We start from the raw sequence: 111,762 nt of genomic DNA, 5'->3' as shown, positions 1-111,762 counted from the left end.
CCAGGCGCTCCAGCCATTCGGCAGTGGTGTGCTGGCCGATATATTCCGCCATCTTGTTGATGCGCGCCGTGGCGTTGACCGAGCGCGCAGATGGGGTCGCAAACCGAGGATCCTTGGCAAGCTCGGGATCGCCCGAGGCCCGGCAAAACCCCTGCCATTCGGAATCCGAAATGGTACCAGCCGTGATGTAGCCGTCGCTGGTCTTGAACACGAGATCCGGTCGATCGTTAGGATCGGCGGCGGTGGTTTCCGCGCCCACCACCGTGTATTGCATCATGCCCTCGGGCCACAGATACGAGATCATCGCATCAAGCATGGCGACCTGAATGTGATCGCCCTGCCCTGTCTTCTCGCGGGCGTAGAGCGCCGCTGCAACCGCCTGCGCGGTGAACACGGCGGTAGTCTTGTCGCAGACGATGGTTCGGATCATCTGCGGACGGTTCGTTACCGGCTGCGACTGGATATCGGCAAAGCCCGACAGGCCCTGAATGATTGGATCATAGACGCGCTTCTTCACATACGGTCCGGTGTCGCCGACGCCGCTGATCGAAACATAGATCAAGCGCGGATGGCGTTGGCGCAACTCTTCGACACCGAGACCGAGGCGCTCCATGGTGCCGGGCCGGAAATTCTGCACCAGGACATCCGCCTGCGCGACCAGCTTGGCGAGCACCTCACGGCCGGCCGCGCTCTTGACGTCGATCGACAGTGAGCGCTTGCCGCGGTTTGAAGAGATAAAGAGCGCGGAGAACTCGCCATCCTTGTCGATCGTTGCACGGCTGCGCCGGGTGATATCGCCGCCGATCGGCTCGATCTTCAGAACGTCGGCACCCTGATCCGCCAGAAACATGGTCGCGAAAGGACCCGACACCACGCCTGTCAAATCGAGGACACGAACCCCGTTGAGCGGACCGGGCATGGCATTCTCCCTTATTATTACCCTTGCTACAGGGCGGACTGCGAATTTGGCTTTTGGTCGCGCAAGCCCTGGATACGACCCTGTCTTCCAGTGCTCACCCGACTTTTACGCCGTTTTGGGAACCGGCTGACTGGTCTGCTCGACAATCGACTCCTCGACGTCCCGAAGTTGGTCCTTGCCGAAAAACATTTCCTTTCCGACGAAGAAAGTCGGCGAGCCAAATGCTCCGCGGTTGACCGCGTCGGTGGTCCGATCGATCAGCCCCTTCTTGACGTCATCCTGCTGCGCACGCGCAATCAACCGGTCGATATCGATGCCCGAGGAGATGAACGCGCTCCGGAAGGTTTCGAGGTCATCCACCTTCTTCGGCTCTTCCCACATATGATGATACGCAGCGCGGAAATAGGGTTCAAACACGCCTTCGAACTGAGCCGCGACGGCGCCCCGCATCAACATCAGCGTATTGACCGGAAAGAAGGGGTTCTGCCGAAATTTCGTGATGTTATGGCGCCGAATGAAGCGCTGGGTTTCCAGCGCCTGGTATTCCGGCTTGTTCTTGATGCCGCGAAGCGAGTCGAACGGGGACATGTTGCCCGTCGCCTTGAAGATGCCGCCGAGCAGAACCGGGACATATTCGAATTTCACGCCGGTGCGCCGTTCGATTCCCGGAAGGACCAGTTCCGCCAGGTAAGCGTTCGGGCTGCCGAAATCGAACAGGAATTCAACTTTCAGGGGCATGTCAGCTCCTCCCGTAGAGCGAAGTGAATGGTCAGGTTTGGCGATCCTCTAGCCGATCCCTGACTACTTTTCGTTCATACAGTTCTAAAATTGAACTGTCAAATCTCTGCCGAATTCTGCTAATTTTAACCGATCGACGGGGTATTGTTTGGAATTGAGTACCTATCTAGAATGGTAGGGTAGCTGAGGTTCCCTGGGCGATTCGAGCGGAGCAGGCGCCAGGATGACTGGAGAGCAGGAATGAAATGGGATCAGCTCGAGGAAGAGCCATGTTCGATGGCCCGGACCATTGGTGTGATCGGCGACCGTTGGACGCTTCTGATCCTGCGCGAATGCTTTCTGCGCACGCGCCGCTTCGAGGGTTTTCAGTCAGCGCTTGGGATTACGCGTCACTTGCTCGCAGAACGGCTGAAAAAGCTGGTTCGGCAGGGCGTGCTGCGCCGCATTCCATATCAGGAGTCACCCAAACGCCACGAGTACATCTTGACGCAGAAGGGACTTGATCTCTATCCGATCATGATGGCGCTCGTGCACTGGGGTGACACCCACATGGTCGACGAACGCGGACGCCCCCTGCTGCATGAGCACCGCAAGTGCGGCAAGATGTTCGATCCCGTGATGGTGTGCTCGGAATGCGGCGAGCCGCTTTCGGCCAAGGAAGTTCATGTCCATCCTGGACCGGGCGCGCGGCCGGCCTCAGAGAAAGTTTCTCTCGACAAGAAGGCGAAGCCGAAGAGCCGCAGGCAAGCGGCGTAACGGCGATCATCAAGCCGTGTTTCACAGCCTGACAGACCGCAGCGTGTGATTGCCGTCACGCCATGAGAATTATGCCCTATGCTGCGCTGAAACGTCTTCCGGTAGCGGCCTGCTGGAGACGAATGGTGCGAGGCGGTGACGCCGCTCCATTTTCTGGATTTTGGGTCCGGCCGGGCACCGGCGGCGGTGCAAAATCAACCCTGATGGAGCGGCGTCGTGTCGTCGCCCCGCTCGCTGATCGCATCGGCCGACGGGAAGATGCTGTCGTATATCGCACGCGCTTCTCGAACTAAGCGGGCCCGCTCGAGCTCGGACTTTGGAACAAATCGAATGACTTCACCCATGTGCAGCTCCAAATTTCGGGTACTCGGTCGTTTGGATGACGAGTATCATTTCAATTAGATAGGGAGACCACCGCGGATTTGCCTCTCATCGGTGACAATAAAAGGATAAAAAACTCGTGAACACGGAACGGCGACCGGCGCCAATTCATCTGGCGTCACTTGCGAAAGGTCGAGCAAAGACCTCACCTGCCCGGTACGGCTTTGGGCCGAAAGCCAGCTCAGCGCCGGTATGGCTCACCCAAAGCGCGGGCGCCATCTGACCAGGCCTCGCCGATGCGCAACGGCATCGAAGGCGCGGCGTTTTCCCACTATGGAGCGCTGCGGAAGGCAGCGGCCCGGGAACGTGCAAGGTGAGAGGCAGGACGTTCATGGCGCCGTGCCTTCCGTTTTGATCGGCGATCGTCCGACGACCTCGACCGAACGGAGCGCGGGATGTCGTGCGAAGCGGGAGCAGAGAATCGCTGGATCGTGGTCCGGCCTTGCGTCGATGCCGAAGTCGATGGCCGCCCCTCCCTCGACATCGACCATCATCCGGAATTCGACCATCTGCAGCCCGAAGCGCTGCACATCGGCCAGAAGCTGGGACGCCGCGGCAAGCGAATCGGTGGCAACGGCCCTGAAGACGACAGACGAAGCGCGGCATGCGGCAGACGGCATTTTCTGATCTCCTCGGGCAGGACTGTATCGCCGAGTCAGCAGGTGATTTTCCCATTATTTTATGTGATATTCGTCTTTTGCAGAAGAATCGTCTGAATCTGTGGAGATCTACGATGAAATCATCTTCCCTCGCCAAGCCGCGAACCAAGGCGGACCTCGACCTGATCGATCGAAAGATTCTTTCGATCCTCCGCGACGAAGGACGACTGACCGTCAACGAACTGGCCAATCGCGTCGGACTGTCGTCTTCGCCATGCTGGTCGCGGGTCAGATACCTTGAGGAGATCGGCGTGATCAAGCACTACTCGGCGGTCATCGATCACGTCGCCATCGGCCTGAAGGATATCGTCTTCATCGAAGTCACGCTGGACAAGCACGACGACAAGGTGCTCTCCCGGTTCGGCGACGCCCTCGCAAAGATCCCGGAGGTTATCGAGGCCAATCTCGTCACCGGCGAATACGACTACCTGGTCAAGGTAGCGGTCGCCGACACCACTCACTACGAGCGCTTTCTTCGGGAGAAGCTCTACCGGATTCAAGGCATCCGGCACACGCGCTCGACCTTTTCGCTGCGGACCCTGAAGCTCGTAACTTCCGCCGATCCGCTGCTCGTCAATGCGGGGGTTTAGCCCGCAGGGGCGACAGGCCGGCGTGCAAAATCGTAGGATTGTCGGCGAGGAAAGCGCTACTGACCCACGCCGGCCGAGGCTGCGCGCGCGTTGCCTGGATCGCAGCGGTGCCTGGCCACTGCGTAGCAGCCAGGCGCCGGATCCTGCCTTTCGCCGTCACTTCTTGACGGCGAACACCCACACGACGCCGCCCTGCGGCACGTTATTCTCAAGGCCGGGGACCTTGCCCACCAGAGCGTCCTGGATGCGCTGCGCGTCGACGCCCCAGCCCGACTGGACAGCAATATACTGCGTGCCGTCCACCTCATAGGCGATCGGCATGCCCACGATCCCGGAGTTGGTCTTTTGCTCCCAAAGCAGTTCACCGGTCTTGGCATGGAAGGCGCGGAACATCCGGTCGTTGGTGCCACCGACAAAGATGAGGTCGCCAGCGGTGGCGGTCACCGAACCGAACAGTTGTGACTTCGGGAAATTATGCGACCAGACCTTCTTGCCCGTGGCCGGATCCCACGCCTGCAGTTCGCCAAAGTGGGTAGCGCCGGGACGGGGTGTCAAGCCGATATCCTCGGGCTTGGTCCCGAGCCAAAGCTTGCCGGGAACCAACGGTAGTTTTTCGCCGGTAAAACCGCCGCAGAAATTCTCGTTGGCGGGAACGTAGACCAATTTGGTATTCTGACTATACGCCGCCGACGGCCAATCCTTGCCGCCCCACAGGGACGGACAGAATTCGACGCGCTTGCCGATGCCCGGCTTGTGGGCGGGATCGGCAATCGGCCTGCCGTTCGGATCGATGCTCTTCCAGACATCGGTGTAAACGTAAGGCCAGCCGGCTACATATTTGATGCCCTCCGGCTTGCGCTCGAGCACCCAGAAGATCGCGTTGCGGCCGGGATGAACCAGGCTCTTGATGGTGCGGCCGTCCCTTTGCAGGTCGATCAGCATGGGGGCGTCCACCTCGTCCCAGTCCCAGGAATCGTTTTGATGGTACTGGAAGTACGATTTGATCTTGCCGCTCTCGGGATCAAGCGCGAGCACCGACGTCGAGTAGAGATTGTCGCCGGGATGAGTTTCACCCGGCCAGGGTGCGGCGTTGCCTGTGCCCCAATAGATCGTCCTGGTATCCATATCGTACGTGCCTGTCATCCAGGCAGGCGCGCCCCCCGTTTTCCAGTCGTCGCCACTCCACGTGTCATGGCCGAACTCGCCCGGGCCGGGAATGGTGAAGGTTCGCCACAGTTCCTTGCCGGTGTTGGCGTCGTAGGCAACGATATAACCGCGGATGCCGAATTCCCCGCCGGAACCGCCGACGATCACCTTGCCGTCGACGACCAGCGGCATCAGGGTCAAATATTGCCCCTTCTTGTAGTCCTCGACCTTGGTATCCCAGACCACTTTGCCGGTCTTGGCATCGAGCGCGACCAGATGATCGTCTGTCGTGGCGAGGTATAGCTTGTCCTGCCACAGTCCTACGCCGCGGTTGGTCGGGTGCAATTGAAAGAGGTCTTCGGGAAGCTGGCGTTTGTATCGCCAGTACTCGTCGCCGGTTTTGGCGTTGAGTGCGATCACCTGCCCTTCCGGCGTTGAGACGAACATCACGCCATTGTTGATGATCGGCGGGGCCTGGTGTCCTTCGACCACACCGGTCGAGAACGTCCACACCGGCACCAGGTTTTTCACGTTCGAGGTGTTGATCTGGTCGAGCGTGCTGTATCCTTGGCCGTCATAGGTCCGCCGATAATGCATCCAGTTGCCAGGCTCAGGATTCTTGAGTCGCTCGGGCGTCACCGGGCTGTAGTTCTCGATCGGGCCGGCGGCAGCGATCGGAACGAGGAATGTGGACGCGAGCAAACCCGACAACAGCCATTGCTTCAAGGTCATAACGCAACCTCCCCTTTGTTTTCATCTCACGAACTCTGTTTTTGTCTTGTCGTGGATCGATGGCGGTCCGCCCTCACCTGGATTGCGTTGCACCTACCTTTCCAACAAATGCTGCGGCCACGGTCAGTGGGCCGTCGTCCGCCACCAACGGAAGCGCCGGCAGACGCCGGGGCGCCGGTCCGAACACAACTTGCGCGCTTTGCCTGGGGTCAAATTCCGAATTGTGGCAGACGCATTTGAACACATCCTTGTCGCTGGATGCAGCTTTCACCCATGCGGTGATCGGACAGCCAGTGTGGACGCAGATTGCCGAATAGGCCACGACGCCGCCGGCCGCACGCGAGCGCGTATCTTCATCCAGTTCGGCCGGATCCAGTTTGACGACAAGCACCTCGTTCAGACGCGAGCCCTTGCGGATAACGGATGTATTGGGATCCTTTGGCCAGGCCCGCACCGGCGGTCCACCGGCTTTCAGATCCTGCGGCTTGATCACCTCGCCGGCACGGTCCCCTTCGGCGAAAACCAGCACGTCGGCTTTCTGAGGCCGCTCGTTGCTGCCCGGTGCATCTTCCTCGGCAATGGAGGACCTGGACGAGGCCAGGCAGGCCCCGGTGGCAAGAGCCGTCAGGATGAGTGCGCGCCGCGTCGGATCCTGACACATCGCTGTCGCGAGTTCCGCGTCTGTGCTTGTGATCGACGTTGTGGGCTGATCGGATTTGCACATGACACAAACTGAAGCAGGGAGTCGGTCAAAAAGAAGGCGACGGACAACTTTGTCTTTTGAGTAATGTTCCTTCCAGTTGCGTCAGCGAGTCCAGGAAAAGTCAGCAATAGTGGGAGTCCATTGCATTTCACGCGATCGCAACTGCCGACTAGCGCATCATGCATATTTCGCAGAACAGCTCAGCCTTCTGCGATGTGCGGTGCGTCATCGCGCGTGCGGCCAAGATCGAGAATTGCAGGAGTCGTCCCGAAGCGCACGCCGGCGTCCGTTGAGCGCAAATGGCAAAAGTCCGTACTGCGACGGGCCACGCGGAGAGGCGATCCCCGCGTCTTGTCGTCATGACGACGACGTGCAAGTTTGGCGACAGTTGCTCTTGCTTGTAGCCACTGCGTCAGAGTTGCTGACCAAATGCAAATTTTTGCCGATGCCCCGCTTTCGCCAAACATGCGGACGCAAATGTAGAACGCCTTGTGGCGACCGATCTGCCAAGCGCGGCCTACTGAACAACAGCCAATAATAATGATCAGGAGGATGGCTCAAAGAAATCCCAGCCAGATAGCAAGGAATTTCGAAGCGCCGGCGTTGAGCGGTCAACCGTAACGTTTTTCGCTCACGTCGAAGCTACCATCAGCAGCTTACGAAGAGCGAGGATCGATCATGATTACTTTGAAGATTAACGGTGCGCAAAAGAACTGGGATGGCGATCCCGATCTCCCGCTACTCTGGTTCCTACGCGACGAAATCGGACTGACGGGTACGAAATACGGCTGCGGCCAGGCGCTTTGCGGCGCCTGCACCGTGATCGTCGACAAGCAGGCGGTACGCGCCTGCATTACGTCGGTTTCCGACGTGGTCAATCGGGACGTTACGACGATCGAAGGTCTTCATCCGACCGGCGATCACGCGGTTCAGAAGGCCTGGCGCCAGCTCAATGTCCCGCAATGCGGCTTTTGCCAGGTCGGCCAGATCATGCAGGCGGCCGCGCTGCTGCTGGAAAATCCAAAACCCAACCACGATCAGATACGCGAAGCGATGGCGGGCAATATCTGCCGCTGTGGCTGCTATCAGCGCATCGAAAACGCGGTTCACCTCGCTTCGACGGGGGTCTGACCATGAACATCATCACCAATCCCAAAAAGCTCCGTGGCTTTGAGCGATACGTCAAAGTCGACAACGTTTCACGCCGCAGCATCCTGAAGGGCCTCGGGCTGGCCGGCGGCTTTGTTTTGGCCGCCCCTGTGATGTCACGCCCCGGCTTTGCCGCGTACAAGACCGGTGCGGGCGAGATGCCGCACGGTACCGTGGTGGACCCGCGCGTGTTCGTCGCGATCGCACCGGACGGCATTGTCACGATCGTCGCGCACCGCGCCGAGATGGGAACCGGCGTCCGCACCAGCCTACCGATGATCGTTGCCGAAGAGCTGGAAGCCGACTGGACGCGCGTTCGCATCCAGCAGGCGCATGGCGACGAGGTCAAATTCGGCAACCAGGATACCGACGGATCGCGCAGCACGCGTCACTACCTGATACCGATGCGCCAGATCGGCGCTTCGGCCCGCACGATGCTCGAAGGCGCAGCCGCGAAACGCTGGGGTGTGCCGGCGACCGAAGTGAAGGCGGTCAATCACGAGGTCGTCCACAGTGCGAGCGGACGGCGCATTGGCTTTGGCGATCTGGCAGCCGATGCCGCCAAGCAGTCGGTACCGAGTGTCGAAGGCTTGCGGCTGAAAGACCCAAAGGATTTCCGCTATCTGGGCAAAGGCCAGATCAGCATGGTCGATCTCCGCGACATCACGGTGGGCACCGCGCGTTACGGCGCCGACGTCCGGCTAGCAGGCATGAAATACGCCGTCATTGCCCGGCCGCCAGTGACCGGGGGCAAGGTCGCGTCGTTTGACGGGGCGGCGGCGATGAAGGTTTCCGGCGTCGAGAAGGTTTTGGAAGTCAAGGGCTGGCCTTGGCCTTCAAAATTCCAGCCGCTAGGCGGCGTCGCAGTGATCGCGCGCAACACCGGCGCGGCGATCAAGGGCCGCGACGCCCTGAAGATCGTCTGGGACGATGGCGCCAACGGCAAATACGAGTCGGTTGCCTACCGCGCCGAACTGGAGGAAGCCGCACGGAAGCCCGGCTTGGTGGTACGCAAGGAGGGTGACGTGGAAGCCGCCCTGAAGGGCGCCGACAAGGTGATCGTGGCTGAATACTATCTGCCGCATATCGCCCATGTCGCCATGGAGCCGCCGGTTGCAGTCGCGGACGTCAAAGGCGACAAGGCCGAGATCTGGGGACCGGTGCAAAGCGCAGGCGGAACGCGCGAGGACGTCGCCAAGACGCTTGGCATTCCCCAGGAGAATGTCACCGTCAACGTCACCCTGCTCGGCGGCGGCTTCGGTCGCAAGTCGAAGTGCGATTTCGCCCTCGAAGCCGCCCTGCTTTCAAAGGAACTCGGCGCCCCCGTAAAGGTGCAATGGACGCGGGAAGACGACATTCGCAACGGCTTCCTGCACACCGTCTCGGTGGAACGGATCGAGGCCGGCCTCGACAAGGGCGGCAAGGTCACGGCCTGGCGGCATCGCAGCGTCGCGCCGAGCATCGCCTCGACGTTTGCCGCCGGTGCGCTGCATCAGGCGCCGTTCGAACTCGGCATGGGGCTGGTCGACATGCCCTTCGAGATCGCCAACGTCCAGTGCGAGAATCCGGAAGCGGCCGCGCGTACCCGCATCGGCTGGTTCCGCTCGGTGTCGAATATCCCGCGTGCCTTTGCGGTGCAGTCGATGGTGGCTGAAATCGCCCATGCCACCAAACGCGATCAAAAGGATATGCTGCTGGAGCTGATCGGCTCGCCCCGGATCGTCAAGCTCGATTCGGTGAAAGACCTCTGGAACTACGGCGAGCCCTATGACAGCTATCCGATCGATACCGCGCGCCTTCGCAAGGTCGTCGAACTGGTCGCAGACAAGGGCGGCTGGGGACGGTCCGTTCCCAAGGGACACGGGCTCGGCATTGCCGCGCATCGCAGCTTCGTCAGCTATATCGCGACGATCGTCGAGGTGGCCGTTGACGACAAGGGCAAGCTCACCGTGCCGCGGGTCGATACCGCCATTGATTGCGGAACCTACGTCAATCCGGAGCGGATCCAGTCGCAGATCGAGGGCGCCGCGATCATGGGCCTGAGCCTCGCCAAACATGGCGCAGTTACCTTCAAGGATGGCAAGGTGCAACAGGGCAATTTTGACGATTGCCCATTGCTCCGGATCGACGAGTCCCCGGCCGTAACCAACGTCTACATCGCGCCTGCCGGCCCCGACACGCCGCCCAGCGGCGTCGGCGAGCCGGGTGTGCCGCCCTTTGCGCCGGCGCTGATCAACGCGATCTTCGCCGCGACCGGCAAGCGCATCCGCGCACTGCCGATCGGCAAGCAATTGGAGGCGTAAGGGGAACGTTAGGCCGACCGGGCCGTTTTCCTTGATCTGACAGGAGTTCAGATCAATGAAACCCAACTTAACGGCGCTCGCGGTGTCGCTACTGTCGAGCGTGCTTCTGTTGAATGCACAGGCGGCGACCGCTCAAACGACGTCGCCGCCGAGCGCAACCGCGACGCGGCCGGCGACGACACCGCCTGGGCAAACCTCCATGCCAAACGAAAGCCCGCCGGCCACGACAACTCAGACCACCGGCGAAGCCAGTCGCGATCCCGTCGTGAAGAAAATGAACGAGGACGAAAAGCAGAAGGTCGATACCAAGGGCAAATAGCTCCAGCACTGGTAGCCAGAAGCAACAAAAGGGCGGCGGCGAACGTTCGTTGGTCGCCCCTTTCTGATCTCTGGTCAATAACGAGCTGGCGTGGTGCCTACCGATCGCTTCTTGACAGCGAACACCCAGACGGCGACGCCCTGCGGCACGTTGTTCTCGACATCTGCATTATTGTGGGTCGCCAACGCATCGTGGATGCGTTGCCCGTTAACGCCTACGCTAAATCCGGTCGCCCTGACTCCGTCGGCAATACAACTTTGATATAGCCGGTTTTCACAGTCACTAATTCAGCAATGACGGCTGATCGACTACGGTCGCCCGCTATTGATTGGCGCGACGGCCATCAGTTCGGTCGCTGCAAACCCGTTCACTATCCGATGAGGTCCACCGTGATGCGCCTGCCATTGACGATGCTTGCCGTTGCCCTGATCGCCGTCCCCGCGCATGCAAGCGAGCTGACCGGGACCCTCCAGAAAGTCAAGGAAACCAACAAGATCATCCTCGGCATCCAGGAAGCTTCGGTGCCCTTCAGCTATCTGGACGGCAACCAGAAGGCGATCGGGTACGCCGTCGACATCTGCATGAAAATCGTGGACGCGGTTAAGCAAGAACTCAAGGTCTCCAACGTGACCGTTGAGACGCTCGCGGTGACGTCGTCCAACCGCATTCCGCTGATGATGAATGGCACCGTCGATCTCGTCTGCTCCTCCACCACCAACAATGCGGAGCGGCAGCGCCAAGTGGCGTTCACGAACTCACATTTTCTGTCGGCGACGCGGTTTGCCGCACGGAAGGCCGACAACATCAGCACGATCGACCAGTTGAAAGGCAAGCCGGTTGTTGCGATATCGGGCTCGACCAACATGGTGCAGCTCAACCAGGTCAATGCCGCCCGCAATCTCGGCGTCACGCCGCTGGCGGCAAAGGATCAGGCCGAAGCCTTTCTCATGCTGGAGACCGGCCGCGCCGCCGCCTACGTCCTTGATGACGTGCAGCTCGCCGTTGCGATCGCAAGGTCGAAAGACCCGTCTGCCTACATCATCAGCGACGAGGCCTTATCCAAGGCCGAACCCTACGGGATCATGCTGCGCAAGGACGATGCACCATTCAAGGCGGTGGCAGACCGTGTGACTGCCAACCTTTACCGAAGCCCAGAGATCGAGACGATTTACAAAAAGTGGTTCGAATCGCCGGTCCCGCCCAACGGGCTCAATTTCAAGACTCCGATGACGGCAGTGCTGCGCAACGCATATGCGCAGCCGTCGGATAGTCCAGACCCCGCAAACTACGACCGCTGACGATACGCTGCTGCAGAAGCCGCTGCCTCCATCGGCTCTGCCCGAGGCCTCACACGCCCTGCTCTCGCCTGTCAGCCGGCGGGCTTCATGCCGCCAGAATTTTCTCGGGCGCCGCCGCGGACAAATTCTGGCTGTCGGCAACCGCACGGTTGGTGAGTTGCCCGCGATGCACGTTGAGCCCGGCGCGCAGATGCGGATCCTCGATCAGCGCGCGGATGCCCTTCCCGGCCAGCGCAAGGCCGAACGGCAGCGTGGCATTGTTGAGCGCGTGGCTCGACGTCACCGGCACTGCGCCGGGCATGTTGGCCACGCAATAATGCACGATCTCGTCGACGAGATAGGTCGGCGCCTGATGGGTCGTCGGCCGCGACGTCTCGAAGCAGCCCCCTTGGTCGATCGCGACATCGACCAGCACGGCGCGGCGCTTCATGCGGGCGAGATGCGCGCGGGAGACGAGTTTCGGCGCACTGGCGCCCGGCACCAGCACCGCGCCGATGACGACGTCAGCGCCGACGATCTCCTCCTCGATCGCTTCCAGCGTCGCGTAGCGCGTGCGAACGCGACCGAGGAACATTTCATCAAGGACACGAAGGCGCGGCAGCGAGCGGTCAAGGATGACGATATCAGCGCCGAGACCTGCGGCCATCCGCGCGGCATGCGTGCCGACCACGCCGCCGCCGATCACGGCGATCCTGCTCGGAGCGACGCCGGGCACGCCGCCGATCAGCTTGCCCATGCCATCAGCCGATTTTCGCAAGGCGGCGCCCGCCGCCTCGATCGCCAGCCGTCCCGCCACCTCGCTCATCGGCGCCAGCAGCGGGAGCCCGCCATGGGCATCCGTCACCGTCTCGTAGGCGATCGCGGTGCAGCCGGATGCGAGAAGCCCCTTGGTCTGCGCGGTGTCCGGCGCCAGGTGCAGATAGGTGAATAGAATCTGGTTCTCGCGAAGCTGGCGCCATTCCGTCGGCTGCGGTTCCTTGACCTTGACCACCATGTCGGCGGTCGCGAAGATTTCCGCTGCCGTGTCCACGATCGCTGCGCCGGCCGAACGGTAGATATCATCGCTGGCGCCAATGCCAAGCCCGGCGCCTTGCTCGACGATCACATCGTGGCCATGCGCCACATATTCCCGCACCGACGCCGGCGTCAGACCTACGCGATATTCCTCGACCTTGATTTCCCTGGGCACGCCGACTCGCATGGTCTTGCTCCTGCATTGGAGGCTGCTGTCCGATGCCAGGAAACTACTCCTGAACGAGCAGCGCTTCTCTGCGAATTGCAGCTTGCCGGGAGCCGTTTGCGCAGATATTCTGCGCTCAGATCCTAAATGTTAGAGAATAGCGGCGTGATCGAGCTGGATCGTATTGATGTTCGGATCCTGGCTGAGTTGCTCTCCGATGCGAGGGCGAGCCAGATCGAACTCGCCGAAAAGGTCGGGCTGTCGCCGACCGCCTGCGCACGTCGCATTCGCCAGCTCGAGGAAACCGGCATCATTCGCGGCTATCGGGCCGATCTCGAACCGACCGCACTCGGGCTCGTCACGACGGTTGTCGTCACCATCACGCTGGAAAAACAGAGCGAGGAATATCTCGCCGCGTTCGAAGCGGCGATCGCCCGTTGCCCCGACGTGGTGTCCTGCCACCTGATGTCGGGCAGCGATGACTATCATCTGCAGGTGATAGCACGCGACATCGCGGACTTCGAGCGGATCCACAAGCAGCATCTTTCGCGGATGCCCGGCGTCGCGCGGATCCATTCGAGCTTTGCGATGCGCGAAGTGGTTCGCAGGGCGATCCCTGAAACGGCATTGCAGCGTTAGCCCCGCCAATCGTCGTCTATCCCCCAGAGAAGGTGGGCTCTAACCCGCTTCGGCGGATTTTCCACCCTTCCCGAACACGCGGCTCGCAAGCACGTCCGACGCCTCAATTGACCTGATATCGTCCGCTGTCAGGATATGATCGAGATCGGCGACGAGGCGGTTGGCCTGGCGTAGCCGCAGACGATCCAATGCATTGCGGATCGAGCGTGCGTTGGAGAACAGCGGCTGGTTCCTGCGCAATGCGATGTAGCGAACAAATTCTGCACGCGCATCCGGAGTGAATCCGTAGTTCATGTCTCGCAGCATCAGCTCTGCGATGGCGAGCAACTCATCGTCGGCATAATCCGGAAAGTCGATGTGGTGTGCGATCCGCGAACGGAAGCCGGGATTGCTGGCGAAAAATTTGTCCATGCGGTCGCCGTAGCCGGCGAGGATCACCACCAGATCCTCGCGCTGCGTTTCCATCACCTGCAGCAGGATCTCTATAGCCTCCTGGCCATAGTCGCGCTCGTTGTCGGGCCGGTGCAGATAATAAGCCTCGTCGATGAACAGCACGCCGCCCATCGCCTTCTTCAGGATCTCCTTGGTCTTCGGCGCGGTGTGGCCGATATATTGCCCGACCAATTCGTCGCGCGTGACCGACACCACTTGGCCGCGGCGCACGAAGCCGAGCCTGTGCAGGATGCTGGCGATCCGCAGCGCCACCGTCGTCTTTCCGGTGCCGGGATTTCCCGTAAACGACATGTGCAGCGTCGGCGCGCCCGACGCCAGTCCCATGCGCTTGCGGATACGTTCAATCAGAAGCAGCGACGCAATCTCGCGGATACGCGTCTTTACGGGTTTCAAACCGATCAGTTCGCGGTCGAGCTGCGAGAGGATTTCCTCGATGCCGACGGCTTCGAGTTCATCGCGCAGGTTGACCGCATCAGTCATTGGGGTGGTATCCACGTCCATCTGCTAACCTCAATGCGCTGCACGCTTCGTTTCGGAAAAGACTCCGTCGCCGCTTCCGCAGCGACGGAGCAGTGCATCCGGCAGACGCAGGCACGTTCAGGGAGAACTCGTCTGCCGGACCGAACGCCTGCCTAATCGTAGCGCCGGCCCTCCGGACGATCGGCGGCATATGATCTGGTCGTGTAGCGAATATTGCGCCCGGCCATTTCATGCCGCTCGAGGCGGAAGCCAGGCTCCTCCTTCGGCCGGTTGACGATGAAGGACAGCCGCACCGATTCCCAGCCATGGCTGGAGTCGAACGCCGACAGGCGGATGTAGCTGTTACCATATACCTTGCGGCATTCATTCAGTTCCATCATCACGCCGGCGGCGTCGCGGAGATCGAACATCGGCAAGCCCCACATCTCCCAGAAATGGTTGCGGGGATGCGGATCGTCGGTGAATTCGATGTTCACCGCCCAGCCCTGCTCCAGGCAATACTGGACCTGGCGGGAAATCTGCTCGTCGGTGAGATCGGGCAGGAACGAGAAGCAGCCTTGGGTAATGCGCATGGTTTCCACTCCTTACATCGCGACAGACGGGGTGGGGACGTAGTCCGGCATATCCGTCGATTCATAGTTGAAGGTGACGTCCTTCCAGACCTCGAGCGCCGACTTCAACGGCGTGCAGGTCTCCGCCGCCTTGGCCAGAATCTCGGGGCCCTCGTGCAGGTAGTCGCGGCCTTCATTGCGGGCGAGGATCATCGCTTCCAGCGCGACGCGGTTGGCGGTCGCGCCGGCCTGAATGCCCATGGGGTGGCCGATAGTGCCGCCGCCGAACTGCAGGATGACGTCTTCGCCGAGATGATCGAGCAGCTGATGCATCTGGCCGGCATGGATGCCGCCCGATGCCACCGGCATCAGCTTGTTGAGGCTGGCCCAGTGCTGGTCGAAGAACACCCCGTGCTCCAGCCGCGCCGGATTGTAGTCCTCGCGGCAGATGTCGTAATAGCCGCGCGTGGTTGCCGGATCGCCCTCCAGCTTGCCGACCACCGTGCCGGCATGGATGTGATCCACACCGGCAAGCCGCATCCATTTCGCGATGACGCGGAACGAGACACCGTGGCTGCGCTGTCTTGTGTAGGTCGAGTGCCCTGCCCTGTGCAGATGCAGGATCATGTCGTTGCGCCGCGCCCATTTCGCCATCGACTGGATCGCGGTGTAGCCGATCACGAGATCGATCATGATGATGACCGAGCCGAGCTCCTTGGCGAATTCGGCACGCTCGTACATGTCTTCCATGGTACCCGCGGTGACGTTGAGATATGTGCCCTTGATCTCGCCCGACGCCGCCTGCGCCTTGTTGACGGCCTCCATGCAGTACAGAAAACGCTCCCGCCAGTGCATGAAGGGCTGAGAGTTGATGTTCTCGTCATCCTTGGTGAAGTCGAGCCCGCCCTTCAGCGCCTCATAGACCACACGTCCATAATTGCGGCCGGATAGGCCGAGCTTCGGCTTCACGGTGGCGCCGAGCAACGGCCGGCCGAACTTGTCCATCCGCTCGCGTTCGACCACGATTCCGGTCGCCGGTCCCTGGAAGGTCTTCACATAGGCCACCGGCAACCGCATGTCCTCGAGCCGCAAGGCCTTCAGCGGCTTGAAGCCGAACACGTTGCCGATGATCGAGGCCGACAAATTGGCGATCGAACCGGGCTCGAACAGATCGATGTCGTAGGCGATGTAGGCGAAATATTGCCCCGGTGAATTCGGCACGGGATCAACGCGGTAGCACTTCGCGCGATATTTTTCGGCCGCCGTCAGCCGGTCGGTCCACACCACGGTCCAGGTCGCGGTGGAGGATTCGCCCGCCACTGCCGCCGAAGCTTCGATCGGATCGACACCGTCCTGCGGCGTAACCCTGAACAGCGCGATGACGTCCGTGTCCTTCGGAACGTAATCGGGCTCCCAATAGCCCATCTTCTTGTATTCCATGACGCCGGACTTGTAGCGATCCTTGCCGCGAACGGTCATCGAATGCATGTTCATGTTGTTCTCCTCAGGTGGTGAGCGGCGATTGGTTGGGATCGAGGCGGTCATCAGCTCATTCGGCGGCATCGGCCATTCCTCCCATGCGTGGATCGAGCGCGCCCGAGCGGTAGCGCTTTGCCATCTCGGCCAACGGAATGACCTTGATCGCTGAGGCGTGGCCTGCGGTGCCGAACTGCTCGAAGCGTTCCCGGCAGAGATCGCGCAAGCTATCCATTGCCGGCTTCAGGAATTTGCGCGGATCGAATTCGTTTCTGCTTTGCGTCGCCACCTTGCGGAACGCCGCGGTCATCGCCAACCGGCAGTCGGTGTCGATATTGACCTTGCGGACGCCGTGCTTGATGCCACGGACGATTTCCTCGACCGGCACCCCCCATGTCTGCGGCATCTCGCCGCCGAACTGGTTGAACGCATCCTGCAGCGGCTGCGGCACCGACGATGAGCCGTGCATCACCAGATGCGTATTGGGGAGCCGGCGATGGATTTCCTCCACCACCCGCATCGCCAGAATATCGCCGTCCGGCTTGCGCGAGAATTTATACGCGCCGTGCGAGGTGCCCATCGCAATCGCCAGCGCATCGACCCTGGTGGCGCGAACGAAGTCAACGGCCTGATCCGGATCGGTCAGTAGCTGATCGTGGCTGACCTCACCTTCGACGCCGTGGCCGTCCTCCTGCTCGCCGCCGCCGTGCTCAAGCGAGCCGAGCACGCCGAGCTCACCTTCCACCGAGGCGCCGATCCAGTGCGCCATGTCGACCACGCGGCGGGTGATGTCGACGTTGTATTCGTAGCTCGCCGCGGTCTTGGCGTCGGCCTTCAACGAGCCGTCCATCATCACGGAGGTAAAGCCGTGCTGAAGCGCGGTGGCGCAAGTCGACTCCTCGTTACCGTGGTCCTGATGTAGGCAGAGCGGGATCTGCGGGTACATCTCTTCCAGCGCGTCGATCATCTTCGCCAGCATGATATCGTTGGCATAGGAGCGCGCGCCCCGCGAGGCCTGGATGATGACGGGCGCATCGACGGCCGCCGCCGCATCCATGATCGCGAGCCCCTGCTCCATGTTGTTGATGTTGAATGCCGGCACGCCGTAGGCGTGCTCGGCGGCATGATCCAGCAATTGCCTCAGGGTAATTCGCGCCATTCGAGCCTCCGTGTCATTGATCGGCGTATGGGTGTCATGCGTAGGTCACCGCCATCCGCGAGCGCGCGATGCAGCGCAGCGCGGCCTTCGCGACCTCATCGGCGGTGATGCCGAATTCGCGGTAAAGCGTTTCCGCCGGCGCCGAGGCGCCGAAGCCGGTCATGCCGACGAATTCGCCGCCATCGCCAAGCCAGCGTGCCCAGTCGCCCTCGATTGCAGCTTCGACGCCGACCCTCGGCACGCGTCCCAGAACGGCGGTGCGGTATTCGCGGGATTGCCGGCGAAACAGCTCGAAGCACGGCGCCGAGACGACCGCGGCGCGGACGTTGTCTTTCTCCAGCAGCTTGGCCGCTTCCAGCGCAATCGACACTTCGGAGCCGGTTGCGATCAAGGTGACGTCGCGGCCCTCCTCCGGTTCGACGGCGACATAGGCGCCGAACGCGACCAGATTGGTTTCGCCAACAACGTCACGGAACGTCGGGAGCGCCTGTCGCGACAGGCACAGCAACGAAGGGCTTGTATCTGCCCGCAACGCGCAGTCCCACGCCTCCGCCGTCTCGACCGCGTCGCCCGGACGGAATACCAGCAGGTTCGGTATCGCCCGCAGCGATGCCAGATGCTCGACCGGCTGATGCGTCGGGCCGTCTTCACCCAACCCGATCGAGTCATGCGTCATCACATGGATGACGCGGATCCCCATCAACGCGGCCAACCTGATCGCAGGGCGGCTGTAATCGGCAAAGCTGAGAAACGTGCCGCCATAGGGGATGAAGCCGCCATGCAGCGCGATGCCGTTCATCGCCGCCGCCATGGCATGTTCGCGGACGCCGTAATGGATATAACTGCCATCGAGCGTATCCGGCCGTACCGGTTTCTGCGTCTTCGCGCGCGTCAGGTTCGAATGGGTAAGATCGGCCGAACCGCCAAGCAGATTGGGCAACGCTTCCGCGATCGCGTCGATCACCAATTGCGACGCTTGCCGGGTCGCGATCTTCGGCCGCTCCGTACCGAACCGGATCCGGATCTGCGTCATCACGTCCGCATATCCACAGGGCAGCTTTCGATTCAGCGCGTCGTGGAACGGCGACCGTCCTATCGAACTGTGGCGTCTGCTGCGCTCGATCCATTCCCGCCGTGCCGCATGTCCTTGTGCACCAATTTCGCGCCAGGCATCGGCCACAGTTCCTGGAACCTGAAATGGTGCGTGCGGCCAGTCCAACGCGCTGCGCGTCTTCTCGACTTCCTCCGCACCAAGCGGCGCGCCATGCGCCTTTTCCGTCCCCTGACGGTTAGGTGCGCCGAAACCGATCACCGTGCGACAGGCAATCAGGGAAGGCCGGCTGTCGTGCCGGGCCTGCCGGATCGCCGCGGCAATCGCCTCGGGGTCATGGCCATCGATCCGGCTCGCCGACCAGCCCGACGCCTTGAAGCGCGCGATCGGGTCATCCGAGCATGACAGCGATATCGATCCGTCGATCGAGATTTCGTTGTCGTCATACAGCACGATCAACCGGCCGAGCTTGAGATGTCCCGCCAGCGAAATCGCTTCCTGGCTGATGCCCTCCATCAGACAGCCGTCGCCGGCGATCACATAGGTGTAGTGATCGACAAGATCGTCGCCGAAGCGCGCATTCATCAGGCGCTCCGCCAGCGCCATCCCGACCGCGGTTGCGATCCCCTGCCCCAGCGGCCCCGTCGTCGTCTCCACGCCGGGTGTATGCCCGTACTCCGGATGGCCAGGGGTTTTCGATCCCCACTGCCTGAACGCCTTCAGCTCGTCCGTCGTCACACCCTGGTAGCCGGTCAAATGCAGCAGCGCATACAGCAGCATCGAGCCGTGACCGGCCGACAATACGAATCGGTCGCGATCCGGCCATGTCGGATCGGAGGCGTCGAATTTGAGGAAGCGCGAAAACAGTACCGTCGCGACATCGGCCATACCCATCGGCATGCCGGGATGACCCGACTTCGCCTTTTCGACGGCGTCGATGGCCAGAAAGCGGATCGCATTCGCCATTTCAGCATGCGAGACGACCGGCTGGGTGGCGATACGGGACAGAGCTGAATCGTTCATAGCATGCGCCTCTTGCGTTCCATCAGTTGCAGGATCAGCGGGGTGAGGATGAGCTGCATCGCGAGATCGAGCTTCGATCCGTGGATCACGATCGAATTGGCCCGCGACATGAAACTGTTCGGAATCATCGACAGCAGGTAGGGAAAGTCGATGCCGCGCGGATTCTTGAGCCGGATCACCACCATCGATTCGTCGGGCGTCGGTATCCAGCGCGCAATGAACGGGTTCGACGTGTCGACGGTTGGCACGCGCTGGAAGTTGATGTCGGTCTCGGTGAATTGCGGGCAGATGTAATTTATGTAGTCCGGCATCCGTCGCAGGATGGTATCGGTCACCGCCTCGGCGGTGTAGCCGCGGTCGCTGCGGTCGCGATGCAGCTTCTGGATCCACTCCAGATTGATGACGGGAACGACGCCGATCTTGAGGTCAGCATGCTGCGCGATATTGACCTTGTCGGTCACGACAGCGCCATGCAGACCTTCATAGAACAACAGATCCGATTTTTCCGGCAACGGCGTCCATTCGGTGAATGTGCCCGGATCCGCGCCATAGAGCCTGGCTTCTTCATGATCGTGGACATAGTGCCTGACGGTTCCGGTCCCGGACTCGCCGTAGTCCCGGAACAATTTCTCCAGCTCCTCGAACAGATTTGTTTCCGGACTGAAATGGCTGAAATGCTTGTTGCCGCGCTCCGCCTCTTCAGCCATTTTTGTACGCATCTCAAAGCGGTTGTAGCGGTGGAAGGCGTCGCCCTCGACATAGGCAGCTTCGACCTTCTCGCGGCGGAAGATGTTTTCAAACGTCTTCTTCACCGAGGTCGTGCCGGCACCGGACGATCCGGTAATCGATATGATGGGATAGCTGCGTGACATCTGCTCTTTCCGATCAGCGAAACAGGCCGCGCCGCGCAAACAATGGCGCATCGCTATTGTCGAACATCGGCTCGATCGCTTCGTGAATGGCGGCAACGTCGCGAACGCCGCGCATCGAGCCCATGATCAACGGCACCCGCTGGTGTGGTGTTTTTGCCGAAAGTTCGAGAATGCGCCGGCGGCCGGTGGTCGCGGCGCCGCCCGCCCACTCCATCACGAGGGCCATCGGATGCGCTTCGTAAAGCAGGCGGAGACGTCCGTCGCGATATCCCGGCCGCGCGTCCGCCGGGTACAGGAACACGCCGCCGCGGACGAGAATACGAAGCGACTCTGCGACCAGGGAGCCGATCCAGCGCATATTGAAGTCGACCGAACCGTTGCCGCTCGTGCCCGCCAGGCATTCGTCGATATAGGCCCGCACCGGTCCATGCCAGTGCCGCCGGTTCGACGCGTTGATGGCGAATTCGGGCGCGTTGGGCGCAATTTTCACGCGACGCGCGATCAGCAGGAATTCCCGGGCACGCCTGTCCAGAATGAAGATGTCGACCCGCTCGTCGAACGCCAGAACCAGCGTGGTCTGAGGGCCGTAGACCACGAAACCCGCCGCACACTGCGCCGTACCAGGTTCGAAGAAGGTGGAGATGATATCGTTGCCGCGCGAACGGATCGAAAAGATGGTTCCGACCGAGATGTTGTTCTCGAGGTTGGCCGACCCATCGAGCGGATCGATCGCGACACAGAGCGACGCCTCGGCATTGAGCACCTCAGGCAGATCCAATTCTTCGGACAGGACGGCAGCGACCGGGGTGGCACGTAACGCCGCGCGCATCATCGCGTCGGCGGCGAGGTCGATATCCTTCTGATGATCGCCATCGGAATTGACGCCACGGGTTCGTCCGGTAATGCCCGCCAACGGTCCGTCGGCGATGATATCGGATAGGCCGATCGCAGCAGCGGCAATCGCCTCGATCACAGCGGCCACGGCCGGGCCGGTCGGCGTCTCCGACCCTGCATGATCGAGATGCGAGCATAAGCTTATGCGTGCGTCCATGGCCGTTCCCCGATTGGCGCCCTCTTCGGGGCCACTCCAACGCGTCATGCCATCAGGCACTCCGCGTTCCAAGAACAACTCAGTTTGCAAAATTAGTGAAATTTTCTTATCTTTGGCTTTGGCAAAGTTTTTCTTATATTGGATGAGCCCATGGCAAGCAGGTTTCCGCGGGAATTGACCATTCGCCAATTGCGCGCGCTCGCAGCCGTTCACCGGGATCGGTCGGTTACCGCCGCCGCCAAACACCTGCATCTCACGCAGCCGGCCGTCACGCTGCAGATCCGCAATCTGCAGGAGCTTGCAGGTCTGCCGCTGATTCAGCGCACCAGTGACGGGATGCTGTTGACCGACGCCGGGCGGGAGGTCCTCTCGCTATCCGAGCGTATCGAAGCGGCGATTGCGGACTGCGAGACCTCGCTCGAGATGATGGCGGGAAAGACCGCCGGCCGCATCTCGATCGGCGCCGTCAGCACGGCGAAATATTTCGTGCCGTTCATGATCTCCGGATTTTCGAAACGCTATCCGAACATCGATGTCACGCTCTCGATCGGAAACCGGCAGGAGATCGGCGAGGCGCTACGCGGCTATGATCTCGATTTCGCGATCATGGGTCGCCCACCGGCTGATATCGACATGGACGTTCACCCGATCGGCGATCACCCCCATGTCATTATCGCGCCGACGAGCCATCGCCTGGTGCGAAAATCCCGTATCCCGCCGAGCGACCTGGCCGACGAAACATTTCTGACCCGCGAACCCGGTTCGGGCACGCGCGGCCTGATGGAGCAACTGTTCGAAACGGCGCGAATTCGCCCTAAGATCGGCATGGCGATGAGCAGCAACGAGACGATCAAGCAGGCTGTGATCGCGGGCCTCGGAATTGCGTTCATTTCGGCGCACACGGTCGCTACCGAACTCGACGAGCGGCGGCTGGTCACGCTCGACGTGGTTGGCCTTCCTGTCATCAGGCAATGGTTCGCCCTTTCCCGAAAAGACAAGATCCTGCTGCCGCCGGCACGCGCCATGCTGGAGTTCCTCAGCGCCCGCGGCGCGCAATTCCTGCCGCGAACCCAAGGCAGGATAAGGATCACCCGCACGTCGGCACGCGGCAAGCGCCGATAGCGCGATATGCGAATACCGACGGACTGGCGGGATCAAATTGCCGACAACCCCACCTGCAAGGTGAGCTTCAGTCCGCGAGATGCGCCTGCTTCTGTGGCCCTGTGGTCGTTTGTTCGAACCGGTGCGGCTTCGAAACCCGCGCTCACAAGCATTCCCGCGAGTTGCTTGCGCGCGTAGAATATCCGGCTCTTCACGGTGGCATGCGGAATGCCGAAAATCTCGCTCATTTCAGCGACCGACTTTTCGCGATAATAGAACAGATCGATGACGTCGCGATGAGCTGGCGACAGCTTGCCTATACACGCCCGCAAGACTCCATTGGTTTCCTTGCGATCGAGCGCGGCTTCCGGTGTGTCGGCGACGTCGACGATTCCAAGCACATCGTCTCGATCAATATTCTCGTGCCTTCGCTCACGGAAGGAGCTCAATGCCTTGAGACGGGCAATCGAAAGCAGCCAGGTGGAAACCCGCGAGCGGCTTTCGAAGGCGTTTGCGGAACGCCAAACATCAAGGAACACCTGGCTGACGAGATCTTCTGCAATTGCCGTGTTGCGGACTATCCTTTGGATGAAACGAAACACTCTTGCACGGTGACGCGCGAACATGATGTGCATTGCGGCCTTATCGCCCTCTGCAATGCTTTTTAGAAGCATCTCGTCGGAAGCACATTCTTCCGATTCCTTCGCCTTGCGGACAGCATAAGCCAGTTTGTCATGGCTCATCCCGTGGGAACGCTCGAACAAAGGCCTCCGAATTTCGCCGGCACAGTCGGGCGAGAACGCCGTTGCGAGAATCTGCCGGAGGCCAGACGAAGGGGTTTCCTGCCGACACTGATCCGGCACTCGAATGGGCCGCGCGCCTCCTTGTCGCCGCTCGCCTTTGGGCATTGTTCTCTCCACTTTGTTATGACGATATTTCGCAAGGATGCGTTGCGTGGAGCTGTTCGCGCTACTCTACGACGGGCTCGTATTTCTAATCTTCTGGTCTAGGTGAATTAGCCGGCAGGATGGAGCGCGTGGTGCGACGCGGCGGTGTGCCGAGGCCGCACCTGTCGAATTTTGGATGCGCCCGCCGCGCTTGTTCATGATTTTGATGCGACGCGCTTACCGCACTTCCCAGTCCTCCTGCTCACAAAGTCGGAGCAGCCGGGTGGCATGGTACCTCGCGATGGCGCGCCTGGAGCAGGATCAGACAAGGCATGGCCGCTTTAGGAAAGACGCCGGACCTGTGCAGCGCCTAGAACGGGTACCCAAGTTCGAACCCATGACCCCTTTATGTCCCGGTTTCCAACCGGCGCCGCCACGCCCACGTCCATCGTCGACGCCCTGAAAGCGGCAGCTGGTGATCCGCCGAAGTTGCGCGCGACCTTCGCCAAGGGCCGATGCGTTCGCGGCACCTATGCCGCGTCGGATCGGGCGGCGGAGATTACGAAATCCCGCAGCTTCACCAAGCCATCACGCGTACTGGCGCGCTTCTCGGCGGGCGGCGGCGATCCCGAAGTGGCCGATACCGACAAATTGGTGCTGCGCGGCTTCAGCTTCAGGCTCGGCGGCGACGGCTATCGCTCGGATATTCTCGTGCAGAGCGCTCCGGTGCACTTTGCAAGGACGCTCGACCAGATGCTGGCTTTCCTCAAGGCACGCATTCCCCGACGGGGTGGCAAGCCGGATTTGAGGAAGGTCAGGGCATTCTCTGCCGCCAATCCCGAGACGCTGCATCAGGCAAACTACATCGCCGCACATCCACCGCCCGAAAGTTTTGCGGGTACGACCTATTGGGGAGTGCACGCCTTTCCCGCTACGAATGCAAAAGGCGAGACACGGTTTATCAAATTCCAGATCGTTCCGGCTGGTGGAGAAGTCACGCTGACCGAGGACGCGGTCAAGGCGATGCCTGCCGACTTCTTGTATGACGACCTCGAAAGCCGGATCACCTCAGGCGATGTCCGGTTCAACGTGATGGCGCTGCTCGACCGTCCCGGCGACCCCATCATGGACGTGACCATCCGATGGCCGGATGAGGACAGTCGCGAAGCGGTGCGGTTGGGAACGATCGTCATCACCGGTATCGAAGCGAACGATGCGTGCGACGCGTCCATCTTCAACCCGGCAAATCTCGCCGAAGGCATCGCTCATCCGCCGGACGAGATCTTCGCGGCGCGGCGCGATGCCTATGCCATTTCAGCGGCGAAGCGTCGCTGATCATCCGGCTCGCTCCGAATCAATTCTCGCCTTCGCGGACGCCCTGCGCTTCGCGGCGCCACACGCCCGGGCTGACACCGACCACGGCCGAAAACACCCGCGTAAAGTGGCTTTGATTGGCAAACCCGGCCGACATCGCAATCTCCGACAGCGGCAGGTCGCGGACGGTCATCAATTGCTGGGCCGTTTTCACGCGCTGGCGCAGAAGCCATTGGTGCGGCGGCAGGCCGGTCGAGACGCGGAATGCGCGGGAGAAATGGCTAACCGAGAGGTCAAACTCAGCGGCGATTTGTTGCAAGGAAACCTTTCCGCCGAGATCGGCGTCGAGCCGTTCGCAGGCCTGCCTCACCTGCCACGGCGCAAGACCGCCACGGGTCGATCCGGCGGTGGGCCGAAGCCCGCCATAGGTCTGAGCGACATGTGCGGTGAGCGCGAGCATCATGTGATCGATGAAAAGCTGGTTGGTCTCGTCCGGCCGACGCAGCCCTTCTTGCAGCGACGCGCCGATATGGCGGATGACCGCGTCGTCATGGCCCACGCCGAGTTCACAGGCGAGTTCACCGACGCGCGGCGTGCGGGACTGCTCGGTGAGACCATCGAGCGCCGAGCGCGGCAAATAGAAAAAGAGAGAGTGGAATGGCTTGTCGATCACGTAGCGCGGATCGCGCTTGAGGTCGTACAGATATGTTGCGCCTGCCGGGACATCCGCCTTCATCACGCACTTGCCGTCTTCCCAGAGTTCGCAGTCGGGGTAATCGTGAAGTTTCAGGCTGACGAGAAAGGCATCCTCGGCGGTGAACGAGCCGGATAGGCCCGGCACGGGGTTATCATCGCGCGTTTCGGTAACCGCGAGTTCAGTGCTGCGCAGTGAACGCGTGATCAATGAGGGCGGCGCATCCTTCAGATGCAAGAATCGTCCTAGCCGTTGTCCAAAGCCGGCCGCCTGTGTCATTGGGTCGCTCTCACGAGTCGAATTGGACCGGGGAGATCATCGCGCTCACGAGGTCCGCCGCATTATCGGGGATCCGCGAGCGAGCGTCTAGGCTTGCTCGTAAAACGCAAAGCTAATGTGACAGCAATCGGCGCGATGCGTCAAAAGCGATTTTCAGAGTGATTTCAACGTGATCTGGCCGGCTTGATCGACCGGTCACGGTTTTATGCGGCTAGATAGTTCGTCTCACGATTGCGCGCTTGGAGCAGGTTCCGGCAAAGCACAGCGGCTTTGGGAAAGACGCCGTACTTGCACGGAGTTTAGAACACGCCACGAACGATCGACCCAGATGAACGACCGGGGCAGATAACAGAGCAGAAGCGATCAGAAGGAGACTACGCAATGCTTGGTACCACTGCACTCGCCGGCTCATCTGCCCTACCGCCCTTACCCCGCCTTCCCATGAGCAAAGTTGCCGACAATATGGAGCGACCTCTCGTCCTCATCGTGGACGATGACGAGGACGTCCGCTCCGCACTTGAAGAACTCCTTCTGTCGGTGGGAATCGACGCGCGCTGCTTTGGATCGACGCAGGAATTGCTGCACGCCGATCTTCCGGAGCGCCCGGGTTGCCTTATCCTCGATGTTCGCATGCCCGGAGCAAGCGGCCTGGATCTTCAGCAGCATCTCGCCTCCAACGGCAACACGCGGCCGATCATCTTCCTCACCGGACATGGCGACATCGCTATGACCGTTCAGGCGATGAAGGCGGGAGCTGTCGACTTCCTGACAAAACCGGTAAGAGACCAGACGCTGCTTGATGTGGTCACAACCGGGATCGAAAAGGATATCGCGCAAAGAACCGCCGCCCGGCTCGTCAAACAACATGTCGACCGCTACTCAAAGTTGACGCCGCGCGAACGCGAGGTCCTGCGCGAAGTGGCAAAGGGGCGCCTCAACAAGCAGATCGCGTTCGATCTCGGCATCAGCGAGATCACTGTCAAGCTGCACCGCGGCAACGTGACCAAGAAAATGCAGGCGACGTCGATTGGTCAGCTCATTCGCATCTGGGAACTTTTGCCTGCGGAGATTCGAGGGGAGAGATCACCCTAGACCAAAGAATAGATACAAGCCGGCCAGCAATGGGCAGATGGTCGCGAGGCCATGCCAGCGAAAACCAACCGCTTATCCAAAGCGCCCCTGATCGCGATCATAGATGACGACGAAGCTGTGCGAGAGGCCCTCTCTGACCTCCTTCTGGTGCTGGATCTATCGTGTCGCACTTTCGATCGAGCGGAGGCCTTCATGGCGGAATACACCCCGGGCAGCTTCGATTGCCTGATTACCGATGTGAGCATGCCGGGCCAGAGCGGCCTCGACCTGCTGCAGCACCTGCGGCGCATCGGTTCCTCGATGCCAGTGATCATCGTCACGGCCGATACCAATCCGACGACCCGATCTCGCGCCATGAGAGATGGGGCCTATGCATACCTGACCAAGCCGATAAGCAGTGACGCCCTCTTTCGTCATCTGCAGTCCGCCCTGAGGCACGTGGGCTCTAGCCCTGACGGTGATGAACAGGGGAAACCTTCTGATGACTAGTTCCGTCCACAAAGCCGTGGCGGGCGGCCGCGAACAATCCTTCACATCCCCGCCCGGGATGGAGTTGTCCGATTTCGCATCCGAAAGCGTGGGATCACGTTTGGATAGCTTGCGCGCAACGGACATCAGTGTCGAGGCTGACATGCTCCCTAGTATGCAAGTCCCCCCGGAAATCATGCGAAAATGGCAGGAGATCGTAGATCTTCTGGCAGACATTCTAAATGTTCCCTCCGCCTTGATCATGAGGGTAGAGCCGCCAAATATCAAAGTTTTCGTTTCCAGCGAGTCCAAAGGAAATCCTTACGAACCGGACGAGGTCGCGTGTCTCAATACAGGACTCTATTGTGAGACTGTAATGAACACCCGTCGACCATTGATTGTCCCAGACGCTCTGCAAGACGAGGCGTGGAAATCAAACCCTGACATCAAACTAGGCATGATCTCTTACCTCGGCGTGCCGGTCAGTTGGCCCGATGGTGAGATATTTGGAACGATTTGTGTTCTCGATAAGAAAAGCAACGGATACAGCGAGCTCTACCTCAGACTGCTGTTGCAGTGGCGTGACGTGTTGCAGGCGGACTTGAGATCCATTGCAGCCGCACAGCGAGAGATTGAACAACGTGAAGCGAAAATTCGCCGCCTCGTCGATGCCAACATCATCGGCATCATCATCTGGAATGTGGACGGTCAGATTCTTGATGCCAATAGTGAGTTTCTCCGCATAGTTGGATATGACCAGCACGACCTCCTGTCCGGTCGAGTGAGCTGGGCGGACATGACGCCCCCTGAATGGCGTGATCGCAATGCGCTGGCGATCTCCGAGCTAAAGAACAAGGGAGCCGTGCAACCCTTTGAAAAGGAGTATATCCGGAAGGATGGCAGCCGTATTCCAGTGTTGATCGGCGTCGCGAGCCTTGAAGAGACAGAGGGCCAGGGTGTCGCATTTGTGCTCGATCTGACCGAGCGTAGGCGGGCAGAAGCAGAAGCGCGCGAGAGCGAGCGGCGATTCCGCAACATGCAGATGGAATTGGCCCACGCTAATCGACTGGCAACTTTGGGCCAGCTTACGGCGTCTATTACGCATGAGGTCAAGCAGCCGATCACGGCCGTGCTCCTGAATATCCAAACCGCTCAGCGCTTCCTCACTCGCCAGCAGCCAGATATTGAGCGGGCGAAAAAGGCAATAGACCGAGCTGTGCTGAACGGGATGCGCATCACTGAAGTTGTCGACCGGACGCACGCGTTGGTTAGGAAGGAGCCCACGCGAAAGGACAGCTTGGAGATTAATGAAGCCATTTCGGAAGTTATCGGACTGACGCGCGGTGAAGTGCTGAAAAACGGCGTTCAAGTGCGGACACAACTGGCGGAGGGTTTACCTGTCATTCAAGGCAGTCGGGTCCAGATTCAACAGGTGATGCTGAACTTGATCGTAAATGCAGTCGAGGCGATGAGCCAAATGAGCGACGACCGTCGGGAATTGCTGATCAGCACCCAGGCTGAAGCTGACTGTGTTCTCGTTGCGGTGCGAGACTCTGGCCCGGGCCTGTCAGAAGGCGATATCGAGCGAGCCTTCGAGGCCTTTTATACGACGAAGTCGAGCGGCCTGGGGATGGGACTATCCATCTGCCGTTCGATCGTCGAGGATCACGGAGGACGATTGTGGGCGGCCGCAAACGTACCAAAAGGTGCGGCGTTTCAATTCACAATTCCTATCAATTCGGACTGCCAGGACTGACCACGTATTGCGCCTCCAAACCTCATGCAATCTTCTCTCGACCAGTTTTTGCAGAAGTCTTTGATAACGGGCCCGGCGCGGCGAATTTGTTCGCCAGAAGCATCAGTAAGCCTCGGCTTCGTTGCGCGACGGTCTACACGATAATGCCCATACCGTCGGTACTATCCCAAGGTACAGGTCGATCTATTCGCCGAACCAGCGCCACTAGACTCGCTGCACGATACCGTCCCCCGGCATTTGCCATCATCATTGTGAACATACAGGAAGCAACGGGCCCCGCGCCTCTTTGGTCCAGCGCACACTGCGGAGCGAGCGCATGACGTCCCCAATGCGAGCACAGTCCATGAGCAAGCCGATCTTGCACGATCCCCTGAAGCATCTGCTGGTCGCATCCGAGGCGCGCCCGAGCGATCAGGCAAATGCCGAACGGCGTGCTGCCGATGTGGAGATGGCGCGCGTGCTCAAGACCGCACCGGTGCGCATGGCTTCCGATCCGTCCAGTGGCGCGATCGCCCACTGGAAGCATGGCGCCTTGCATGACGTGGTCGAGCCCATGACGGATCACGTCATCATGACCTACCCGACCGGCTTGCAGCGGCTGGAGCGACGCACCGGGAAATCAGTTGCGATCGGAACAGCGCGCTCCGGGGTCGTGACGATCATTCCGGCCGGCTCAAGCGCGCGTTGGGATATTCCCGGGCCCGTCAACGTCGTTCAGCTCTACCTCCCGCCCGGGACGCTCCAGCGTGTCGCCATTGAAGCCGACGCGTCGACTTCTGGCGATCTGCTGGAGCGAACGGGGCATCCCGACCCCGTGACATCCCGATTGCTCCTGAGTGCTGCGGACGTACTTGAGGGCAGCGCGGCGCTGGATGCCCTGTTCAGGCATCAGCTGACAGACCTCCTGGCCACGCGCCTCCTGGCTGCGCACACCGGCTCGCCAACCACGCTCCAGCCGACCATGGGCGGCCTCTCGCCGAAGGTCCTGCACCGCGCTATCGAACGCCTGAGCTCTGACAGCGATGCGGACGTCTCTCTCACAGCGCTTGCTTCGGAAGCCGGTCTCTCGCGCTTTCACTTCTGCCGTGCCTTCAAGGAAAGCACCGGGCTTTCGCCGCATGCCTGGCTGCGTCAGCACCGGCTTGAGCAGGCCATGAACATGCTGCGCGACACTGAGGTATCAGTCGTGTCGGTCGCAGCCGCGCTTGGCTACTCCTCCCAAACCGCCTTCGCCGCGGCTTTCAGGAAGCTGACTGGCGAAACCCCGACCGATTGGCGGAGGCGCGTGCGTTAGCAGCAATCTCTCTACAAGTACGTCAATCGCTCTGGGGCAGTCACAAGTCTGGTTCGGTAGAACATCACGGTGCCCACGTCACCAACGGAGGAGACCAACGATGACCTGGAAGAATTTTGCAATCGCACGGCGACGACGAACCGTTGCGACCGCACTCGTGTACGGACTTTCGTTGACCGTTCGCTTCACATCAACCACGGGCGAAGAAGCGCCGGCACTAGCCACTCAAAGCGCCAATCCCATGCGTTCCATCATGCTTAACGATAGCTTCCACAACAGTTTGCCCGCGAAGCCCACTCTGCCGATTGGCTTTCAGCGTGGCTGGCCATTGGGACCCAGAGTCTGCCGCGCGGCATGTGAAGGGTCCGTGCCGACGTCCTTAATGCTCACCTGCCCCGCTCCATAGGAGCCCGGCGCACCTCTTTTCACATCTTCGCGTCGTCGTCGATCGCAACAGGCTTGGCCGCAGGAGAGCGGCGGCGGTGACGCGCGTGTCCGTGCAACCAACCACAGGAGTAAATCACATGCGACTGATCATCATTGGCGCCGGCTTCGCCGGCATGTACGCCGCACTTTCTGCCGCCCGCCTGCGCGATATCCAAGGCGTTTCGCCCGAGGAGCTCGAGATCGCGCTGGTAGCTCCCGAGCCGACGCTGGTGATCCGGCCGCGGCTCTATGAACAGAAGCCCGAGACCCTGTCGGCGCCGCTGCTGGATGTCCTCAAGGCCGTCGATGTCGACTACGTGCAAGGCAGCGCCGAGACAATCGACGCCAAGGCCCGTGTGGTGCAGATCGCGACCGCCAAGGGCACGCGGAAGACGCTGTCCTACGACCGGCTGGTCGTCGCCACCGGCAGCCGGCTGTTCCGTCCGAATATTCCGGGCCTCGCCGAACACGGCTTCAGTGTCGACTCGCTCGATGATGCGGTTGCCCTCGACAAGCATCTGCACAGCCTCCCCGACCGGCCGGCCGTGAACGGACGCGACACGGTCGTCGTCGCCGGCGGCGGTTTCACCGGCATCGAGGCAGCGACGGAGATACCTGCGCGACTCCGCAAAATCTTCGGCAAGGACGCCAAGCCGCGCGTCATCATCGTCGACCGAAACAGTGCGATCGCGCCTGATATGGGCGAAGGCCCCCGCCCCGTCATCGAGGAAGCCCTGCGCCAGGTCGGTGTAGAGACCCGGCTCGGTGCCGGCGTCGCCTCGCTGGATAAATCCGGCGTGACGCTTTCCAACGGCGAACACATCGAAACCGAGACCGTGATCTGGGCGGCGGGTATTCGCGCCGCGCCATTGACCCAGCAGATCCCCGCCGAGCGCGACAATTTCGGCCGCCTGCTCGTCGACCGCGACCTGCGCGTGCCGGGGGTCGCCGGCGTCTTCGCCACCGGCGATGCCGCGCGCGCCGCTTGCGACGATGTCGGCAATTACGCGCTGATGTCGTGCCAGCACGCGACGCGCATGGGCGCCTTTGCCGGCAACAACGCCGCGGCGGAGCTGCTCGGCGTTCCGACCAAGCCGTATCACCAGAAGGGATACGTCACCTGTCTCGATCTCGGCGAAGCCGGCGCGCTGTTCACGCGCGGCTGGGACCGCAAGGTGGAGATGGTCGGCGACATCGCCAAGAAGACCAAGCAGGAGATCAACACCGTGTGGATCTATCCGCCGAAGGCTGAGCGTGCTGCTGCGCTGGCGTCGGCCGATCCGGAAAATGTGACCAAGGTGTAGACGCCTCACGCGATACGGGCCGCGCTCGCCGCTGGCTGCGCGGCCTGCTCAACGAGACCAGCCAGCAGCCTTAACCATGAAGCAGGAGACAAACATGAGCCTAACAAACACGAGCCTAGACAACACCTCACACCCCGGTGCACCGGGGCCCAACGAGTTGGTTCCGTCGCGCTACGCGGTGCGGGTCGGCGACATTGACGTGCTGGTGGTCAGCGATGGCGTGCTACCGCTCCCAACGGCCATGTTGGCACACAACATCGACCCGTCCGTCCGGGCGACCTGGCTGAAAGACATGTTCCTGCCGCCGGACGCTTACGATTGGGCGCTGAACGTGGTCGTGGTGCGTAGCGGCAGCCAGACCATACTCGTCGATGCTGGGCTTGGGCTCGACCCGGACTTGCACTTGCCGCGGGCCGGGCAATTGATCAAGCGACTGGAGGCCGCCGGCATCGATCTTGCGTCCGTGACCGACGTGGTGCTGACCCACATGCACATGGACCACATTGGCGGGCTGCTCGTCGACGGGGTGAAGGACCAACTGCGTCCGGACCTGCGGATCCACGTGGCGGCCGCCGAGGTCAAGTTCTGGGAGGCACCCGATTTCTCCCACGTCTCCATGCCACCCGGATTCCCGGACGCGCTTCGAGCGACAGCCAAGCGGTTCGTGAAAGAGTACCGCAGCCAGCTGCGGCCGTTCGAGGACGAGTACGAGGTGGCGCCGGGGGTGGTCGTTACTCGCACCGGCGGCCACACCCCCGGGCACAGCGTGGTCCGCGTGGCGTCCGGCGGCGACCGGCTGACGTTCGCCGGAGACCTCGTGTTCGCGGTCGGGTTCGAACACCCCGAATGGTACAACGGCTTCGAACACGACCCCGAGGAGTCGGCCCGCGTTCGTATCAGTCTTTTGCGGGAACTGGCTGAGACCGGTGGGCTGCTGGTGGCCACTCACCTGCCGTTCCCGTCCGTCGGACATGTGGCAGTCGACGGCGACGTCTTTCGGTGGGTACCGGTCTTCTGGGACTACTGACCGCTTGTTGGCTTAGGGCCGAACCAGGGCGCGTAGTAAGCGCTTCATCCGATACGGGCCGCGTTTCCAGCGCCGGAGCGCGGCCCGCTCACCCAAATCCCTTTTGGAGCTCGACCTCGATGAAACACGAGACCGTGCGCGCCACGCTGCTCAACGGCTGGGCCTTCTGCGTGGCCATGCATGTCAAGGAAGCCCCCCTCAACGGCGAGCGCGCTTCGAAGCCACGCGACGGGAGGATGTGATGAAAGTCGTTGTCTTTGGTGCAACGGGGTCGACAGGACGGCTCGTCGTTGAGTTCGCCTTGTCCGCGGGTCACGTCGTCACTGCCTTTGTCCGTGACCCAAAGCGGATGCCCTTGACACATCCGAATCTGAAAATCGTCAAGGGCGATGCAATGGATCCAGCCTCGGTGGCATCTGCGGTCCAAGCGGCGGATGCGGTCATCTGCACGTTGGGGGCGATACCTCAGGCGAAACAGGATCTGGGTCGACGCCAGCGCGGCGTCCCGGTTTGCTCGGTGGGAACCAAGAACATTCTGGCCGCCATGCCTCCAGGCCGGGGCCGACTCATCGTTGAGAGTTCGGTGAGTGTCGGTGAGAGCTACCACACCGGGAGTTTCGGCGCAGGCTTCATGGTCAAGCTCGCACTCAAGGAGGTGATGGCAGACAAAGAGAAGCAGGAGGCAGCCGTTCGGGAGAGTGACTGCGATTGGACGATCGTTCGACCGGCAACGCTGACATTCAAGCGCGCTCGCGGAAACCTGAAGGCCGGGACCGATCTGCGATGGAACATCACCTCAACAGCCACCCGCGCTGATGTGGCCGAGTATCTGGTCAAGATCCTCGATGACCCCGCGACGTACAAGAAGGCCATAACGGTGCGCAACTAGGTTTGCGCTCACCCAAAACCCATTTGGAGCTCGACCTCGATGAAACACGAGACTGTGCGCGCGAGCGCGTTCGCCATGCCGCTGACGAACCCGGCCTTTCCCGCCGGCCCCTATCGCTTCGTCAACCGCGAATACTTCATCATCCAGTACCGGACCGACCTCGAAGCGTTGCGCCGCATCGTGCCGGAGCCGCTGGCGATCACCGAGCCGGTGGTGAACTACGAATTCATCCGCATGCCCGACTCCACCGGTTTCGGCGACTACACCGAAAGCGGCCAGGTCATTCCGGTGTCCTATCAGGGCCAGGCCGGCAGCTTCGTCCACCAGATGTTCCTCAACGATCATCCTCCTATCGCGGGCGGCCGCGAACTGTGGGGCTTTCCCAAGAAGCTCGCTGAGCCAAAGCTGGCGGTCGAGACCGATACGCTGGTCGGCACCCTGAACTACGGTTCGGTCCGCATCGCCACCGGCACCATGGGCTACAAGCACCGTGCCCTCGACACCTCAGTCGAAGCGAAAAAGCTCGCTGCCCCCAATTTCCTGCTCAAGATCATCCCGCATGTCGACGGCACGCCGCGCATCTGCGAGCTGGTGCGCTTCCACCTCGAAGACATAACCGTGAAGGGCGCGTGGACCGGGCCGGCCGCGCTCGACCTTTATTCGCATGCCCTCGCCCCCGTCGCCGAACTGCCGGTGCTGCAGGTGCTGTCGGCCAAGCATCTCGTTGCTGACCTCACTCTCGGGCTCGGCACCGTGGTTCACGACTATCTGTCACCGGGCGCGCCCGCACGACGTCGCGCGTGGTCCGACATCCTGATTGAAGCGAATGCCGGCTGACCGGATCAGTGGCAATGCAAGGAGTATTGGCAATGTTGAACGTGATACGAGAGCAAAATAATCCGGCGCCGCAGCAGCACAACAAGCCGCTGCCCTACGATGTCGTTGCCCTGGTGCTGCAAGGCGGTGGCGCGCTTGGAGCCTATCAGGCCGGCGTCTATGAAGGCCTGCACGAGGCCGGAATCCGGCCGAACTGGCTGGCGGGCATCTCGATCGGCGCGCTCAACGCCGCCATCATCGCGGGCTCTCCTGAAGACGAGCGCGTCGAGCGCCTGCGCGAGTTCTGGGAAACCATCTGTGCCTTCTCGATAGAGTGGCCCGCCGGCGAAGGGCTGGCCAATGCCTTGCCCTTTGCGTTCGACATCAGCTCGGTTCGCAACTCGCTGGCGGCGACGCGGGCGTTGGTCCAGGGCCAGCCCGGCTTCTTCAAGCCGCGCTTCCCGTCGCCGCTCTGGTCGCCGTTCTCGGGCGACTCCGCAACCAGCTTCTACGACACGGCACCGTTGCACCAGACGCTGGAGCGGCTCGTCGACTTCGACCGGTTGAACTCGGGCGAAGTGCGCGTCAGCATCGGCGCGGTCAATGTCCGCACCGGCAACCTGACCTATTTCGACACCGCCGAGCGTCGGCTGGGACCGAAGCATTTTATGGCTTCCGGCGCGCTGCCACCGGGGTTCCCCGCCGTCGAAATTGAAGGCGAACACTATTGGGACGGCGGTGTGGTTTCGAATACACCTCTCTCCCGCGTGCTGTCCGGCGAGCCATGTGACACGCTGACGTTCCAGATCGATCTCTGGTCGGCCAGGGGCCGCGTCCCCTACGACATGATGGAGGTGTCGAGCCGGCAGAAGGACATCCAGTATTCGAGCCGCACACGCGCCGTCACCGACCAGGTGCTGCGGATGCAGAAGATGCGTCAGGCGTTGCAGCGGACAATGGAGGAGCTGCCGGAAAGCGCAAAGGCGAAGCCGGAAATCCGCGCCATCGCCGATATGGCCCGCCATCGCTCCTACAACATCGTTCACCTGATCTATCAGACCAAGATGCACGAGGGCCATTCGAGGGATTACGAGTTCGGGCTGAGCGCGATGCGTGCACATTGGCAGAGCGGGCTCGAGGATATCCGCCGCACGCTGGCCGATCCGCGGCGCCTGGACCCGCCGTCACCGGACCTCGGAATCGTCACCCACGACGTCCATCGCCGCGATTGAGCGCGCGACGGATTCACCTCTGAACGCATCGAAGGGAATTCCCATGTTGAAGGGCAAGGTAGCCATCGTGACCGGATCGACCAGCGGCATCGGACTCGGGATCGCGAGAGAGCTGGCGAAGGCCGGCGCCGATCTGGTGTTGAACGGTTTTGGCGACGCAAGCGAGATCGAAGCGATCCGCAGCGGCATCGAGCGCGACCACGACGTGCGCGTCGTCTATGACGACGCCGACATGTCAAAGGGCGACGCCGTACGCGAGCTGATTGCCAGGACAATCGAGAAATTCGGACGCCTCGATATCCTCGTCAACAATGCCGGAATCCAGTTCACCGCGCCGGTGGATGAGTTCCCGGCTGCCAAGTGGGATGCAATTCTCGGCATCAACCTGTCGGCGGCGTTCCACGGCATCGCAGCGGCGGTGCCGCAGATGAAAAAACAGCATTGGGGGCGGATCGTCAACATCGCCTCCACGCACGGCCTCGTCGCTTCGACGCACAAGGCGGCTTACGTCGCGGCCAAGCACGGGCTGGTCGGCCTGACCAAGGTGGTCGGTCTCGAGACGGCAGGAAGCGGCGTGACCTGCAACGCGGTCTGTCCGGGTTGGGTACGAACGCCGCTGGTCGAAAAGCAGATCAGCGACATCGCTGCACAACGCGGCATCAGCCAGAAGGAAGCATCCGAGGAGCTGTTGTCCGAGAAACAACCGTCTCTGGATTTTGCCTCGCCGGAGCAGCTTGGCGGCACGGTCGCTTTTCTGTGCTCCGCTGCGGCAGACCAGATCACTGGCACCGCAATCTCCGTCGATGGCGGCTGGACCGCGCGGTAACCAAGGGCGAATGGGCATCAGTGTCAGCGAACCGTTGCAGGAGGGCGTCGTGGCGCATCTCAACAAGAAAAAGATGATCGGCTTGTTGCTTTGCCTCGGCGCAGTCGTCGTCGTGGCTGGCGGCTGGGCCTATGCCCGTTCAAACGAGACGTTCACCGACAACGCCTACATTCGCGGTGACATGACGTCGCTCGCACCGAAGGTTGCGGGCTACGTCACGGCCGTGGAGGTTCAGGACAACCAGACCGTTCGCGCAGGTGACGTTCTGTTCCGGATCGACGACCGGGACTACCGCGCACGGCTTGCGCAAGCAGACGCTAATGTCGAAGCCGCCCAAGCCCGCCTCACTAATGTCGATGCGGAGACCCAGCTCCAACACGCCCTGATACGGCAGGCCGAAGCTCAAAGACTTGCGAGCGTGGCCGAGATGAATCTGGCGCGCAAGGCCTCCGATCGCCGCCGCGAGCTGATCCGTACCAACGCCGTCAGCCAGGCCCAGGTCGATGAAAGCGATGCAGCGCTATCGAGAACCGAGGCGGGCGTGTCGGCGGCGTCGGCAACCGTAGAGGCCCAGCGGCAACGCATCACCGTTCTTGCCAGTCAGCGCGAAGCTGCTGTTGCTGCCGTGGCGCAGGCACAGGCCGCACGCGATCTCGCCCAAATCGATCTCGACAACACCGTGGTGCATGCACCGATCGACGGCGTCGTCGGCAATCGCCAGGTCCGCGTCGGCCGGCTTGTTGCGCCAGGTGCCTCCTTGCTCGACATCGTTCCGATCAAGGATGTGTGGGTTGTCGCGAACTTCAAGGAAACCCAGATCGAACATATCCGAACCGGCCAGCGCGCCCGCATCACAGTAGACGGCTACCCCAACCAACCGATTGAAGGCGTGGTGGACAGCTTTGCGCCCGGCAGCGGGTCGGCGTTCACCCTGCTCCCCACCGACAATGCGACCGGGAACTTCATTCGTGTCGTCCAACGCGTGCCAGTGAAAATACGCTTCGCCAGGAATCCATTGCCCGGCCGCGTCGTGCCCGGCCTGTCCGCGCGTGTCGAGATCGATCGAGGAAGCGGCACATGACCGCGATCGTTGACGCCACGTCACGCCGCGACCGGCGTGCGACCGGAACCATTCTTGTCGCGGGCATTGTGCTTGCGACTCTGACCGAGGCGATCGCAAGTACCGTCCTGTCGCTCGGGCGCAACGATATCATTGGCGACACCCATGCAACTCCCGACGAGTTCGCCTGGCTGGACATCGGATACACCGCTACGAAGCTTATTGGGTTCATGACCGCTTCCTGGCTCATGACGCGCATCAATCCGCGCAGCCTGATCATCGGCTCGACGCTGGTCATGGGCACGGCCTGCGGCATCGCCGCCATCACATATCGGCTGGACTTGCTGGTCGCACTCCGCATGATACAGGGCTTCTCCGGCGGCACTTTGCTTGTCGCGGGGCAATCGATCATTTTTCTCGCCTATCCGCGATCCTGTCAGCCAATCCTGCAAGCCCTGTTTGCGATGGGATCTGTCGTCGCCCCTGCGACCATCGCCCCGGCGCTCCAGGGATGGTTGATCGACAGCCAGTCGTGGGCATGGATTTTCTTCGGCGTCGTTCCGGTAGCCCTCGCTGCTATCGGATTTCTGTTGATCGCGGACGGCCCGAGACCCGTTACGACCGCGCGCCCTCCGTTCGACCGGGCCGGCTTCTTGCTGATATCAGTCGCATTTTTCTGCCTCACCTATGTTTTGAATCAGGGTAGCCGATGGCGCTGGTTCGAGGAGCCTCGCATCGTGTGGCTGACCGTGATCGGCGCAGCCGCTTTGCTGGCGTTTCTCGGCCAACAGGTAATGGCCAAAAGCCAGGGCCTGCTCGATTTCACCCTGTTCCGGTCGAGCGATTTTTCCTTCGCCTTTATCGTCAGTTTCGTCGCCGGTGCTGCATTGTTCGGGAGCGCGTTCCTGATCCCGTCGTTTGCCGTGTCCGTTCTCGCGTTCACGCCTACCGACGCTGGCCAGCTCTTATTGCCGAGCGGCGCGCTTTTCGTCGGCGCGCTCCTCGTGGCCGCCTTCCTCATGCAGGTCCGCGGCGCCCCGCCTATTGTCACAGTGCCATTTGGCATCCTGATGATCATGGCAGCGATGTGGATGCTGTCCGGCTCGACCAGCGAGAGCGGTGCCGACGACATGATGGCAGCCATCCTGTTGCGCGGCTTTGGACTTGGCTTCCTCTTCCTGTCGATCACACTGATCGCTTTCAGCGATCTCAACAACCGCAACCGCGCCGCCGGTATCGGTCTCTTCAATGCGGGCCGTCAGCTCGGCGGCCTCATGGGGGTAGCTGGCCTCCAGACAATGATCGACCACAACGTCACCGCCAATGCTGCGGTGCTTGGCGCCAGCGTCACCGCAGGCGTCCCTGCGGTCAGCGAGCGGCTGGCGACGGTAAGCGCCATGCTCGCCGCACGAGGGATGGACGGCGTGGCGGCCAGCCGGGCTGCGATGGGCCTGTTGGGCCGAACCGTTACCAGTCAGTCCACCGTGATCGCCTTCGACACGGCGTTCGCTGCAGTCGCTCTCCTTTTCGTCATCGCTGCGCCCGTGCTGGTCACCATCAAGGTTGCGTTCGCCCTGCACGCGAAGATGCGCGTGGCGCAGTTACGCCGGACCGAGGAGCCGTACATGAGACATCCCGCACCGAAGCCCACTCGACAAGTCAATGCTGCAGCGAAGCCAGACGCCCGCGCCGACATCGTGCTGGCTATCAGCGAGGCTCTCGCTCATCCGAGCGGCGCGCCCGCTGGCCTCAATGGTATCTTGGATCGAAGCGGATACTCGAAAGAAGATATTCTATCGGCGTTCGAGAGCGTCGACGATCTCATCGTCGCGATCGCCGAACACAAAGCCTCCCTCATATCGCAGCCATTGCTGAGGAGAGCGCGCCCTGGCAGCGTAGACGATGCACGCGAAACCCTCATCGCGTTCGGACGCGTTGCTTGGAAGGAATATTCGACCACTCTGGTCGGGTTCATTCGGATGGTGATGACCGAAGGCGCACGCAACCCTGCACTCAAGAAGCGAGTGTACGAGGCGGGGCAGGCGATTGTCACGCTCAGGCTGCGGGAATTTCTGGCGGCAGCAAATGAAAGGGGGATCCTGTCGATATCGGACGCTCAGCTATACGCCGAGCAATTGATGGGACTGCTAAGGGAACCGCTCTACCAGGCACTCGTGCTGAGTCCTGCGACGAGACAGGAGGGAGCAGCCGCCGACCGCGTCAGAGCTAGCATCGAACGGTTCATTCATGGATGCACCAACGCAAGGAGCTTTACCCGATGAGCGCAGCTAACGATATTGCTCAACCGAGACGCTCCTGGCCGAAGCAAAATAGAGAGAGCCCTTCAAGCCTGAAGGTCGTCGGCAATGTCCCGCCAGACCTGGCGAACAGCGTCGACAACCATGGATCCCTGGTGACCGTCGATCCCGCCGACTGGATCGTCTGCTTCGTACCCGGCCTTCAACGGCAATGGTGGCATCGGTTTGTCCACCATAGGCATAAACACGTCTTTGCCATGCGACCTACGAGCACGGGGAGTTGGCTACTCGTGGAGCCGTGGTGGACGCGTATGATGGTGACGATCTTGCCGCCGGCCGATGCCGTCAGATTTCTCCGGTGGGGTGCGACGGGCGATATCCTTCGCGTCCGCGAAGCGGTCCCGGGTAAAGCCAGTCAGCTTCGCGGCTGGTCCAATTGCGCGGTTCTCTCGGCGTTCTTGCTGGGGCGATCGAGTTGGGCATGGACGCCGCACGGTCTTTTCCGGCAATTACTCCGCGAAAAGTCGACCCGGCGCGAGAATGTTCAGCAACTTCTCGTCGACCAATTTACCAAAGTCGTGAGCCATTACTCGTCCAACGCACTCAGTGTCAGTGCCGACCAGCTCTCCTTGCCACTAAGGGAGTTGCTCATCATCATTGGACGCAACCTTCTCGAGACGATGATGACACCGTCGTTGCTGGAGGTTTGTTACACAGCCATCCTCGAAGCAGACCGCTACCCCGATGCGACACAGGCCTACGCGCAACACGGCCCTAAGCCGGCCATCGCGGTTCTTACGAAAATTCTCGCGAAGGCGAGGCAGGCTGGCGAAGTCGATCTCACAGATTGCGAGGCCGGCGCCCGCCAGTTTCTCGGAATGCTCCACGGAAACATTCATCTGGAAGCTGTGCTTCAGCTCGGCGAGGTACCAACGCTTTCCGAGATAGATTTGCGCGCGCGCACCGCGGTGAAGGTCTTTCTCGACGGTGCCGGGCCTGACGAGACGCCAATTCTCGCAAGAGACGCCTTAACGGCGTGAGGACCATCCCGCGACCGGCTGCCTCCACCCTTCCCTATCAGACTTTAGTCGGTGAGCGCTGCCGCCCCCGCCTGCGTGACCACACGTTTCCGCGGCCATGAGTGCCCCTTGAGCGCGCCCGCAGGTTGACTTCTTTCCGCATTCTCCAAATACTTGATGGAAAGCCGGAAGAACCGGTCCCGGCGATAATGATAAATATTCAATGGGAGGACACGATGCCGACTTCGCGCAGAACGCTGTTGAAGAACACTGCCGCTGCCGCCGCCGCATTCAGCCTCGATTGGACACGCGCGCAGGCACAAGCCGAGACGGTGCGCATCGGCCTGATCTACGACTTGACCGGGCCCTTTGCTGCGGGCGGGTCGGTCGCCTCCTCGATCGGCGCGCAGATTGCCATCGACCTCGTCAACGAGAAGGGCGGCATCGGCGGCAAGTACAAGGTTTCCCCTATCGCGGCCGATTCCCAGAGCAAGCCCGACGTTGCGATCAATGAGGCCAATCGCCTGATCGACCAGGAGAAGATCGACATCATCAACGGCGTGTATGCGAGCTCGCACGCGGTCCCGCTCGCGGCCAAGGTCGAGCAGCAGAAAAAGATCCTCTGGATCACGACCGCGGTTTCGACCGCCGTGTTCAAGGACAAGAACCTGCAATACGTCTTCCGTGCGCAGATTCACTCCGACCAGTATGGCCAGGCGTTTGCGAGCTTCATCAGCGAGCACGCCAAGACCAAGCTCGGCATGGAGCCCAAGGACGTCAAGGTCGCGCTGATCCACGAGGACGGCCCCTATGGAGTCGGCGTTGCCGCCGCTGACGAGGCATATTCCAAGGAGGCCGGCCTTCAGGTCGTGCTCAGGGAAGGTTATTCAGCGTCCGCGCCTGACCTCTCGGTGCTTGTGACAAAGCTCAAGCGTGCCCGCCCAGACGTCATCTCGCACGCGGGATACAACCCAGATATCACCCTGTTCCTGCGCCAGGCGCGCGAGAACGGCCTCAAGTTCAAGATGCTGTTCGGCGCCGGCGCGGGCTATAGCCAGCTCGACAAGCTGCGGGCGACGTTCGCCGCTGATATCGACAATTTCTGCAATATCGATCCGGTGCCCGCGCAATTGCTCGATGCTTCAAAACTCGCGCCCGGGATCGGCGACCTGACCAAAATCATGGTCGCCCGCTACAAGGAGAAAACCGGCGCGACTGACGTGCCGCCGCACTGCTCGATGGGATTCAACCAGACCTGGGTCCTGCTCAACAACGTGCTGCCCGTGGCAAAAGAGAAACACGGTGGTTTCGATCCCGAAGCCATTCGCAAGGCGGCGCTCGACGTCGATATCCCGGCGGGCGGCACTATCCAGGGCTATGGCGTCAAATTCTATCGGCCCGGCACACCACTTTCAGGCCAGAACGAGCGCTCGACCCCGGTCGTGATGCAAAATGCAGGCGAACATATCTCCGTGGTCTGGCCGACCAACATAAGGACCCAGGACCCGGTATTCCCGCTGCCGAAATCCTCGGTGTATGCGGCGTAGGACGCGCTGCGCCTGGCTGGAGCTAGGACGGCGCTTTCTGTGGCCTCGTGGTTCTCCCAGCGAGCAGGCCTCGTCGGAGGCATGCAACTTTTCCGCCCTCCCTGCCAGGAGGAGCTGCGGCGTGAACCCATAGCTTCAGTGTGGTTGGCGGACGCCCGCTTTGGTGCGCGTTCCGGACTCAAGTCGGACATCACATGAAGCCCGAACGTGCCAGAGGCGGACAAAGGCCGCGAACAGCAACCGCGCCGAGGGCTTGGACACATTGCGCAAACAGCAAATAGTTTGTCAAAGCCGCCACGCTTGACACGGCGCCGCGTCCGAACATTCGATCTTATCGCAATTGTGAAGTGGGCCACACTGGTCGGCCTTTGACGCCTTATAATATCGCAGGTGGAGGCAGTTCAGGATTCAACGAGGGAGCGCGCTATGTCCAATGACCTCGATCCTAGATCACCGTTGTGCAAAGGAACCGTCGTTGCCTCTTTAGTCGCGGCGGTCACTTGCGCGTTGGCAAGCGATGCACTTGCAAGCCGATTACCGGCTGATCGATGTACTGGCGAGCAAGAATTATCGGCACGTGTTGCTGCGATCGTCGAGCATGTCCGTCTCGTCAATCCGGCGCTCGTGCGCGACCTGCCGCCGGAAAAGAAGATCGCACAATGGCGTAATTAGGGGTGCTGGAGGGCAACCCGCCATGGCCGCAGTCACGAGCGTAAGTGTTGACATCGCGACGCCGCGCCTGAGACTTCTTGTTCTTCAGCCGACGCCATTCTGCAACATCGATTGCTCGTACTGCTACCTCTCCAGCCGAACGTCGGCGGCGAGGATGAGCCTTGAGACGCTGGACTCCGCTTGCCGGCGGGTGTTCGAAAGCCCGCTGCTGGATCGGCAGTTGGAGGTGGCGTGGCATGGCGGTGAACCTCTTACCGTTCCACTTGCTTGGTACGAAAAAGCAATTGCGCTCTTAGCGGAGCGGTGCCCAGACGCTCTGAAACTGAAGCACCGTTTCCAGAGCAATGGAGTGCTCCTGAACGATGGTTGGGCGCGGTTCTTTGCCCGAACGGGAGCGACGATCGGGCTCAGTATCGACGGTCCGGCACACCTCCACGACGCCAGCCGGCGCACGCGCAGCGGGCATGGAACACATAAGGAGGTGATGCGTGCGGTGCGTCTGCTGCAGGATAACGGTCTCGCATTTCACGTGATCACGGTACTGACGGAGCGTGCGCTTGATGATCCCGACGGTCTCTTCGACTTCTATGTCCAGAACGGGATCAAGGAAGTTGGGTTCAACATAGAGGAGATCGAGGGGGTCCATTCGCAATCGTCGCTTGCGAGCGCCGATGTCGAGACGCGGTTCAGACGATTCATCAAACGCCTATTCGAACTCGTTTGCAACACGCCTGGGCTTCTTGCAGTGCGCGAGTTCGAAAGCACGATCGGGTTGCTGCTGTCGAGCGAGCCCGCGAAGGATGAGCAGAACCTCGCTTTTGCCATCGTCAGTGTGAGTCACGATGGCACGCTTTCGACGTTCTCACCGGAGCTCTTGGGGGCACATCATCGACGATTCGGAACGTTTGCATTGGGTCACGTCAAGGAGCACAGGCTCTCCGACCTTGAGCGCGCACCTCTGTTCCGGGTCATCAACAACGAAATTCGCCGAGGCGTGGAGGCATGCGAACGTAGCTGCCGCTACTTCCGCTGGTGCGGTGGTGGGGCGCCTGCGAACAAGCTGTTCGAGACCGGACGATTCGACGCCACCGAGACAATGCATTGTAGGCTAACGCGTCAAGTAGTGCTCGACGAAGTGATAGAGGGTATCCAAGCCCGTATGGGACGGCGGGAGCTACCACACGACCTCTGCATTACCGAAGCCCCTTGAACCGAGGTGAGTGCCATGACAAACCTCCCCGAAGTATCCAACATCATCGGCCAATACTGGAGCGCCTTGGTCGGATTCCTGATCGTGGCGGCTTATGCTCGGCAACGGTTTAACGAGCCTACTTTTCCAAACCGGGAGACGTTGCCGCAGACGGTCGCACCGCTTCGCTATCTCTTCCTACCGTCGGCCTATGAAAGGGCCCGTCGGATTTACATTATCGCGTCTCTGCTGCTGTACGGCCTGCTGCTGTTGCCGGGGCGGCAAGTCATCGAGATTTTCGGTATTGGTGCCCACCTTCCGCTTCAGGCGTGGCCATTGCTCGTTGCACTACTTCTCGTAGGTTTGCTTCCCGCGACGAGCGTCAAGTGGATTACCATGATCGAGGAACAGCTTCGGCGCTACGTCCACGAATGGTTTCTTGTTCCGGACGGCGTCAAGAAGACGATCGCAGTTCTCGAGGATGCGCCATACGAGCCTCCCGCAAATCAGTTGGAGGCCGTTCCGGATGCGCAACGAGAATGGCTCCAAGCTGATCTGAAGCTCGGAAGGGGCTCGCTACGCTATCGCTGGGCACGCGCCACGATGTTGATGGCTTCCTTGAATCAGATGGGCGCCGACACCGTGCACCCGCTTCGGAAAGCGGCCTTCCAGCCGTTCGAGGAGGATTTTGACGCGATCCAAGCTCGTCACAAGGCTTTAGCGCAAGATATCGCGAACCTCACCAAACCGGTCACCCCGGAAAAAGAGGAAGCCCTCAAACGATCGGTCAACATTCTGCTCCAACGAATTTACGCGTATATTGGCTGGGGAGTCCGACAACAGGCCAACAGTGAGCGCGCGATCGTCCACACTCTGGAAGCGCTTGGCTTCTCAATTTCGGTCGTCGAAGGCCGCCGGTTGCCTGACATTGTGGCTCCAGCGGCCCTTGCCGTCGCGGGGATAGTCATGGCTTTCTGGCTTGCCCACGATGCCATTCTCGATAGTCGATGCGATTCCCGCAGCATTCTTAGCGCATGGAGCTCCGCAACGGCTGCTGGCGCCATGTATGGGCTGGCCGCCTTTATCGCGCTTAAGCAGCGTGGGGCTCAGATCGAGGAGAGGGTTTGGCGGGAAGCGTCGCCAAAATGTCTTTTTAGGATCGCCATCAGGGCTGGTCTTGTTACATGGCTTGCAATCGTTATCTCGACACTGATTTGGCAATTCGGCGATGCCTTAAGATCACTCGCTGCAATTGTTCAGATGGACTGGACGGCTGCCCTTCCCCAAAAGGCGAACCAAACAGACACAAACATTAACGTTGCGGCATGGAGCTTTTTACCGGTCAAGATCTTGACCGCTTCGTTCTGGTTCTTTGCCGGCGCGGCGGCAAGCGCCATCCTGGCCAGCCGTATGACCGGCGACGTGCGCCGAACTCACAGGTCCGACCGGATGCGCGATGCCGTCTGGTTGGGAATCGGCTTGGGTCTAGCGGTGGCGTTGGCTCAGCTAATGCAGAGCGCACTTGCCGAACAACTGGGCGAATCACCTCTTAAGTTCGCCCCAATCGTCACCATCGCCTTAGTCGGGCTTGTGTGCGGGGCCGTCATCGGGATCATGGTGCCGTACGCGTGCAAAGGAAGCCTGGTGACACCTCCCGACCCGATTATGGCTCGGGAGCTTCGGAATTTGCTGCGCGAGGCGGAGACCACTCTTGGCACCAAGGCCGTTGCCGAGAGTTGGGTGTTCAGCCCACACAGCGGATTACCCGGGATCACCCCGGCCGAGGCGATCCAATACGAAGGATACGCGAATTTGGTGCGGACGCTTCTAAACAGCGACGCCTCGCGTGAGCGCGAAGGGAGTTGGTCCGACCGGAATGATAAGCCGACGCCCATCGCGATTGTGAAGAGTTAGCGCCGTCGCCGACATCCCCTGCGGCTAATCAATCGTTGAGCGCGCCGGATCTGACATCATTCCGATCCGGAGCCTCACAGCCTCACAGCATGACGCGACGGCCTTCTTCGGCGGCCCAATAGCCGGCATAGTTGACCTTGATGGTCTCAAAGGCGAGCGCGAGATCCGAGAGCGGCTGCCTTCCGGTCGCAACGCACTCCATGAAGTCCTGGATTTCCTGCGTATAGCCGCGCGTCCATTCCTCCTCGATACAGACATATTGCCAGCCGGTCTTCCGATCGACCTTCTCGGTGATGTAGACGCTTGCGAGCTTCTCCTCGCTGGTCTGATAGCTCATCATGTGCGTATTCGGCGTGATATTGGCGAACAGCGAGCCGCTACTGGTATAGGTTTCGATCAGGTTGCGCACGCCGCCGAGGATCATGTCGCCCGAAAAAACCGTGGCCTTGGTGCCATCGGAAAAGGTGGCCGTGAGCAAGCCCCAATCCTCGACATCGACGGGATTGGCCTTGAGCACGGCCCGTTCATCCGGACGCAGGCACGCCGTGACATTGCCGACGTCACACGTCACGCTCGCGACGCTGATCGCCTCGCCGCGCGCCTTCGCCTCGACCTGCTTGAGGTAGAGTACTGCTGAAAGCGGATGGCATCCCATCCGGATCAGCGAGCCGCCGCCGGTCATCGCCCATTGCGCGGCGTGCGCGGCATGCGAGCCAGAGTGACTCTCCTCCCCCTTCATGAACAGGATCTTGTCCTTCGTGGCCTTGAGAATCTCCACGGTTTTGGTCACCGCCGGCGCGTAGATCCAGTCCTCCGCATACATGAAGAGCCGGCCGGTCTTGTCGATCGCAGCACGGGTAGCTGCCATTTCTTCCAGCACCCGCTCGTACATCAATGCTTTGGGTACGTGTTTGCCGATCGGCAGCTCGTCGCCTTCGCGCCCGAAATAGCCCCCGAACGGCTTTTCGCAGATCACGTGCTTACCGGACTGCATCGCATCGACGATCATCGAGGCGTGCAAATTGGGCGGCGTGCAGATGTCGATGACATCGATATCTGCGTCGGCGATCAGGTCGCCGAAGCTGCGATACGCCGTCGCGATCTGGTGACGGCGGGCAAACTCGACGACATGATCGCCCCTGGCCGCAACGGCCCTGACTTCGACATCGACGCCGTAAACACGCTTGTAGGCATGCATGTGCAACTCGGACACGAAGCCGCAGCCAGCCAGACCGATCCTGATTTTCCCCATTGCGCAAGTGCCTTCCGGTTGTCGTGGCTCGAGGCTAAGGGCTGCTTCGGCCGACGCCCTTGCGGCGCATCAACGCGGCGAATAGCTCGGTCAGGCCGAATTTCCAGGGTTCGCAATCGCCGCTGTGGCGCATGCGATTGGTCAACCGGCCGAGCTTCGGCGTGGCGACCGTCACGAGATCGCCTTCCATATGGGTGAACCCCTGCCCCTTCGCGGCACGGTCCTGGACCGGGGCGAACATGGTCCCCAGGAACAACACGAAACCATCGGGGTATTGATGATTCTCGTTGATCGTCTGCCCGACAATATCGGCCGGATCCCGGCTGATCTGGGTCAGCGAGGATGCGCCGTGCAGCACGAAGCCTTCCGGCCCCTTCACTTCCAGCGAGATCTCCATCTTCCTGACGTCGTCGAGCGAGAAGCCCGCGTCGAAGAACCGCACGAACGGCCCGATGGCGCAGGACGCATTGTTGTCCTTGGCCTTGGACAAAAGCAGCGCCGATCGCCCCTCGAAGTCGCGCAAATTGACATCGTTGCCAAGCGTCGCGCCGACGATGCGGCCGTCGCTTGCCACCACCAGCACCACCTCGGGCTCCGGATTGTTCCAGGTCGATTTCGGATGCAGGCCCGCATCTACGCATGTGCCCACCGCCGACAGGACGGGAGCCTTGGTAAACACCTCGGCGTCCGGTCCGATGCCGACTTCGAGATACTGGCTCCAGGCATTCTGGGAAACCAGCACGTCCTTCACATGCTGCGCCTCCGCCGAGCCCGGCTTCAGCCGCGACAGGTCGGTGCCGACGATCCGCGTCACCTCGGCCCGGATGGCTTCCGCCGAATCCGGATTGCCGCGCGCCCGCTCCTCGATCACCCGCTCCAGCATCGACACGGCGAAGGTGACACCGGCGGCCTTGATCACCTGCAGATCGATCGGGGCGAGCAGCCATGGCCTGGTCGGATCGCGGGTGTCGGGCGGCGTGTTGTTCAATAGATCCTGCAGCGTCCCTACCCGTTCGCCATGCGCGGCGCGCAGCGACCGCGCCGGATCAGCGGCGGCGGCAAGCTGGCTGGCGGTGGGGAAATCCTCGGTGACGTCGAACACGCCGTCCTGTCGGATCGCGACTACCGACGGGCCGGCAAGATCGGGACGCCAGATCCGCCCCATCAGCGCGGCGCCGGCGAAATCGTCGGGTAGAATGAATGCGGCGTCTGTGGCGATCGGCATCGTTGGGAATCCTTGCGAGGTCACGTCTGTGCGGTCGGGGTAGCATCGTCCTTAGAAGGGAACCGCTCAATGGGTCAACACCTTCGGAAGACGCCCGCCTTCAGGATTGTGGCTACCACGACAAAAGCTCATCGCGCCGCAGCATGCAAAATCAGACAATCGGTCAAGTGCAGCCGATTTTGCACGCGCTGCAACCGGCCGTGTATGGCATGGCGATTGAGCAAGGAACTCAGAGGGCGGTCTGAGAATTGTGCGCGGGACGATCGCGCCAGAGAGCCGCCCGGACGGATGGCTGCACGAACTTGTTGGCCGGGCAGGCTTTCGCCCGCCGGCGGCATCAACGAAGGAGTTGCACGACCCCATGGTCGGGTGCCGGGCTCCGCTGATGGCTACGGGCCATCAGCGCGAGTTCGGAATCACGAGGATCAGCCTGGCGCCTGCTTCAAGTTGTCTTCAAGCCGCCTTGGCCTTGGCCACGTGGCTCGAGATTGCATCCATCAAGGGCGGTGACAGGCAATCATAGGGCTCGAGCCCAAGTTCCTTCAGCCGTCCCCTGATTCCATCCATCTCGTTTGGTTGAACGCCGGACTCCAGGACGGACGACACGAATGCGGCAAACCCCGGGGCTGCCGATCCACCTTCCTGGAACAGTTCGGGATGGATGAAGTCGAGGCCATAGAATGGATGCCCCGTGTTCTCGATCCGGCCGTACATGTGCGTACCGCAGGCCTTGCAGGCATACCGCTGGATCGTCGCCGACGCGTCGACAATCTGCAGCTTGTCGCCGTTCTCAGTCACCTTCACATTGTCGCGCGGAACGACGGCGACGACGGAGAAGGTCGCCCCTTCGGGCTTCCAGCATTTGGTGCAGCCGCAGGCGTGGTTGTGGGCCACATCGCCCTTGATGGCGACCTTGACCGGCGCATCCGTGCATTTGCAGACAAGGGTGCCGCCGGCGAAGCTGCCCGACCCTTTCTTTACGCCGCTATCGACCGATGGGTGGATATGAACAGTCATGGCCTATCCTCCTTGTGTTTGAAGTTCTGCAATTCAAAATACGACAACCGAGCGGATCGATTTTCCTTGGTGCATGAGATCGAATCCCTGGTTGATCTCCTCCAGCTTGAGGACGTGGGTGATCATCGGATCGATCTCAATCTTTCCGTTCATGTACCAGTCGACGATTTTCGGCACATCAGTGCGGCCACGCGCGCCGCCAAAGGCTGTTCCCTTCCAGACGCGACCGGTCACGAGCTGGAACGGTCGGGTAGCGATTTCCTTGCCCGACTCCGCGACCCCGATAACGACCGAGACGCCCCAGCCGCGATGGCACGCCTCGAGCGCCTGCCGCATCACGGTGGTGTTGCCGGTGCAGTCGAAGGTGTAGTCGGCACCGCCGTCGGTAAGCCCGACGAGATGCTGGACGATGTCGCTGACCTTGGTCGGATTGACGAAATGGGTCATGCCGAAACGGCGGCCCCAATCCTCCTTGGAATCGTTGATGTCAACGCCGACGATCTTGTCGGCGCCCACCATCTTCGCGCCCTGGATGACGTTGAGCCCGATGCCGCCGAGACCGAACACGACGACGTTGGCGCCCGGTGTCACCTTGGCGGTATTAACCACGGCGCCAACACCCGTCGTCACCCCGCAACCGATGTAACAACTCTTGTCGAAGGGCGCATCCTCGCGAATCTTTGCCACCGCGATTTCCGGCAGCACGGTAAAGTTCGAGAAGGTCGAGCAGCCCATGTAGTGGTAGATCGGCTTGCCCTGATAGCTGAAGCGCGAGGTACCGTCCGGCATCAGCCCCTTGCCCTGGGTCGCGCGGATGGCCGTACAAAGATTGGTCTTGCCGCTCAGGCAGCTCTTGCACTGGCGGCATTCCGGCGTGTAGAGCGGAATCACGTGATCGCCGGCCTTGACTGACGTCACGCCCGGCCCAACCTCGCGGACGATGCCTGCGCCCTCATGACCGAGGATCGACGGAAAGATGCCTTCGCTGTCAAAGCCATCGAGCGTGTAAGCGTCGGTGTGGCAGATACCAGTCGCCTTTATCTCGACGAGAACCTCACCGGCTTTTGGGCCGTCGAGATCAACCTCAACGATTTCAAGAGGCTTCTTGGCCTCGAACGCGACAGCAGCGCGGGTCTTCATTGTAGGCTCCACATTTTCTTTTCAAGCCGCTGCATCAGGATATCGAAACGCACACCGCGGATGTTCGGCATGTTCATTTGGTCCCCATGCAGGCTGCTTCCGCCTGAGTGTAGGCGTCGGGTTTATCTTCACGCTTGGGAGGTCGCACGCGGCCGACCGCGTCATGCGCGCGAGCGCGCAGATAGACGTAGAGGTCGTCCATGTAGCAAGCGACGTTCGGATTGTCGCCGAACGCCGGCATGACGCTCTCTTGCGCGGTATTGACGTTCTTGCGACCGCTGGCGACCACGCCGAGGAAATCGCCGTAGCTCATCGTTTTCAGCGAATCCTTCAATGCCGGCGCGTAGGTCGACCCCATCCCATCAGGGCCATGACAGACGTGGCATTCCGAGTGATAGCGACGGAAGCCGGAATAAGTGTACCAATCGACTGTCCCGTCGGCCGCGACGTTGAAGGTCGGGTTTCCTTCCTTGTCGAGATACTTGCCATCCTCCGACTTGACAGCCTTGGGATCGTCAGCAGCGTGGGCAACCAATCCCGGCGCCACAAGCACGAGAGTGGCGGTAATCAACCAGATAATACGCAAGAGCTCATCCTCGAGTTCGGTCTAGATCAACCGGCGCGTGGAACGAGCCACGCGCCGGACGAGGTGGTCCTGCTTTACTGCGGCAGCGCGAACACCGTGAGCGTGCCGCCGAGTGCGGTATAATTGCTCAGCGCGGCGTAGCCGCCGACTGCGCCGAGGCCTTCAGTTGGCTCGGTCAGGCCGGCTGCAAGGCCGATACCCGCCCAGCCGCCAACACCGGACAGCACGGCCACATACTGCCTGCCGCCCTGCTCATAGGTGTTGACGTTACCGATGATACCGGACGGAGTCTTGAACTTGTAGAGCTCCTTGCCCGTCTTGGCATCGACCGCCTTGAGGTAACCTTCGAGCGTTCCGTAGAACACCACGCCGCCGGCGGTAGCGAGCGCACCTGACCACACCGAGAACGGCTCCTTGTTCGACCACACGATCTTGCCGGTCTTGTTGTCCCAGGCGATGAAGTTGCCCATATGGCTTTCGCCTTGAGGCGGATACATCGAAAGCGTCGCCCCGACATAGGGCTGGCCTGCGGTGTAGCTCACCTTGAACGGCTCATAGTCCATGCAGACGTGGTTGGTCGGCACGTAGAACAGTTGCGTATCCGGCGAGTAGGCTGCCGGCTGCTGGTCCTTGGTGCCGAGCGCGGCCGGGCAGATACCCTTGGTGTTCTTGTCCTCACCGCCCTTTTCGGTTGAATACTGATCGACCACCTTCGGACGCCCGTAGGTCGGCGAACTCTTGTTCATGTCGACGCCGGTGGTCCAGTTGACCTTCGGGTCATACTTCTCGGCCACCAGCAATTCACCGGTGTCGCGGTCCATCGTATAGGCGAGCCCATTGCGGTCGAAATGGGTCAGAAGCTTGCGTTCCGTGCCGCCGATCTGCTGATCGCTGAGGATCATTTCGTTGACGCCGTCATAGTCCCATTCGTCGTGGGGCGTCATCTGGTAGACCCACTTGGCCATCCCGGTGTCGGCATTGCGCGCGAAGATCGTCATCGACCACTTGTTGTCGCCCGGACGCTGCTTTGGATTCCAGGTCGAGGGATTTCCCGAGCCGTAGTAAACGAGGTTCAGGCCGGGGTCATAGGACAGCCAGCCCCATGTGCAGCCGCCACCGATCTTCCATTGGTCGCCTTGCCAGGTCTTGATGCTCGAATCCTTGCCGATCGGCTTGCCGAGATCGGTGGTCTTCACGGGATCGACCAGGAGCTGTTCGTCCGGCCCTTCGGAAAAGGCTCGCCACACCTGCTTACCTGACTTGAGGTCGTAGGCGGTGACGTGACACTGAACGCCGAACTCGCCGCCGGAAATTCCAATCAGAACCTTGTCCTTGACGACCAGTGGCGAGGAGGTGCCCGTGGCGCCCTTGCCGGGATCGCCGTTCTTGACGCTCCACTCGACCTTGCCGGTCTTGGCATCGAGGGCAACCAGCGTGGTGTCGGCCTGATGCAGGAAGATTTTGCCATCGCCATAGGCCACGCCGCGGTTGACCGTGTCGCAGCACATTACCGGAATGACGTTCGGATCCTGCTTCGGCTCGTACTTCCAGACGATCTTGTTCTCCTGAGAAAGGTCAAGAGCGTAGACCTTGTTCGGGAACGGGGTATGGACGTACATCATGTTGCCGATGATGAGCGGCCCGCCTTCATGGCCGCGGAGCACGCCGGTCGAGAAGGTCCAGGCGACCTGGAGCTTGCCGACATTGGCTGCGGTGATCTGGTTAAGCTTCGAATAGCGTGTGTTGGCGTAGTCGCCGGCCGGCTGCACCCAGTCCTTTGGGTTCTGCGACATCTTGATCAGTTCGTCGTTGGCGTACGCAACGCCGGCGGCGAATGCCGCCACGGCGCCGAGACAGGCAGCGGATAGCACCTTGCGCATAATGGTTTCCTCCCAGATTTAAGAGTTTTGGGTTTCCGCCGAGACGGCCCATTTTCCATTCTTGGTCCCTATTCCTATCCCGTTCGGGAATAGGAAACTTGCCCAAGAGCGAACCGCGTTTGCTCAAAAGCGAAACACAACGAACTTTTTAATTTTGGGCGCCGGGAGCCGTCTTCTCATGCTGCGAAGCATCAATCGTGGCCTTGTTCCCTCAGCGCCCGCGCGTCCCGAGGCTGAGGTTCCCCTTGACGCAGCCGAAACTAAGTTGGAGGATTGTCAAAGGGATATTGGGAAGAATCTGCGCGATTTCCCTGCGACTGCCTTAAGTTGAGTCAAATGTAGCGTCCTGTGACCGAAGCTTTTGCCGAGGTCGCGGCCTGTTCTCGAATCGGTGTTTCGACCATGTCCGATACAGTCCGCTCACTCAGCACTTCCGGATTAACGCCGAAGAGGCAGCTCCAAACTTGGTCAGATGCGCTGACCGATCTCTGCGGCCAGTTTGATGTCGATCCGCTGGAAGGTTCTTCGCTCGAGGCGCGAATCAACTACACTACCGTCTCGCAGCTCAAACTGTGTCAGATCGAGGCAAGTCAGCATCGCATCGCGCACACGGTCTCAGGCACGAAACTGAGCGAACATCCCTACGTCAAGATACTGTTCCAGACCTACGGCATCTCGCATTTCGAACAGGGCGGCCGTCGCATCGACATCATGCCCGGCGATTGCCTCGCCTATGACGTCTCCTGCCCGCACACGATCGTCAGCCCCTCGCTGACCCGGCACGAGGTCGTGATCGTCCCAAAGGCACTGCTTCACGAACGCGGCTTCCGCACGGCAAAGATGTTGCCGTGCAAGCTCTCCGCGCGTAACGGCACCGGCCGCATCGCCTACGACTTCGTGCACACCGCGTTTGACGAAGCGAACAGGCTGTCGCCCTACAACGCCATCGGCGTCGCTGATTCGCTGATCGATCTGCTGCTGTTGCCGCTGCGCGAGGCCGACACGATGTTCGATCGCGTCGGTCCCGAGGCGATGTACATCCGGGCTCAAGCCTTCATCCGCGAACATTTGCGCGACCCGGAGCTTTGCATCGACCAGATCTCGGCGGCATTGGGCTGCACCAAGCGCTATCTGCACATGCTGTTCAGCGACAAGGGCATGACCGTCAGCGATTACATATGGCGGGCGAGGCTGCTGCACTGCCGGCAGGAGCTGGAGACCCAGCACGGAAAGACGATCACGGACGTCGCATTTTCGTGGGGCTTTTCCAGCTCGTCGCACTTCAGCCGCGTGTTCCGGAAGCATTTCGGGTTCGTTCCCTCCGCCATCCACAAGGCGCATTGCGCCGATCCGGCGCGGGACGCTTCCTGACGCGAGCATCCGGCAAGCTGATGTTCTGCTGCGCATTGCCGCCGACTCTCCTGCGTTATATCCGAGCCTAGAAGGTCGCCTTCAGGCCCGCGTAAAAGGCGCGCGGCCGCGCCGGGAGGACCGAACGCGGGTCGGTGAAGGCCGCGCCGCCATTGGTGAAATTGGGAATATCATCCATCTCGAAGAACGTCCCGTAAGTCGCATAGCGATTATCCAGGATATTGTCGACGCGGCCGTAGATCTGAAACGTCTTGTTGATCTGATACGAAGCGTGCAGGTTGAAAACCGAATAGCCGGGGAGCCTCGCCGCCTGATTGGATTCATCGCCGGCAAAATACTGGCTCGCGACGAACAACGCATCGCCGCCGACCTTGAAGGCGTCGGTGACAGAATAATCGATGCCAACCTTGACCCGGTTGCGTGGGATCGCGGGGATTCGGTTGCCCGGTACGATCTGGACATTGCCGTCGGCATCGGCAAACGGGCTGTTGGAGCCGACCTGCAGGGCATCGAGGAAGCGCGCATCCACGAGAGCATAGCTGGCATAGAGTTGCAGCGTCTTCGACGTCAGATTGACCTGGGCCTCGATGCCCTGGCGCCGTGTCCTGCCCACGTTCTGGAAATAGCCAAATCCCTGCAACTCAGGGCTGGGAATCGCCAGGATGTCATCGGCATTCGTCGCGCGGAACGCGCCGACCTTCCACCCGAGCGTTCCGATATTCAGCTCCTTGGTGCCGCGCAGGCCGGCCTCAACGGTACGGGACACGACTTGTTTCAGCGGCGGATCCGCGATCAGGAATGCTGCGATGAGACAGGGGCGCGCCGGGTCCGCACACGCGAGCTCCAGCGGGGTCGGGGCGCGGTTGGCTTCGGAATACCCTGCATAGGCCGTCAAGCCCGGCGTGATCTTGTATGTGCCGCCGATCATTGGATTGAAGCGGCTGAACGTATGATTACCATTGAGCGCGGTGCCGATTTGATCCTCAAGCACGATACGCGCATGGTTGAACCGGCCGCCGCCCGAGATTAAGAACGCGTCCGTCACGTCGAACGTGTCGAGCGCATAGACTCCGGTGTATTTGTTGGTGGCTCGAAGCGAGACCGGACCGATGGATATGGGCTCACCGGACGGCCCGAGAAATATGCCGCTGCCGTTGACGACATAATTTGAGCCGATCGTGCCCAGTTCCGCGCTGGCCCCGAAGCGGGTGACGCCGGAGTCGAAACTGGTGCCGATCATGAACTGGTTGTTGTGTCCGAATAACTGGTCGGTGTTGGTTGCCTGCAGGGTCGCCCCTGTCGTCGTCGAACGGGTTGTTGTCCGATCGATCTGTCCCAGCACCGCGTCCGCGGGGAAGGGATTTGCAAGCTGGACCCCGTTAAGGCCGTTTGCCGGCACGTCATCATCGTTGAAGCAAAGCAGCCCCGGATCGGCGGCACATGGCTCCGTCTCAGTCGGGTTTCCGTCCACAGTCTTCTGCCGGAACGTGCGGACGCGCACCGAGCCGTCGATCGTCCAGGTCGGTGTGACCTCGACCTTTCCGGTCAGGTTCGCGTAGGCAACGCGGTTGTCCGTGGTCTGCGGTGTTGTATAGGTCGCGCCCCAATACTTCTGCAGAAGTTCGACCGGCACCGCCGCCGCTGCGCCGAAATTGTTTTTGGCAACGCCTACGTTGAGGTGAAATTCGCTGCTGTCGGTCCGGTAGCCGACATCGCCATAGAAGCGCCGAATGGCTGATTCTGAAAAATTGCGGTAGCCGTTGTCGCGCACACCTTCCAGCGCACCATAGACGGAGAAATTGTCGATCTGCTTGCCATACTGCGCCGAACTCTGGATACGTCCGAACGAGCCGCCCATCGTGTTGATTTCGGCACCTTTATAGTTGAATCCGTCCTTCATCTGCACGTTGACGGCTCCGCCCAGCGCATTGAGACCGAACGCGGGATTGTTGGTTACGACGGTGGCCGACCTGATCGCAGCGGTCGGGATCAGGTCCCAATTAACGGTGTCGCCGAACGCTTCGTTGATGCGCATCCCGTTCTGGTAAACCGCCAGTCCCTGAGGAGTTCCGGCGACCGGAGATGCGACGAAACCTCGAAACTGTACGTCAGGCATAAATGGATTTCCGGTAGTATCACTGATGATGATACCCGGCACCTGTTGCTGCAGTGCATCCGCGATGTTCAGCGAGCCCGTGCGCGCGATCTGCCCAGCACCAAAGGCATTGATTGCTGCCGGCACCTTGTCGACGTCCATTCCCAAGCCGACCGTCGGCGTAGGTGCGGTCGGATAGACATAGACCCTGCGCACATTTCGGGTGGCTCGAAGTGCAGTACTGCCGCGGGCTGGTCGGGCCGCTGGTCGGGCTGATGTCGTTGGGGCGATCACCTCGATGGCCGGCAGGACCTCGCTATCGCTTGACGCAGTTTGGGCCTGCGCACTGTTACCCCCGGGAACGAAGCATAGCGATAGTGTCCCAATAAACAGGAATCGAGCGCCCATTCTATTTCATCCCCATTCCATACCGGCCGCATTGGTCCCCGCCGGTTGGTTGCGGACGATCTTAGAACGTCAATCAGGTCGCGCACCATTCAAAACGTCCCGACCAAAAAGGGAAAAATTCCCGAGTCAGTAACGCGCGTCCCTCGGAATCACGGCCTCCACGGTTACGCCGCTGTCTCCGGAAGCAATCGTGAGCGAGCCACCCAGCGCCAGAATGCGCTCGCGCATTCCCGTGAGCCCAAGACCAAGCTTGTGATCCGGCCTCAATCCGCCGCCATTGTCGCGGACCAGCACCAAGACGCCGCCTCGTCCGGTCAATCCCGAGGACAGCTCAATAGGTTCAACGGTTACGTTGACGCAGGTGGCACCCGCGTGGCGAAAGACATTGGTCAGTGCTTCCTGAATGGTGCGGTAGATCGTCAAGTCGGCCGTCTCGCCTGTGTCGCCGAGCGACTGCGAGATTGCCGTTTCGATAACGACGTCGGGATGCGACTCCCCCCACAGACGCAGGAGCGCACCGAGCGCTTCGCGAAGACCGAGCTCCGTCAGTCCCGCAGGGCGCAGCTTTTCAAGCACCCGCCGATTGGACTGCTGCAAGGCGTTTACCTGTTCCAATATCGCGCTGCCGTGCTTTCGCGTCGCCTCTACGTTTGGATCCTTTGCGTCTGCGATCCGGGTCAGCGCACCGGCATGGGCTCGCAAGGCAAAGAGATACGGCCCGAATTCATCATGAAGCTCGCGCGCGATTTCCTTACGTTCGACATCCTGCAGCGAGACGACGCGCTCGGCCAGGCGCCTCTTGTCGTCAACCGCATTACCCAAAGTGGCGGCGAGGTGATTCAACTTGTCGCAGATGGCCACCAGTTCCGGCGGGCCATCCGGCTTCACGCGCGTGTCGTAGCCGCCGGCTTCGATTTTCGTCATTGCTTCCGAAAGCGTCTGGATTGGCGCAAGCGCCCGGCTGACGACCCTGATCGTAATGAGGAAGAGAATGATCGCAATCACCGTGCCGATCAGGAGCTGAGTGATAATTCCATCCCAGATCTCGGCCACCTCGTCGTTCGGATGCGATGTGATGAGCAGCGAACCCGGTTTTCCCTTGATTGAGATCGGCACGTTCACCGTGGTCTTTTCGGGGTGAACAAGCGTGACAAACCATGCCGGCGGTGAGCGTGCATCGGCATTGTCGTCCGGGTTGGCCGCTGCCCCGGCTCGCTCGGCCGCTTCACCCTGCCGCGTGATACTGACGTGGCGAAGCCGGTTGAGGTCGTGAACAATCTGGTTCAGCCGCACTTCTGCGTCTGGCGCCTCATTCAGTCCCGCAACGATCGTATCGATGAATTCACGCGCCAGCCGAATGACGCTTTGATCTTCGGCCCGGACGCGAGGTCCAGCCTCAAGCACAAGTCGCGCAATATTGGCGGCTAAACCGAGCGTGAGGACGAGCGCGAGCAGCAAGTTTATCCGGGCGCGTAAGGAAAGTTTTTGCCACATAGCCTTTGTCCAGGAGAGAACTCGCGTTTGTCTGGGAGCGAAACCGTCTTCGGTTCCTCGTTGAGGGGAGCGTTGACAGATAAAACTGGCGCCTATCTAATCGAACCGTATAGCAACATCGCCCGGGTTGCATGACCATCGACGGCAAGTATCGCCCCGAAGTCTGTGCGGTGTTTCGCCTGATGCGGTGCGGCAACGGGAGTGACGCGGGTATTCGGGACCAATGCCAATGCGCATTCTGATCGTTGATGACCATCGCATCGTTGCTTCGGGGTGCCGTGCCCTGTTCGCGGACGACCCCGAGATCGACATATTGGAAGCCTCCGACGCGGAGAGTGGCGAGCGCGTGTTCGGCGAACGTCATCCGGATATCTGCGTGCTCGATATCAACCTGCCGACGGTTTCCGGGTTTGAACTGGCCCGACGCCTCCTAGGGCGCGATGCCTCGGTACGTATCATCATGTTCAGCATGAACGATGATCCGGTATTCGCCGCGCGCGCCATCCAAGTCGGCGCCAAGGGTTATGTTTCCAAAACCGGGGATCCTCAGGAGCTGGTTGAGGCCATCCGTGAAGTTGCAAAGGGGGGAGTTTATCTGCCGCCGGCGATGGCTCGAAGTATTGCATTCGCGAGACCCTCGTTCGCCCAGAGCCCTCTTTCGAAATTGACTTCACGCGAGATGGAGATATTGCGCCTGCTCAGTGCCGGCAAAAGCCTGTCCGAAATTGCGTGGTTGGTCCATTCCTCCTACAAGACGGTCGCCAATACCTCCTCGATTATGCGCCAAAAGCTCGGTGTGCGTACATCTGCCGAACTGGTGCGGTTAGCAATCGAGAACCGCGTGGCTTGAGATGACGCGAAGCGGCGCTGGAGTGGCCAATTCATGACGATGCAAACCGTTTCGCTCAACAAATCGCACAGCGGTGTGCAGGGCGTTTACAAGCACCCCAGCCGCGAGACCCGCACCGACATGACCTTCTCGGTCTATGTCCCTCCGCACGCCGGCGGCGCCAGGCTGCCGGTGGTCTGGTATCTCTCCGGCCTGACCTGCACCCACGCCAACGTGACGGAAAAGGGCGAATTCCGCAGCGCCTGCGCCGCACTTGGATTGATCTTCGTTGCGCCCGACACCAGCCCGCGCGGTGAAGGCGTGCCCGGCGATCCCGCCAATGCCTACGATTTTGGGCTTGGTGCCGGCTTCTATGTCGATGCGACGCAGGAGCCGTTCGCCCGCAATTACCGCATGTGGAGCTACGTCACGGAAGAGCTGCCGAAACTGGTCGCCGAAAACTTTCCCGTGGACCCGAATCGGCAATCCATTCTTGGCCACTCCATGGGCGGTCACGGCGCGCTGACGGTCGCGCTGCGCCATCCCGACCGCTATCGCGCGGCAAGCGCGTTTTCGCCGATCGTCGCGCCCTCGCAGGTGCCGTGGGGTATCAAGGCCCTCGGTGGTTATCTTGGCGACGTCAGGCAAGCATGGCGCAAGCACGATGCGGTGGCGTTGATCGAGGACGGCGCCAGAGTGTCCGATCTCCTGGTCGACTACGGTGACGCCGATCAGTTTCTGACCCAACAGCTCCGCCCGGAGCTGCTGCAGGGCGCATGCGAGAAAGCCAAAATCCCCCTCACCTTGCGCCGGCAGCCCGGCTATGACCACAGCTACTACTTCATCTCCACGTTCATGTCCGATCATCTGCGCTGGCACGCCGAGCGCCTGAAGGGCTGAAACGGCGTAGAGCCGTCCCACAGAGAATTGGGTTGCAAGCCAAAACAATTCGGTCATGGTTCAGGTCAAACGGTCCGCCATACGGCGAAGAGAAAGACCTGTCAGGGAGAAGCCATGTTCCGATGGTTGGTCGTTGCGATCGGTTTCTGCATCGCGGCCACCCCCGTGCTCGCGGCCGACCCGATCGAGATCGGCATCGGCTATCTCGGCCGCGCCGGCGTCAAGGCGAAATTGTCGCTCGTCGAACTGCCAGCCGAGAACGACGGCCTTGCCGGCGCACGCCTTGCCATCGAGGACAACAACACCACGGGTAAGTTCCTCAATCAGCATTTCACGCTGGAGGAAGTCCGGCTCAAGGACAATGAGGATGTCGCAAAGGCCGCGGCGGCGCTTGCCGCGCGCACCGGCTTCATCATTGCCGACCTTCCTGCGGACGATTTATTGAAGGCAGCCGACACGCTTCGCGAACGCGGCACGTTGCTATTGAATGCCGGCGCGATCGACGACCGGTTGCGCGAACAGGACTGTCGCGCCAACGTGATCCATGTCGCGCCGACGCGCTCGATGCTGGCGGATGCGCTCGCCCAGTATCTGGTGTGGAAGCAATGGAAGCGCTGGCTGTTTGTCGTCGGCTCGCATCAGCAGGACAAACTGTATGCCGACGCATTGCGCCGCGCAGCGACGCGCTTCGGCGCCAAGATCGTTCAGGAGCGAATCTTCGAAGACACCGGTGGCGCCCGCCGTACCGACAGCGGCGTCACTTTGATCCAGCGGCAAATGCCGGTGTTCACCCAGCAAGCGCCGGCCTATGACGTCCTCGTCGCTGCTGACGAAAGCGAGGTATTTGCGTCCTACCTGCCCTACCGCACTTGGGACCCACGTCCGGTTGCCGGCTCGGCCGGGCTGGTTCCGACCAGTTGGCACGCCGCGCAGGACCAGTGGGGCGCGATCCAGATCCAGAACCGGTTTGCAAAATTGAATTTGCGACACATGACCGCACTGGACATGCAAGCATGGACGGCAGCGCGCATGATCGGTGAAGCGACATCGCGCACGAAGTCCGGTGACCCAAAGCCGGTATCGGAGTTTCTTAAAGGACCCGACTTTTCCATTGCGGCGTTCAAGGGCCGGCGGCTGACGCTGCGGGACTGGAACCTGCAGCTTCGTCAGCCAATCCTGCTGGTCGATGGGCGCATGGTGGTCTCGGTTTCGCCGCAGGAAGGATTTTTGCACCAGGTGTCGGAGCTCGATACACTTGGCGCCGATCGGCCGGAAACCAAGTGCAAGCTACAATGAGGGAGGATGGATTGCGTATGTACCGTCATTGCCTGCTTTCCGGAATGGCTTTCCTGCTCGCGACGGCGGGCCCCGCCTCGGCCTTCATCGCCTATGTATCCAACGAGAAGAGTAATACTGTATCCGTGATCGATACGAACAGTTGGACCGTCACCAAGACGATCAAGGTCGGCCAGCGGCCGCGCGGCATCGAGTTCACGAGGGACGGCAAGTTTGTTTTCGTGGCGGTCGGCGATGACGACAGCATTCAGGTCATCGACGTCGCCAAGCAGGAGGTGGTCGATACCCTGCCCTCCGGCCCGGACCCCGAACTGTTCGCCCTCGATTCTGAGGGCAAGCTCCTCTACGTCGCCAACGAGAACGACAACACGGTGACCATCATCGACGTCGAAAAGCGCGCCCGTCTGGGCGAAATCCAGGTCGGCGTCGAGCCGGAGGGCATGGCGATCAGCCCGGACGGCAAAATCCTGATCAATACTTCCGAGACTACCAACATGGCGCATTTCATCGACACCGCGACGCGCCAGATCGTCGCCAATGTTTTGGTCGATGCGCGCCCGCGCTTCGCCGAGTTCAAGCGTGACAATTCCGAAGTGTGGGTATCGTCGGAGATCGGCGGCACCATTTCGGTGATCGATCCGGTCAAGCGGGAGGTCACGAAGAAGATTACATTCGAGATTCCCGGCTTACGGAGCGAAGCCATCCAGCCGGTCGGCATCGGCATGACCAAGGACGGCAAGACCGCTTTCGTCGCGCTCGGCCCTGCCAATCGCGTCGCGGTCGTTGATGCCGCCAGCCACAAGGTCACCAAGTATCTGCTGGTGGGACAGCGGGTGTGGCACATGGCATTCACCCCGGACGAGAAATATCTGATGGTTACCAATGGCGTTTCGAACGACGTCTCGATCATCGACGTCGCCGCGCAGAAGGTCATCAAGACGATCCAGGTCGGCGAGCTGCCCTGGGGTATCACGATTGCAGAGCCATGAAGGCCACTGACAAACTTTCCGCTGGTCAGAACACGCAGGACATTCCTTCCCGGCTTGACGCCGCGGAGATACCAGCGTTGTCGATCGACGGCGTCAGCCATTCCTATGGCGCCCGACATGCACTGATCGACATCGGCTTCACCGTCGCACCAGCAAGTTTCACGGCGCTGCTTGGCCTGAACGGCGCCGGCAAGAGCACGCTGTTCTCGCTGATCACGCGGCTGTTCGGAATCCAGCGCGGACATATCGGGATTTTCGGCCATGACGTCGCGCGAGCGCCCGGCGAAGCATTGCGCCTGCTCGGCGTGGTGTTTCAGCCCCGCACGCTCGATCTCGACCTCTCGGTGACGCAGAACCTGCTTTATCACGCAGCCCTGCACGGCATCGCCAGACGCGATGCCCGCGAACGTAGCCGCGAGGTGCTGGCTCGCATCGGCCTTGCCGACCGCGCCGGCAGCAAGGTGCGCGATCTCTCCGGCGGCCAGATGCGACGGTTGGAAATCGCACGGGCGCTTCTGCACCGCCCGCGGCTGCTCCTGCTCGACGAGGCAACCGTCGGCCTCGACGTCAAGGCACGCGCCGACATCCTCAACCACGTCCGCCAGCTCGTCACCGAACAGGGAATAAGCGTGTTGTGGGCGACACATCTGTTCGACGAGATCGGTTCAAACGACGATCTGATAGTGCTGCATCAGGGCCGCGTACTGGCCCAGGGCAAGGTGGCGCGGGTTATCGCCGATACCGGCGGCAGCGATATCAACACGGCGTTCATGCGGCTGACCGGCTCCACCGCGCAGAGCGGGAGTCCAGCATCATGACATCAGCCACCATAAGGCCGATCCGGAGCGGCTTCTCGCTCGCCGAATATTTCACCTGCCTGAGCGGTATCGTGTGGCGCGAGGCGCTTCGTTTCCTGCATCAGCGCGAACGCTTCATCTCGGCGCTGGTGCGGCCTTTGGTGTGGCTGTTCATCTTCGCCGCCGGCTTCCGCCAGGTGCTCGGCCTCTCCATCATCCCACCCTACGAAACCTACATCCTGTATGAGGTCTATATCGCGCCCGGCCTGATGGCGATGATCCAGCTCTTCAACGGCATGCAGTCCTCGCTCTCCATGGTCTACGACCGCGAGATGGGCAATATGCGGACGTTGCTGGTGAGCCCGCTGCCGCGATGGTTTCTCTTGTCCTGCAAGCTTCTGGCGGGAACCGCGGTCTCGCTGCTCCAGGTGTATGCCTTCCTGCTGATCGCCTGGTTCTGGGATATCGCGCCTCCGCCGGCCGGCTATCTGACGGTGCTGCCCGCGCTGATCTTGTCGGGCCTAATGCTCGGCGCCTTGGGGATGCTGATCTCTTCCGGCATCAAGCAGCTTGAGAATTTTGCGGGCGTGATGAACTTTGTCATCTTCCCGATGTTCTTCGCTTCCTCGGCGCTCTATCCGCTGTGGCGCATCCTGGAGAGCAGCCCGATGCTCTACTATGTCTGTCAGTTCAATCCGTTCACGCATGCCGTGGAGCTGATACGTTTTGCGCTGTATGGGCAAGTGAACTGGATCGCGCTCGCGGTCGTCGGCGGCTGCACGATCGTCTTCATGGTCGGCGCAATTTACGCCTACGATCCATCGCGTGGCCTGATCCGCCGCGGACCGGCCGGAGGCGAGACATGAAATATCGGACCGCAATCGTAGCTTGTCTTGCCGTTATGGCGACGATCAGGTTCTGCCATGCCGCCGATCCCCGCTATCCGGATTGGCCGTGCACCCAGGCCAAGGTGCCCGAGATATCCCTCGCCGCGGTGTGGGCAGGCCCACCGCTCGACGACATCTCCGGCAAGTGGAAGGACGATGCCAAGGTCAGCGCGCTGGTAGCAAAGCTCGCGGCGCGGCGCACCCCGCTTGAGGAAGCGCAGAAGGCAATCACAGAATATCTGAACGGTGCAGCCGACAAGACCGGAAGCGGAAAATTGCTGTTTTCCGGCCTGTTCGATTCCCTCAATGCCCAACGCTCCCAGGTCCTGAATGGGCTGGAGCGCGTGACCCGCAAGCAACGCGCGGCCGCCGAAAAAATCCGTGACGATACGCTCGCCCTGCAGGCGCTGCACGGCGCGTCCCCGCCCGATCAGGCCAAGATCGACGAGCTCGGCAATCAGCTGGTGTGGCAGACGCGGATCTTCGAGGATCGGAGGAATGTCATTAAATTCGTCTGCGAGGTGCCAACGGCGATCGACCAGCGTCTGTTCGCGCTCGGACGAACGATTCAGCAGGAGATAGAATAGTCCCTAGCGCCGCGACGAAGTCTCCTCACCTGTCCGCGGCTCCGGTTGCGACTCAGTGAGGTCCAGGCCGGCCCGTTCCCAGCCGTCGGTTCCATCGGGGTACCACGCTACATTGGAATAGCCGTATGCCAGGATTCGCTTTGCCGCGTTCCAGGACATCCAGCAATCGGCCTGACAGTAAACCACGACCAGCGCGATAGTGTTGCCCGCCGTCGCGCGGACGAGGCCGCGCCGCAGATAATCTTCCGTCGCCGCCGCGAGCTTTCCGTAGCCGGTGTCCGGCAGCCACATGCTGCCGGGAATGTTGAGCCGCGGCTGATCGCGCCAGACCGTGCCTTCGGGAAGATTGTGCGGCTTCGGCGCGCGGGGCATTACGTCGATGAACACGGCCGCTTTTGCTCGCCAGATCGCGCCGGCTTCCGCGGTCGTCAGAACGCGCGCATCGGCAAGGGTCGCGGGGACCGGCGCACGGTAGTCTTCCATGCGGTACCCGTCGGGCTCAGGAGGCCTGTCCTGCGCTGATGTCGAGACAATGAATGTGAACGCCGCAAGGATCAGGCCTGCGAGCGCTTCCTTCATGGCGTTTTCGTTGCCGTCTCCGCGCCGATCGGCCGATCGTTTTCGTCGAGCAAGGGAACGCCGTAATCCAGCAATATCTTGTTGATGGCCGGTTGGTTCTCTTGGATCAGGCGGTTAAGCAGCCGTTTCCAGTTCTGATCGGCCGCCCGCACTCCCATGCCGATGCGATAGGCCAGTCGCGGGCCCGTCTTTTCCTTCACGAGAGGCGTGACATGGAGCGGCGGGTTCGCCTTCTTCGCATAGAAGCCCGCCATCGGTCCCCAGAGAATGCCGGCGTCAATCTTACCCGACATCAGGTCGGCGATCATGGCTTCCGCTGACGAGTCGATGCGCGTATCGACCATCAACTGATATGGCTTGGCATTCGCCATCAGGCCGTTGATCGCCATGTTCGTGGCCGGCGGCGTGCCTGCCACGATGCCGATATGTTTGCCTTTCAGGCGCTCGTCTTCCAGCGTCGCAACGTCTTCGAGGCCGCTGCCCCGCTTGGCAACCAGCGCATAGGCGGTACGGTAATAGGGATTGGTACCCTGGACCAGGTCGTCGCCTTGCGGGAAGCCCATGATGACGTCGCAACGATGGGCCCCAAGCGTCATCCGGACGAAGCCGGTCGCCTGCGGGAAATACATGTAGTCCAGCTTCTTCTGCAGTTTCTCCGCGAACAGCTCGGCAAGCTTGTTCTCGAAACCCTCGCCCTTGTCGTTGGAAAACGGCAGATTGTGCGGATCGGCGCAGACGCGCAGCACCTTGGGATCGACGAGTTCGATCGACAAATCGCCCGTTTCGTTGATCTGCGCGCGCGCGACATCACGCCCGATGAGCACGGCGAGGATCGTCAGTATCGAAATCGTCAGCCAGCGCTTCTGCCCGGCATATGTCATCAAAAGCTGCTGCACTTCCGGCCCACCATGGTTGCAAACTTCGGAAAAATATCGGCAACCCCGACGAACGAAGTTCCGTTGAAGCCGCAGACGAGCAAAATGCTAAGCTTGTCAATTGGACCCTGCAACAGGAATAATCCCGATAGCGGCCTCGTTGCCTGTGCTGCGACGCAAACCAGGTTACGATGAAGCATGGAATTGTCGACAGCGCTTCGTGGTGAGACGGAGGCCGAAATATGGCTCATGCCGCAGTGATCCTGGCCGCGTTCGCGATGCTCGCTACGGCAACAGCCTCGCGCGCGCAGCAAATTGAGTTGCCCGTGAACTCCGTTGCGGATGGCGTGTTCGTGCACAACGGCCAAACCGCGCAGATGACGCGCGAGAACGACGGCGCGATCGCCAATGTCGGTTTCATCGTTGGCGAAGATGCGGTCGCGGTAATCGATACCGGTGGCAGCGTCCGCGAGGGACGACAATTGATGGCAGCCATTCGCGCCCGCACGGACAAGCCGATCCGCTACGTCATCAATACGCACGGCCATCCCGATCACGTTTTCGGCAACGCCGCCTTCGTGCAGGACGGAACGACGTTCGTCGGCCACGCGAACCTGCCACGCACGCTGGCCGCGCGCGGACAATTCTATCTCGATGCGTTTCGCCGGACCATGGGCGATGAGCTGATCGACGAGATCCGCATCGTGCCACCAACGCTGCTCGTCAGCGGCACGCTCAACCTGGATCTCGGCGCGCGAACCCTCGTCTTGCGGGCGTGGCCTGCCGCGCATAGCGATTGCGATCTCACGGTGCTCGATGAAAAATCCGGAACCTTGTTTGCGGGCGATCTGGTGTTTCTGGCCCACACGCCCGTGCTGGACGGCAGCATCCGCGGCTGGCTGGGCGCGCTCGGCGAGCTCGGCGCCCTATCAGCGCAACGCGTGGTTCCCGGTCACGGTCCTGTGAGTGCATGGCCGGCCGCCCTAGCCGACGAGCGCCGCTATCTCGAAACGCTGGCCTCGGACGTCCGCGGGCTCGTCGCAAGCGGCAAGCCGATTGCGGCAGCGAGCTCGGCAGCGAGCTCCGAGCGATCCCGATGGGAATTGTTCGACGACTTCAACAGCCGCAACGCAACCGCAGCATTTTCGGAAATTGAATGGGAATAGTGCGCGCATTGCCCTATATTGCGTGCGTTGCTTCCAAATTCACGAAGGTGGCGCATGCCCGGATCTTTTTTCCGCCTGTTCGCCGTCGCTGGCTTGCTGCTGCTCGGCGCTCCGCTGGCGCTTGCGGCAACGCCAAATGACGCCTGGCCGGGCCTGGTCCAGGACATCTTCAACAATCGTCCGATGAGCGATGGCAGCGACGTGATCGCCATCGAAATGCCGTCGCGTGCCGAGGATGCCGCCATCGTGCCGGTGACCTTGCGAACGAAGCTATCGCCCGGTGACGTCAGGCAGGTGCTGAGCATTACGCTGGTCATCGACCGGAACCCCGCGCCGATGGCGGCGAAATTCCAGCTCGGGCCGGACGCCAAAGTGTCGGAGATATCCACCCGCGTCCGCGTCAACAATTACACCGATGTTCATGCGGTGGCCGAACTCAGCGACGGCAAACTTTACATGGTCAAGACTTATGTGAAGGCGTCCGGCGGCTGTTCGGCACCTGCCGCCAAGAACGCCGACGAGGCCAAGGGCCGGCTCGGCCAGATGCGCTACCGGCAATTCGGAAAAGCCGATGAAGGCCCCGTCAGCGGCGCGCGCGAAGCCCAAATCATGATCGGGCATCCCAACAATTCCGGTTTGCAGATGGACCAGGTCACGCACCTCTATGTCCCGGCCTTCTTCGTCAATGAACTGCGGCTTTGGCAGGACGACAGCCTGGTGTTGACGATGGAAGGCGGCATTTCAATTTCGGAAGATCCCAATATCAGGTTCACCTACGTATCGAATGGCGCGAAACGTTTCCGCGCCGAGGCAAAGGATACCGAGGGACACATCTTCCAGCGCGAATGGAAGATCGATGATTCCGGGATCTAATCCGAGCCGCGTTCAGCGCTTCAGAAACAGCGCACTTCCGCTTCGGCCTGGGCCCGTCTGAGCTCGTTGAGCGCGTTTGCCGCCTGCGCGGATGTGCGGAATGGCCCGCCTAGATCTCCCCGGACCTGCGACATGCTGAGCACGGTTTCGGCTGTGATATAGCGTTGATAAGGCAGGAGCGAAGCGACAACGTCGATCGAACAGGAGCATTGCGCGATCGCCTGCCGCGTCTCGCCATTTGCCTTCAGGCAGCCAAAAACGTACTCAACGCGCGCCGATGTCGGATAGTCGTTGATGTCCTGGGCGCGCGTGGTCACGACCATCGTCAACAGCGCCATCAACGCGGCGACAATACGTCGTACCGATCCGACAAGCATCATCGTCTTCCTCCCACTGCTAACCGTGGAAGCTATGCTATGACTGCCCCGCTGAAAAGCAGACGTTCGAGGAAACGGCTCAACGGATCATGAAACTTTTTGTTCGCATGCTGCTTGCCACGATTGTTTCAGTCTCGTTCGGCACGTGCTGCAGCGCCGAGGCTTTACGCGTTGCGGTGCAGAAGACCGGAACATTCGCCTGGGAACTCGCCGTGATCCGTGCGCACGGCCTCGACAAGCGGGCCGGCCTCTCGGTCCAGGTTCTCGAATTGGCGAGCCCCGAGGCGGGCAAGATAGCGCTTCGTGCCGGAAACGCCGACATTGTGGTCACCGACTGGCTTTGGGTGTCGCGCGAACGGGGACTTGGCGCCAAACTGACATTCTATCCTTATTCGAGCGCGCTCGGCGCCGTGATGGTACCTGCCTCATCGCCGATCCAGAGCTTGGCCGATCTCAAGGGCCGCAAGCTCGCCGTCGCGGGTGGCCCGATCGACAAGAGCTGGCTGCTGCTGCTGGCGTGGTTGAAGCAGGGCGGCATCGACCTGAAGTCGGACGCGACCATCGCTTACGGCGCACCACCGCTGCTGGCAGCGAAGACGCTGAGCGGGGAAATGGATGCGACGTTGAACTACTGGAATTTCTGCGCCGGACTGGAAGCGAAGGGCTTCCGCCGTGTCGCCGGCATTGAGGATCTGCTGCCGAAACTCGGCGCTAAAGGCCGCACCGCGATGATCGGCTACGTCTTCGACGAAAAGTGGGCGAACGCAAACCGGGACAAAATTGCCCGCTTCATTGCCATGACCCGCGCGGCGAAAGAGATCCTGTCGACCTCGGATGCGGAGTGGGAGAAAATTGCGCCACTGACCGGCGCTCCCGATGCCGCAACGTTGCACGCCTATCGCGATCGCTATCGGGAAGGAATTCCGCGTCGCCCGGTCGCGGACGAAGAAGCCGACGCACGCATTCTCTACCGCGTGCTGGCTGACATCGGCGGCCGCGAACTTGTCGGGCCGGCGCGTGAACTCGATTCCGGAACATTCTATCACGCGATCCCGGGAGGCTGAGGTGCCGCGCCTGCTGTCATTCGCTGTGCTGCTCGCAACCTGGTGGATCGGCTCGCTGTTTGTCGGTGACGCGAAGCTGCCACCTCCCCCCACCGTGCTTGCGGTCATGATTGAGGAAGCGAGGTCAGGTGACCTGTTCTTCCATCTCGGCGCGACATTGGCGCGCGTTACGCTCGCCTTCACGCTGGCGATGACGCTGGGCGCCGCCATCGGATACCTGATGGGACGGGTACGGCTTGCGGATCGGCTGGGCGACCCCTGGCTGATCCTGCTGCTCAATCTGCCGGCGCTCGTGGTCATCGTGCTCGCCTACATCTGGGCTGGATTGACTGAAGTCGCCGCTATTGCGGCAATCGCCATCAACAAGCTCCCGACCGCTGTCGTTACGCTGCGCGAGGGCGCGCGTGCCCTCGATGCGGCGCTCGACGAAATGGCGACAGTATTTGCGTTGCCGCGCTGGAAGAAGTTCCGGCACGTCATTTTGCCGCAACTGTCGCCCTATATCGCAGCCGCCGCGCGATCAGGGCTTTCCCTGGTCTGGAAGATCGTCCTTGTTGCGGAATTACTCGGACGTCCGAACGGTGTTGGTTTCGAGATCGGCGTAGCGTTCCAGCTGTTCGACATTCCGCTATTGCTGGCCTATTCACTGAGCTTCGCGGTGGTCGTGCTCCTCATTGAAACCTTGCTGGTGCAGCCATTCGAGGCCCGGCTATCCCGGTGGCGTCCCCGTGCGGCTTGAGGTCGATATCGCCAGCAAGACGTTCAAGAACGCGGCGGGCGAACAGCACGACGTGATCGCCGGCGTCGCCTTTGCGCTTGATGCCGGAGAGGTAGGCGTCTTCGTCGGTCCATCCGGCTGCGGCAAGAGTACGATGCTCAGGATTCTCACCGGCCTCGACCCCGACTTTCAAGGGCGCGTTTCGCGTCCCGCCGGCGCGCGAATCGGTTTCGTGTTTCAGGAGCCGCGGCTGTTGCCCTGGCGGTCGGTCGAAGAAAATGTACGACTTGCCGCGCCCCTGGCCGATGAGGCGAAGCTTTCAGCGCTGTTCGAAATTCTGGAATTGAACGCGCATCGCAACCACTTTCCCGGCGAACTATCGCTAGGTCTGGCACGACGCGTTGCGCTCGCCCGTGCGTTCGCCGTCGAGCCGGCGTTCCTCATTCTCGACGAACCGCTGGCCTCGCTCGATGTCGCCCTCGCCGCCCGCATGCGCGATCAGATTGCCATGTTGATGGACAACCGTTCCATGATTACGCTGCTGGTTACCCACGACGTGGACGACGCGGTTCGCCTTGGCGACCGCCTGTTCCTGTTGTCGCCGCGTCCGGCTCGGGTTCTCGCCGAGCTGCCTATCTGCACACCGCGCGGCGAGCGCGGAGACGCCGAGATTGCCGCAATCAAGTCGGACGTCATGCGGCGAATCAATGGCGATCTCCCCGAGCGGGAAAGTTCATAGGCAGTGCTTGAGGCGCGTGCTACGTTACGTCATCCGCGAGGTTGACGATGAAACGCTCGATCGGAACCGCAGCGCTCGGTCTCGCGCTTGTCACCATGACGGCAACGGCGCAGGACATGATGCGTCACGTGGACCTGTCGTCGCCCGATATGGTCTCGGCCGAAATGACCCGCGGAGAGGTCGAGGCCGCGCTCGCTGCGGCGACCAGCGCCGCGCCAGCCGACTTCACAGGAAAGAGATTATCCGGCCTCGACCTCTCCGGGCTCAACCTGTCCGGCGCAATTTTCCGCGCGGCACGACTCAACAAGACAAAGCTCGCCGGCGCAAAACTCGACCGTGCAATCCTCGACCAGGCATGGCTGCTCGAGGCGGACCTGACCGGAGCAAGCCTGAAGGGCGCAAACCTGTTCGCCTCGCAGATGGTTCGCGCCCGCCTCGACGGCGCCGATCTCTCCGGAGCACGCATCGCTGCCGATCTCACCGGCGCCAGTCTTGTCGGAGCTTCGATCGCAGGAGCAAATCTGGGCGCAGACATGCGCAACCAGTCGATGGGCCTGATGCGCGGGATTCTCAAATCCGCCAATCTGGAACGGCTGAACGCACGCGGCGCCGACCTGTCGCGTGTCGATCTTGAGTTTGCGGCGTTGAAGGGCGGTGACCTCACGGGTGCTTCGCTCAAGGGGGCCCAGCTCGGAGGAGCCGACTTGACCGATATCACCGTCATCGATACCGATTTCGATGGTGCCGATCTCGATTCAGCCAGGTTGATCGCCCCAATCGGCCTCGACCGGGCGAGAAATTTCGATAAGGCCAAAAATCGAGACCGCCTGATAAAGCAATGATGGCTCTAAACGCTCCGTGATGAAAGGATTGCCCGATGCGATGGACCTTGGCTTTGGTGGCTCTGCTGTCAGCGAGCGCCAATGAAGTGGCCGCGCAGGGAAAAGGCATCCGATTGTGGAATCTGACCACCGCGACCATTTCGGAGTTTCAGCTTTCCCCGGTCGGGAAGAACGACTGGGGTCCCAATCTCACCCTGAACGACAAGGACAAGGAAGTCGACCACGACGAGCGCCTGCGTATCACGGGGGTGCAGCCGGGACGCTATGACGCCAAGGTCGGCTATCGCGACGCAAAGCACTGCTTCGTTCGCGACGTCGAGATCAAAGCTGACGCCGTGTTTTCGATCGCGGACAAGGATTTGAAGGACTGCAACAAGTAGCCGCTACAGCCTTCTTGTCGAGGATAGTTCAGCCTGCAGACCACACGGCATCCTTGAATGCCTTTTGGTTGTTACGTGGATATTCGCAACGCCATTTCACCGCGGTCCATTTCGGATGCTCGCCAACCCACTTTGCGATATAGGGCTGCGCGGCCATGGTGCACTGCCGTAAAGAAACATCTGAAGAAAAGACCAGATGGGTTTCCTCGCAGGTGGTCGGCGAGAGCACCGCACAGACGGTCACGACCAAATCTATCGGAGTCATGGCTGATATCCCTTGAATTGCTCCGGAATTAATAACGCCAAAAGCTACGGTAACGGGTGGCGTAAAGTTTCACTACCCCGTGAAAAGCCGGAACCGGACCACGCGGGCGCCGCCAACTCTAAAAGTTAACGCCAAAAACCAGCCTTGCCTGGTGGCGCTCGAAATTGACCAGATCAAGGCCGGCAGTTGACCCCGTCGGACGCCCCCATGCCTGAACGCTCCAGCTTGCGGTCAGCCGCGAGCGTTTCGACAATTGGAAATAAGCGGTTGGACCGACATACAACGCCTGTCCTGCAAGTTCCTCCAAACCGATCCCTCCGTACTTCCGCAAGTACCGCGCTTCACCGCCTAACAGGAAACCGGGACGCAACTGCGCCATTAGCCCAAGCGCCGCCCCTGCGGTGGATTCCCTTTCCATCACACCGCTGCCGACAAGACGCGTCCACTCCGGTTCGTAGATCAGGTTGAACGCCGCGACGACGCGGTTCGGCACGAGCTCCCGGTCCAGCGCCAGCCTGAATTCCGTCCCGAAACTCCGGACCCGTTCAGCCGACGTCTCATCGACCCGATGCGCGTGAGCTTCGACCGCGAAAGTCAGCCCGAATGGCGCCATTTCCCGATCGAGAAACCGGTAGCGCAGATCGAGCGATCCGCCCTGCCACGATAGCCGGCGTTGGTCGTCAAGACCTGGCACGCCACTGATCAGATGCGACGCAAACGTGCTTCCGATCTCGACTCGAAAATTCCGGACAGGCACAAACTCAAGCTCGAACTCCTGGCCGACGGCTCGATAACGGCCGCCGTTCTTGCCGAAGCGCCCGGTCGTCTCGCTTTGAAACTCCCGTTCGCCGACATTGCCGACATCGGTGCCGATCATGAAGCCGAACAGATGCTCGGTATCGATGCCCTCGGCACGGACGCAGGCCGGCAGCAGCGCAGCAAGAGACACCACCGCCGCCTGGAGGGTCTTTGCACGCATCGATATTCGCATTCAGCGGGTCATGGGGTTTGGCCGGCAAGTCCGGCGGAGTCGGCCGAGAACATACCCTAGCATGATGCTGGGACCAGCGGCGAGCCACGGGAACATGTGGAAGAGAGGAATCAGAACGGGATTGCCATCCGGGCGGCCGTCTACAGGGATTCCCGCCCACTTTGGCAGGATCCGCGCCCTGCTCTTGATGCAGGTGGTGGAGAACTTCCAAGGATCATACAGCTTGGGATCGTACAGCTTGCCCGACCCGCAGCAACAGACTGTTGCCGGAGCCGGGCAGACCGTTTCGACGCGTCTATTGACGCGCCGCGCAGGCGTACATGTTGATTTCCATGCCCACCGGCACTTCCACAATCTTCGGAGTTTTCCAACTCATCAGGGTTTCTCCCAAGCAGTGCTGGCACGACGTTCGTGCCGGCATCGAAACTAGGTTGACCTCGAACGTAGCGCAAGCACGGAAGATCCGATGTTGACGCCATACCGAGCATCTGGCACCGGAAACTTCCCTCTCGGGCAAAGCCACTTCGCTCTTGGACAAGGCGAACGAACCAAAGCGACGGATCGACGCACGCGTCGCTTCAGTCACGGTTCGCGAATTCGCCGAAGCCATCTGTCGAAGACGGAGACCTTCGGTCGGCATGCCGACAGACCGGGCCGAGGCGGCGACGCTTCGTCACCGCCTCAGTTTCACGCCTCAGCAATCCTTGTCTGCGGTCTTGCTGTCGGCCTTGGCGCCTTCGGACTGCTGTGCTGCCGTCGGCTCGCCTTGCATCTGCCGCTGCGTATCCTGCGAAGACGCTGCAACGTCTCCCGTCGTTCGATTCATCGTGCCGGTCGGCGGATGTTGACCGGTGTTGCCGGCCATACCCGTTGTCTGGCTGTCGCCCATCTTGGCCGGCCCGGAGCCTGCGTCCTTCAGGCTGGCGGAGCGGCCTGTGTCACAGGGATCAGCCAATGCTGCGCCGGTGCTCAAAACCAGGATGGAGCAACCAGCAATCATGAACTGTTTCATTTTCATCTGTCTCTCCCGTTCTCGTGAAGCACGCACGACCTGAGAGGCAACCGGCCTGTCGTCTGCAGGTTCCGGGTGGCTAGGTAAATCCCGACATGTTTAATCTGACGCCCGGGTTTTTTGACGAGGACAGCCTATGGAACCGATTCACCGAAGGTTGGTCAGTTTTCTTTTCGCGTTGTGCCTTGCGCCGGGTGCATTTGCGCAGGACAGGCAGCCTGACCAAACCGCGCCAAATGCCGAGACCGCCGTGCCCGCCAACGGGACGCCACTGACCGGAAAAGAACGCATGGGTAGGAAGTGGATGGACGAGCAACGGCTCGACAATTGCAACGTGCCGATCGACAAGCGCGGGAGCCGGCCACGATCCAACACCTGCCCGCATGTTCCGTCGGGATGATCGGCGACAACGGCGCAACGACACGGCTGCGAAATTATTTTCGCTTATCCAGCCAGGCTCGGCCACCGGCCGAGAAGATCTTGCGAGGCCTCAAACAGCGCGCTGACGCGCAGCAACTCGATGTCTCCGCGGAATTGCCCGACCAACTGGATGCCGATCGGCAGGCCGTCCGTATCAAAGCCGCAGGGCAGGCTGACGGCGGGATGACCGGTCATGTTGAACGGCATCGTCCAGGGAAACCAACTCGGACGCACGTCGCTGAATACCCGCCCGTCGATTTCTATCGTGCCGAACAGGTCCTGGTCGATCGGAAGCGCGGTTCGGGTAATGGTTGGCATCGCGAGAATGTCGACCCTCTGCAGCAATGTCTGAACCCGCCGGAACAGAACAGTACGGTCAAACATCGCCCGCTGATAGTCAACGCCGCTGACCTTCGTGGCCAGCGCCAGTTGTTTCATGAAAGTCTCGCTCAGCACGTCGCCATGATCGGCCGCAAGCTTCTCGAACCGCGCGCGCCAGGCGGTGTGATTGATGGCGCGCCAGATCGGCTCCACCTCAAATCCGTCGCCGGACATTTCCTCGACCTCGGCCCCAAGGGATTCCAGCCTGGCAAGCGCGACCTTGAATGCAGCAACGACATCGGCCGCAACCGGCCGGCCGAGCGGCGCGAGGCAGAATGCAATCCTGCGCCCGTGCAGATCGCCGTTTGGAGCCGATCCCTCGACAAAATTCCACTGCGGGAATCCGATCGACCATGGATCGGAAGCGTCTTCTCCTGACATCGCCTGCATCATCAGGGCGGTGTCTGCGACGGTGCGCGTCGTGGGCGTCACATAGGTCTGGTTGCCGAACGCGTCCTGCACCTGACTGTGGGGAATAACGCCGTTGCTTTGCTTCAGGCCGACAACGCCGTTGCAGGCTGCCGGAATCCGCGTCGAGCCGCCGCCATCCGTCGCGATGGCAAGAGGCGCGATGCCGCTGGCAACCGCAACCGCCGCTCCTCCGCTTGAACCACCGCTCGAGCGCGCGCCGCTCCAGGCATTGCGCGTGCGGCCGAACAACGGCGAATCTGTCAGGCACTTGGTGCCGAATTCCGGCGTCGTGGTCTTGCCCACCAGAATGGCACCCTCTGCCCGCATTCGCGCCACGGCGACCGCGTCATGATCAGGAACGTTGTCCTTGTAGGGGATCGCGCCGAAGGTGGTTCGCACCCCCTTGGTGTTGACGATATCCTTCACGGTGAACGGAATGCCGTGAAGAAGGCCGAGCTGCCCCCCGGCCATGACCTCACGCTCCGCATTCCTCGCCTCGGCCATGGCCTCATCGCCGCACAGCGTAATGAAGCAGTTCAACTGGGGCTGCAATCGCTCAGCACGCGCAAGAACGGCACGCGTAATTTCGACCGGTGAAACATCCTTGCGGACGATCCGTGCGCGGAGTTCGGTAGCAGGCAAAAGGCACAGTTCATCGCTCATCGCGCTAAAGTCCCCTGGGTCGAATGACGCAAAGATGACATCCACATTGACTTCAGGTCCAATACCATCGCACAACTGACCCATACGATTTTGGTATGGCAAAAATGGATCTCCGGCGTCTCCGGTATTTCGTTGCCGTCGCAGAAGAACGCAGCGTTGGCCAAGCGGCCGTACGGCTGCGCATGGCGCAGCCGCCATTGTCGGTCCAGATCCGCAAGCTGGAATCGGAAGTAGGAACCCCGCTGTTTCGCCGCGGCGCGCGGGGAATGGAGCTGACGGCGGCCGGCCGCGCCTTGCTGTCGCGCGCGCGTGAAGCGCTGGCCCTGACGGCTGAAGGTTTTGAGGCCGCCCGCGCGGTGGCGGCGGGGCGCCGGGGAAGACTGTCGGTCGGTTACATGTTCGCGCTTGCCCATGCCGTGTTGCCGAGGCTCGTTCCGGAACTTCGAAGGGCCTTTCCCAAGGTCGATCTGGAGTTCATCGAACTGAGCGCATCGACGCGTGAGGCACGGCTGCTGGATCACAGCGTGACTGTCGCGCTGTGCATGCCCGCAATTCGCCACAGCGAGATTGAGATCTCCACGATCGGAAAGCAGCGATTGATGCTGGCCATGCCGGCCGGTTCGCAGCTGGCGCGCGCGGCGGCCGTGCCGGTGAGAAAGCTGCAGGGCCGCCCGCTGATAAGTTTACCCGGACCTGCCGAGGATCCAGCGACCTCCGTTGTGACGTCGCTGCTCCGGCGGCATCAGGTCAGCATGCCGGTCGCGAACCGGGTCGAGACGGTGCACTCGGCGCTCAGCCTCGTCCTTGCCGGCGAGGGCATGGCGATCCTTCCCGCCTGTGCCCAGCTCGGATGCCCGACCGGCGTCGTGTTCAGGCCTTTCCTCGACGCCGACGATGCCATCGACGTCGCGGTTTGCTGGCGGAGGGATTCTCTCAATCCGCTGGTCCGGAATTTTCTCAAATGCGCGGAAAAGGTGATCCGCCAGGCCTGATACCCGTCGGCTGCCAGATAGCGATGCGATATCAGCATCACCACATCGTCTGCCGCGCGCGCTCCGGCCATTCCCGATCGTATTTCTCGCCGCCGACGGTGTTGTCGCTCATCTCGGCAAGGATCTGGCCGGGTGTCGGCAAGCTCCTGGGGTCGACGCGCTTGTCGGGATTCCAGAGATCGGAGCGCACGATGGCGCGCGCGCACTGGAAGTAGATCTCCTCCACCGTCATGACGATGACGGTGCGCGGCGCCTTACCCTCCATCTTGAACGACGCGAGCAGCTCCGGATCGGCCGAGACATGCGCGCGGCCGTTGATGCGCAGCGTGCTGCCGGAACCCGGGATGAGAAACAATAGCGCCACCCGGGGGTCACGCACGATGTTGCGCAGCGAATCGCAGCGGTTGTTGCCGCGGCGATCCGGCATCATCAGCGTCTTCTCATCGTGGATGCGAACGAAGCCCGGCAGGTCGCCGCGCGGCGAGCAGTCCAGCCCCTCCGACCCGCAGGTCGCCAGCGCCACGAACGGCGACTTGTCCATCAACGCCCGATAGGCCGGCGTCACCCTGTCCGCCACCTTCACCGTAGAGGCATCGTTGGGAAAGCCGTAGATGGCCTCGAGCTGCTCGATGGACGCGACAACGGTCATTTCTGGTCTCCGGTCAATCGTCCCACTTCTCGCCCTTGATGACGCGGACGAGTTGGCGGGCATGGTATTCAGCGCTGCTGACGTTGACGATGGTAACGTCGGGGGCGGCCGAGGCGTCCTCCACCGTGCGGCGCAGGCGGTTTTCGACCGTGCCGTCGCTGCTTCGCGCACGCAGTGCAATCCGTTCAGCCAGAACGTTTGGCGGCGCCGTGATTGAAACCACCACCACGTCGGCATAGGCGCGGCGCATTGCGCCAATCACGGTGCGCGATACGTTGGCAACGATGGATCGTCCGGCGCGGATTTCGTCGTCGATCGCGCGCGACAGCGCGTAGCAATGGCCGTGGGCTTCCCAATGCATGGCATATTCGCCACGCGTCAACGCCTCCTGAAACGTGCCAAGGCTGACCTCTTCGTTTTCCTCCGATGCCGACGCTTCACGCGTAATCACGCGGCGTGGGAATGCGATGTTGCGATCATCGGAACAGGCTGCCTTGGCAAGGCCGAGCAGCGTATCCTTGCCGGCGCCGCTCGGTCCGACCACGAGCACCAACCGGCCCGGCCCGATGGCAGCGGTCTGATCTGCCGTTGTGGTTGTCAGCGTCTCCATCATGCCACACGCCGCCCTTCCCGCCAGACGCTGCGTACCACCGGAATGTCGCGGGCGACATGCACCCGGATCAAGTCGGCCCGCTTGCCGGGCGCGATCTCGCCTCGGTCGGCAAGGCCCACGGCTTCAGCCGGGGTCTTGGTGACGGTGCGGATAGCGGAGGCCAGATCGATCGCCGGAACATGCTGCGGCAATTGCAGCGCGGCCATCAGCAGGCTCGAGGGAATGTAGTCGGACGACAGGATATCCAACAATCCCTCGCGGGCGAGATCGATGGCGGCGATGTTGCCGGAGTGCGAGCCGCCCCGGACCACGTTCGGCGCACCCATCAGGATACCGATGCCGGCCTGGTGTAACGCGCGTGCGGCTTCCATCGTGGTCGGGAATTCCGCCACCGAAACGCGGTCCTGGATCGCGTCAGCGACGTTTTCCTCGGTCGTATCGTCGTGACTGGCGAGCGGGATTTGATATTGATGGGCGAGCGCGACGATCTCACGCATGTTGGTCGCGGCATACGTCTTCTGATAGTGGAAGCGCTTCTCGAACAGCGCATCGAGCTCGGCGTCGGTTTTGCCGCCCCCCTTGCCGCGATAGTAGTCACGCAGCTTGACCTCATCGCGGAACTGGCGCTGCCCCGGCGTGTGGTCCATCAGCGACATCAGCCGCACGTCCGGCCGGTCGATCAGCTCCCTGGCTTCCTCGACCACGCTCGGCATCGGGATTTCGCAGCGCAAATGCAGGAAATGATCGGCGCGAAGCAGGTTGGCATCGCGCGCGGATGTGATCGCTTCCGCCAGCACGCCTGCCCTGCCGTCAACCTCCTCGGCGCCATCCTCGCGCCAGACCCGCAGCGAATCCAGAACCGTGGTGATGCCCGAGGTAGCCAACTGTCCGTCGTAGGAAACCACCGCCGCGATCGGATCCCAAAATACTTTCGGGCGCGGCACATAGTGCATTTCCAGATGATCGGTGTGCAGCTCGATCAGGCCGGGCATGATCAGGTCGCCGCCGGCGTCTTCGCTACCTGCGGGCGCGCTTCCTTCGCCGAATTCGGCGATGCGGCCATCGGCGAAAGCGACCCAGCTGCGCTCGATCACGCGATCTGCCAGCACGATGCGGGCGTTGCCGAGGATGGTTTCGTGCTTCGAAGTCATCTCATATTCTTCCTTCATGCCGCGGCGGCAAATGATGTCACGTCGACGATCCGGTCAGCGATCAGATGGCGTATTTCGTCGTCATGAACGATCGCCACCATCGCAATCCCCTCGCGTTTCTTCTGCCCGATCAACTCGACGACAACAGCGCGATTGGCCGCATCGAGCGAGGCAGTCGGTTCGTCCAGCAGCAAAATCGGCAAATCGGAAATGAACCCGCGCGCGATGTTGACCCGCTGCTGTTCGCCGCCGGAGAACGTCGACGGCGGCAGTGCCCACAGCCGCTCGGAAATGTTGAGACGGCGCAGCAGCGCGCCCGCCTGCTCGCGGGCTTCCACGCGCGCAGATCCGTTCGCAATCAGCGGCTCCGCCACTACATCGATCGTGGCGACCCGCGGCACCGCACGCAAGAACTGACTGACATAGCCGATGGTCGAGCGGCGCACGCTGAGCACCTGCCGCGGCTCGGCGGTCGCAAGATCGATTACCTCGCCCCGATGCCGGATGCCGATCCGGCCGCCATCGCAGCGGTAGTTGCCGAAGATCATTTTCAGGATCGAGGATTTGCCGGCGCCAGACGGGCCTGACAACACCACGCATTCGCCCGGCTCGACATGGAATGAAACGCCGCGCACCACCGGCAGCTCGACGCCACCCTGCAGGTGCATGGTAAAGGTCTTTTCAGCGTTGGTGATGTCGATCATCGCAGTCATTGGCGCGCTCATGCCGGCAAAATCGAGGAAACGAGCAGTTGGGTATAGGGCTCGCGGGGATCGTCGAGCACCTGATCGGTCAGGCCGGTCTCGATGACGCGACCGCCCTTCATCACCATCACACGGTGCGACAGCAGCCGCGCCACCGCGAGGTCATGGGTGACGACGATGGCGGCAAGGCCGAGCTCACTGACGAGATTGCGCATCAGATCGAGCAGTCGCGCCTGCACCGATACGTCGAGCCCGCCGGTCGGCTCATCCATGAACACGAGGCGCGGCTCGGTCACCAGATTACGCGCGATCTGCAGCCGCTGCCGCATGCCGCCCGAATAGGTCCGCGGCGCGTCGTCGATGCGCGCGGTATCGATCTCGACGCGCTCCAGCCATGACGAGGCAGTATCGCGGATGCGGCCGTAGTGATTCCAGCCCACCGCCATCAGCCGTTCGCCGACATTGGCGCCGGCCGAGACCGCCATCCGCAGGCCTTGCGCGGGGTCCTGGTGCACATAGCCCCAATCCGTGCGGAACAGAAAGCGGCGCTCAGCCTCACCTAACGCGGCCAGATCGCGCAACACGCCGTCCCGCATCCGGTATGATACTCGCCCGGCACTCGGCGCGAGCTGCGCGGACAGCAATTGCAGCAGCGTGGACTTTCCCGACCCGGATTCTCCGACGATCGCCAGCACCTCGCCGGGGTAGAGCGCAAAGGATACGTCGCGGCAGGCGGTCAACCGGCCGTAGTTCTTGCCGAGATGATCTGCGACCAGAAGCGGCTCATCGTCCCGCACGGGCTCTTGTGGTTCAGCCATGCGCCCTCTCCTTGTGCGGCGCGGCGCTCTCGCTGCCGCGATGGCCGGCCAACTGGCGAGACTCGCAATAGTCGGTATCGGAACAGACGAACATCCGGCCGCCCTTGTCGTCGGTGACGATTTCGTCGAGATAGGAATCGCCGGCGCCACACAGCGCGCAGGGCGCGTCGAACCGGTAGCGCGTGAACGGATGATCCTCGAAATCGAGCGATACCACATGGGTATGCGGCGGAATCGCATAGATACGCTTCTCGCGCCCCGCGCCGAACAGTTGCAGCGCCGGACAATTGTCCATCTTGGGATTGTCAAATTTTGGCGTCGGCGACGGATCCATCACATAGCGCGCATTCACCTTCACCGGGTAGGCATAGGAGGTCGCGATATGGCCAAAGCGCGCGATATCCTCGTACAGCTTGACGTGCATCAGGCCGTACTCGCCGAGCGCATGCATGCGCCGCGTCTCGGTTTCGCGCGGTTCCAGGAAGCGCAGCGGCTCCGGGATCGGCACCTGATAGACCAGCACCTGTCCTGCATGCAGCGGCGCCTCGGGAATGCGGTGCCGGGTCTGTATCACGGTGGCATCCGTCGTAGACGTGGTGGTCGCGACGCCAGCCGTCTTGCCGAAGAAATTCCGGATCGAGATCGCATTGGTGGTGTCGTCGGAGCCCTGGTCGATCACCTTCAGCACGTCGTCTGGGCCGAGGATCGCCGCCGTCACCTGGACGCCACCGGTGCCCCAGCCATAGGGCATCGGCATTTCGCGGCTGGCGAACGGCACCTGATAGCCGGGGATGGCAATCGCTTTGAGGATCGCGCGGCGGATCATCCGTTTTGTTTGCTCGTCGAGATAGGCGAAATTGTAAGCCGGCGCGTTCATTCCGCGGCCTCCTGCATTTGCGGGGCCTCGTTCGCCTCGGCGAATTCCTTGCGCAATTTGCGCAGCAGGCCGAGTTCGGACTGGAAATCGACGTAATGCGGCAATTTGAGATGCTCGACGAAGCCGGTCGCCTGCACATTGTCCGAGTGCGACATCACAAATTCCTCGTCCTGGCCGGGCGCGATCACCTCCTCGCCGAGCTCACGGGCGCGCAAGCTGCGATCGACCAGCGCCATTGACATGGTCTTGCGCTCACTCTGTCCGAAGGCCAGGCCATAGCCGCGCGTAAAACACGGCGCTTCCGTCGCCGAGCCCTTGAACTGGTTGACCATCTGGCATTCGGTCAGCGCGATCGAACCGAGTGGAACAGCAAAGCCGACATCCTCGGCCATGAACTCCACCTCCACTTCGCCGAAACGAATCTCGCCGGCAAAGGGATGATTGCGGCCATAGCCGCGCTGCGAGGAATAGCCGAGCGCCAGCAGAAAACCCTCGTCGGCGCGCGCCAGGTTTTGCAGGCGCAGATCGCGGTCCGCCGGGAAATTAAGCGGCTCGCGTGTCAGATCACCAACGGGAGCGTCAGCCTCCGCGACCGGCGACGGCTCGATCAGGCCGTCGCGGCCCAGAATATCGGTCACGCGCGGGGTCGCGCCTGTGGACGCCTCGCCCGTCGCAGGAGTCTCGGGCGCGAAGCCCTCGGCGAGCAAGGGATCGAGAAGGCGGTGGGTGTAATCAAAGGTGGGACCAAGAATTTGCCCGCCCGGAATATCCTTGAACGTCGAGGAAACCCGGCGGCGCACCTGCATCGCGCCGGTGTCGACCGGCTCGGTCGCGCCGAAACGCGGCAGCGTGGCGCGAAACGCGCGCACCAGGAAGATCGCCTCGATCAGGTCGCCGCGCGCCTGCTTGATAGCAAGCGCCGCTAGTTCGCGGTCGTACAGCGAGCCCTCGGTCATGACACGGTCGACGCCGAGCGAAAGCTGCTCGGATATCTGGGCCAGCGACACTTCGGGTACATCACGGTCGCCGCGCCGCTCATGCGCCAGCAGACGATGGGCGTTCTCGATGGCGCGCTCGCCTCCCTTGACGGCAACGTACATGGTCAGCCTCCCCTCACGAGCCGCGTCGTGCGCGGTATGGCGACGATGGAATCGTCATGGACCAGCACGACATCGATGCCGCGCGGGAACAGCGCGGCGTTTATGGCCAGCCGCTCGAACAGATCCTGCGGCTGGATCGAAGCGCTCAGCGCCGCCGTTCCGTCGATGCCGGGGCCTTGCAACTCGACCACGGGGCCATCCGTCAGGCTTTCGACCTGCAGTATCAGCGTCGTCGAGCGGTCCGGATATTCATTGCTACCGAACGCGAAGCGATCGAGCGACGGAAGGTTTTCGGGATCGCCCACCAGCGCAAAACTGGCGACCGACGAATCCGCAACGACCGGTGCGCTGGTGTGGAACTTGAGCCATTTGGCAACTTCCGGCGTCGCCGACATCCGGCTGTCGAGCCAGACCGGCGTATCGTGGTCGAACAGGGTCAACGCTATGGCGGCCGTGCCACGCATCATCCCGACGGGCGCGCCAGCCGCAGACGCGATACCTTGAACGCTGCCGGGGCGCGCCATCGCATCCATCACGGACCGGAAGACGGATTGCGCCGACAATACCTTGTCGGCAAATCCTGCGGGCAATTCGGCAACGCTGGTCATGTCAACCCTCACCCCGCACCAGTGTGTAGAAATCGACCCGTGTTGCCGCCGCTTCCGCGACTTTGCGGTTTCGCCTTTCGATCATCGCCGCACGCAGCGGCGCGACGACCTGGGCTTCGATCGCGCCGGCGAGTTCAACCGACTGCACCATGGCGTCGCACAGCGCGATCAGCCTGGCCTTCTCCCGGTCGCGGCCCAGCGTGTAGCCGAATCCGACCTCACCCGTCGACAACCGCACCGCGGCGCGCGACACCGTTGCCTCGCCGAGGTTGAACGGCGCACCGTCGCCGCCGACGCGGCCGCGCACCATGACGAGCCCGTTCTCGGGCGCGCGCAGGTCTTCGTGCACCGGCAACGCGAGCGTCGCGAGATGCCCGGCGATGTCGGCCGTTGCGGAATGAGCCAGCACCGCCATCACGGCCTTGCGCCGCGCCTGCCCGCCGTTTTCGTTTGCCAGACTTTCGTTACCCGCCATCACATCGACCTTGCCGGACTCAAGTTGTCTATGATACTAGACAACTTGATAACGAAGCGCCATGACAGATTCGTGACGATGAGGTGATTTTTCCCCCATGCCCCATTTCGTTCCATGAGCGTTCAGGACACGCCCTCCGGCGTCGCGCTGTGGCGGCAGGTCGCCGACGGCATCGAGCGCGGCATCGCCGACGGCCGCTTTGTTGCCGGCGAAAAGCTGCCGGGCGAGATCGAGATCGCCGAGACCTATCGGGTCAACCGCCACACCGTACGCCGGGCGCTCGCCACGCTTGCCGAACGTGGCCTGGTGCGCGCCGAGCGCGGCAGCGGCACCTATGTCGAGACGGGGCGCCTCGCCTACCCCCTGCACTCTCGAACGCGTTTTTCCGAAATCGTCGGCGCCGGCGGCAGGGAGCCGCGCGGCCAATTCATCGACGCGACCGAGGAAGCCGCCACGCGCGAGTTGGCGCGGGAACTCGGACTGAAGACCGGAGCGTCCCTGATCCGGATCGAATCGGTGCGGCTCGCCGACCGCGCGCCGATCTGCGTCAGCACCACCTGGCTTTCGGCCGGACGCTTTCCTGACGCCGGAAAAGTGTTCGCCAATGTGCGCTCGATGACCAAGCTGCTGGCGCATTACGGTATCCGGGATTTTCGCCGTGCCTCCACACGAATCACCGCCGCCATCGTGGACGGGACTGACGCTGCGCGGCTCGACCTCGCGCTCGGACGCCCGATCCTGGTGGTCGACGCTACCGACGTCGACACCGACGGCAAACCGCTGGTGACCAAGCGCTCACGCTTTGCCGCGGAGCGCGTGGAATTTTTGGTGGAGAATAGCTGACGGTTCGTAGGGTGGGCAAAGCGCAGCGTGCCCACCATTAGCGCCACGATTTCGGAGAGACGGTGGGCACGCTTCGCTTTGCCCACCCTACGGAGCAACTACGCCAGCGCCCGCTGCCCGATGATGGCAAAGCGCAGTTTGCCCGAGATCCAGTCGATCGCGGCCACCGCGACCAGAATCATCAAGATTAGAAACGAGACCTTCTGCCATTCCAGCACCCGGATCTGTTCGGCCAACTGCAGGCCGATGCCGCCGGCGCCGACGATGCCGATGATGGTGGCCGAGCGGGTATTCGATTCGATGAAATAGAGCACCTGCCCCGCGATGACAGGCAGCACCTGGGGCATCAGGCCGAAGCGTATTTCATGCAGCGCGTTGCCGCCGGAAGCCCTGATACCCTCGACCTGCTTCTTGTCGGCGGCCTCGATGGCCTCGGAAAATAATTTGCCGAACGCGCCGAAATCCGCCACCGCAATCGCCAGCACGCCGGCGAACGGTCCGAGGCCAACGACGTTGATCCACACCAGCGCCCAGATCAGCGTATCCACCCCGCGGATCGAATCGAGGAAGCGTCGGACCGGAAACCGGAAGATACCTGACGGCACGATATTCCGCGCCGCCAACAGACTGACCGGCAAAGCAACCAGCGCTCCTATGGTAGTGCCCAAAAGCGCGATCGACAGGGTTTCGCCCAGTGCGACCAGATAGGCTGGCAGCGAGGAGCCCGGATCGGGCGGGATCATCATCATCGTGATCCAGCCGAGCTGATGAAAACCCGCAAGGAGCCGCGCCGGCGAAAAGTCGAGATCGACCAGGCCGAACGCGAAAATGGCGGCTGCCGCGAGGATCATGGCCGGCGTCGCCAGCCGCGCGGAAGCCGGTCGGGCGAAGACATCGGGATATTGTGCGCGGAGACGCTCGCGTTCCGGCGGCGGCAAGAGGCTCATGCGCGCACATCCTTGCCGAATAAGCGTCCACGCACCCAGCCGGTGCCGATGTCGATGACAAACACGGTGACGACGATCATCAGCAGGATCGCGCTGACGTCGGAATAGTAGAATTTCCGGATCGCAACGACGAGCTCCTGGCCGATGCCGCCGGCACCGACGAAGCCCATCACCGAGGCGCCGCGGACGTTGATCTCAAACCGCAGCAGCGTGTAGCTGGCAAAGCCCGCCGCGATCTGGGGCACGACAGCGAACCACATGCATGAAATCCAGCTCGCGCCGGTCGAGCGCACCCCTTCGACCGGCTTCATGTCGATGTTCTCGACGATCTCGGAGTACAGCTTGCCGAGCGCGCCGACCGAATGGATCATGATGGCGAGAACGCCGGCCATCGGGCCCAGGCCGAACGCCATCACGAAGATCAGCGCGAACACGATGTCGGGAACGGTACGGCAAAACTCCATCAGCCGCTTGACCGCGAAACGCAGCCAGGGCGCAGGCGAAGTATTGTCCGCGGCCAGAAAATTAAGGGCAAAAGCGAGGATCGCCCCCGCCAGGGTGCCGACGTAACTAATCAGGATGGTCTCGCCGAGCAGCGTCAACCATTTCTGCCAGCCCCAGAACCACTCACCGATATCGGACCAGACCCTTGCGCCGCTCTCCAGCGTGGCAATACGATCGAAATAGCTAACGAAGTTTCCGATCTTGGCGACGAACGTCCCGGGACTAACTTCCGCGCCGATCGCAGCAATCATCAGGGCGGCCACGAATATCGCCGAAGCCAGCGCAAACCGGATGCGCTTGCGCATCATCGCCGCGCGATAGGTCTCGTTCAAGGCAGCAAGCTGCTGGCTCGGCAACACGGGAACGGCGACGGTCATTGCATCTTCATTGTCATTGGCGCGGTTAAAAAGAGAGAAGCCGGGTCATCTCGACCCGGCTTCAGTTTTTTACGCTACGCTCAAGACGCCTTCTTCTTGCGGAGATTGTCGACGAACTTGATCAGGTCGATCATGCCGTCCCAATCCTTTGTCGTGGCGGGATTGAAAGCCTTTTTCTGGCCGTCGGACAGGCGATCGAAAGCCGCCTTGTCTTTGGTCGGGCTGTCAGCGAACGCCTTGGCAATCGCGGCCTTCAGATCATCCGGCAGTTCGGAGCTATACGCATAGGGTCCATTGAGGATCGGCGCAGACTTGTGGATGATCCGGAAATCATCCTTCTTCATCGGCGTGCCGTCCGCGTTCTTCAGCATGCCCTTGTTCAGCATCTGCGCAAGCGTCGAATCATTGTCGGTCGTCCACTGGTTGGCCGCGACTTCCACGGTGCCCTGGGTCAGCGCCAGCATTGCGTTTTCATGGCTGCCAGTGAAGACGACCTTGCCAAAATAGCCGTCGGCGTCCGAGATGCCCAGCTTGTCGAGTTCGAAGCGGGGAACGTTGTTACCCGAGGTGGAATTCGGATCTACCAGTCCGAGGTTCTTGCCCTTGAGTTGATCGATGGACTTGTAAGGGCTGCTCGCCTTGACGAAGAACACCGAATAATAGCCGGTGCTGCCGTCGGAATTGATGTCGTTGGCGAAGGCATCGGTCTTGACGCCGGTCAGCCGCGCACGCGCAAACGACGCCGAACCATAGCTCGCGATGTGGATATTGCCGGCGCGCTGCCCTTCGATGACGGCGGCGTAATCGTTGGCAATGCGCAGATTGACCTTCACACCGAGTTCCTTGGACAGATAAGTGACGAACGGCGACCAACGCTCGGTGACGCCCGAGGCGTTCTCGGCCGGCACCACCGCGAAGGTCAGTTCGGGATATTTACCCTTCCAGTCCTGCGCCGAAGCGGCGGTAGCCGTGAAGGCCAGCGCCGCAGCGCTGGCAAGAATCATACGACGGTTGATCATGACACCCTCTCTTTTCTGAAACAGAAGTCGATCGCCTGCAGCGTTCCGCAGTGCGCACTGATAATTGGACGCAAGTACTCAGGCCGCGGCCGCGGTGCCGAGAGCCGGAATGGTCGAATCGGCGGGCGCCTCGCCTGACGTGGTGCCCATCACTTCGTTGGCCTCGAGATCGTAAAGCTCGCGCGCGATTTGATCGGTCAATTTCGCCGGCGCACCGTCGAACACCACCCGGCCAGCCGACATGCCGATCAGTCGGTCACAGTAGTTCCGCGCCAGGTCCAGCGAGTGCAGATTGCAGATCACGGTGATGCCGAAGTGCTTGTTGATGCGCAGCAGGGCGTCCATGACCACCCTTGTATTGCGGGGATCGAGGGATGCGATCGGCTCGTCGGCGAGAATGATTTCCGGGTTCTGCACCAGGGCGCGTGCAATTGCGACGCGCTGCTGCTGGCCGCCCGACAGCTGGTCGGCTCGCTGCGCGGCGAGCGAGCCCATGTCGAACTGCTCGAGCGCCGACATCGCCAGCGCCCTGTCCTCCTCCGGCCAAAGCTGCGTCAGCGACCGCCAGGACGGCATATCGGCAAGCCTTCCCATCAGCACGTTAGTCAGCACGTCGAGCCGGCCGACCAGATTGAACTGCTGAAAGATCATCGCCGAGCGCGCACGCCACTGCCGCAGATCCTTGCCCCGCAGTGCGGTCACGTCTACGCCTTCGAACAGAATTCGTCCTTCGGAAGGTTCAGCGAGGCGGTTGATCATCCGAAGCAGCGTGGACTTGCCGGCGCCGGAGCGGCCGATCACGCCGACGAAGCTGCCGGGCGCGATCGAGAATGACGCGTTATCCACTGCGGCTTTGGTGCCGAACCGGCACGTCAAACCTTCTACCACCAGCATGCACTGCTCCAGAGTTCCGGTCGTGGAGCATGGCTACCGGCTCGATCTAACAGTTGTGTGACACGACTGCTGCGGTGCGGCGTTCGTCCACAGTGCTGGCCGACGTCACGCATCTGTCATGATCCTGTCATCAAGCGCATCGAAGACGAGCGCACGCTGATGATCTTCCCTCGATTGCTGAAGGACGCTGCCGATGGCCGGCAAGATGCTTTCCACTGAACCGGCCGTCGATCCCTCCGCGTCGGTACGCGACTGCCAGCTTGGCGCCTACACCGAGGTCGGCGCACGAACCATCCTGCTCGAAGTCACGATGGCCGACTATTCCTACGTCGTGAACGACGCGCAGATCACCTACACGACGATCGGGAAATTCTGCTCGATCGCGGCCATGACACGGATCAACCCGGGCAATCACCCGATGCACCGGGCGTCGCAGGCGCATTTCACCTACCGCGCCAGCAGCTATTTTCCGGGCGAGAGCGACGATGCCGACTTCTTTGCATGGCGGCGCGGGCATCACGTCCGTATCGGCCATGACGTCTGGATCGGCCACGGCGCGATCATTCTGCCCGGCCGCTCGATCGGCACCGGCGCAGTGGTCGCGGCCGGCGCGATCGTGACCAAGGACGTCCCCGCCTACACGATCGTTGCAGGCAACCCGGCCCGGCCGGTCAAGCGGCGGTTTCCCGAATCCATTGCCGGGCGGCTCGCAGAGCTCGCGTGGTGGGACTGGGACCACGAGACGCTTCGCCGCGCCCTGCCCGATTTCCGCAAGCTCGATGTCGAGGGCTTTCTCGAAAAGTACGAAGCCGCCGCATCCGTCCGTCAGCAATTCAACCAGAGTGCCGCATCGTGACCGAACTGTTCATCGAAGGTGGCCGGGCCCTGCTCGGCCACGAGATCCTCGAAACCACATTGCGCATTGCCGGCCGCGAGATCGTCGCCGTGGGTACGGACAACAACCATGGTTCGCCCAACATCGATGCCGGCGGCTTGCTGGTGCTGCCGGGCATTGTCGATCTGCATGGCGATGCCTTTGAGCGGCAAATGATGCCGCGTCCCGGCGTCGATTTTCCGATCGATGTGGCGCTGATCGACAGCGACCGGCAAGCCATCAGCAACGGCATCACGACCGTCTATCATGCCACGACCTGGTCGTGGGAGCCTGGTCTTCGCAGCGCAGACAATGCGCGGAAGTTGCTGGAGGCGATCGAGCAGATGCGGCCGCAGCTCGCCGCGGACACCCGCTTCCATTTGCGTCACGAGACCTACAATCTCGACGCGGAAGGCGAAATCATCGACTGGCTGGCCGAAGGCCGCGTCGACCTGTTCGCATTCAACGACCACATGGACTCGACCGTCGCCAGCCTCGCCAAGCCGCTGAAGCGCAGCCGAATGGTTGAGCGCACGGGGCTCACCAACGAGGCGTTCGACCGCCTGGTGCAAAGCGTGGTCACCCGCAGCCACGACGTGCCGGCTTCGATCGCCCGGCTGGCGCAGGCCGCGCGCGCGGCTGATGTCCGGATGCTCTCGCATGACGATGAAAGCCCGGCGATGCGGCAAGCCTTTCGTGCGCAGGGCGTTGCCATCGCCGAATTTCCGGTCAACGAGGAAACCGCCCGCGACGCCGCCGAAGCCGGCGACTTCATCGTGTTCGGCGCGCCGAATGTCGTGCGCGGCGGCAGCCACACCGGCTGGACCAAGGCCTCCGACATGATCGCCAAGGGACTCTGTTCGGTGCTGGCGTCCGACTATTACTATCCAGCGCCGCTGCTGGCGGTGTTCCGGCTTGCGGCCGACGGCGTACTGCCGCTGGCCGCGGCGTGGCAATTGATCTCGTCGGCGCCGGCGCGCGCCGCCGGCCTCGCCGATCGCGGCACGCTCGCCGCGGGACAGCGCGCCGACATCGTTCTCGTCGATGACACGCTGCCGCTGCGGCCGCGAGTAGTCGCAGTCATTACCGCGGGACGTCTGGTCCATCTGACGGAGGCGCACCGTCTCGTCCGTTCGTCCGTCGCTCCCCGCAAGGCAGTTGCAGCCGCGTGAGGCGGCCCTATTCTGGCGCGATGGCAAATTATCCCCGTTACGCAATCTATTACACATCAGCGCAAGGCAGCGCGCTCGACCGGTTCGGCGCGTCACTGCTCGGTTACGACGCCTATGGCGGCGACGAACTGCCCTTTCCGGATGGCCTCCCATTGGACTGGCGCGACCTGACGCAGGATCCCCGCAAATACGGCTTTCATGCCACGCTGAAGGCACCGATGGCGCTGGCCGACGGCAAGGCCGAGGCGCAGCTTGCTGCGGCATGCGAATTGTTCGCTGATCTGGCCCGGCCTGTGCCGGTGATCCAACCGGTCGTCGATTCGATCAGCGGTTTCATCGCAGTGATTCCGGCCGAACCGTCGGCAGAGCTCGAACTGCTCGCCGCCGAGGCGACCAAGGCATTCGATCCGTTCCGTGCGCCGCTCAGCCCGGAAGATCGTGCGCGGCGAAACCCCGACAAGCTGACGCCGCGGCAGCGCGACTATCTCGATCGCTGGGGCTACCCTTACGTCTTCGAAGAATTTCGCTTCCACATGACACTGACGGGACGGCTTCCCGTAGAACGGCGCGAGCAGGTCGTGGCGATGCTGCGCGGCAGGTTTGCAGCAACAGGCATCGGGCCGCTCGCGATCGACGCGATTGTCCTGTGCCGTCAGGAAAACCCGAACTCGCGGTTTCGGGTCATCGGCCGCTGGCAACTGCAGGACTGACGCCGCCGCCCCTCATTCCGCCAGCGCTTGTTTCCGCGTTTTTAGTATTTGCGGTGACAGCATTGCCAGCAACAGAATGGCGACGACGGCGAGAATGACCGCGCTGATCGGTCGGGACAGGAAGACGGTGAAATCGCCGTCCGCGATCAGCATCGCACGCCGGAAATTTTCCTCAAGCTGCGGGCCGAGCACGAGGCCGAGCAGCAGCGGCGCCGGCTCGACGCCGATCTTGATGAAGAAATAGCCGATCAAGGCGCAGCCCATCATCAACCATACGTTGAACAGACTGTTGGCGATGCCATAGGTGCCTATGCAGCAGAACAGAACGATGGCAGGAAACAGCAGGCGATAGGGAATCTTCAGCATCGAGACCCACAGGCCGATCAACGGGAGGTTGATCACCAGCAGCATCAAATTGCCGACCCACATGCTGGCGATGACGCCCCAGACGAGCTTGGGCTGCTCAGTCATGATCTGCGGGCCGGGCTGGATGCCCTGCATCATCAGCGCGCCGATCATCAGCGCCATCAGGGCGTTGGCGGGAATGCCGAGCGTCAGCAGCGGAATGAAGCTGGTCTGGGCACCGGCATTGTTGGCGGCTTCCGGACCGGCAACGCCCTCGATGGCGCCCTTGCCGAAGCGCGAGGGATCGCGCGCGAGCTTCTTTTCCAGCGCGTAGGAGGAGAACGGCGGCAGCGCCGCGCCGCCGCCGGGCAGCACCCCCAGCACGGAGCCCAGCGTCGTGCCACGTACCATTGCCGGAAAAGCGGCCCGCAGGTCCTCCCGGCTCGGGATCAGGCTGCGGATCGACTGGCTGACGACGCGGCGCTCGGAAGGTCTCTCCAGATTGGCGATGATTTCGCCGAGCCCGAACAGGCCCATCGCGATCGGCACGAAATCGAGGCCATCCGACAGAGCGGGGATGCCGAAGGTCATGCGCGCAACGCCCGAGCTGACATCGATTCCGACGAGACCGAGCAGCAGCCCCAGCAGCACCATCGCCAGCGATTTGGCGACCGAACCATGCGCGAGGACGACCGCGGCGATCAGGCCGAGCACAAGAAGACTGAAATATTCGACCGCGGTGAATTTGAGCGCCAGCACCGACAACGGCACGCTGAGCACCGCGATCACGATCGTCGCCATCGTGCCGGCAAAGAACGAGGCGATGGCTGCAATGGCAAGCGCGGTTCCGGCCTTGCCCTGCTTGGCCATCTCATGACCGTCGATACAGGTGACGACCGACGACGTCTCGCCCGGCACATTGACCAGGATGGCGGTCGTCGAGCCGCCATATTGCGCGCCGTAGAAGATGCCGGCCAGCATGATCATGGCGCTGGGGGGCGACAGGCTGAAGGTGAAGGGCAACAGCAACGCCACCGTCGGAATCGGGCCGATACCGGGCAGCACGCCGATCGCGGTGCCGATAACCACGCCAATCAGGCAGAACACAAGATTGTTGAGCTCGAGGGCCGTCGAAAGGCCCATCAGCAGATTGTTGAAGAGTTCCATATGCGCCTGCCTGCGAAGCCCGCCGCCCTAGCGGGGCCAGATCGGGATCGGCAAGCCCAGCAACTTGACGAACAGAAGCACCGCGGCACCTGAAAGCACGATGGCAAACACTATTGCTTCGATGAGCCGCCCTTCCCGCGTGGCGAAGCTGGCGAGAATCACGGCGACGACCGAGGCGATCGCGAGGCCGAGGCGCTCGGCCGTCAGCGCGAAAACGCCGACAGAAGCCAGAATCGCAAGCAGCGGCCGCAACTGAACGGGCGCGATGCCGGCGCGCATGCGCCAAAGCCCGCGTCCGCTGAAGAAGAGCCCGAAGCCCATCAGCGCGAGTGCGACGACGCGGGGCATGTAGCCCGGCCCCATATCGGCCGCGTGGCCGATCGCCAGTTTGCGCGTGGCGACGAGGGTACCCGCCGCCACCGCTACCAGAAACAGGCCGAACAGCAGATCCTGCAGGTCGATCCGGGAACGCGTCATCGGACCGCCCTCAGCTGCCCTTGATGCCGGCCTCGCGGATGATCGTGCCCCAGCGGATCGTCGCATCCTTGAGCCAGTCGCGGAACTCCTCCGGCGATTGGGCCTTCACGACACCGCCCTGTTCGGCGACCTTCTGCTGAATCTCGGGCTCTGCGAGGATCTTGCGAATCTCGGCGTTCAATCGCGCGACCATGGCGGGCGGCGTGCCGCCGGTGGTCAGGATGCCTTGCCAGGTCCCCGCATCACCGCCGGGCAGACCCGCCTCCTTGAAGGTCGGCAGATCGGGGGCTGACGCAATCCGCTGCTCGCCGGTGACGGCAAGCCCGACAAGCTGCTTGTTCACCACGAAGGGCATCGTCGCCGCGGCGCCGTTGATGATCACGCCGCTCTCTCCGGATACGACGGCGCGTGAGGCAGCTGCCCCGCCCTTGTAGGGAACGTTCTTCCACTGAATCCCGAGCTGCTTTGCCATCGCGACGGCCGTGATGTGCGTGGCGCCACCGACGCCGGAATTGGCGATGGTGAGCTTGTTCGGGTTGGCCTTGGCGTAGTCGATCAGTTCCTTCGTCGACTTCGCCGGGACCGATTCATGGACGGCCAGGACATAGGGGCCGAACATCACCATGGAAATGGGCGCAAGGTCCTTCTGAACGTCGAACGTGAGATCGGAAAACAGGCTGGGCGCCGTCGCGAGCGAGGCGACATCCATCAGCAACAAAGTGTGGCCGTCAGGCTGCGCCTTGGCGACGGCATCAGCCCCAAGATTGCCGGCCGCGCCGGGCTTGTTCTCGACCACGACCGACTGCCCGATGGCGGCGGACAGCTTCGGGCTGATCCGGCGGGCGAGAATGTCCGAGGTGCCACCGGGGGCGAAAGGCACAATCAGCCGCACCGGCCGTTCGAAATTCTGGGCCCCGGCCCCGCTTGACGCCAAAGCAGACACCGAAAGGACTGCGGCAGCGATCGCCCGGGCGAGAGATGGCATAGACATCGGTCTTCCTCCGTTTCAAAGCGCAGTTGCGCGCGGTCCCGCCGTTTCACCGGCAGGCTGCAGGCCTTCGAGCCTGCGTTGGGAGAAATGATAGGTCATGGGCCGGGCCGGCCATGAACTAGTCTGCGGATAGGTCGATACCTTTTTTGGATGGATCGGCCATGTCTCAGCCTATAGAAGCAGGACATCCGGCCGGTGACCGGCCCCTCGTCTCAAGTTGAAAATACGGGTTTCATGTTTGAGTTGAGCCAGTTGCGCTGCTTCGTTGCAGTCGCGGAAGAACTGCATTTCGGGCGCGCAGCGTTGCGGCTGAACATGACGCAGCCGCCGCTCAGCCGCCAGATCCAGATTCTCGAACGCGTCCTCGATGTGACGCTGCTGGAGCGCAGCAACCGGGCGGTCAGGCTGACGCCCGCGGGGCACCGCTTTCTGACGGACGCGCGGCATCTGCTCAAGCTGGCGGAAAGCGCGGCCGTGCTGGCCCGGCGGATGGCAAACGGCAAAGCCGGATCGATCAATATCGGCTTCACCGCGACCTCCGCCTACAGCTACGTCCCGGCGCTGGTAGCGGCCTGCCGGCGCGAACTGCACGATATCGAGATCTCGCTGAAGGAGATGGTCTCCAGCGACCAACTCAAGCGGCTCGATTCCGGTGAGATCGATATCGCCCTGCTCCGCCCGCCGATTCCACGCGGCAATCTTGACGCCTTCCGTGTGACGGCGGAGCCGCTGATCGCGGCACTGCCGAGCGGCCACCCGCTGGCGCAGGCGCCTCAATTGCGTCTGGAGGATCTCGCGGGCGAGCCCTTCATCATGTACGAGCCCTATGAAGCCCGCTATTTCCACGACCTCCTGGTCGAGCTGTTTTCACGCGCAAGTCTGGTGCCGAATTACGTGCAGCACCTCGCCCAGATCCATTCGATCCTCGCCATGGTGCATTCCGGCGTCGGCGTGTCATTGGTACCTGAGGCCGCGCTGAATCTCCATTTCAGCGGCGTGGTGCTGCGTCCCGTCCTGATGCAGTGGCAGCGGCCGGCCGAATTGTTCTTTGTCTGGCGCGGCGACAACGACAATCCACTTCTTCCCGTCATCGCCGGCATCGCCCGAAACCTTGCCGCCGAGGCCAGCTCGATCCAATCAATGGATCGATCGATACAGTGATTGGGTCTCCATCGGTCGCCATCTTGCATTAATCCTTCAGCGTAAGCCGCTGAAGGATCAGAGCATGAGCAGGATGACCCCCAAGGAGATGGCCAGCCGGATCGGCAATGGCCTGCTGTCGTTCCCCGTCACACCGTTTCGGTCCGATAACGCGTTCGACGAGATCCGCTACCGCTCCAACCTCGACTGGCTGTGCGGCTACGAGGTGGCAGGACTCTTTGCCGCCGGCGGCACCGGTGAATTCTTCTCGCTGAGCCCGGCCGAGGTCGCGAAGGTCGTCGCAACGGCCGTGAGCCAGACCAAGGGGCGCGTGCCGGTCCTCGCCGGGATCGGCCATGGTACGGCGATGGCGACGCAGCTTGCCATTGCGGTCGAGGCGGCTGGTGCCGATGGCGTGCTGCTGCTGCCGCCCTATCTGGTCTTCTCGGAACAGGAGGGCCTGGCGGCCCATATCGAGGCGGTGTGCAACGCCACAAAGCTCGGCGTCATCGTCTACAACCGCGACAATGCGATCCTGAACGAGGATACGCTCGAAAAGCTGTGCCAGCGTTGCCCCAACCTCGTCGGCTACAAGGACGGCATCGGCGACATCGAGCTGATGACCCGCATCCACCTGCGCATGGGCGACCGGCTGACCTATATCGGCGGGCTGCCTACCGCCGAGACCTTTGCACTGCCTTATCTGGAAATGGGCGTAACCACCTATTCCTCCGCGGTATTCAACTTCGTGCCGGAGTTCGCGACCAAGTTCTACGCGGCCGTGCGCCGCCGCGACCGCGAGACGGTGCAGGCGGGGCTCCGCGACTTCATCCTTCCCCTGATCGCGATCCGCAACCGCAAGCGCGGCTATGCTGTCTCGATGATCAAGGCCGGCATGAAAGTGATCGGCCGTGACAGCGGCCATGTCCGTTCGCCGCTGACGGACCTGACGCCAGCCGAGACCGAGGAACTGGCGGCACTCGTCGCGCGGCTCGAGACGTGCGAGTTCGCAAAGCGGGAGCTGGCGGCTGCCTAGATCGGGATGGGTTGGAGTCGAATCGATTTCGCCGTTAGTGCGAAGCACGAACTCGTGTCCCGGACGCAGTGCAGGTACCCTTCGGCGGTACACCGCAGGGCTCGGACACAAAATCGCGAAAACAACCCCATGCAAAGTAGAATGGGCCCCGGCCCGCAGCACTTTGGCCGCTTGCGTCCGGGGCACGAGATGGTCCGTCGTCACGGCCCAACCTCATCTCATCCTGCTCTAGACGGCACCTATCGCCGCTGGTTGTAGACATCGAGGCAGACCGCACCGAGCAGCACCAGCCCCTTGATCACCTGCTGGTAGTCGATGCCGATGCCGAGGATGGACATGCCGTTGTTCATGACGCCCATGATCATGGCCCCGATCACGGCGCCGCCGACCCTGCCGACGCCACCATAGGCGGACGCGCCGCCGATGAAACAGGCCGCGATGACGTCGAGCTCGAAGCCGGCGCCCGCCTTCGGCGTCGCCGTATTGAGCCGCGCGGCGAAAACGAGGCCGGCCAATGCGGCCAGCACCCCCATGTTGACGAAGGTCAGAAACGTCAGCCGTTCGGTCTTGATGCCGGACAGGCTCGCGGCCCGGGCGTTGCCGCCGATAGCGTAGATATGACGGCCAATCACGGTACGGGTGGTGACGAAAGCATAGAGCCCGATCAGCGCCGTCATGATGACAAGCACGTTGGGCAGGCCGCGATGCGAGGCGATCAGGCCGGCGAAGAACACGATCACAGCGAACAGCACCGCGCTCTTGGCGACGAAGAAGCCAAAGGGCTCGACCTCGATACCGTGCGACGCCTGCCGCGCCCGGCTCTTGGCGCTGGTATAGACCAGGGCCACCGCCAATACGGCGCCGATCAACAGCGATGTGGGATAAAGCGTGCCGGCGCCGGGAAACAGTTCGGGGATGAAGCCGGAGGACAATTTCTGGAAGGTCGGCGGAAACGGTCCGACCGACTGGCCTGCCAGGATTGCGAGCGCAAGCCCCTTGAACACCAGCATGCCGGCCAGCGTCACGATAAAGGATGGGATCTTGAAGTAGGCCACCCAATAGCCCTGCGCGGCGCCGATCGCCGCACCGACGAGCAGGCAGGCGACAAAGGCCAGCGGATAGGCCACGTGATAGCGCACCATCAGCACCGCGGCGACTGCGCCGACGAAGCCCGCGACCGAGCCGACCGACAGGTCGATATGGCCGGTGACAATGATCAGCAGCATGCCGAGCGCCATGATCACGATGTAGCTGTTCTGCAGCACCAGATTGGTCAGGTTCAGCGGCTGCAGCAGCGTGCCGTCGGTCATGACCTGGAAGAACAGCATGATCGCAAACAGCGACAGCAGCATGCCGTAATTGCGCAGATTGTTCTTGATGAAGCCGGTGTGCCCGGGCAGCGCAACCGCCTTGTCGGTCATGACCGCAAATCTCCCTGAAGTACCTTCTTGTCCATTTCCTTGTTGCGCATGATGGCGCGCATGATTCTTTCCTGCGTGGCCTCGGCGGCCGCGAATTCTCCGACGAAGGCGCCGTCATTCATCACGCAGATGCGGTCGCAGACGCCGAGCAGTTCCGGCATCTCCGACGAGATCATCACCACCCCCTTGCCGGCCTCGGCAAGCTCGTTGATGATACAATAGATTTCGTACTTTGCCCCGACATCGATGCCGCGCGTTGGCTCGTCGAGAATTAATACTTTCGGATCGGTCATCAGCCATTTCGACAGCACCACCTTCTGCTGGTTGCCGCCGGAAAGCTGGCCGGTCTCCTGATAGACATCGGAACAGCGGATCCGCATCCGGTTGCGGTAATCGTTCGCAACGCGCAATTCGGACATGTCATCGATCATGCCCTGCCGCGCCACGCGGCCGAGGCTTGCCAGCGTGATGTTCTTGCGGACGTCGCTGTCCAGGATCAGGCCAAGCTGCTTGCGATCCTCGGTAACGTAAGCGAGGCCGGCATCGATCGCCGCCGCCACGCTCGACAGGTTGACCTCTCTTCCATCGAGCCAGACGCGGCCGCTGATCCGGTCTCCCCAGGCGCGGCCGAACAGGCTCATGGCGAATTCGGTACGGCCGGCTCCCATCAGCCCGGCGATCCCGACCACCTCGCCGCGCCGGACCTCGAAATTGACGCCCTTGATCACGCGGCGTTCCCTGTGGAGCGGATGATGCACCGTCCAGTCCTGCACGGCGAAGACAGGTTCGCCGATCGTGGCGGTGCGTTGCGGAAAGCGATGGGCAAGGTCGCGATCGACCATGCTACGGATGATGCGGTCCTCTTCCACCGGCTCGGCCCGGCAATCGATGCTGTCGACGGTGCGGCCATCGCGCAGCACCGTGATCCGGTCGGCCACGCGGGCGACTTCCGACAATTTGTGCGAGATCAGGATCGAGGCGATGCCCTGGGCGCGGAATGCCAGCAGGCGATCCAATAGCGCAGCGCTGTCGTTCTCGTTCAGACTGGCGGTCGGCTCGTCGAGGATCAGTAGTCGCACCCGCTTGGACAAGGCCTTGGCGATTTCCACCAATTGCTGCTTGCCGACGCCGAGGTCTGTCACCAGCGTATCGGGCATCTCGGTGAGGCCGACCTGGGCGAGCAGTTCCTGGGTCCGGCGATAGACCGTGTCGCGGTCGATCACGCCAAGGCGCGAGGGCGGATGCGACAGGAAGATGTTCTCCGCGATCGACATCAGCGGAATCAGCGCCAGCTCCTGGTGGATGATGATGATGCCCAGCGCTTCGGAATCGTTGACGTCGCGAAAGCGCCGCTCCTCGCCGTCGAAGATGATGCTGCCTTCGTAGTCACCGTAGGGATAGACGCCGCTGAGAACCTTCATCAAGGTCGACTTGCCGGCGCCGTTCTCGCCGACCAGCGCATGGATCTGCCCCGCCTCCACCGTGAAGTTGACGTCGCGCAGGGCCTGAACGCCGGAAAAACTCTTGCTTACGCCGCGCATTTCGAGAATTGCGGTCATCGCGTCATCACATCCATCATCTGTTCACCCGCAGCGGTGGCAGGTGGCGGCGCCGGTGATTGCCGGCGCCGCCGTCCCGCTCAATCGAACTGCGAACGCTTGTAGTAGCCGCCGTCGATCAGCACCTTCTCCCAGTTGCTCTTGTCGACGACGACAGGCTTCAGGAGATAGGACGGTACCACCTTGACGCCGTTGTTGTAGGTCTTGGTGTCGTTGACGGTCACATCCTTGCCGCTGAGGGAGGCGTCCACCATGTCGGCGGTGACGCGGGCGAGATCGCGGGTATCCTTGAAGATGGTCGAATACTGTTCGCCGCGCTGCATCGACTTGATCGACGGCACCTCGGCATCCTGACCGCTGACGACAGGCATCGGCATGTTGCCGCTGCCATAGCCGACACCCTTCAGCGAAGAGAGAATGCCGATGGACAGGCCATCATAGGGAGAGAGCACGGCATCGACCCGCTTGCGGCCATAGAACGCGCTCAGGAGGTTGTCCATGCGCGCCTGGGCGGTGGCGCCATCCCAGCGCAGGGTCGAGACCTTATCCATGCCCTTCTGGCCGCTGCCGATCACCAGCTTGCCGCTGTCGATATAGGGCTGCAGCACCGACATCGAGCCGTTGTAGAAGAAGTAGGCGTTGTTATCGTCCGGCGAGCCGCCGAACAATTCGATATTGAAGGGCCCCTTGCCTTCCTTCAATCCCAGCCCCTGCTCGATCGACTGTGCCTGCAGCACGCCGACCTGGAAATTGTCGAAGGTGGCGTAGTAGTCGACATTGGGCGTGTCCCGGATCAATCGATCATAGGCGATGACCGTGATCCCCTTGGCCTTGGCCTGCTTCAGCACGTCCGACAGCGTGGTACCGTCGATCGCGGCGATCACCAGCACCTTGGCGCCCTTGGTCACCATGTTCTCGACCTGCGAGAGCTGGTTCGGAATGTCGTCCTCGGCATATTGCAGGTCAGTGCCGTAGCCGCGCTCCTTCAGGATTTTTACGATGTTGTTGCCATCGTCGATCCAGCGTGCCGAGGACTTGGTCGGCATGGCGATGCCGACGGTTCCCTTGCTCTGGGCGAAAGCGCCGCTCACCGCCGTTGCGGCCATGGTTGCTGCCAGCGCAAGGGCCGACAAAGTGGTCTTCAGACTAGTCATGCTTCACTCCCTTCGAGGATCTATGGTTCCTGGATCGTCGGACCGCTGAATGCGGTTCTTGAAACTCAGTCGTCTGCGCGTTTGGCTGCCGCGCCTCGCCTTCCTCCGTCAACCCGTTGCAAGTTTTACGTCTGGTTCAGGGCGACCACGTGCGGCGACATCGAGCACGAAGGTTCGGCCATGATCGGGATCGGCGCGCTTCGCGTCCTCCGCCATCCCCTGCCAGGCCGAGGTGACAAGCAGACGCGAGAGATCGTGCCCGACAAAAGCAGGACAACTCGACTGACGTGCCGGAACGCGGAGCGCCCGCAGGTGCTCACCTTGCGGGCTGTAGACGTCAATGCAGCCGCCGCCCCAGCGCGCATTCCAGATCAGCCCGTCAGCATCGACCACCGCGCCGTCGATGCCGCCGCCGCCCCGCCGGGTGATCAGCGCGGAGGGCTCGCCGCGCGGCAGGCCGGTCGCCGCATCGAGATCGACGCGGAACAGCACATTCTTCCCGGTGTCAGCGAAATAGCCGATAGTCCCGTCCGGCGAGAAGCAGATCGCGTTCGGGATAGTGATGCTTTCATAGAGGCGCGACAGCTCACCGCGGTACAGCGCATAGATGGCGCCCAGCCCCCGCTCGGCCTGGCGGCCCATGGTGCCGATCCAGAACGTGCCGGATGGATGAACCCGGGCATCGTTCGAACGCGTTGCGGCATTGTCGGCTTCAAGCGGACGGTACAGTGTCATTCGCCCATCCGCTATATCGCGGATATAGAGACCGTCATCGGCGACGAGAAGCTGACGATGCGCGTCGATCCGCCCAAGCGCGCTGCCCATGACGTCGAGGGAATGGATGGTAGTCTGACCGGCGCCGAGCCGCGCCTCGAACAGCCGGCGTTCGATGATGTCGAACCACCAGGCCGTGTCGGTCGCCGCGTCGTAGGTCGGGCCCTCGCCCAGATGGCATCGCTCACCGCAGAGAACGGCCGTCGGCACCTCTTCCATCCTGGAACCACCGATCATCGCCCGCTCCTATCAGGCAACTCTACCTCGGATTGTGTTCCGATTGCGCCCTTGACTACATGCGTGAAGCGGTACGACGTGGTGTGACGATAGACCTCGCCCGGCGAAAGCCGTGCCGTCGGGAAGTCGGGCCGGTTTGGCGTGTTGGGCCAGGCGTGCGGCTCTAGGCAAATGGCATCGGATTGGCGATAGAGGCGGCCACCCTTTCCGGCGGTGGTACCATCGAGGAAATTTCCGGAATAGACCTGCAAGCCCGGCTGGTTGGTGAACAGTTCGAGCACCCGGCCGGAGGTTGGCTCGGCAAGCCGCGCGGCAAAGCAAGGCTCGCCATCTGCCGGCACGAGACAGAAATTGTGATCGTAGCCACGGCCCACGCGCAATTGCGGATGGTCGTTGCGGATGCGCGCGCCGACCTCGAAGCCTTCGCGAAAGTCGAATGGCGTGCCGGCGACCTCGCTGGGCGGCTGCGGCAGCGGGATTGCACCGGCATCGATAGCGAGGAAATGATCCGCTGCCACGCTGAGGTGATGATCGAGGATGTCGCGGCCCGACCGCGCACCGGCGAGATTGAAGAAGCTGTGATTGGTGAGATTGACCACAGTAGGACGATCGGTTCGCGCGGTCATGTCGAGCAATAGTTCCATCGGGCGCGTAAGGCGCCAGGTCACCTCCACATCCAGCGTGCCGGGATACCCCTCCTCACGATCGGCGCTGGTATAGGCAAGCGTCACGGCCGGCTGATCTCCATCATCGATCCGGACAATGCGCCAGTTACGGCGATCAAAGCCCTCCAGCCCGCCATGCAACGCATTAGCCCCGTTATTGGCCGCGAGTTGCACCTTGGCGCCGTCGAGCACAAAGCGCGCGCCGGCAATGCGATTAGCGTAACGCCCGACCGTCGCCCCGAAGAACTGCCGGCGGGCGAGATATCCCTCGAACGCGTCATGACCGAGCACGATGTCGTCGCGATGTCCGGCAGTATCCGGCACCAGCAAAGCTTGCAAGCTCGCGCCATAGGTGATGATGCGCGCTTCCAGCCCATCCGCGGCGTGCAGGGTCACGCGCTCGACCTCGGTGCCGTCAGGCAGGACGCCAAAGCGGGAACGCGCCACGCGAGGGACGGACGGAGCATTCATGCCGCGTCCTCGAATGGCTCGACGATGCGGCGTCGTCCCAGCAAGAACCCGTCGGCAACGAGTTGGAGCGGCGCCAGATCGACGTCGGCCTCGCCGGTTGCGCAGAGTTCGCGGAAGCGGCGATAGAGCCCGGCATATTCGGCATCGGGAGCATCGACCAGTTGCTTGCCCCCTGCCCGCAACCTTGCTCCACCCATGGACAGGGTGACCGGGCCACTATCAGTGTCGAGATCAATGTCCCAGCTCTGCGGGCCGGTCTGGAGGAAGTCGAGTTCGGCCGTGATCTTCAGGCCCCGCGCATCGCTGAGCGCAAGGGTAGCGGCAATCGGCGCGTCGCGATTGGCGGGGAATGCGAGATCGGCCGACGTCACGAATAATGGCTGCGGCAAGATGCGCGTCAGGATCGAAAGCGCGTTGATGCCGGGGTCGAACACGCCGAGCCCGCCCGCCTCAAAGATCCAGGCCTGCCCCGGATGCCAGACCCGCACGTCTTCCTTCCAGGTAATTTTGACTGATGTGACCTGCCGGCCGGCGAGCAGTTGCCGCGCCGGCTCCACGGCCGGAGCAAAGCGCGAGTGCCACGTGGCGAACAGCGTGCGTTGCGCAGCCCTCGCGGCGGTCACGAGCGGATTGATTTCAGCCACCGTGGCTCCCGGCGGCTTTTCCAGCATTACATGCTTGCCGGCGGCAAGCGCCATCGCCGCCTGCGCGTGGCGAACTTGCGGCGGGGTGCACAGCGCCACCGCATCGATTTCCGGACCGTCGCGCAGCAGCTCATCGAGCGTCGCCGCATGCGGCACGCCCGGAAGCGAGGCATTGCGGCTGGCGACGGCAACCAGCTCCACGCCGTCAGTCGCAGCGATTGCCGGCACATGCTGGTCGCGGGCAATCTTGCCGAAGCCAACGATGGCGACGCGAAGCGGGTTCATGATTGCTCTCCGGACTCGACGGCCGCTGATGTCGCAGGCGCAGCGCCTGATGATGCCGGCGTTCCCTCATGACGGCGCAATCCATTGTGAATCACCTCGATCATGGCGGCGGTGGCTGCCTCGGCATCGCCGCTCTCGATCGCATCGACAATACGCTGGTGCCATAACAGCACCGTCTCGCGGTCCTGCGTTTCAACGGGCGCGCTGAGCAGGAATGAGGCGCGCAGCGCCGCCTCGATGACATTGCCGATCGAGCGCATGAACAAATTGCCGGAGGCGTTGGCGACGGCCAGATGCAGGGCAAGATCGCCGTCGGCAAAACCAACGGAGTCGGAGGCCTCCGCCCGCATTCGCGCCATGCTTCGATGGAGTTCGGCGATGTCGGCCTCCGAGCGGCGGCCGGCCGCGAGCGCGGCGGCGCGCGGTTCGACCGCGAGCCGGATTTCGGCGAGATCGTTGAGAAAGCGCCGGTCGATGCCGGCATCGAGATGCCAGGCCAGCACATCGGCGTCGAACATGTTCCAGGCGCCGCGCTCGCGCACCACGGTGCCGACCCGCGCCTTGGTGGTGAGCAGCCCCTTCGCAACCAGCGTCTTGACACTCTCGCGCAACACCGGCCGTGACACGCCGAACATCGCCGTGAGTTCGGCATCGCCCGGCAGGCGGCCGCCTTCGGCGTAACGGCCGGCAATGATGTCGACGCCGATGCTGCGGGCAACCTCGGCGTGGTTGGAATGCGCGCGCCGCGTCGGGATGACGACAAGCCGGGACGTCATGGTTTCCATCCCCGAAATCGGTATGAGGCACCTTTTTGGCTGTCCATTGGCGACAGCGCGGGCAATATTTCACGGAAGATCCGTGGTGACTAGTAATATTATTTTACTATTGGTTCCGCAGGCGCTGAAATTCGATCCGAGGATTAGTTTCCCATACAGCCTACCGCCGAGCTTATACCCGCCAGTATCCTGTCTGAAGAGCTGCTTGATCAGGCGCGCGGTTTGACCTTGATTGCCTCGATCATGCCGCGCAGCTACGCGTTGCCTGATGCCTTCAGTGAACTAAGGATTCGACATGCAGCCCGTCACCGCGAAGCCGCTCTACATCCGCATGCACGCGGACGATAACGTCGCGATCGTCGCGAACCGCGGAGGCCTGCACCGGGACGCTGAGTTCGCGTGCGGCTTGCGGCTGGTCGAGCAGATCCCGCAAGGCCACAAGGTTGCCCTCGCCGACATCCAAGAGGGCGAAGTCATTCGCCGCTACGGCGAGGTCATTGGCCATGCCGCCGCGCCGATCGCGAGGGGCAGTTGGGTCAAGGAATCACTGGTGCAAATGCCCGACGCGCCGTCGTTCGAGAATCTGCCGACGCCGAACGGCGGGGCGATCAGGCTGGCGCCGCTCGAAGGCTACACGTTCGAAGGCTATCGCAATGCCGACGGTTCGGTCGGCACCCGCAACATCCTCGCGATCTCGACCAGCGTGCAATGCGTCGCCGGTACGGTCGAGTTCGCACTGGACCGGATTCGCAAGGAGCTATTGCCAAAATATCCCAACGTCGACGACGTGGTGGCGGTCACGCATGCCTATGGCTGCGGGGTCGCGATCAACGCGCCCGGCGCCGCCGTGCCGATCCGCACGCTGCAGAACCTGGCCCGCAATCCCAATTTCGGCGGCGAGGTAATGATCGTCGGCCTCGGCTGCGAGAAGCTGCAGCCCGAACTGTTGCTGCCGGAGGGCATGAACGCGGACGACGAAATCATGCGGATGCAGGACGAAGGCCTCACGGGCTTCGGCGAAATCGTCGAGGACATCGTGCAGATGGCCGAGGCGCGCCTCAAGATATTGAACCAGCGCCGCCGCGAAACCTGCCCGGCGTCAGCGCTGGTGGTCGGCATGCAATGCGGCGGCAGCGATGCGTTCTCGGGGGTAACAGCTAATCCGGCACTGGGCTTTGCTGCTGATCTTCTGGTGCGCGCCGGCGCCACCGTGATGTTTTCCGAAGTTACGGAAGTACGCGACGCCATCCATTTGCTGACGCCGCGCGCGGCGAACCAGGACGTTGCGAATACGCTGGTGCGCGAGATGGCCTGGTATGATCGCTATCTCGCCGGCGGCGAGGCCGACCGCAGCGCCAACACCACGCCGGGCAACAAGAAGGGCGGCCTCTCCAACATCGTCGAGAAGGCGATGGGTTCGGTGATCAAGTCAGGCACCAGCCCGATCGCGGGCGTGCTCGCGCCGGGTGAGCGAGTGTGTCAAAAAGGACTGATTTTTGCAGCGACACCGGCAAGCGATTTCGTCTGCGGTACCCTGCAATTGGCCTCGGGCATGACGCTGCACGTCTTCACCACCGGCCGCGGCACGCCCTACGGGCTTGCCGCCGTGCCGGTCATCAAGGTCTCGACGCGCAGCGAGTTGAAGCAACGCTGGCACGATCTGATCGACGTTGACGCCGGCAGCATCGCAACCGGCGATGCGACGATCGAAGACGTGGGCTGGGAAATCTTCCGCCTCATGCTCGATGTGGCGAGCGGTCGCGAGACCTGGGCCGAACACTGGAAGCTCACTAACTCGCTTGCATTGTTCAATCCGGGCCCGGTGACATAACGACGGCTCGGCCCATCGTGTAAGGCTGCACGCGCCATGGCCCAGCCGATACATGGCTAGGCCGCTATCAGCCTTTCGATCTGCGATATCGGATGCGACGTTAATTCCTTCGGAATCTCGCCCACTATCTTGTCCGTAACCTCGGCATGAAATGCCTTGCGCAGGTTTCCAAGAATCTTCGCCGGCGCGATGACGACGAGCTTATCGAAATGATTGTCGTGGGCATGACGGTAGAGCGCTTCTGCGATCTCTCCGGCGAACCGCTCCTTTGCGATGTGGTGCCAGTCGACCTCCTCGACCGCGCTTCGCGCCGTGCCGACGCTTGAAACGGAGCGCCCGGGGCGATCGGTGCCCTGCTCGCGCGTTGCCGGATTGTCTTGCTGCAGGATTTGCTCGACTTCGAGCTTGACCTGGTGAGCGGTGCCTTTGTTGCGCAGAAACAGCGCCTTCTGGCCGTCGCCGATCAGAACGAGTGCATTGTGGGAGATGACGGGGGTCGATTCAATTGTCATTACTTGATGCCTCCATATGGGCCAACGCATGAATCGCCTTGTGGTTGCTTATGCGACGACGGCGCCCAGGCCACCGACTACGATCGGCACCTCAACACCGCCTGCTCCCCGCGCGCAACGATGGAACTCCGGCCTCATCGCTTCCACGCGTCGGAACCAAAGCGGGCGCGATGCTTTGAGCACCGAGGGCAGTATTCGAATAAGGAGGAACCTTATGAGGAAGATCGCAATCGGCCTGCTGGCCGGCGCCGGCGCGCTCCTGACCGGCAGCGCAAATGCGTCTGACATCTACACCAGCAGCGAATACACCAACTCCGACCTGATACAGCAGGTTCGCATGGTCTGTGACGACAACGGACGCTGCTATCGCACCCGCGGCAGCAGCCGCGTGGTCGTCCGCGATTCATATGCCTATCAGCCCCGCGAGCGATATATCGAGCATCGACGCTATCGCGACTGGGATGAGCCGCGAGCCGGCGTCGGTATCCGTGCCCCTGGCGTGAGCGTGGGCGTCGGCGTCGGCAATGACCGCTGGTAGACATTCCAGCAGAGGCTTCCCCAGGAGAGACTTCGGCTCGGTCTGAAGTCTCTCCTGAATATTTTCATTAGCCCGCAGGAACGGCGATCGGCGAAGCCTGTAAGCCGGTGAAGCAACGGCCAAACGGAGAGCCTCACATGAAAGTTTCCGATGCGATGACCGCTGAGGTTCAACTCTGCACGCCCGACGACACGTTAAAGGACGCCGCGCAGGCGATGGCCGCGCTAGGCGTCGGGTTGCTACCGGTGACCGACAATGAGCGTCTGGTCGGCATGATCTCGGATCGGGATATCGCGATCCGCGGTGTCGGCATGGGCCGAGGTCCGGAGGGACGGGTCGGCGACGTGATGACGGCCGAGGTGAGGTATTGCTACGACGATCAGGAGCTCGACGAGGTGAGCGCGATCATGGGTGACATCCAGGTCCGTCGCATGCCGGTGCTCAATCGCAACAAGCGACTCGTCGGCATCATTGCGCTGGGCGACATCGCGCTAATGCAAGGCAGTAACGGCACTGGCGCAGCGTTGAGAGGAATTTCACGGCCCGGCGGGCAGCATGCACAAATTTAGTTTGCGAAAGCTGGTCGATGACCTGTCGTAGATGAGCGGCCATGAAACGCTTTGATGGGAAGGTCGTCATCGTGACGGGCGCCGCCTCGGGCATTGGCGAGGCCACCGCACGGCGCTTTTCATCCGAAGGCGCATATGTCGCGCTGGTGGACCGCAACGAAATGCCGTTGGCCAAAGTCGCAAAGGAGCTGCCGGCGCAATTCACCTTGGCCCACCTCGCCGACGTCTCGGATAGCGAAGCTGTTGACGTGATGGTGGCGACCGTGGTCAAGCGCTTTGGCCGGTTGGATGTCCTGATCAACAACGCCGGCGTCTACGAAGGCGGCAACCCGGCCCAAATCACCAATGAGCAGTGGCGCAAGGTGATGGCCACCGATCTCGACGGTGTCTTCTTCGGCTGCCGCGCCGCCCTGCCACACCTCGAGAAAACGCGCGGCTCGATTGTCAATACGGCCTCGGTGTCCGGAACCGGGGGAGACTGGGCAACGAGCCCCTACAACGCCGCCAAGGGCGCCGTCGTGAACCTGACGCGGTCGCTGGCGCTGGACCTCGGCAACAAGGGCGTTCGGGTAAATTCCGTCTGTCCCAGCCTGACCCGGACCGGCATGACAACCGATATGATAAAGGACGAGAAACTGCTGGCGAAGTTCCGGGAACGAATTCCTTTGGGGCGGGTTTGCGAGCCGCACGAAGTCGCCGCCGTCATTGCGTTTCTCGCGAGCGACGATGCGAGTTTCGTGACCGGCGCAAATGTAGCCGTGGATGGCGGCGTTTCCGCCTCCAACGGTCAGCCGCCGCTCGCGTAGACAGCCCCCGTTCGTTCTTGCGCCAGGTCCAGGGAACCTCGATGAGCCGCTCGCCGTTCTAGTGCTCATCATACGGGGGACGCCGACGGAGCGGCGAGACCGATGACACGAAAGCCAGCGTTCCCTCGAAACCGCAAATTCTCACCGCCCCGAAATCCCGAGCACCATCGACTTCGCGCGCTCGATGATTTCGAGGACGAATTGCTTGACGACTGGATGGTGGCCTATCCGGCCGCCGATCTGGCCAGATCGGACTAGGATTTCTTCGCGCGCTTCTTCGACCGCTTCTTTTTCTTCGGGACCCAATTTCCGGAAAGCCATGTGTCAGGGATCGGACAGACGACACCTGGGTTACGGGCTAATTTTGCGGTGAGGTATTCAGATGCTGGCCGCGGATCGGAATGCCGTGCGCCCTTGTTGCCGTCGGTGTCTTCGTGGTCATCAGATATGGCTTGGACCGGATGATGCTGCTGCTGCCTGCGATTTTTACCCTGGAGGTCGGCGGAAGACCCACTCTCGTATTCGAAGCCAAGAACTTGCGAGAATCCCAGCAACTTTGCCACGAGCATTGGCTGCGCCGGGATATCGCTGGCTTGATGTCAAACGGCGCACCTCTATGGGATGGCAAGGCGCGGCTGCGGGCTCGACGTTCGACCGAGAACGAAATTGCCGTCTACCGGAAAGCTGCGCGGGATGCCGCACAGCCACAGGGGGACTTGCTACTGGCCTATCTCGTGGAGCTGGATGGTCTCGAAGATGCGTCGGACCATACTTGATGAGAGAGTGGTTGCGTTTCGGAAATGAGCGCTGCGCGGCTTCCCGCGCTATCGACGACGACTTTTCGCCGGTACCGCGCCAGGTAATATCGTGCCGCGATTTAGCCGCTAGTCGCATCCTGCGTGCGATTGCTCAAATACTGAATGAGGACGACCGTCTTTGCGTCGACGATTTCACCGGTCGCGATCATCGCAGCAGCTTCCTCCAACGTGGTCTCGACCACATCGATATCTTCGCCCTCCTCCTTGAGCCCGCCGCCGTCGGACACCTTGTTCGCCGGCGAATAAGCGCAGGTGAAGAAGACGATCTTTTCCATGATCGCGGCGGGGCTTACATAGAGCTCGAACAATCGTTGTACCTTCGAGACCTTGTAACCGAGCTCTTCCTGCATCTCTTTCATAATGCGCCGTTCGGCCGTCTCACCGTCGAGCTTGCCGGCGCACGCCTCCACGGTTCGCTCGATGCCGTCCTGCAGGAAAATCGGCAACCGTAACTGCCGGGCGAGCAGTACGGTTTTCCGACTGGAATCGTAGGGAAGAATGACCGCTGAATTGCCGTTGTCGTAGATCTCGCGCTTGCGTGATTGTTGCTCACCGTCGCGCCTGCGCTGCTCGTAGCTCACGCTGATCAATTTGCCCTTGATGTGAGCAATGGTCTCGACGTCGCATATGCGTACCGTCTTGCCGTCCATTTTGGCCTTGAGCATCGTTGATCAAACCAGCGAAACGCAGCGGGCAGCGGCCATCACGCGAGCCCCGCTGGCACATGCACTATTATCTCATCACGCACGAAACGGGGGCGAATGCCGGTGTCCGCAGACAACGGCACCCGTACAAGCGACCGAGGGCCGCCGCGCTGCGGATCGGAATTATTTTTTGGTGCCAGGTCCTGCTTTGTCCATGCTGGAAGGACTGGACGAACTGCCAGCCTTCTTCATTTTGCCGGTAGCGGCTCCGGTCGTCGTTCCCTTTTTCACGTTCGTGTGCTTGGTCGTGCTTTTGGTCGCGCCGGGGCCGACATTTCCTTCGCTCGATGCGCCGGGGGCCGGCTGCATTTGTG

The 111,762-nt window shown here is 61.8% G+C and carries 112 protein-coding genes and 2 pseudogenes (2 of these 114 only partly in view); 57 read left to right on the top strand and 57 right to left on the bottom strand.

Annotated features, from left to right (window positions below; translation table 11 throughout):
* Together IVB22_RS07380 and IVB22_RS07375 are read right to left on the bottom strand one after the other, a co-directional pair.
* Window positions 1–919: the 5' portion of a CaiB/BaiF CoA-transferase family protein gene (locus IVB22_RS07380; protein ID WP_247516630.1), read on the bottom strand. The gene continues 281 nt to the left of window position 1, outside the view; the window shows 919 of its 1,200 coding nt (coding positions 1–919); it begins with the start codon at window positions 917–919; its stop codon lies beyond the left edge, outside the window.
* A 105-nt stretch (window positions 920–1,024) separates the two neighbouring features.
* On the bottom strand, window positions 1,025–1,657 hold the full coding sequence (locus IVB22_RS07375) for a 2-hydroxychromene-2-carboxylate isomerase (protein WP_247516629.1): 633 nt from the start codon (window positions 1,655–1,657) through the stop codon (window positions 1,025–1,027).
* Window positions 1,658–1,897: 240 nt separating this feature from the next.
* On the opposite strand from IVB22_RS07375, the gene IVB22_RS07370 reads away from it, so the two are divergent.
* A complete protein-coding gene (locus tag IVB22_RS07370) occupies window positions 1,898–2,413 on the top strand; it encodes a helix-turn-helix domain-containing protein (RefSeq protein ID WP_247516628.1) in 516 nt (171 codons plus the stop codon).
* A 194-nt stretch (window positions 2,414–2,607) separates the two neighbouring features.
* Here the strand turns inward: IVB22_RS07370 and IVB22_RS07365 are convergent, their stop codons facing one another.
* Window positions 2,608–2,757, bottom strand: coding sequence for a hypothetical protein (locus IVB22_RS07365; RefSeq protein ID WP_247516627.1), 150 nt, complete (start codon window positions 2,755–2,757; stop codon window positions 2,608–2,610).
* Between the two features lie 432 nt (window positions 2,758–3,189).
* Between IVB22_RS07365 and IVB22_RS07360 the strand changes: the two genes are divergently transcribed.
* A complete protein-coding gene (locus tag IVB22_RS07360; RefSeq protein ID WP_247516626.1) occupies window positions 3,190–3,510 on the top strand; it encodes a hypothetical protein in 321 nt (106 codons plus the stop codon).
* Between the two features lie 17 nt (window positions 3,511–3,527).
* Window positions 3,528–4,043 (top strand): Lrp/AsnC family transcriptional regulator, encoded by a 516-nt coding sequence (locus IVB22_RS07355; RefSeq protein WP_247516625.1) that lies wholly within the window; start codon window positions 3,528–3,530, stop codon window positions 4,041–4,043.
* Between the two features lie 156 nt (window positions 4,044–4,199).
* On the opposite strand, the gene IVB22_RS07350 is transcribed toward IVB22_RS07355, so the two are convergent.
* Both IVB22_RS07350 and IVB22_RS07345 read right to left on the bottom strand, forming a co-directional pair.
* Window positions 4,200–5,921, bottom strand: coding sequence for a methanol/ethanol family PQQ-dependent dehydrogenase (locus IVB22_RS07350; RefSeq protein ID WP_247516624.1), 1,722 nt, complete (start codon window positions 5,919–5,921; stop codon window positions 4,200–4,202).
* A gap of 73 nt (window positions 5,922–5,994) precedes the next feature.
* Window positions 5,995–6,582 (bottom strand): ubiquinol-cytochrome c reductase iron-sulfur subunit, encoded by a 588-nt coding sequence (locus tag IVB22_RS07345; protein ID WP_247516623.1) that lies wholly within the window; start codon window positions 6,580–6,582, stop codon window positions 5,995–5,997.
* Window positions 6,583–7,302: 720 nt separating this feature from the next.
* Here IVB22_RS07345 and IVB22_RS07340 point away from each other — a divergent pair.
* From IVB22_RS07340 to IVB22_RS07325, 4 genes are all read left to right on the top strand, one after another.
* The gene (locus IVB22_RS07340) at window positions 7,303–7,755 is read left to right on the top strand and encodes a (2Fe-2S)-binding protein (protein WP_247516622.1); all 453 of its coding nucleotides are present in this window, start codon (window positions 7,303–7,305) and stop codon (window positions 7,753–7,755) included.
* A 2-nt stretch (window positions 7,756–7,757) separates the two neighbouring features.
* Entirely contained in the window at window positions 7,758–10,076 is a 2,319-nt protein-coding gene (locus IVB22_RS07335) for a xanthine dehydrogenase family protein molybdopterin-binding subunit (protein WP_247516621.1), read from the top strand.
* Between the two features lie 55 nt (window positions 10,077–10,131).
* Complete coding sequence (locus tag IVB22_RS07330; protein ID WP_247516620.1) at window positions 10,132–10,395, top strand: hypothetical protein; 264 nt, start codon at window positions 10,132–10,134, stop codon at window positions 10,393–10,395.
* Between the two features lie 392 nt (window positions 10,396–10,787).
* Window positions 10,788–11,693 carry an amino acid ABC transporter substrate-binding protein gene (locus IVB22_RS07325; protein WP_247516971.1) on the top strand — a complete coding sequence of 302 codons (906 nt, stop codon included), beginning with the start codon at window positions 10,788–10,790 and terminating at the stop codon, window positions 11,691–11,693.
* An 85-nt stretch (window positions 11,694–11,778) separates the two neighbouring features.
* Here the strand turns inward: IVB22_RS07325 and ald are convergent, their stop codons facing one another.
* Window positions 11,779–12,894 (bottom strand): alanine dehydrogenase, encoded by a 1,116-nt coding sequence (gene ald, locus IVB22_RS07320; protein ID WP_247516619.1) that lies wholly within the window; start codon window positions 12,892–12,894, stop codon window positions 11,779–11,781.
* Between the two features lie 126 nt (window positions 12,895–13,020).
* On the opposite strand from ald, the gene IVB22_RS07315 reads away from it, so the two are divergent.
* The gene (locus IVB22_RS07315) at window positions 13,021–13,512 is read left to right on the top strand and encodes an Lrp/AsnC family transcriptional regulator (protein WP_247516618.1); all 492 of its coding nucleotides are present in this window, start codon (window positions 13,021–13,023) and stop codon (window positions 13,510–13,512) included.
* A 39-nt stretch (window positions 13,513–13,551) separates the two neighbouring features.
* Here the strand turns inward: IVB22_RS07315 and cbbX are convergent, their stop codons facing one another.
* The 7 genes from cbbX to IVB22_RS07280 form a co-directional block, all read right to left on the bottom strand.
* Window positions 13,552–14,445 carry a CbbX protein gene (cbbX, locus tag IVB22_RS07310; protein ID WP_247516617.1) on the bottom strand — a complete coding sequence of 298 codons (894 nt, stop codon included), beginning with the start codon at window positions 14,443–14,445 and terminating at the stop codon, window positions 13,552–13,554.
* Window positions 14,446–14,597: 152 nt separating this feature from the next.
* Entirely contained in the window at window positions 14,598–15,017 is a 420-nt protein-coding gene (locus tag IVB22_RS07305) for a ribulose bisphosphate carboxylase small subunit (protein WP_247516616.1), read from the bottom strand.
* Between the two features lie 12 nt (window positions 15,018–15,029).
* The gene (locus IVB22_RS07300) at window positions 15,030–16,490 is read right to left on the bottom strand and encodes a form I ribulose bisphosphate carboxylase large subunit (RefSeq protein ID WP_247516615.1); all 1,461 of its coding nucleotides are present in this window, start codon (window positions 16,488–16,490) and stop codon (window positions 15,030–15,032) included.
* 55 nt (window positions 16,491–16,545) lie between these two features.
* The gene (fba, locus tag IVB22_RS07295) at window positions 16,546–17,631 is read right to left on the bottom strand and encodes a class II fructose-bisphosphate aldolase (protein ID WP_247516614.1); all 1,086 of its coding nucleotides are present in this window, start codon (window positions 17,629–17,631) and stop codon (window positions 16,546–16,548) included.
* A 34-nt stretch (window positions 17,632–17,665) separates the two neighbouring features.
* Window positions 17,666–19,705, bottom strand: coding sequence for a transketolase (gene tkt / locus IVB22_RS07290; protein WP_247516613.1), 2,040 nt, complete (start codon window positions 19,703–19,705; stop codon window positions 17,666–17,668).
* Window positions 19,702–20,577, bottom strand: a complete 876-nt coding sequence (locus IVB22_RS07285; RefSeq protein ID WP_247516612.1) for a phosphoribulokinase — start codon at window positions 20,575–20,577, stop codon at window positions 19,702–19,704. Before IVB22_RS07285 ends, tkt begins: the two co-directional genes overlap by 4 nt.
* A 13-nt stretch (window positions 20,578–20,590) precedes the next feature.
* Window positions 20,591–21,628 carry a class 1 fructose-bisphosphatase gene (locus IVB22_RS07280; protein ID WP_247516970.1) on the bottom strand — a complete coding sequence of 346 codons (1,038 nt, stop codon included), beginning with the start codon at window positions 21,626–21,628 and terminating at the stop codon, window positions 20,591–20,593.
* Window positions 21,629–21,778: 150 nt separating this feature from the next.
* Between IVB22_RS07280 and IVB22_RS07275 the strand changes: the two genes are divergently transcribed.
* Window positions 21,779–22,750, top strand: a complete 972-nt coding sequence (locus IVB22_RS07275) for a LysR family transcriptional regulator (RefSeq protein WP_247516611.1) — start codon at window positions 21,779–21,781, stop codon at window positions 22,748–22,750.
* Window positions 22,751–22,878: 128 nt separating this feature from the next.
* Here the strand turns inward: IVB22_RS07275 and IVB22_RS07270 are convergent.
* Window positions 22,879–23,472: pseudogene (locus IVB22_RS07270) on the bottom strand (sigma-70 family RNA polymerase sigma factor); the annotation flags it as partial.
* A 552-nt stretch (window positions 23,473–24,024) separates the two neighbouring features.
* Between IVB22_RS07270 and IVB22_RS07265 the strand changes: the two are divergent.
* Entirely contained in the window at window positions 24,025–24,951 is a 927-nt protein-coding gene (locus tag IVB22_RS07265) for a catalase family peroxidase (protein ID WP_247516610.1), read from the top strand.
* Window positions 24,952–24,970: 19 nt separating this feature from the next.
* On the opposite strand, the gene IVB22_RS07260 is transcribed toward IVB22_RS07265, so the two are convergent.
* Window positions 24,971–25,903 carry an AraC family transcriptional regulator gene (locus IVB22_RS07260; RefSeq protein WP_247516609.1) on the bottom strand — a complete coding sequence of 311 codons (933 nt, stop codon included), beginning with the start codon at window positions 25,901–25,903 and terminating at the stop codon, window positions 24,971–24,973.
* 441 nt (window positions 25,904–26,344) lie between these two features.
* On the opposite strand from IVB22_RS07260, the gene IVB22_RS07255 reads away from it, so the two are divergent.
* From IVB22_RS07255 to IVB22_RS07170, 19 genes and pseudogenes are all read left to right on the top strand, one after another.
* On the top strand, window positions 26,345–26,995 hold the full coding sequence (locus IVB22_RS07255; protein ID WP_247516608.1) for a response regulator transcription factor: 651 nt from the start codon (window positions 26,345–26,347) through the stop codon (window positions 26,993–26,995).
* 51 nt (window positions 26,996–27,046) lie between these two features.
* The gene (locus tag IVB22_RS07250; RefSeq protein ID WP_247516607.1) at window positions 27,047–27,484 is read left to right on the top strand and encodes a response regulator transcription factor; all 438 of its coding nucleotides are present in this window, start codon (window positions 27,047–27,049) and stop codon (window positions 27,482–27,484) included.
* Entirely contained in the window at window positions 27,477–29,219 is a 1,743-nt protein-coding gene (locus IVB22_RS07245) for an ATP-binding protein (protein ID WP_247516606.1), read from the top strand. The genes IVB22_RS07250 and IVB22_RS07245 overlap by 8 nt, the downstream gene beginning before the upstream one ends.
* Window positions 29,220–29,562: 343 nt before the next feature.
* The gene (locus IVB22_RS07240; RefSeq protein WP_247516605.1) at window positions 29,563–30,513 is read left to right on the top strand and encodes a helix-turn-helix transcriptional regulator; all 951 of its coding nucleotides are present in this window, start codon (window positions 29,563–29,565) and stop codon (window positions 30,511–30,513) included.
* 524 nt (window positions 30,514–31,037) lie between these two features.
* Window positions 31,038–32,243 (top strand): NAD(P)/FAD-dependent oxidoreductase, encoded by a 1,206-nt coding sequence (locus IVB22_RS07235; protein ID WP_247516604.1) that lies wholly within the window; start codon window positions 31,038–31,040, stop codon window positions 32,241–32,243.
* A 76-nt stretch (window positions 32,244–32,319) separates the two neighbouring features.
* Window positions 32,320–33,270: an MBL fold metallo-hydrolase gene (locus IVB22_RS07230; RefSeq protein ID WP_374207480.1), complete on the top strand. Its 951-nt coding sequence runs from the start codon at window positions 32,320–32,322 to the stop codon at window positions 33,268–33,270.
* 119 nt (window positions 33,271–33,389) lie between these two features.
* On the top strand, window positions 33,390–33,512 hold the full coding sequence (locus tag IVB22_RS41335) for a hypothetical protein (RefSeq protein ID WP_256467379.1): 123 nt from the start codon (window positions 33,390–33,392) through the stop codon (window positions 33,510–33,512).
* On the top strand, window positions 33,512–34,159 hold the full coding sequence (locus IVB22_RS07225; protein WP_247516603.1) for an NAD(P)-dependent oxidoreductase: 648 nt from the start codon (window positions 33,512–33,514) through the stop codon (window positions 34,157–34,159). The genes IVB22_RS41335 and IVB22_RS07225 overlap by 1 nt, the downstream gene beginning before the upstream one ends.
* A gap of 39 nt (window positions 34,160–34,198) precedes the next feature.
* Entirely contained in the window at window positions 34,199–34,996 is a 798-nt protein-coding gene (locus IVB22_RS07220) for an acetoacetate decarboxylase (protein ID WP_247516602.1), read from the top strand.
* Window positions 34,997–35,028: 32 nt separating this feature from the next.
* Entirely contained in the window at window positions 35,029–36,207 is a 1,179-nt protein-coding gene (locus IVB22_RS07215; RefSeq protein WP_247516601.1) for a patatin-like phospholipase family protein, read from the top strand.
* A gap of 43 nt (window positions 36,208–36,250) precedes the next feature.
* The gene (locus IVB22_RS07210) at window positions 36,251–37,033 is read left to right on the top strand and encodes a 3-hydroxybutyrate dehydrogenase (protein WP_247516600.1); all 783 of its coding nucleotides are present in this window, start codon (window positions 36,251–36,253) and stop codon (window positions 37,031–37,033) included.
* Window positions 37,034–37,043: 10 nt separating this feature from the next.
* Complete coding sequence (locus IVB22_RS07205; RefSeq protein ID WP_247516599.1) at window positions 37,044–38,114, top strand: HlyD family secretion protein; 1,071 nt, start codon at window positions 37,044–37,046, stop codon at window positions 38,112–38,114.
* Window positions 38,111–39,700, top strand: a pseudogene (locus tag IVB22_RS07200) (DHA2 family efflux MFS transporter permease subunit); the annotation flags it as partial. The gene IVB22_RS07205 and the pseudogene IVB22_RS07200, both read left to right, overlap by 4 nt.
* Entirely contained in the window at window positions 39,680–40,375 is a 696-nt protein-coding gene (locus tag IVB22_RS41330; protein WP_308200370.1) for a TetR/AcrR family transcriptional regulator C-terminal domain-containing protein, read from the top strand. The pseudogene IVB22_RS07200 and the gene IVB22_RS41330, both read left to right, overlap by 21 nt.
* On the top strand, window positions 40,372–41,391 hold the full coding sequence (locus IVB22_RS07190) for a TetR/AcrR family transcriptional regulator C-terminal domain-containing protein (protein WP_247516598.1): 1,020 nt from the start codon (window positions 40,372–40,374) through the stop codon (window positions 41,389–41,391). Before IVB22_RS41330 ends, IVB22_RS07190 begins: the two co-directional genes overlap by 4 nt.
* Before the next feature lie 215 nt (window positions 41,392–41,606).
* Window positions 41,607–42,917 (top strand): ABC transporter substrate-binding protein, encoded by a 1,311-nt coding sequence (locus tag IVB22_RS07185; protein ID WP_247516597.1) that lies wholly within the window; start codon window positions 41,607–41,609, stop codon window positions 42,915–42,917.
* Between the two features lie 426 nt (window positions 42,918–43,343).
* A complete protein-coding gene (locus IVB22_RS07180) occupies window positions 43,344–43,589 on the top strand; it encodes a hypothetical protein (protein WP_247516596.1) in 246 nt (81 codons plus the stop codon).
* A 22-nt stretch (window positions 43,590–43,611) separates the two neighbouring features.
* Window positions 43,612–44,799: a cyclophane-forming radical SAM/SPASM peptide maturase GrrM/OscB gene (gene grrM, locus IVB22_RS07175; RefSeq protein ID WP_247516595.1), complete on the top strand. Its 1,188-nt coding sequence runs from the start codon at window positions 43,612–43,614 to the stop codon at window positions 44,797–44,799.
* A 15-nt stretch (window positions 44,800–44,814) separates the two neighbouring features.
* A complete protein-coding gene (locus IVB22_RS07170; protein WP_247516594.1) occupies window positions 44,815–46,692 on the top strand; it encodes a hypothetical protein in 1,878 nt (625 codons plus the stop codon).
* 82 nt (window positions 46,693–46,774) lie between these two features.
* Here the strand turns inward: IVB22_RS07170 and IVB22_RS07165 are convergent, their stop codons facing one another.
* The 6 genes from IVB22_RS07165 to xoxF5 all read right to left on the bottom strand — a co-directional run bounded on the left by IVB22_RS07165 (window position 46,775) and on the right by xoxF5 (window position 53,792).
* Window positions 46,775–47,944: a Gfo/Idh/MocA family protein gene (locus IVB22_RS07165; protein WP_247516593.1), complete on the bottom strand. Its 1,170-nt coding sequence runs from the start codon at window positions 47,942–47,944 to the stop codon at window positions 46,775–46,777.
* A gap of 34 nt (window positions 47,945–47,978) precedes the next feature.
* Entirely contained in the window at window positions 47,979–49,169 is a 1,191-nt protein-coding gene (locus tag IVB22_RS07160) for a fumarylacetoacetate hydrolase family protein (RefSeq protein ID WP_247516592.1), read from the bottom strand.
* A gap of 453 nt (window positions 49,170–49,622) precedes the next feature.
* Entirely contained in the window at window positions 49,623–50,186 is a 564-nt protein-coding gene (gfa, locus tag IVB22_RS07155; protein WP_247516591.1) for an S-(hydroxymethyl)glutathione synthase, read from the bottom strand.
* Window positions 50,187–50,219: 33 nt separating this feature from the next.
* Window positions 50,220–51,326: an S-(hydroxymethyl)glutathione dehydrogenase/class III alcohol dehydrogenase gene (locus IVB22_RS07150; protein ID WP_247516590.1), complete on the bottom strand. Its 1,107-nt coding sequence runs from the start codon at window positions 51,324–51,326 to the stop codon at window positions 50,220–50,222.
* A gap of 73 nt (window positions 51,327–51,399) precedes the next feature.
* Complete coding sequence (locus IVB22_RS07145; protein ID WP_247516967.1) at window positions 51,400–51,879, bottom strand: c-type cytochrome, methanol metabolism-related; 480 nt, start codon at window positions 51,877–51,879, stop codon at window positions 51,400–51,402.
* Window positions 51,880–51,986: 107 nt separating this feature from the next.
* Window positions 51,987–53,792: a lanthanide-dependent methanol dehydrogenase XoxF5 gene (gene xoxF5, locus IVB22_RS07140; protein ID WP_247516589.1), complete on the bottom strand. Its 1,806-nt coding sequence runs from the start codon at window positions 53,790–53,792 to the stop codon at window positions 51,987–51,989.
* Between the two features lie 402 nt (window positions 53,793–54,194).
* Here xoxF5 and IVB22_RS07135 point away from each other — a divergent pair, with 402 nt between their 5' ends.
* Window positions 54,195–55,163 (top strand): helix-turn-helix domain-containing protein, encoded by a 969-nt coding sequence (locus tag IVB22_RS07135; protein ID WP_247516588.1) that lies wholly within the window; start codon window positions 54,195–54,197, stop codon window positions 55,161–55,163.
* A 67-nt stretch (window positions 55,164–55,230) separates the two neighbouring features.
* On the opposite strand, the gene IVB22_RS07130 is transcribed toward IVB22_RS07135, so the two are convergent.
* The gene (locus IVB22_RS07130) at window positions 55,231–57,666 is read right to left on the bottom strand and encodes a TonB-dependent receptor (protein ID WP_247516587.1); all 2,436 of its coding nucleotides are present in this window, start codon (window positions 57,664–57,666) and stop codon (window positions 55,231–55,233) included.
* A 126-nt stretch (window positions 57,667–57,792) separates the two neighbouring features.
* Entirely contained in the window at window positions 57,793–59,160 is a 1,368-nt protein-coding gene (locus tag IVB22_RS07125) for a histidine kinase (protein ID WP_247516586.1), read from the bottom strand.
* A 229-nt stretch (window positions 59,161–59,389) separates the two neighbouring features.
* On the opposite strand from IVB22_RS07125, the gene IVB22_RS07120 reads away from it, so the two are divergent.
* From IVB22_RS07120 to IVB22_RS07090, 7 genes are all read left to right on the top strand, one after another.
* The gene (locus IVB22_RS07120) at window positions 59,390–60,010 is read left to right on the top strand and encodes a response regulator transcription factor (protein ID WP_247516585.1); all 621 of its coding nucleotides are present in this window, start codon (window positions 59,390–59,392) and stop codon (window positions 60,008–60,010) included.
* 33 nt (window positions 60,011–60,043) lie between these two features.
* Window positions 60,044–60,889, top strand: coding sequence for an S-formylglutathione hydrolase (fghA, locus tag IVB22_RS07115; RefSeq protein WP_247516584.1), 846 nt, complete (start codon window positions 60,044–60,046; stop codon window positions 60,887–60,889).
* Between the two features lie 114 nt (window positions 60,890–61,003).
* Complete coding sequence (locus IVB22_RS07110; protein WP_247516583.1) at window positions 61,004–62,185, top strand: ABC transporter substrate-binding protein; 1,182 nt, start codon at window positions 61,004–61,006, stop codon at window positions 62,183–62,185.
* A complete protein-coding gene (locus tag IVB22_RS07105; RefSeq protein ID WP_374207496.1) occupies window positions 62,182–63,174 on the top strand; it encodes a YVTN family beta-propeller repeat protein in 993 nt (330 codons plus the stop codon). The genes IVB22_RS07110 and IVB22_RS07105 overlap by 4 nt, the downstream gene beginning before the upstream one ends.
* Window positions 63,171–63,992, top strand: a complete 822-nt coding sequence (locus IVB22_RS07100) for an ABC transporter ATP-binding protein (RefSeq protein ID WP_247516582.1) — start codon at window positions 63,171–63,173, stop codon at window positions 63,990–63,992. Before IVB22_RS07105 ends, IVB22_RS07100 begins: the two co-directional genes overlap by 4 nt.
* The gene (locus IVB22_RS07095) at window positions 63,989–64,837 is read left to right on the top strand and encodes an ABC transporter permease (protein ID WP_247516580.1); all 849 of its coding nucleotides are present in this window, start codon (window positions 63,989–63,991) and stop codon (window positions 64,835–64,837) included. Before IVB22_RS07100 ends, IVB22_RS07095 begins: the two co-directional genes overlap by 4 nt.
* Entirely contained in the window at window positions 64,834–65,445 is a 612-nt protein-coding gene (locus tag IVB22_RS07090; protein WP_374207479.1) for a hypothetical protein, read from the top strand. The genes IVB22_RS07095 and IVB22_RS07090 overlap by 4 nt, the downstream gene beginning before the upstream one ends.
* A 3-nt stretch (window positions 65,446–65,448) precedes the next feature.
* On the opposite strand, the gene IVB22_RS07085 is transcribed toward IVB22_RS07090, so the two are convergent.
* Both IVB22_RS07085 and IVB22_RS07080 read right to left on the bottom strand, forming a co-directional pair.
* On the bottom strand, window positions 65,449–66,024 hold the full coding sequence (locus IVB22_RS07085; RefSeq protein WP_247516579.1) for a PQQ-dependent catabolism-associated CXXCW motif protein: 576 nt from the start codon (window positions 66,022–66,024) through the stop codon (window positions 65,449–65,451).
* Window positions 66,021–66,905: a substrate-binding domain-containing protein gene (locus IVB22_RS07080; protein WP_247516578.1), complete on the bottom strand. Its 885-nt coding sequence runs from the start codon at window positions 66,903–66,905 to the stop codon at window positions 66,021–66,023. The genes IVB22_RS07085 and IVB22_RS07080 overlap by 4 nt, the downstream gene beginning before the upstream one ends.
* A 236-nt stretch (window positions 66,906–67,141) precedes the next feature.
* Between IVB22_RS07080 and IVB22_RS07075 the strand changes: the two genes are divergently transcribed.
* On the top strand, window positions 67,142–68,065 hold the full coding sequence (locus IVB22_RS07075; RefSeq protein ID WP_247516577.1) for a quinoprotein relay system zinc metallohydrolase 2: 924 nt from the start codon (window positions 67,142–67,144) through the stop codon (window positions 68,063–68,065).
* Between the two features lie 54 nt (window positions 68,066–68,119).
* Window positions 68,120–68,938, top strand: coding sequence for a quinoprotein dehydrogenase-associated SoxYZ-like carrier (locus IVB22_RS07070; protein WP_247516576.1), 819 nt, complete (start codon window positions 68,120–68,122; stop codon window positions 68,936–68,938).
* Window positions 68,939–68,958: 20 nt separating this feature from the next.
* On the opposite strand, the gene IVB22_RS07065 is transcribed toward IVB22_RS07070, so the two are convergent.
* Window positions 68,959–69,318 (bottom strand): hypothetical protein, encoded by a 360-nt coding sequence (locus tag IVB22_RS07065; RefSeq protein WP_247516575.1) that lies wholly within the window; start codon window positions 69,316–69,318, stop codon window positions 68,959–68,961.
* A gap of 104 nt (window positions 69,319–69,422) precedes the next feature.
* Here IVB22_RS07065 and IVB22_RS07060 point away from each other — a divergent pair, with 104 nt between their 5' ends.
* Genes IVB22_RS07060 through IVB22_RS07040 form a run of 5 tightly spaced genes read left to right on the top strand, consistent with a single transcriptional unit; the run spans window position 69,423 to window position 73,058 of the window.
* Window positions 69,423–70,379 carry an ABC transporter substrate-binding protein gene (locus tag IVB22_RS07060; protein WP_374207495.1) on the top strand — a complete coding sequence of 319 codons (957 nt, stop codon included), beginning with the start codon at window positions 69,423–69,425 and terminating at the stop codon, window positions 70,377–70,379.
* A 1-nt stretch (window position 70,380) separates the two neighbouring features.
* Window positions 70,381–71,118, top strand: a complete 738-nt coding sequence (locus IVB22_RS07055) for an ABC transporter permease (protein ID WP_247516573.1) — start codon at window positions 70,381–70,383, stop codon at window positions 71,116–71,118.
* Window positions 71,108–71,836, top strand: coding sequence for an ABC transporter ATP-binding protein (locus IVB22_RS07050; RefSeq protein WP_247516572.1), 729 nt, complete (start codon window positions 71,108–71,110; stop codon window positions 71,834–71,836). Before IVB22_RS07055 ends, IVB22_RS07050 begins: the two co-directional genes overlap by 11 nt.
* A gap of 47 nt (window positions 71,837–71,883) precedes the next feature.
* Complete coding sequence (locus tag IVB22_RS07045; RefSeq protein WP_247516571.1) at window positions 71,884–72,678, top strand: pentapeptide repeat-containing protein; 795 nt, start codon at window positions 71,884–71,886, stop codon at window positions 72,676–72,678.
* Window positions 72,679–72,713: 35 nt separating this feature from the next.
* Entirely contained in the window at window positions 72,714–73,058 is a 345-nt protein-coding gene (locus tag IVB22_RS07040; protein WP_247516570.1) for a hypothetical protein, read from the top strand.
* 28 nt (window positions 73,059–73,086) lie between these two features.
* On the opposite strand, the gene IVB22_RS07035 is transcribed toward IVB22_RS07040, so the two are convergent.
* The 5 genes from IVB22_RS07035 to IVB22_RS07015 form a co-directional block, all read right to left on the bottom strand.
* A complete protein-coding gene (locus IVB22_RS07035; protein ID WP_247516569.1) occupies window positions 73,087–73,323 on the bottom strand; it encodes a hypothetical protein in 237 nt (78 codons plus the stop codon).
* Window positions 73,324–73,441: 118 nt separating this feature from the next.
* Complete coding sequence (locus IVB22_RS07030; RefSeq protein WP_247516568.1) at window positions 73,442–74,302, bottom strand: hypothetical protein; 861 nt, start codon at window positions 74,300–74,302, stop codon at window positions 73,442–73,444.
* Between the two features lie 307 nt (window positions 74,303–74,609).
* Window positions 74,610–74,690, bottom strand: a complete 81-nt coding sequence (pqqA, locus tag IVB22_RS07025; protein WP_108512900.1) for a pyrroloquinoline quinone precursor peptide PqqA — start codon at window positions 74,688–74,690, stop codon at window positions 74,610–74,612.
* Between the two features lie 318 nt (window positions 74,691–75,008).
* The gene (locus tag IVB22_RS07020) at window positions 75,009–75,332 is read right to left on the bottom strand and encodes a hypothetical protein (RefSeq protein ID WP_247516567.1); all 324 of its coding nucleotides are present in this window, start codon (window positions 75,330–75,332) and stop codon (window positions 75,009–75,011) included.
* A gap of 438 nt (window positions 75,333–75,770) precedes the next feature.
* Entirely contained in the window at window positions 75,771–77,201 is a 1,431-nt protein-coding gene (locus IVB22_RS07015; RefSeq protein ID WP_247516566.1) for an amidase, read from the bottom strand.
* Window positions 77,202–77,305: 104 nt separating this feature from the next.
* On the opposite strand from IVB22_RS07015, the gene IVB22_RS07010 reads away from it, so the two are divergent.
* Window positions 77,306–78,193, top strand: a complete 888-nt coding sequence (locus tag IVB22_RS07010; protein ID WP_247516565.1) for a LysR family transcriptional regulator — start codon at window positions 77,306–77,308, stop codon at window positions 78,191–78,193.
* A 37-nt stretch (window positions 78,194–78,230) separates the two neighbouring features.
* Here the strand turns inward: IVB22_RS07010 and IVB22_RS07005 are convergent, their stop codons facing one another.
* The 9 genes from IVB22_RS07005 to phnG are packed head-to-tail and all read right to left on the bottom strand — an operon-like array spanning window position 78,231 to window position 85,188.
* Window positions 78,231–78,842 carry a pyridoxamine 5'-phosphate oxidase family protein gene (locus IVB22_RS07005; protein ID WP_247516564.1) on the bottom strand — a complete coding sequence of 204 codons (612 nt, stop codon included), beginning with the start codon at window positions 78,840–78,842 and terminating at the stop codon, window positions 78,231–78,233.
* Between the two features lie 13 nt (window positions 78,843–78,855).
* Window positions 78,856–79,452: a phosphonate metabolism protein/1,5-bisphosphokinase (PRPP-forming) PhnN gene (phnN, locus tag IVB22_RS07000; protein WP_247516964.1), complete on the bottom strand. Its 597-nt coding sequence runs from the start codon at window positions 79,450–79,452 to the stop codon at window positions 78,856–78,858.
* A complete protein-coding gene (locus tag IVB22_RS06995; protein WP_247516563.1) occupies window positions 79,452–80,606 on the bottom strand; it encodes an alpha-D-ribose 1-methylphosphonate 5-triphosphate diphosphatase in 1,155 nt (384 codons plus the stop codon). Before IVB22_RS06995 ends, phnN begins: the two co-directional genes overlap by 1 nt.
* A 14-nt stretch (window positions 80,607–80,620) precedes the next feature.
* A complete protein-coding gene (gene phnL, locus IVB22_RS06990) occupies window positions 80,621–81,319 on the bottom strand; it encodes a phosphonate C-P lyase system protein PhnL (RefSeq protein WP_247516562.1) in 699 nt (232 codons plus the stop codon).
* An 8-nt stretch (window positions 81,320–81,327) separates the two neighbouring features.
* Window positions 81,328–82,128: a phosphonate C-P lyase system protein PhnK gene (gene phnK, locus IVB22_RS06985; RefSeq protein ID WP_247516561.1), complete on the bottom strand. Its 801-nt coding sequence runs from the start codon at window positions 82,126–82,128 to the stop codon at window positions 81,328–81,330.
* A complete protein-coding gene (locus tag IVB22_RS06980) occupies window positions 82,121–83,005 on the bottom strand; it encodes an alpha-D-ribose 1-methylphosphonate 5-phosphate C-P-lyase PhnJ (protein ID WP_247516560.1) in 885 nt (294 codons plus the stop codon). The genes phnK and IVB22_RS06980 overlap by 8 nt, the downstream gene beginning before the upstream one ends.
* Window positions 83,002–84,105: a carbon-phosphorus lyase complex subunit PhnI gene (locus IVB22_RS06975; RefSeq protein ID WP_247516559.1), complete on the bottom strand. Its 1,104-nt coding sequence runs from the start codon at window positions 84,103–84,105 to the stop codon at window positions 83,002–83,004. Before IVB22_RS06975 ends, IVB22_RS06980 begins: the two co-directional genes overlap by 4 nt.
* 2 nt (window positions 84,106–84,107) lie before the next feature.
* Window positions 84,108–84,713: a phosphonate C-P lyase system protein PhnH gene (gene phnH, locus IVB22_RS06970; RefSeq protein ID WP_247516558.1), complete on the bottom strand. Its 606-nt coding sequence runs from the start codon at window positions 84,711–84,713 to the stop codon at window positions 84,108–84,110.
* Window position 84,714: 1 nt separating this feature from the next.
* Window positions 84,715–85,188 (bottom strand): phosphonate C-P lyase system protein PhnG, encoded by a 474-nt coding sequence (gene phnG / locus IVB22_RS06965; RefSeq protein ID WP_247516557.1) that lies wholly within the window; start codon window positions 85,186–85,188, stop codon window positions 84,715–84,717.
* A 114-nt stretch (window positions 85,189–85,302) separates the two neighbouring features.
* On the opposite strand from phnG, the gene phnF reads away from it, so the two are divergent.
* On the top strand, window positions 85,303–86,031 hold the full coding sequence (phnF, locus tag IVB22_RS06960; protein ID WP_247516556.1) for a phosphonate metabolism transcriptional regulator PhnF: 729 nt from the start codon (window positions 85,303–85,305) through the stop codon (window positions 86,029–86,031).
* A gap of 98 nt (window positions 86,032–86,129) precedes the next feature.
* Here phnF and phnE (IVB22_RS06955) read toward each other — a convergent pair whose 3' ends face one another.
* The 4 genes from phnE (IVB22_RS06955) to phnC form a co-directional block, all read right to left on the bottom strand.
* On the bottom strand, window positions 86,130–86,978 hold the full coding sequence (gene phnE / locus IVB22_RS06955) for a phosphonate ABC transporter, permease protein PhnE (protein ID WP_247516555.1): 849 nt from the start codon (window positions 86,976–86,978) through the stop codon (window positions 86,130–86,132).
* Window positions 86,975–87,859, bottom strand: coding sequence for a phosphonate ABC transporter, permease protein PhnE (phnE, locus tag IVB22_RS06950; protein WP_247516553.1), 885 nt, complete (start codon window positions 87,857–87,859; stop codon window positions 86,975–86,977). The genes phnE (IVB22_RS06955) and phnE (IVB22_RS06950) overlap by 4 nt, the downstream gene beginning before the upstream one ends.
* Window positions 87,860–87,939: 80 nt before the next feature.
* Window positions 87,940–88,878, bottom strand: a complete 939-nt coding sequence (gene phnD / locus IVB22_RS06945) for a phosphonate ABC transporter substrate-binding protein (RefSeq protein WP_247516552.1) — start codon at window positions 88,876–88,878, stop codon at window positions 87,940–87,942.
* 78 nt (window positions 88,879–88,956) lie between these two features.
* Window positions 88,957–89,772, bottom strand: a complete 816-nt coding sequence (gene phnC / locus IVB22_RS06940) for a phosphonate ABC transporter ATP-binding protein (protein WP_247516551.1) — start codon at window positions 89,770–89,772, stop codon at window positions 88,957–88,959.
* Between the two features lie 193 nt (window positions 89,773–89,965).
* On the opposite strand from phnC, the gene IVB22_RS06935 reads away from it, so the two are divergent.
* Genes IVB22_RS06935 through IVB22_RS06925 form a run of 3 tightly spaced genes read left to right on the top strand, consistent with a single transcriptional unit; the run spans window position 89,966 to window position 92,528 of the window.
* Complete coding sequence (locus IVB22_RS06935; protein WP_276576908.1) at window positions 89,966–90,628, top strand: DapH/DapD/GlmU-related protein; 663 nt, start codon at window positions 89,966–89,968, stop codon at window positions 90,626–90,628.
* Window positions 90,625–91,818 (top strand): alpha-D-ribose 1-methylphosphonate 5-triphosphate diphosphatase, encoded by a 1,194-nt coding sequence (locus IVB22_RS06930; RefSeq protein ID WP_247516550.1) that lies wholly within the window; start codon window positions 90,625–90,627, stop codon window positions 91,816–91,818. The genes IVB22_RS06935 and IVB22_RS06930 overlap by 4 nt, the downstream gene beginning before the upstream one ends.
* A 20-nt stretch (window positions 91,819–91,838) precedes the next feature.
* On the top strand, window positions 91,839–92,528 hold the full coding sequence (locus IVB22_RS06925; protein ID WP_247516549.1) for a DUF1045 domain-containing protein: 690 nt from the start codon (window positions 91,839–91,841) through the stop codon (window positions 92,526–92,528).
* Between the two features lie 12 nt (window positions 92,529–92,540).
* On the opposite strand, the gene IVB22_RS06920 is transcribed toward IVB22_RS06925, so the two are convergent.
* From IVB22_RS06920 to IVB22_RS06910, 3 genes are read right to left on the bottom strand one after another with little or no spacing between them, the layout of a single operon-like run.
* Window positions 92,541–94,040, bottom strand: coding sequence for a tripartite tricarboxylate transporter permease (locus IVB22_RS06920; protein WP_247516548.1), 1,500 nt, complete (start codon window positions 94,038–94,040; stop codon window positions 92,541–92,543).
* A 27-nt stretch (window positions 94,041–94,067) separates the two neighbouring features.
* Window positions 94,068–94,517: a tripartite tricarboxylate transporter TctB family protein gene (locus IVB22_RS06915; RefSeq protein ID WP_247516547.1), complete on the bottom strand. Its 450-nt coding sequence runs from the start codon at window positions 94,515–94,517 to the stop codon at window positions 94,068–94,070.
* A gap of 10 nt (window positions 94,518–94,527) precedes the next feature.
* On the bottom strand, window positions 94,528–95,508 hold the full coding sequence (locus IVB22_RS06910; RefSeq protein WP_247516546.1) for a tripartite tricarboxylate transporter substrate binding protein: 981 nt from the start codon (window positions 95,506–95,508) through the stop codon (window positions 94,528–94,530).
* Window positions 95,509–95,742: 234 nt separating this feature from the next.
* On the opposite strand from IVB22_RS06910, the gene IVB22_RS06905 reads away from it, so the two are divergent.
* Both IVB22_RS06905 and kdgD read left to right on the top strand, forming a co-directional pair.
* Complete coding sequence (locus IVB22_RS06905; RefSeq protein WP_247516545.1) at window positions 95,743–96,669, top strand: LysR family transcriptional regulator; 927 nt, start codon at window positions 95,743–95,745, stop codon at window positions 96,667–96,669.
* 64 nt (window positions 96,670–96,733) lie between these two features.
* The gene (gene kdgD / locus IVB22_RS06900) at window positions 96,734–97,684 is read left to right on the top strand and encodes a 5-dehydro-4-deoxyglucarate dehydratase (protein WP_247516544.1); all 951 of its coding nucleotides are present in this window, start codon (window positions 96,734–96,736) and stop codon (window positions 97,682–97,684) included.
* 239 nt (window positions 97,685–97,923) lie between these two features.
* Here the strand turns inward: kdgD and mmsB are convergent, their stop codons facing one another.
* From mmsB to IVB22_RS06865, 7 genes are all read right to left on the bottom strand, one after another.
* Entirely contained in the window at window positions 97,924–99,105 is a 1,182-nt protein-coding gene (mmsB, locus tag IVB22_RS06895; RefSeq protein WP_247516542.1) for a multiple monosaccharide ABC transporter permease, read from the bottom strand.
* Complete coding sequence (gene mmsA / locus IVB22_RS06890) at window positions 99,102–100,664, bottom strand: multiple monosaccharide ABC transporter ATP-binding protein (RefSeq protein WP_247516541.1); 1,563 nt, start codon at window positions 100,662–100,664, stop codon at window positions 99,102–99,104. Before mmsA ends, mmsB begins: the two co-directional genes overlap by 4 nt.
* Before the next feature lie 80 nt (window positions 100,665–100,744).
* Window positions 100,745–101,818: a multiple monosaccharide ABC transporter substrate-binding protein gene (gene chvE, locus IVB22_RS06885; RefSeq protein WP_276576907.1), complete on the bottom strand. Its 1,074-nt coding sequence runs from the start codon at window positions 101,816–101,818 to the stop codon at window positions 100,745–100,747.
* A gap of 108 nt (window positions 101,819–101,926) precedes the next feature.
* The gene (locus tag IVB22_RS06880) at window positions 101,927–102,811 is read right to left on the bottom strand and encodes an SMP-30/gluconolactonase/LRE family protein (RefSeq protein WP_247516961.1); all 885 of its coding nucleotides are present in this window, start codon (window positions 102,809–102,811) and stop codon (window positions 101,927–101,929) included.
* A 14-nt stretch (window positions 102,812–102,825) separates the two neighbouring features.
* A complete protein-coding gene (locus tag IVB22_RS06875; protein WP_247516540.1) occupies window positions 102,826–103,965 on the bottom strand; it encodes an aldose epimerase family protein in 1,140 nt (379 codons plus the stop codon).
* A complete protein-coding gene (locus IVB22_RS06870; protein WP_247516539.1) occupies window positions 103,962–104,894 on the bottom strand; it encodes a Gfo/Idh/MocA family protein in 933 nt (310 codons plus the stop codon). The genes IVB22_RS06875 and IVB22_RS06870 overlap by 4 nt, the downstream gene beginning before the upstream one ends.
* The gene (locus tag IVB22_RS06865; RefSeq protein ID WP_247516538.1) at window positions 104,891–105,670 is read right to left on the bottom strand and encodes a FadR/GntR family transcriptional regulator; all 780 of its coding nucleotides are present in this window, start codon (window positions 105,668–105,670) and stop codon (window positions 104,891–104,893) included. The genes IVB22_RS06870 and IVB22_RS06865 overlap by 4 nt, the downstream gene beginning before the upstream one ends.
* Window positions 105,671–105,965: 295 nt before the next feature.
* Here IVB22_RS06865 and garD point away from each other — a divergent pair, with 295 nt between their 5' ends.
* Window positions 105,966–107,501, top strand: coding sequence for a galactarate dehydratase (gene garD / locus IVB22_RS06860; protein WP_247516537.1), 1,536 nt, complete (start codon window positions 105,966–105,968; stop codon window positions 107,499–107,501).
* A 56-nt stretch (window positions 107,502–107,557) separates the two neighbouring features.
* On the opposite strand, the gene IVB22_RS06855 is transcribed toward garD, so the two are convergent.
* Window positions 107,558–108,013: a host attachment family protein gene (locus IVB22_RS06855; protein WP_247516536.1), complete on the bottom strand. Its 456-nt coding sequence runs from the start codon at window positions 108,011–108,013 to the stop codon at window positions 107,558–107,560.
* Window positions 108,014–108,227: 214 nt separating this feature from the next.
* Between IVB22_RS06855 and IVB22_RS06850 the strand changes: the two genes are divergently transcribed.
* From IVB22_RS06850 to IVB22_RS06830, 5 genes are all read left to right on the top strand, one after another.
* Window positions 108,228–108,551 carry a hypothetical protein gene (locus IVB22_RS06850; protein WP_247516535.1) on the top strand — a complete coding sequence of 108 codons (324 nt, stop codon included), beginning with the start codon at window positions 108,228–108,230 and terminating at the stop codon, window positions 108,549–108,551.
* A gap of 137 nt (window positions 108,552–108,688) precedes the next feature.
* Window positions 108,689–109,120 carry a CBS domain-containing protein gene (locus tag IVB22_RS06845; RefSeq protein ID WP_247516534.1) on the top strand — a complete coding sequence of 144 codons (432 nt, stop codon included), beginning with the start codon at window positions 108,689–108,691 and terminating at the stop codon, window positions 109,118–109,120.
* A gap of 41 nt (window positions 109,121–109,161) precedes the next feature.
* Complete coding sequence (locus IVB22_RS06840) at window positions 109,162–109,926, top strand: SDR family NAD(P)-dependent oxidoreductase (protein ID WP_247516533.1); 765 nt, start codon at window positions 109,162–109,164, stop codon at window positions 109,924–109,926.
* Window positions 109,927–110,028: 102 nt separating this feature from the next.
* Window positions 110,029–110,184 (top strand): hypothetical protein, encoded by a 156-nt coding sequence (locus IVB22_RS06835; protein ID WP_247516532.1) that lies wholly within the window; start codon window positions 110,029–110,031, stop codon window positions 110,182–110,184.
* Between the two features lie 206 nt (window positions 110,185–110,390).
* Window positions 110,391–110,702 (top strand): hypothetical protein, encoded by a 312-nt coding sequence (locus tag IVB22_RS06830; protein ID WP_247516531.1) that lies wholly within the window; start codon window positions 110,391–110,393, stop codon window positions 110,700–110,702.
* A 101-nt stretch (window positions 110,703–110,803) separates the two neighbouring features.
* Here the strand turns inward: IVB22_RS06830 and IVB22_RS06825 are convergent, their stop codons facing one another.
* Window positions 110,804–111,409, bottom strand: coding sequence for an NUDIX domain-containing protein (locus tag IVB22_RS06825; protein ID WP_247516530.1), 606 nt, complete (start codon window positions 111,407–111,409; stop codon window positions 110,804–110,806).
* Between the two features lie 162 nt (window positions 111,410–111,571).
* On the bottom strand, window positions 111,572–111,762 hold the 3' portion of the coding sequence (locus IVB22_RS06820) for a hypothetical protein (RefSeq protein WP_247516529.1). It continues 61 nt past the right edge of the window; the window shows 191 of its 252 coding nt (coding positions 62–252); the start codon falls outside the window, past its right edge; its stop codon occupies window positions 111,572–111,574.

Source organism: Bradyrhizobium sp. 190 (genome assembly GCF_023073415.1).
Classification (GTDB): domain Bacteria; phylum Pseudomonadota; class Alphaproteobacteria; order Rhizobiales; family Xanthobacteraceae; genus Bradyrhizobium.
Note: the sequence above shows the minus strand (reverse complement) of the source record. Positions and strands in the feature narration are given on the sequence as shown.

Bases quoted from the DNA above. Each gene is read 5' to 3' on its own strand.
- IVB22_RS07345 (WP_247516623.1), bottom strand. From the start codon at position 6,582: ATGTGTCAGGATCCGACGCGGCGCGCACTCATCCTGACGGCTCTTGCC.
- IVB22_RS07220 (WP_247516602.1), top strand. From the start codon at position 34,199: ATGAAACACGAGACTGTGCGCGCGAGCGCGTTCGCCATGCCGCTGACG.
- IVB22_RS07045 (WP_247516571.1), top strand. From the start codon at position 71,884: ATGAAACGCTCGATCGGAACCGCAGCGCTCGGTCTCGCGCTTGTCACC.
- IVB22_RS07335 (WP_247516621.1), top strand. From the start codon at position 7,758: ATGAACATCATCACCAATCCCAAAAAGCTCCGTGGCTTTGAGCGATAC.
- IVB22_RS07330 (WP_247516620.1), top strand. From the start codon at position 10,132: ATGAAACCCAACTTAACGGCGCTCGCGGTGTCGCTACTGTCGAGCGTG.
- IVB22_RS07325 (WP_247516971.1), top strand. From the start codon at position 10,788: ATGCGCCTGCCATTGACGATGCTTGCCGTTGCCCTGATCGCCGTCCCC.
- IVB22_RS07315 (WP_247516618.1), top strand. From the start codon at position 13,021: ATGTTAGAGAATAGCGGCGTGATCGAGCTGGATCGTATTGATGTTCGG.
- IVB22_RS07215 (WP_247516601.1), top strand. From the start codon at position 35,029: ATGTTGAACGTGATACGAGAGCAAAATAATCCGGCGCCGCAGCAGCAC.
- IVB22_RS07265 (WP_247516610.1), top strand. From the start codon at position 24,025: ATGTCCCGGTTTCCAACCGGCGCCGCCACGCCCACGTCCATCGTCGAC.
- ald (WP_247516619.1), bottom strand. From the start codon at position 12,894: ATGCGAGTCGGCGTGCCCAGGGAAATCAAGGTCGAGGAATATCGCGTA.
- phnH (WP_247516558.1), bottom strand. From the start codon at position 84,713: ATGACCAGCGTTGCCGAATTGCCCGCAGGATTTGCCGACAAGGTATTG.
- IVB22_RS06995 (WP_247516563.1), bottom strand. From the start codon at position 80,606: ATGACTTCGAAGCACGAAACCATCCTCGGCAACGCCCGCATCGTGCTG.
- IVB22_RS07255 (WP_247516608.1), top strand. From the start codon at position 26,345: ATGAGCAAAGTTGCCGACAATATGGAGCGACCTCTCGTCCTCATCGTG.
- grrM (WP_247516595.1), top strand. From the start codon at position 43,612: ATGGCCGCAGTCACGAGCGTAAGTGTTGACATCGCGACGCCGCGCCTG.
- phnK (WP_247516561.1), bottom strand. From the start codon at position 82,128: ATGGCTGAACCACAAGAGCCCGTGCGGGACGATGAGCCGCTTCTGGTC.
- IVB22_RS07370 (WP_247516628.1), top strand. From the start codon at position 1,898: ATGAAATGGGATCAGCTCGAGGAAGAGCCATGTTCGATGGCCCGGACC.
- phnN (WP_247516964.1), bottom strand. From the start codon at position 79,452: ATGGAGACGCTGACAACCACAACGGCAGATCAGACCGCTGCCATCGGG.
- IVB22_RS07085 (WP_247516579.1), bottom strand. From the start codon at position 66,024: ATGAAGGAAGCGCTCGCAGGCCTGATCCTTGCGGCGTTCACATTCATT.
- IVB22_RS07375 (WP_247516629.1), bottom strand. From the start codon at position 1,657: ATGCCCCTGAAAGTTGAATTCCTGTTCGATTTCGGCAGCCCGAACGCT.
- IVB22_RS06915 (WP_247516547.1), bottom strand. From the start codon at position 94,517: ATGACGCGTTCCCGGATCGACCTGCAGGATCTGCTGTTCGGCCTGTTT.
- IVB22_RS07090 (WP_374207479.1), top strand. From the start codon at position 64,834: ATGAAATATCGGACCGCAATCGTAGCTTGTCTTGCCGTTATGGCGACG.
- IVB22_RS06850 (WP_247516535.1), top strand. From the start codon at position 108,228: ATGAGGAAGATCGCAATCGGCCTGCTGGCCGGCGCCGGCGCGCTCCTG.
- IVB22_RS07165 (WP_247516593.1), bottom strand. From the start codon at position 47,944: ATGGGGAAAATCAGGATCGGTCTGGCTGGCTGCGGCTTCGTGTCCGAG.
- chvE (WP_276576907.1), bottom strand. From the start codon at position 101,818: ATGACTAGTCTGAAGACCACTTTGTCGGCCCTTGCGCTGGCAGCAACC.
- IVB22_RS07095 (WP_247516580.1), top strand. From the start codon at position 63,989: ATGACATCAGCCACCATAAGGCCGATCCGGAGCGGCTTCTCGCTCGCC.
- IVB22_RS06875 (WP_247516540.1), bottom strand. From the start codon at position 103,965: ATGAATGCTCCGTCCGTCCCTCGCGTGGCGCGTTCCCGCTTTGGCGTC.
- IVB22_RS07205 (WP_247516599.1), top strand. From the start codon at position 37,044: ATGGGCATCAGTGTCAGCGAACCGTTGCAGGAGGGCGTCGTGGCGCAT.
- IVB22_RS07350 (WP_247516624.1), bottom strand. From the start codon at position 5,921: ATGACCTTGAAGCAATGGCTGTTGTCGGGTTTGCTCGCGTCCACATTC.
- IVB22_RS06855 (WP_247516536.1), bottom strand. From the start codon at position 108,013: ATGACAATTGAATCGACCCCCGTCATCTCCCACAATGCACTCGTTCTG.
- IVB22_RS07300 (WP_247516615.1), bottom strand. From the start codon at position 16,490: ATGAACATGCATTCGATGACCGTTCGCGGCAAGGATCGCTACAAGTCC.
- IVB22_RS07015 (WP_247516566.1), bottom strand. From the start codon at position 77,201: ATGAGCGATGAACTGTGCCTTTTGCCTGCTACCGAACTCCGCGCACGG.
- mmsB (WP_247516542.1), bottom strand. From the start codon at position 99,105: ATGACCGACAAGGCGGTTGCGCTGCCCGGGCACACCGGCTTCATCAAG.
- IVB22_RS06870 (WP_247516539.1), bottom strand. From the start codon at position 104,894: ATGAACCCGCTTCGCGTCGCCATCGTTGGCTTCGGCAAGATTGCCCGC.
- IVB22_RS07285 (WP_247516612.1), bottom strand. From the start codon at position 20,577: ATGTCACGCAGCTATCCCATCATATCGATTACCGGATCGTCCGGTGCC.
- IVB22_RS07100 (WP_247516582.1), top strand. From the start codon at position 63,171: ATGAAGGCCACTGACAAACTTTCCGCTGGTCAGAACACGCAGGACATT.
- IVB22_RS07240 (WP_247516605.1), top strand. From the start codon at position 29,563: ATGAGCAAGCCGATCTTGCACGATCCCCTGAAGCATCTGCTGGTCGCA.
- tkt (WP_247516613.1), bottom strand. From the start codon at position 19,705: ATGAACGATTCAGCTCTGTCCCGTATCGCCACCCAGCCGGTCGTCTCG.
- IVB22_RS07180 (WP_247516596.1), top strand. From the start codon at position 43,344: ATGTCCAATGACCTCGATCCTAGATCACCGTTGTGCAAAGGAACCGTC.
- IVB22_RS06880 (WP_247516961.1), bottom strand. From the start codon at position 102,811: ATGGAAGAGGTGCCGACGGCCGTTCTCTGCGGTGAGCGATGCCATCTG.
- garD (WP_247516537.1), top strand. From the start codon at position 105,966: ATGCAGCCCGTCACCGCGAAGCCGCTCTACATCCGCATGCACGCGGAC.
- phnG (WP_247516557.1), bottom strand. From the start codon at position 85,188: ATGGCGGGTAACGAAAGTCTGGCAAACGAAAACGGCGGGCAGGCGCGG.
- IVB22_RS07305 (WP_247516616.1), bottom strand. From the start codon at position 15,017: ATGCGCATTACCCAAGGCTGCTTCTCGTTCCTGCCCGATCTCACCGAC.
- IVB22_RS07275 (WP_247516611.1), top strand. From the start codon at position 21,779: ATGGCAAGCAGGTTTCCGCGGGAATTGACCATTCGCCAATTGCGCGCG.
- IVB22_RS07135 (WP_247516588.1), top strand. From the start codon at position 54,195: ATGTCCGATACAGTCCGCTCACTCAGCACTTCCGGATTAACGCCGAAG.
- phnE (WP_247516553.1), bottom strand. From the start codon at position 87,859: ATGACCGTCGCCGTTCCCGTGTTGCCGAGCCAGCAGCTTGCTGCCTTG.
- IVB22_RS06825 (WP_247516530.1), bottom strand. From the start codon at position 111,409: ATGCTCAAGGCCAAAATGGACGGCAAGACGGTACGCATATGCGACGTC.
- IVB22_RS07130 (WP_247516587.1), bottom strand. From the start codon at position 57,666: ATGGGCGCTCGATTCCTGTTTATTGGGACACTATCGCTATGCTTCGTT.
- gfa (WP_247516591.1), bottom strand. From the start codon at position 50,186: ATGACTGTTCATATCCACCCATCGGTCGATAGCGGCGTAAAGAAAGGG.
- IVB22_RS07070 (WP_247516576.1), top strand. From the start codon at position 68,120: ATGCCCGGATCTTTTTTCCGCCTGTTCGCCGTCGCTGGCTTGCTGCTG.
- IVB22_RS07260 (WP_247516609.1), bottom strand. From the start codon at position 25,903: ATGACACAGGCGGCCGGCTTTGGACAACGGCTAGGACGATTCTTGCAT.
- mmsA (WP_247516541.1), bottom strand. From the start codon at position 100,664: ATGACCGCAATTCTCGAAATGCGCGGCGTAAGCAAGAGTTTTTCCGGC.
- xoxF5 (WP_247516589.1), bottom strand. From the start codon at position 53,792: ATGCGCAAGGTGCTATCCGCTGCCTGTCTCGGCGCCGTGGCGGCATTC.
- IVB22_RS07080 (WP_247516578.1), bottom strand. From the start codon at position 66,905: ATGACATATGCCGGGCAGAAGCGCTGGCTGACGATTTCGATACTGACG.
- IVB22_RS41330 (WP_308200370.1), top strand. From the start codon at position 39,680: ATGCGCGTGGCGCAGTTACGCCGGACCGAGGAGCCGTACATGAGACAT.
- IVB22_RS07060 (WP_374207495.1), top strand. From the start codon at position 69,423: ATGCTGCTTGCCACGATTGTTTCAGTCTCGTTCGGCACGTGCTGCAGC.
- IVB22_RS07365 (WP_247516627.1), bottom strand. From the start codon at position 2,757: ATGGGTGAAGTCATTCGATTTGTTCCAAAGTCCGAGCTCGAGCGGGCC.
- IVB22_RS07125 (WP_247516586.1), bottom strand. From the start codon at position 59,160: ATGTGGCAAAAACTTTCCTTACGCGCCCGGATAAACTTGCTGCTCGCG.
- IVB22_RS06830 (WP_247516531.1), top strand. From the start codon at position 110,391: ATGCTGCTGCTGCCTGCGATTTTTACCCTGGAGGTCGGCGGAAGACCC.
- IVB22_RS06835 (WP_247516532.1), top strand. From the start codon at position 110,029: ATGACACGAAAGCCAGCGTTCCCTCGAAACCGCAAATTCTCACCGCCC.
- IVB22_RS07150 (WP_247516590.1), bottom strand. From the start codon at position 51,326: ATGAAGACCCGCGCTGCTGTCGCGTTCGAGGCCAAGAAGCCTCTTGAA.
- IVB22_RS07185 (WP_247516597.1), top strand. From the start codon at position 41,607: ATGCCGACTTCGCGCAGAACGCTGTTGAAGAACACTGCCGCTGCCGCC.
- phnF (WP_247516556.1), top strand. From the start codon at position 85,303: ATGAGCGTTCAGGACACGCCCTCCGGCGTCGCGCTGTGGCGGCAGGTC.
- phnD (WP_247516552.1), bottom strand. From the start codon at position 88,878: ATGATCAACCGTCGTATGATTCTTGCCAGCGCTGCGGCGCTGGCCTTC.
- IVB22_RS07190 (WP_247516598.1), top strand. From the start codon at position 40,372: ATGAGCGCAGCTAACGATATTGCTCAACCGAGACGCTCCTGGCCGAAG.
- fghA (WP_247516584.1), top strand. From the start codon at position 60,044: ATGACGATGCAAACCGTTTCGCTCAACAAATCGCACAGCGGTGTGCAG.
- IVB22_RS06975 (WP_247516559.1), bottom strand. From the start codon at position 84,105: ATGTACGTTGCCGTCAAGGGAGGCGAGCGCGCCATCGAGAACGCCCAT.
- IVB22_RS07105 (WP_374207496.1), top strand. From the start codon at position 62,182: ATGAGGGAGGATGGATTGCGTATGTACCGTCATTGCCTGCTTTCCGGA.
- kdgD (WP_247516544.1), top strand. From the start codon at position 96,734: ATGAGCAGGATGACCCCCAAGGAGATGGCCAGCCGGATCGGCAATGGC.
- IVB22_RS06840 (WP_247516533.1), top strand. From the start codon at position 109,162: ATGAAACGCTTTGATGGGAAGGTCGTCATCGTGACGGGCGCCGCCTCG.
- IVB22_RS07245 (WP_247516606.1), top strand. From the start codon at position 27,477: ATGACTAGTTCCGTCCACAAAGCCGTGGCGGGCGGCCGCGAACAATCC.
- pqqA (WP_108512900.1), bottom strand. From the start codon at position 74,690: ATGAGTTGGAAAACTCCGAAGATTGTGGAAGTGCCGGTGGGCATGGAA.
- IVB22_RS07170 (WP_247516594.1), top strand. From the start codon at position 44,815: ATGACAAACCTCCCCGAAGTATCCAACATCATCGGCCAATACTGGAGC.
- IVB22_RS07280 (WP_247516970.1), bottom strand. From the start codon at position 21,628: ATGGACGCACGCATAAGCTTATGCTCGCATCTCGATCATGCAGGGTCG.
- IVB22_RS07110 (WP_247516583.1), top strand. From the start codon at position 61,004: ATGTTCCGATGGTTGGTCGTTGCGATCGGTTTCTGCATCGCGGCCACC.
- IVB22_RS06845 (WP_247516534.1), top strand. From the start codon at position 108,689: ATGAAAGTTTCCGATGCGATGACCGCTGAGGTTCAACTCTGCACGCCC.
- phnL (WP_247516562.1), bottom strand. From the start codon at position 81,319: ATGACTGCGATGATCGACATCACCAACGCTGAAAAGACCTTTACCATG.
- IVB22_RS07035 (WP_247516569.1), bottom strand. From the start codon at position 73,323: ATGACTCCGATAGATTTGGTCGTGACCGTCTGTGCGGTGCTCTCGCCG.
- IVB22_RS06865 (WP_247516538.1), bottom strand. From the start codon at position 105,670: ATGACGTCCCGGCTTGTCGTCATCCCGACGCGGCGCGCGCATTCCAAC.
- IVB22_RS07210 (WP_247516600.1), top strand. From the start codon at position 36,251: ATGTTGAAGGGCAAGGTAGCCATCGTGACCGGATCGACCAGCGGCATC.
- IVB22_RS06920 (WP_247516548.1), bottom strand. From the start codon at position 94,040: ATGGAACTCTTCAACAATCTGCTGATGGGCCTTTCGACGGCCCTCGAG.
- cbbX (WP_247516617.1), bottom strand. From the start codon at position 14,445: ATGACTGATGCGGTCAACCTGCGCGATGAACTCGAAGCCGTCGGCATC.
- phnC (WP_247516551.1), bottom strand. From the start codon at position 89,772: ATGCTGGTGGTAGAAGGTTTGACGTGCCGGTTCGGCACCAAAGCCGCA.
- IVB22_RS06935 (WP_276576908.1), top strand. From the start codon at position 89,966: ATGGCCGGCAAGATGCTTTCCACTGAACCGGCCGTCGATCCCTCCGCG.
- IVB22_RS07010 (WP_247516565.1), top strand. From the start codon at position 77,306: ATGGATCTCCGGCGTCTCCGGTATTTCGTTGCCGTCGCAGAAGAACGC.
- IVB22_RS07230 (WP_374207480.1), top strand. From the start codon at position 32,320: ATGAAGCAGGAGACAAACATGAGCCTAACAAACACGAGCCTAGACAAC.
- IVB22_RS06905 (WP_247516545.1), top strand. From the start codon at position 95,743: ATGTTTGAGTTGAGCCAGTTGCGCTGCTTCGTTGCAGTCGCGGAAGAA.
- IVB22_RS07340 (WP_247516622.1), top strand. From the start codon at position 7,303: ATGATTACTTTGAAGATTAACGGTGCGCAAAAGAACTGGGATGGCGAT.
- IVB22_RS07005 (WP_247516564.1), bottom strand. From the start codon at position 78,842: ATGACCGTTGTCGCGTCCATCGAGCAGCTCGAGGCCATCTACGGCTTT.
- fba (WP_247516614.1), bottom strand. From the start codon at position 17,631: ATGGCGCGAATTACCCTGAGGCAATTGCTGGATCATGCCGCCGAGCAC.
- IVB22_RS07120 (WP_247516585.1), top strand. From the start codon at position 59,390: ATGCGCATTCTGATCGTTGATGACCATCGCATCGTTGCTTCGGGGTGC.
- IVB22_RS06925 (WP_247516549.1), top strand. From the start codon at position 91,839: ATGGCAAATTATCCCCGTTACGCAATCTATTACACATCAGCGCAAGGC.
- IVB22_RS07160 (WP_247516592.1), bottom strand. From the start codon at position 49,169: ATGCCGATCGCCACAGACGCCGCATTCATTCTACCCGACGATTTCGCC.
- IVB22_RS07225 (WP_247516603.1), top strand. From the start codon at position 33,512: ATGAAAGTCGTTGTCTTTGGTGCAACGGGGTCGACAGGACGGCTCGTC.
- IVB22_RS06980 (WP_247516560.1), bottom strand. From the start codon at position 83,005: ATGAACGCGCCGGCTTACAATTTCGCCTATCTCGACGAGCAAACAAAA.
- IVB22_RS07075 (WP_247516577.1), top strand. From the start codon at position 67,142: ATGGCTCATGCCGCAGTGATCCTGGCCGCGTTCGCGATGCTCGCTACG.
- phnE (WP_247516555.1), bottom strand. From the start codon at position 86,978: ATGAGCCTCTTGCCGCCGCCGGAACGCGAGCGTCTCCGCGCACAATAT.
- IVB22_RS07065 (WP_247516575.1), bottom strand. From the start codon at position 69,318: ATGATGCTTGTCGGATCGGTACGACGTATTGTCGCCGCGTTGATGGCG.
- IVB22_RS06910 (WP_247516546.1), bottom strand. From the start codon at position 95,508: ATGTCTATGCCATCTCTCGCCCGGGCGATCGCTGCCGCAGTCCTTTCG.
- IVB22_RS07250 (WP_247516607.1), top strand. From the start codon at position 27,047: ATGCCAGCGAAAACCAACCGCTTATCCAAAGCGCCCCTGATCGCGATC.
- IVB22_RS41335 (WP_256467379.1), top strand. From the start codon at position 33,390: ATGAAACACGAGACCGTGCGCGCCACGCTGCTCAACGGCTGGGCCTTC.
- IVB22_RS07030 (WP_247516568.1), bottom strand. From the start codon at position 74,302: ATGCGTGCAAAGACCCTCCAGGCGGCGGTGGTGTCTCTTGCTGCGCTG.
- IVB22_RS07360 (WP_247516626.1), top strand. From the start codon at position 3,190: ATGTCGTGCGAAGCGGGAGCAGAGAATCGCTGGATCGTGGTCCGGCCT.
- IVB22_RS07020 (WP_247516567.1), bottom strand. From the start codon at position 75,332: ATGAAAATGAAACAGTTCATGATTGCTGGTTGCTCCATCCTGGTTTTG.
- IVB22_RS07235 (WP_247516604.1), top strand. From the start codon at position 31,038: ATGCGACTGATCATCATTGGCGCCGGCTTCGCCGGCATGTACGCCGCA.
- IVB22_RS07355 (WP_247516625.1), top strand. From the start codon at position 3,528: ATGAAATCATCTTCCCTCGCCAAGCCGCGAACCAAGGCGGACCTCGAC.
- IVB22_RS07040 (WP_247516570.1), top strand. From the start codon at position 72,714: ATGCGATGGACCTTGGCTTTGGTGGCTCTGCTGTCAGCGAGCGCCAAT.